This window comes from Winogradskyella tangerina, assembly GCF_003260205.1.
GTDB lineage: Bacteria > Bacteroidota > Bacteroidia > Flavobacteriales > Flavobacteriaceae > Winogradskyella > Winogradskyella tangerina.
On sequence record NZ_QERF01000009.1, the window covers coordinates 115,343 to 230,685 of the forward strand.

Annotated in this window: 84 protein-coding genes and 2 tRNA genes (2 of these 86 running past the window's edge); 50 read left to right on the plus strand and 36 right to left on the minus strand. The window is 37.0% G+C overall.

The features are described 5' to 3' along the window. The 5 genes from aspS to DDY94_RS13465 all read right to left on the minus strand — a co-directional run. Positions 1–897: the 5' portion of an aspartate--tRNA ligase gene (gene aspS, locus DDY94_RS13445; RefSeq protein ID WP_111684843.1), read on the minus strand. 858 nt of this gene lie to the left of the window's left edge; 897 of the gene's 1,755 nt are visible here — the first part of the coding sequence; its start codon is at positions 895–897; its stop codon lies off the left edge, out of view. Between the two features lie 150 nt (positions 898–1,047). Next, positions 1,048–4,602: an efflux RND transporter permease subunit gene (locus tag DDY94_RS13450; protein WP_111684845.1), complete on the minus strand. Its 3,555-nt coding sequence runs from the start codon at positions 4,600–4,602 to the stop codon at positions 1,048–1,050. Positions 4,603–4,849: 247 nt separating this feature from the next. Then, positions 4,850–6,016: an efflux RND transporter periplasmic adaptor subunit gene (locus tag DDY94_RS13455; RefSeq protein WP_111684847.1), complete on the minus strand. Its 1,167-nt coding sequence runs from the start codon at positions 6,014–6,016 to the stop codon at positions 4,850–4,852. 13 nt (positions 6,017–6,029) lie between these two features. Then, complete coding sequence (locus DDY94_RS13460; protein WP_232817874.1) at positions 6,030–7,436, minus strand: TolC family protein; 1,407 nt, start codon at positions 7,434–7,436, stop codon at positions 6,030–6,032. Positions 7,437–7,442: 6 nt separating this feature from the next. After that, a complete protein-coding gene (locus DDY94_RS13465; protein WP_111684850.1) occupies positions 7,443–8,048 on the minus strand; it encodes a TetR/AcrR family transcriptional regulator in 606 nt (201 codons plus the stop codon). Positions 8,049–8,169: 121 nt separating this feature from the next. Between DDY94_RS13465 and DDY94_RS13470 the strand changes: the two genes are divergently transcribed. Together DDY94_RS13470 and DDY94_RS13475 are read left to right on the plus strand one after the other, a co-directional pair. After that, positions 8,170–9,144: a polyprenyl synthetase family protein gene (locus DDY94_RS13470; RefSeq protein WP_111684852.1), complete on the plus strand. Its 975-nt coding sequence runs from the start codon at positions 8,170–8,172 to the stop codon at positions 9,142–9,144. Further along, positions 9,144–9,494 carry a hypothetical protein gene (locus tag DDY94_RS13475; RefSeq protein WP_111684854.1) on the plus strand — a complete coding sequence of 117 codons (351 nt, stop codon included), beginning with the start codon at positions 9,144–9,146 and terminating at the stop codon, positions 9,492–9,494. The genes DDY94_RS13470 and DDY94_RS13475 overlap by 1 nt, the downstream gene beginning before the upstream one ends. Here the strand turns inward: DDY94_RS13475 and DDY94_RS13480 are convergent. Continuing rightward, the gene (locus DDY94_RS13480; RefSeq protein WP_111684856.1) at positions 9,491–10,033 is read right to left on the minus strand and encodes an alpha-ketoglutarate decarboxylase; all 543 of its coding nucleotides are present in this window, start codon (positions 10,031–10,033) and stop codon (positions 9,491–9,493) included. The two genes, DDY94_RS13475 and DDY94_RS13480, sit on opposite strands and share 4 nt — an antisense overlap. 114 nt (positions 10,034–10,147) lie before the next feature. On the opposite strand from DDY94_RS13480, the gene DDY94_RS13485 reads away from it, so the two are divergent. Together DDY94_RS13485 and odhB are read left to right on the plus strand one after the other, a co-directional pair. Continuing rightward, entirely contained in the window at positions 10,148–12,916 is a 2,769-nt protein-coding gene (locus tag DDY94_RS13485; RefSeq protein ID WP_111684858.1) for a 2-oxoglutarate dehydrogenase E1 component, read from the plus strand. 32 nt (positions 12,917–12,948) lie between these two features. Further along, positions 12,949–14,163 (plus strand): 2-oxoglutarate dehydrogenase complex dihydrolipoyllysine-residue succinyltransferase, encoded by a 1,215-nt coding sequence (odhB, locus tag DDY94_RS13490; protein WP_111684860.1) that lies wholly within the window; start codon positions 12,949–12,951, stop codon positions 14,161–14,163. A gap of 494 nt (positions 14,164–14,657) precedes the next feature. Here the strand turns inward: odhB and DDY94_RS13495 are convergent, their stop codons facing one another. Together DDY94_RS13495 and DDY94_RS13500 are read right to left on the minus strand one after the other, a co-directional pair. Next, positions 14,658–15,281 carry a response regulator transcription factor gene (locus tag DDY94_RS13495; RefSeq protein ID WP_111684862.1) on the minus strand — a complete coding sequence of 208 codons (624 nt, stop codon included), beginning with the start codon at positions 15,279–15,281 and terminating at the stop codon, positions 14,658–14,660. A 33-nt stretch (positions 15,282–15,314) separates the two neighbouring features. Beyond that, complete coding sequence (locus tag DDY94_RS13500; RefSeq protein ID WP_111684864.1) at positions 15,315–15,767, minus strand: retropepsin-like aspartic protease family protein; 453 nt, start codon at positions 15,765–15,767, stop codon at positions 15,315–15,317. Positions 15,768–15,814: 47 nt separating this feature from the next. On the opposite strand from DDY94_RS13500, the gene DDY94_RS13505 reads away from it, so the two are divergent. The 8 genes from DDY94_RS13505 (at position 15,815) to DDY94_RS13540 (ending at position 21,012) form a co-directional block, all read left to right on the plus strand. Further along, positions 15,815–16,582, plus strand: coding sequence for a TatD family hydrolase (locus DDY94_RS13505; RefSeq protein ID WP_111684866.1), 768 nt, complete (start codon positions 15,815–15,817; stop codon positions 16,580–16,582). 2 nt (positions 16,583–16,584) lie between these two features. Beyond that, complete coding sequence (locus DDY94_RS13510; protein ID WP_111684868.1) at positions 16,585–17,610, plus strand: asparaginase; 1,026 nt, start codon at positions 16,585–16,587, stop codon at positions 17,608–17,610. A gap of 74 nt (positions 17,611–17,684) precedes the next feature. Then, positions 17,685–17,772, plus strand: a tRNA-Ser gene (locus tag DDY94_RS13515). A gap of 76 nt (positions 17,773–17,848) precedes the next feature. Then, positions 17,849–18,619 carry a MotA/TolQ/ExbB proton channel family protein gene (locus DDY94_RS13520; RefSeq protein WP_111684869.1) on the plus strand — a complete coding sequence of 257 codons (771 nt, stop codon included), beginning with the start codon at positions 17,849–17,851 and terminating at the stop codon, positions 18,617–18,619. A gap of 18 nt (positions 18,620–18,637) precedes the next feature. Then, positions 18,638–19,108 carry a hypothetical protein gene (locus tag DDY94_RS13525; RefSeq protein ID WP_111684871.1) on the plus strand — a complete coding sequence of 157 codons (471 nt, stop codon included), beginning with the start codon at positions 18,638–18,640 and terminating at the stop codon, positions 19,106–19,108. A gap of 6 nt (positions 19,109–19,114) precedes the next feature. Then, positions 19,115–19,750 carry an ExbD/TolR family protein gene (locus tag DDY94_RS13530; protein ID WP_111684873.1) on the plus strand — a complete coding sequence of 212 codons (636 nt, stop codon included), beginning with the start codon at positions 19,115–19,117 and terminating at the stop codon, positions 19,748–19,750. A gap of 12 nt (positions 19,751–19,762) precedes the next feature. Then, complete coding sequence (locus DDY94_RS13535; RefSeq protein WP_111684875.1) at positions 19,763–20,227, plus strand: ExbD/TolR family protein; 465 nt, start codon at positions 19,763–19,765, stop codon at positions 20,225–20,227. Between the two features lie 86 nt (positions 20,228–20,313). Then, positions 20,314–21,012 carry a porin family protein gene (locus DDY94_RS13540; protein ID WP_111684877.1) on the plus strand — a complete coding sequence of 233 codons (699 nt, stop codon included), beginning with the start codon at positions 20,314–20,316 and terminating at the stop codon, positions 21,010–21,012. On the opposite strand, the gene DDY94_RS13545 is transcribed toward DDY94_RS13540, so the two are convergent. From DDY94_RS13545 to DDY94_RS13560, 4 genes are read right to left on the minus strand one after another with little or no spacing between them, the layout of a single operon-like run. Continuing rightward, positions 21,007–21,615 (minus strand): hypothetical protein, encoded by a 609-nt coding sequence (locus tag DDY94_RS13545; protein ID WP_111684879.1) that lies wholly within the window; start codon positions 21,613–21,615, stop codon positions 21,007–21,009. The genes DDY94_RS13540 and DDY94_RS13545 overlap by 6 nt on opposite strands. 18 nt (positions 21,616–21,633) lie before the next feature. Continuing rightward, positions 21,634–23,100 carry an RNA polymerase factor sigma-54 gene (gene rpoN, locus DDY94_RS13550; protein WP_111684881.1) on the minus strand — a complete coding sequence of 489 codons (1,467 nt, stop codon included), beginning with the start codon at positions 23,098–23,100 and terminating at the stop codon, positions 21,634–21,636. A 25-nt stretch (positions 23,101–23,125) separates the two neighbouring features. Further along, a complete protein-coding gene (gene asnS, locus DDY94_RS13555; protein WP_111684883.1) occupies positions 23,126–24,556 on the minus strand; it encodes an asparagine--tRNA ligase in 1,431 nt (476 codons plus the stop codon). A 38-nt stretch (positions 24,557–24,594) separates the two neighbouring features. Then, entirely contained in the window at positions 24,595–26,997 is a 2,403-nt protein-coding gene (locus tag DDY94_RS13560; RefSeq protein ID WP_111684885.1) for an efflux RND transporter permease subunit, read from the minus strand. Positions 26,998–27,167: 170 nt separating this feature from the next. Here DDY94_RS13560 and DDY94_RS13565 point away from each other — a divergent pair, with 170 nt between their 5' ends. Further along, complete coding sequence (locus tag DDY94_RS13565) at positions 27,168–29,753, plus strand: hypothetical protein (protein ID WP_111684887.1); 2,586 nt, start codon at positions 27,168–27,170, stop codon at positions 29,751–29,753. Between the two features lie 4 nt (positions 29,754–29,757). Here the strand turns inward: DDY94_RS13565 and DDY94_RS13570 are convergent, their stop codons facing one another. The 13 genes from DDY94_RS13570 to DDY94_RS13630 all read right to left on the minus strand — a co-directional run bounded on the left by DDY94_RS13570 (position 29,758) and on the right by DDY94_RS13630 (position 43,281). Next, a complete protein-coding gene (locus tag DDY94_RS13570) occupies positions 29,758–31,035 on the minus strand; it encodes a DUF5686 family protein (RefSeq protein WP_111684889.1) in 1,278 nt (425 codons plus the stop codon). Positions 31,036–31,130: 95 nt separating this feature from the next. Beyond that, the gene (frr, locus tag DDY94_RS13575; protein WP_111684891.1) at positions 31,131–31,685 is read right to left on the minus strand and encodes a ribosome recycling factor; all 555 of its coding nucleotides are present in this window, start codon (positions 31,683–31,685) and stop codon (positions 31,131–31,133) included. Positions 31,686–31,729: 44 nt separating this feature from the next. Further along, a complete protein-coding gene (gene pyrH, locus DDY94_RS13580; RefSeq protein ID WP_111684893.1) occupies positions 31,730–32,437 on the minus strand; it encodes a UMP kinase in 708 nt (235 codons plus the stop codon). Between the two features lie 123 nt (positions 32,438–32,560). Further along, entirely contained in the window at positions 32,561–33,391 is an 831-nt protein-coding gene (gene tsf / locus DDY94_RS13585) for a translation elongation factor Ts (RefSeq protein WP_111684895.1), read from the minus strand. A gap of 18 nt (positions 33,392–33,409) precedes the next feature. Next, positions 33,410–34,183: a 30S ribosomal protein S2 gene (gene rpsB / locus DDY94_RS13590; RefSeq protein WP_111684897.1), complete on the minus strand. Its 774-nt coding sequence runs from the start codon at positions 34,181–34,183 to the stop codon at positions 33,410–33,412. Positions 34,184–34,449: 266 nt separating this feature from the next. Next, the gene (gene rpsI / locus DDY94_RS13595; RefSeq protein ID WP_111684899.1) at positions 34,450–34,836 is read right to left on the minus strand and encodes a 30S ribosomal protein S9; all 387 of its coding nucleotides are present in this window, start codon (positions 34,834–34,836) and stop codon (positions 34,450–34,452) included. Further along, positions 34,836–35,291, minus strand: a complete 456-nt coding sequence (gene rplM / locus DDY94_RS13600) for a 50S ribosomal protein L13 (RefSeq protein WP_111685033.1) — start codon at positions 35,289–35,291, stop codon at positions 34,836–34,838. The genes rpsI and rplM overlap by 1 nt, the downstream gene beginning before the upstream one ends. A 197-nt stretch (positions 35,292–35,488) precedes the next feature. Next, positions 35,489–35,923 (minus strand): universal stress protein, encoded by a 435-nt coding sequence (locus DDY94_RS13605; RefSeq protein ID WP_111684901.1) that lies wholly within the window; start codon positions 35,921–35,923, stop codon positions 35,489–35,491. 105 nt (positions 35,924–36,028) lie between these two features. Continuing rightward, positions 36,029–36,940 (minus strand): amidohydrolase family protein, encoded by a 912-nt coding sequence (locus DDY94_RS13610; protein ID WP_111684903.1) that lies wholly within the window; start codon positions 36,938–36,940, stop codon positions 36,029–36,031. Then, on the minus strand, positions 36,937–38,883 hold the full coding sequence (locus DDY94_RS13615) for an adenylate/guanylate cyclase domain-containing protein (RefSeq protein WP_111684905.1): 1,947 nt from the start codon (positions 38,881–38,883) through the stop codon (positions 36,937–36,939). The genes DDY94_RS13610 and DDY94_RS13615 overlap by 4 nt, the downstream gene beginning before the upstream one ends. Before the next feature lie 104 nt (positions 38,884–38,987). Further along, entirely contained in the window at positions 38,988–39,944 is a 957-nt protein-coding gene (locus DDY94_RS13620) for an L-threonylcarbamoyladenylate synthase (RefSeq protein ID WP_111684907.1), read from the minus strand. Positions 39,945–40,049: 105 nt separating this feature from the next. Then, the gene (gene polA, locus DDY94_RS13625; protein ID WP_111684909.1) at positions 40,050–42,902 is read right to left on the minus strand and encodes a DNA polymerase I; all 2,853 of its coding nucleotides are present in this window, start codon (positions 42,900–42,902) and stop codon (positions 40,050–40,052) included. Between the two features lie 118 nt (positions 42,903–43,020). Further along, positions 43,021–43,281: a hypothetical protein gene (locus tag DDY94_RS13630; protein ID WP_111684911.1), complete on the minus strand. Its 261-nt coding sequence runs from the start codon at positions 43,279–43,281 to the stop codon at positions 43,021–43,023. 263 nt (positions 43,282–43,544) lie between these two features. Here DDY94_RS13630 and DDY94_RS13635 point away from each other — a divergent pair, with 263 nt between their 5' ends. Continuing rightward, positions 43,545–44,969 (plus strand): aldehyde dehydrogenase family protein, encoded by a 1,425-nt coding sequence (locus DDY94_RS13635; protein WP_111684913.1) that lies wholly within the window; start codon positions 43,545–43,547, stop codon positions 44,967–44,969. A 287-nt stretch (positions 44,970–45,256) separates the two neighbouring features. Here the strand turns inward: DDY94_RS13635 and DDY94_RS13640 are convergent, their stop codons facing one another. After that, positions 45,257–48,859 carry a tail fiber domain-containing protein gene (locus tag DDY94_RS13640; RefSeq protein WP_111684914.1) on the minus strand — a complete coding sequence of 1,201 codons (3,603 nt, stop codon included), beginning with the start codon at positions 48,857–48,859 and terminating at the stop codon, positions 45,257–45,259. 119 nt (positions 48,860–48,978) lie between these two features. Between DDY94_RS13640 and DDY94_RS13645 the strand changes: the two genes are divergently transcribed. Further along, positions 48,979–50,907 carry a tetratricopeptide repeat-containing sensor histidine kinase gene (locus DDY94_RS13645; RefSeq protein WP_111684916.1) on the plus strand — a complete coding sequence of 643 codons (1,929 nt, stop codon included), beginning with the start codon at positions 48,979–48,981 and terminating at the stop codon, positions 50,905–50,907. Here DDY94_RS13645 and DDY94_RS13650 read toward each other — a convergent pair whose 3' ends face one another. From DDY94_RS13650 to DDY94_RS13665, 4 genes are all read right to left on the minus strand, one after another. After that, complete coding sequence (locus DDY94_RS13650) at positions 50,908–51,525, minus strand: response regulator transcription factor (protein ID WP_111684918.1); 618 nt, start codon at positions 51,523–51,525, stop codon at positions 50,908–50,910. It abuts the gene before it with no gap. A 160-nt stretch (positions 51,526–51,685) separates the two neighbouring features. Further along, positions 51,686–52,705, minus strand: coding sequence for a N(4)-(beta-N-acetylglucosaminyl)-L-asparaginase (locus tag DDY94_RS13655; RefSeq protein ID WP_111684920.1), 1,020 nt, complete (start codon positions 52,703–52,705; stop codon positions 51,686–51,688). An 11-nt stretch (positions 52,706–52,716) separates the two neighbouring features. After that, positions 52,717–54,390 (minus strand): MFS transporter, encoded by a 1,674-nt coding sequence (locus DDY94_RS13660; RefSeq protein ID WP_111684922.1) that lies wholly within the window; start codon positions 54,388–54,390, stop codon positions 52,717–52,719. Between the two features lie 11 nt (positions 54,391–54,401). Continuing rightward, on the minus strand, positions 54,402–57,356 hold the full coding sequence (locus DDY94_RS13665) for a GH92 family glycosyl hydrolase (protein WP_111684924.1): 2,955 nt from the start codon (positions 57,354–57,356) through the stop codon (positions 54,402–54,404). 40 nt (positions 57,357–57,396) lie between these two features. On the opposite strand from DDY94_RS13665, the gene DDY94_RS13670 reads away from it, so the two are divergent. From DDY94_RS13670 to DDY94_RS13680, 3 genes are read left to right on the plus strand one after another with little or no spacing between them, the layout of a single operon-like run. Further along, on the plus strand, positions 57,397–59,703 hold the full coding sequence (locus tag DDY94_RS13670) for a beta-N-acetylhexosaminidase (RefSeq protein ID WP_111684926.1): 2,307 nt from the start codon (positions 57,397–57,399) through the stop codon (positions 59,701–59,703). A 7-nt stretch (positions 59,704–59,710) separates the two neighbouring features. Then, positions 59,711–60,400 (plus strand): copper homeostasis protein CutC, encoded by a 690-nt coding sequence (locus DDY94_RS13675; RefSeq protein ID WP_111685035.1) that lies wholly within the window; start codon positions 59,711–59,713, stop codon positions 60,398–60,400. Then, entirely contained in the window at positions 60,390–62,879 is a 2,490-nt protein-coding gene (locus DDY94_RS13680; RefSeq protein ID WP_111684928.1) for a beta-mannosidase, read from the plus strand. The genes DDY94_RS13675 and DDY94_RS13680 overlap by 11 nt, the downstream gene beginning before the upstream one ends. A gap of 117 nt (positions 62,880–62,996) precedes the next feature. Here DDY94_RS13680 and DDY94_RS13685 read toward each other — a convergent pair whose 3' ends face one another. Then, positions 62,997–64,088, minus strand: coding sequence for a T9SS type A sorting domain-containing protein (locus DDY94_RS13685; protein ID WP_111684930.1), 1,092 nt, complete (start codon positions 64,086–64,088; stop codon positions 62,997–62,999). Between the two features lie 224 nt (positions 64,089–64,312). Here DDY94_RS13685 and DDY94_RS13690 point away from each other — a divergent pair, with 224 nt between their 5' ends. Both DDY94_RS13690 and DDY94_RS13695 read left to right on the plus strand, forming a co-directional pair. Next, positions 64,313–65,557, plus strand: a complete 1,245-nt coding sequence (locus DDY94_RS13690) for a metallophosphoesterase (RefSeq protein WP_111684932.1) — start codon at positions 64,313–64,315, stop codon at positions 65,555–65,557. 107 nt (positions 65,558–65,664) lie between these two features. Then, the gene (locus DDY94_RS13695) at positions 65,665–65,964 is read left to right on the plus strand and encodes a thioredoxin family protein (RefSeq protein WP_111684933.1); all 300 of its coding nucleotides are present in this window, start codon (positions 65,665–65,667) and stop codon (positions 65,962–65,964) included. Here the strand turns inward: DDY94_RS13695 and DDY94_RS13700 are convergent. After that, a complete protein-coding gene (locus DDY94_RS13700; RefSeq protein WP_111684935.1) occupies positions 65,942–66,625 on the minus strand; it encodes a polysaccharide deacetylase family protein in 684 nt (227 codons plus the stop codon). The genes DDY94_RS13695 and DDY94_RS13700 overlap by 23 nt on opposite strands. Positions 66,626–66,628: 3 nt before the next feature. Then, the gene (locus DDY94_RS13705) at positions 66,629–70,030 is read right to left on the minus strand and encodes a glycosyltransferase family 117 protein (RefSeq protein WP_111684936.1); all 3,402 of its coding nucleotides are present in this window, start codon (positions 70,028–70,030) and stop codon (positions 66,629–66,631) included. Between the two features lie 151 nt (positions 70,031–70,181). Between DDY94_RS13705 and DDY94_RS13710 the strand changes: the two genes are divergently transcribed. Beyond that, a tRNA-Gln gene (locus DDY94_RS13710) sits at positions 70,182–70,254 on the plus strand. A 521-nt stretch (positions 70,255–70,775) separates the two neighbouring features. On the opposite strand, the gene DDY94_RS13715 is transcribed toward DDY94_RS13710, so the two are convergent. After that, positions 70,776–71,600, minus strand: coding sequence for a universal stress protein (locus DDY94_RS13715; protein ID WP_111684938.1), 825 nt, complete (start codon positions 71,598–71,600; stop codon positions 70,776–70,778). A gap of 153 nt (positions 71,601–71,753) precedes the next feature. Here DDY94_RS13715 and rimP point away from each other — a divergent pair, with 153 nt between their 5' ends. From rimP to DDY94_RS13735, 4 genes are all read left to right on the plus strand, one after another. Then, complete coding sequence (rimP, locus tag DDY94_RS13720; RefSeq protein ID WP_111684940.1) at positions 71,754–72,218, plus strand: ribosome assembly cofactor RimP; 465 nt, start codon at positions 71,754–71,756, stop codon at positions 72,216–72,218. A 12-nt stretch (positions 72,219–72,230) separates the two neighbouring features. After that, positions 72,231–73,463, plus strand: coding sequence for a transcription termination factor NusA (gene nusA, locus DDY94_RS13725; RefSeq protein WP_111684942.1), 1,233 nt, complete (start codon positions 72,231–72,233; stop codon positions 73,461–73,463). Positions 73,464–73,532: 69 nt separating this feature from the next. After that, positions 73,533–76,202: a translation initiation factor IF-2 gene (gene infB, locus DDY94_RS13730; protein ID WP_111684944.1), complete on the plus strand. Its 2,670-nt coding sequence runs from the start codon at positions 73,533–73,535 to the stop codon at positions 76,200–76,202. A 57-nt stretch (positions 76,203–76,259) separates the two neighbouring features. Then, positions 76,260–77,261, plus strand: a complete 1,002-nt coding sequence (locus tag DDY94_RS13735; RefSeq protein WP_111684946.1) for an O-fucosyltransferase family protein — start codon at positions 76,260–76,262, stop codon at positions 77,259–77,261. 4 nt (positions 77,262–77,265) lie between these two features. On the opposite strand, the gene DDY94_RS13740 is transcribed toward DDY94_RS13735, so the two are convergent. Then, positions 77,266–77,649 (minus strand): SPOR domain-containing protein, encoded by a 384-nt coding sequence (locus DDY94_RS13740; RefSeq protein ID WP_111684948.1) that lies wholly within the window; start codon positions 77,647–77,649, stop codon positions 77,266–77,268. A gap of 209 nt (positions 77,650–77,858) precedes the next feature. Here DDY94_RS13740 and DDY94_RS13745 point away from each other — a divergent pair, with 209 nt between their 5' ends. The 11 genes from DDY94_RS13745 (at position 77,859) to queG (ending at position 93,051) form a co-directional block, all read left to right on the plus strand. Continuing rightward, positions 77,859–79,148 carry a c-type cytochrome gene (locus tag DDY94_RS13745; RefSeq protein ID WP_111685037.1) on the plus strand — a complete coding sequence of 430 codons (1,290 nt, stop codon included), beginning with the start codon at positions 77,859–77,861 and terminating at the stop codon, positions 79,146–79,148. A gap of 27 nt (positions 79,149–79,175) precedes the next feature. Beyond that, on the plus strand, positions 79,176–82,289 hold the full coding sequence (locus tag DDY94_RS13750; RefSeq protein ID WP_111684950.1) for a TAT-variant-translocated molybdopterin oxidoreductase: 3,114 nt from the start codon (positions 79,176–79,178) through the stop codon (positions 82,287–82,289). Positions 82,290–82,319: 30 nt separating this feature from the next. Further along, positions 82,320–84,059: an NrfD/PsrC family molybdoenzyme membrane anchor subunit gene (gene nrfD / locus DDY94_RS13755; protein WP_111684952.1), complete on the plus strand. Its 1,740-nt coding sequence runs from the start codon at positions 82,320–82,322 to the stop codon at positions 84,057–84,059. An 8-nt stretch (positions 84,060–84,067) separates the two neighbouring features. Then, entirely contained in the window at positions 84,068–84,607 is a 540-nt protein-coding gene (locus tag DDY94_RS13760) for a DUF3341 domain-containing protein (protein ID WP_111684955.1), read from the plus strand. Between the two features lies 1 nt (position 84,608). Beyond that, positions 84,609–85,169: a c-type cytochrome gene (locus DDY94_RS13765; RefSeq protein ID WP_198658960.1), complete on the plus strand. Its 561-nt coding sequence runs from the start codon at positions 84,609–84,611 to the stop codon at positions 85,167–85,169. Positions 85,170–85,190: 21 nt separating this feature from the next. Further along, on the plus strand, positions 85,191–86,591 hold the full coding sequence (locus tag DDY94_RS13770; RefSeq protein ID WP_198658961.1) for a quinol:cytochrome C oxidoreductase: 1,401 nt from the start codon (positions 85,191–85,193) through the stop codon (positions 86,589–86,591). Between the two features lie 27 nt (positions 86,592–86,618). Continuing rightward, positions 86,619–87,686, plus strand: a complete 1,068-nt coding sequence (locus DDY94_RS13775; RefSeq protein WP_111684959.1) for a cytochrome c oxidase subunit II — start codon at positions 86,619–86,621, stop codon at positions 87,684–87,686. 27 nt (positions 87,687–87,713) lie between these two features. After that, the gene (locus DDY94_RS13780; protein ID WP_111684960.1) at positions 87,714–89,510 is read left to right on the plus strand and encodes a cytochrome c oxidase subunit I; all 1,797 of its coding nucleotides are present in this window, start codon (positions 87,714–87,716) and stop codon (positions 89,508–89,510) included. Positions 89,511–89,583: 73 nt separating this feature from the next. Further along, complete coding sequence (gene ruvB / locus DDY94_RS13785; RefSeq protein WP_111684962.1) at positions 89,584–90,606, plus strand: Holliday junction branch migration DNA helicase RuvB; 1,023 nt, start codon at positions 89,584–89,586, stop codon at positions 90,604–90,606. Between the two features lie 138 nt (positions 90,607–90,744). Continuing rightward, complete coding sequence (locus DDY94_RS13790; protein ID WP_232817875.1) at positions 90,745–91,905, plus strand: cytochrome-c peroxidase; 1,161 nt, start codon at positions 90,745–90,747, stop codon at positions 91,903–91,905. Positions 91,906–92,130: 225 nt separating this feature from the next. Continuing rightward, entirely contained in the window at positions 92,131–93,051 is a 921-nt protein-coding gene (queG, locus tag DDY94_RS13795; protein ID WP_111684964.1) for a tRNA epoxyqueuosine(34) reductase QueG, read from the plus strand. Positions 93,052–93,055: 4 nt separating this feature from the next. Here the strand turns inward: queG and DDY94_RS13800 are convergent, their stop codons facing one another. Further along, entirely contained in the window at positions 93,056–95,428 is a 2,373-nt protein-coding gene (locus DDY94_RS13800) for a DUF5686 family protein (protein ID WP_111684966.1), read from the minus strand. Between the two features lie 149 nt (positions 95,429–95,577). On the opposite strand from DDY94_RS13800, the gene DDY94_RS13805 reads away from it, so the two are divergent. The 14 genes from DDY94_RS13805 to DDY94_RS13870 form a co-directional block, all read left to right on the plus strand. Then, a complete protein-coding gene (locus DDY94_RS13805) occupies positions 95,578–97,863 on the plus strand; it encodes an NADP-dependent malic enzyme (protein ID WP_111684968.1) in 2,286 nt (761 codons plus the stop codon). A gap of 165 nt (positions 97,864–98,028) precedes the next feature. Continuing rightward, positions 98,029–98,610, plus strand: coding sequence for a Holliday junction branch migration protein RuvA (ruvA, locus tag DDY94_RS13810; protein WP_111684970.1), 582 nt, complete (start codon positions 98,029–98,031; stop codon positions 98,608–98,610). 5 nt (positions 98,611–98,615) lie between these two features. After that, entirely contained in the window at positions 98,616–105,917 is a 7,302-nt protein-coding gene (gene sov / locus DDY94_RS13815; protein WP_449489479.1) for a T9SS outer membrane translocon Sov/SprA, read from the plus strand. 73 nt (positions 105,918–105,990) lie between these two features. Further along, complete coding sequence (gcvH, locus tag DDY94_RS13820) at positions 105,991–106,371, plus strand: glycine cleavage system protein GcvH (RefSeq protein ID WP_111684974.1); 381 nt, start codon at positions 105,991–105,993, stop codon at positions 106,369–106,371. Next, positions 106,364–106,726 (plus strand): VanZ family protein, encoded by a 363-nt coding sequence (locus DDY94_RS13825; protein ID WP_111684976.1) that lies wholly within the window; start codon positions 106,364–106,366, stop codon positions 106,724–106,726. Before gcvH ends, DDY94_RS13825 begins: the two co-directional genes overlap by 8 nt. A 63-nt stretch (positions 106,727–106,789) precedes the next feature. After that, positions 106,790–107,518, plus strand: a complete 729-nt coding sequence (locus DDY94_RS13830) for an energy transducer TonB (protein ID WP_111684978.1) — start codon at positions 106,790–106,792, stop codon at positions 107,516–107,518. Between the two features lie 113 nt (positions 107,519–107,631). After that, positions 107,632–108,432, plus strand: a complete 801-nt coding sequence (locus DDY94_RS13835; protein ID WP_111684980.1) for an energy transducer TonB — start codon at positions 107,632–107,634, stop codon at positions 108,430–108,432. 108 nt (positions 108,433–108,540) lie between these two features. Further along, a complete protein-coding gene (locus tag DDY94_RS13840; RefSeq protein ID WP_111684982.1) occupies positions 108,541–110,643 on the plus strand; it encodes a gliding motility protein RemB in 2,103 nt (700 codons plus the stop codon). 88 nt (positions 110,644–110,731) lie between these two features. Then, positions 110,732–111,634 carry a heme o synthase gene (gene cyoE, locus DDY94_RS13845; RefSeq protein ID WP_111684984.1) on the plus strand — a complete coding sequence of 301 codons (903 nt, stop codon included), beginning with the start codon at positions 110,732–110,734 and terminating at the stop codon, positions 111,632–111,634. Then, positions 111,635–112,225: a cytochrome c oxidase subunit 3 gene (locus DDY94_RS13850; protein WP_111684986.1), complete on the plus strand. Its 591-nt coding sequence runs from the start codon at positions 111,635–111,637 to the stop codon at positions 112,223–112,225. A 135-nt stretch (positions 112,226–112,360) separates the two neighbouring features. Further along, complete coding sequence (locus DDY94_RS13855) at positions 112,361–113,362, plus strand: cytochrome c oxidase subunit 3 (protein ID WP_111684988.1); 1,002 nt, start codon at positions 112,361–112,363, stop codon at positions 113,360–113,362. A gap of 21 nt (positions 113,363–113,383) precedes the next feature. Then, positions 113,384–113,830: a cytochrome C oxidase subunit IV family protein gene (locus tag DDY94_RS13860; RefSeq protein ID WP_111684990.1), complete on the plus strand. Its 447-nt coding sequence runs from the start codon at positions 113,384–113,386 to the stop codon at positions 113,828–113,830. A 92-nt stretch (positions 113,831–113,922) separates the two neighbouring features. Beyond that, positions 113,923–114,633 carry a hypothetical protein gene (locus tag DDY94_RS13865; protein ID WP_111684991.1) on the plus strand — a complete coding sequence of 237 codons (711 nt, stop codon included), beginning with the start codon at positions 113,923–113,925 and terminating at the stop codon, positions 114,631–114,633. Continuing rightward, positions 114,626–115,343: the 5' portion of an SCO family protein gene (locus DDY94_RS13870; RefSeq protein ID WP_111684993.1), read on the plus strand. It continues 20 nt past the right edge of the window; only the first 718 of its 738 coding nucleotides appear in the window; its start codon is at positions 114,626–114,628; its stop codon lies beyond the right edge, outside the window. Before DDY94_RS13865 ends, DDY94_RS13870 begins: the two co-directional genes overlap by 8 nt.

Genomic DNA, 115,343 nt, shown 5'->3' on the forward strand with positions numbered 1-115,343 from the left:
GTTCAATTCGCCGAATTCCATCCCAAATCTAATATCTGGTTTGTCATTTCCATATAAACGCATGGCGTCATCGTAAAGCATACGAGGAAACTTTTCTACCTCAACACCATTAATTTCTTTAAGTAAATGGCGCGTTAATCCTTCAAAAGTATTTAAGATATCTTCTTGTTCTACAAAGGCCATTTCACAGTCGATCTGAGTAAACTCAGGCTGGCGGTCAGCACGAAGATCTTCGTCTCTAAAACATTTTACTATTTGAAAATATTTATCCATACCACCGACCATAAGCAGTTGCTTGAAGGTTTGTGGAGACTGAGGTAAAGCGTAAAACTGCCCCTCATTCATACGACTAGGAACGACGAAATCACGAGCACCTTCAGGTGTAGATTTAATAAGGTAAGGTGTTTCAACTTCAATGAAACCTTCTCCAGATAAGTAATTTCTAACGGCCTGCGCCACTTTATGCCTAAAGATCAGACTCTCTTTTACAGGGTTACGACGAATATCGAGGTAACGGTATTTCATGCGTAGATCGTCGCCACCATCGGTTTCATCTTCAATAGTAAAAGGCGGCACCAATGAATGATTCAGAATAGTTAATTCTGAAACCAATACTTCAATATCACCTGTTGGAATATTCGGATTTTTTGATGCGCGTTCTTGTACAGTTCCTTTCACCTGAATTACAAACTCACGGCCCAACTTCTGAACCTGAGCCATTAAGTCTTTAGGAGTCTGGTCCTCATCAAAATATAACTGTGTAATTCCGTAGCGATCTCTAAGATCTGCATAAATCATAAATCCCTTATCTCTCACACCTTGAACCCAACCGGCAAGTGTAACTTCTGTATTGTTATGTGCGACTCTCAGCTCGCCACAATTATGACTTCTATACATATTCAAAAATTAAATACTTCGCCTTTTTTCAGCGTCGGCGAACTCGGGTGCAAATTTAATCAACTTAAGGACAATTAAATAAAAAAGCCTCAACAATTGTTGAGGCTTCCTCGCTATTAATCACTTTATAAGAAGAAATTATAAAGTTTGTTATTTATCTAGAGCTATTCTGGCGTTTTGAGGGATATCAAAAGTTTCTTCTTCTACTTCAATAACATCAGATTTGGCCACTCTGGCTTTATACATTCTCATCTTTAATCGTGTAATGAGATAGAAGAGAATTGGCACAACAATTAGCGTGAGGAATGTAGCTATGAATAAACCATAAATTACAGTCCAGGCTAATGGTCCCCAGAAAATTACATTATCTCCACCGAAATAGATATTTGGATTGAATTCGCTAAACAAGGTGTAGAAGTTGATATTGAATCCTGTCGCCAACGGAATTAGTCCTAATATTGTAGTAATTGCCGTTAATAATACTGGTCTTAAACGTGCTTTTCCGCCTTTGATAATCGCTTCCAAAAGATCTTCTCTCGCCAAGTAAGCATCATCTTCAAGATCCTGATCAACCTTTTTTCTATCTATTAATAGTTGGGTATAATCGAGAAGTACAACTCCATTGTTTACAACAATTCCCGCAAGGGAAATAATACCCATCATGGTCATCATAATAACGAAAGCACTACCTGTAGCAACGATACCACCAAATACTCCAATAAGACTTAAGAAAATAGCCAACATGATAATTCCTGGTTTAGACACCGAATTGAATTGGAAAATAAGTATGAAAAAGATCAAACCTAATCCTGTAAAGAAGGCACCCATTAAGAAGGCCATTTGCTTGTTTTGTTCTTCAATTTGTCCGGTGAAATCTATTTTGATGTCAGAAGGCATTTCATTTTCAATGAAATCCTTGGTTTCATTTTGAATCTGAGAAACAATAGCGCCAGCGTCCGTAAATCCAGGAGCAAGAGCAGAGTAAACTGTTGCTACGCGCTCGTTGTCTATGTGTTTAATGGCACTAAAACCTGAAGAATTGTTTTGCTTGGCTACTGCCGACACAGGAATTTCCTTAACCTGCCCGGAAGCCATATCTCTAAAGGTGATCTTCTGGTTAAAGATGGCACTTGTGTTATAGCGATTTGCTTCATTAAACCTAACATAGATATCGTAATCTTCACCATCTTCTTTATATATACCAGCCTTTGCACCAAAGATCGAATTACGCAATTGTTGACCAACCTGACTAGCAGATACACCAAGTTCACCAGCTTTTTTACGATCGACCTGAACCAGCATAGATGGTTTCGATTTATTAACGTCGATCTTTAGTTCATCTATTCCTTGAATATTTTTAGTGTTGATGTAATCACGAAGCTTTTCAGCATTAGCGATCAATTCAGAATAGTTATCACCCTGAAGTTCAATATTAATTGGGTAACCCGCTGGTGGACCAACGGCATCTTTTTCAACAGAAATTGCAACACCTGGATAAATATCCTTTAGGTCTTCCTGTACTTTTTTCAGAAGTTCGTTACTGTCGGCACCTTCTCTAAATTTATATTCGCGCATGGTTGCGGTGATTTTACCACGATGCGGCATTTCGGCCTGCGATCCTCCATCAGTTTGAGGATTACCGGCACCTTCACCAACTTGAGAAACGGCACTTTCTGTTAAGAAATTAAAGTCACCGTTGAGGTAAGCGTCTTCATTAATTATTTTGTAGACGCGTTCTTCTATATCTTTAGTAATGGCATTGGTTTTTTCAATGTCTGTACCTTCAGGATACTCAATGTAAACAATGATTTGGTTTGGTGTATTGTCTGGGAAGAATTCAACTTTAGTTCGTTGACTTCCAACTGAGGCACCAAAGCCCATGAATGCGATGATCAACAAAACAAATGTTCCAATAGCAATTCCCATGGGTTTTCTTCCACTGAGAGCTGCACGCAGAACTTTCTCATAGAATCGCTCCCAACGCGGTAATATTTTATTTTGAAATCCATTAGCCCAACCTCTAAGGAATAAACGATAAACCCACAACAGGATGGCTGTAAATACCATCAGTGTTCCGAATATTCTATATTCACCTCCAAAGAAGATGATTAGAAGTCCAATAACGGCTGCAATAGAAGTGGTTCTAATAATTTGGCTTAAAGGCATTTCTTTGTCTTCGGTGGTCATAAAACGAGAGACCAAAACCGAATTAAAGAATATCGCAACGAACAGCGACGATCCTAGTACCACGGAAAGCGTGACGGGGAAATAGATCATAAATTGACCCATTACTCCTGGCCATAACCCAAGTGGAATAAATGCAGCTACAGTAGTTGCGGTTGAAATAATAATAGGAAATGCAATTTCACCAATTCCTTTTTTCGCGGCTTCGATTCTAGGCATGCCTTCGTCCATTAAACGGTAGACATTTTCAACAACCACAATACCATTATCTACAAGCATTCCAAGTCCCATAATTAATCCGAAAAGGATCATGGTATTCATGGTATAGCCCAATAGATTTAAGATCATCAGAGACATAAACATGGACATCGGAATCGCAAAACCTACGAACAATGCGTTTTTAAATCCAAGGAAGAACATTAAAACAGTTACTACCAGAATAATACCGAAGATGATATTGTTCACTAAGTCATCTACCTGACCAATGGTCTTTGAAGACTGGTCGTTTGAAATGGTCACCGTTAAGTCTTGAGGATACACATTTTCGATAGCTTCGTCTACCATGACCTTGATCTTATCCGCAGCGGCCACCATGTTTTTACCAGCACGTTTTTTAACGTCGAGCATTACCACTGGTGCGCCAAACTCGCGAGCATAAGTGGTTTTATCTTCGTCTTTAAAGGTCACCGTAGCGATGTCCTTGAGGTAAATTGGATTGCTTTTTTCGGACTTTACCACGAAGTTTTCAAGCTCTTCCGGTGTTTCAATTTCACCGAGAATTCTTATAGTTCTGCGTTGACCACTTGTTATTAAATTACCCGCAGACATCGTCATGTTTTCACGACTTATGGTATTAATAACATCATCAAAACTCACCTGAGCTGCCATCATTTTGTAAATGTCAACAGCAACTTCAACTTCACGTTCTTGAGCACCTCTAATATCTACTTGCTTAATTTCAGAAAGCCCTTCAATTTCATCTTCGAGATATTCGCCATATTCTTTCAGTTTATCAACCGGATAATCACCAGAGATATTGATATTCAGAATTGGCATTTCTTCAGACATACTGAGGTCGAAGATATTTGGCTGCACCTTGGCACCATTAAATGTTGGCCAATCTTCACTCGAAGTTTCTACATCAACTTCGTCTTTTATTTTTTGTTTAGCAGCTTCAACTGAAATATTCTCATCGAATTCTACCATAATGCTCGAATAATCCTCAAGCGAAGTAGAGGTGATTTCAATCACATTACTTACCGTTTTCAAACGATCTTCTATGGGATCGGTGATAAGCTTTTCAATGTCTTCAGCTGTATTACCAGGGTAGATTGAGCTGATATATATTTTCGTTTCCTTGATCTCAGGGAAATTTTCTCTCGGCATACTCATATAGGCCGAAAATCCTAAGAAAAGAATAAGCCCAATAAGCACGTACATTGTTGTAGCGTTTCCGATGGCCCAGGACGAAGGCTTGAATTCCTTATTTACCTTTTTTTGTTTTTGTTCTTTCTTGGTCATGATATTTTTAAGTTTATGTGTTTGGAGTTTAATAGTTTAGCCCCAAACATTCAACCCTAATTTTTTATTTGTGATTTACGCAATGCGTCAAGCATAGCGGTTATTTCTTGTATATTTTCTCGAATTTCATCGTAATTCTCATTTGATAAAAACTTTTTCAAACGAGAATTCCTTCATACTTTAAAATTTCGAATATGAGTTAGACATGTGTTTTATAACTAAACTCATAAACCTTTTAAGCTTCAAACTAATATTGAAGGATCTTTACCTCTTGTCCATCCTTAACACTTCGGGCACCTTCATTTACGATCTCACTACCATTTTCTAATCCTGAAAGCACTTCGATATAATCGCCCTGAGTTTTTCCAGTATCAATAAAGACACGCCTTGCTGTCCCTTTATTGTCATCTCTATCAGTGACGGTGTACACATATTGTTTACCCTCTGCATTTTCTGAAATGATACTCTGTGGTATTAGGATAGCATTCTCATTAGTGTAATCGTTGATCTTTAACTTAGCCGTTAGATTAGGCTTTATTTTATTATCAGAATTTGGGACAGCAACTTCAATTTTGAAGGTTCTATTCGCCGGATTGATAAAATTACCAGCCTGTCTAACCTTAGCATCGAGCTCTGATCCTAAAACAGGAAATTCAACCTTAACATCCTTGCCATTAGTAATACTTGTAATGTAACTTTCTGGCACATCTGTTTCGATATACATATTTGATAGATTTACAATTCGGAATAACTGTGATTGTCCTGGAGATACCACACTACCTTGCTCTGTAATAACATCGTCTATGGTACCCGAAAATGGTGCTCTAACTGCCGTTTTTCCGATTTGTTCTTTCAGTTGCTTAACAGCTTTTGATTGAGCCTCATAGCTAGACTTCGCCTGAAGAAATTGAATTTCACTTCCAATTTTTTGATCCCATAAACGCTTCTGGCGTTCAAAAGTTGTTTTAGCGAGATCAGCCTGAATTTGCAATTGAGCTACTTGTTGACTTAAACCTCCATCATCGATCTTAGCCAAGATTTGACCCTTGCTCACTTTCTGACCTTCTTTTACATATACTGTAGTAAGTACACCTGCATACTCTGGATAAATAACCAAATTTTGCTTAGTGTCTACACTTCCTTGAAGTTCCACAAAATGATGAAAAGGTTCTTGTTTGGTTGTAAAGGTTGTGATCAACGGAATTTTTTCCTGAGGATCTAGTTCCTTTATTTTATCCTGAAGCTGTTTTATCTGTGCGGTAAGCTCTTGCTGCTGTGCATCAAGTTCAGCTTTTTTTGTCCTTAATTGTGCCAGATTCTCAGAAGCAATGAGGTCTTCAACAGATTGTTGTTTATCTCCTGAACAAGAAGCCAGTATTAAGGAGATGAAAGTTAGTCTAATTATATGTTTCATTTTTTAATTGATTTTAGAAATTGGATATATTGTTGGTAATTGTTTCTAATTCTGCTTTAGAATTAATAACATTCAACATGGTTTGCAATAGTTCTTGTTGTGCTGTATAAAGTTGGGTTTGTGCCTGTCTTAATTCAAAACTAGAGGCGATACCTTCAAAGAATTTTGTTTGATTTTTTTGTTCTATGCGCTCCGCTAATGAGAGATTCTGCTTTTTGTTGTAATAATCTTCAGTAGCAAACTTATAGTTAGATTTTGCTGTTTGGATTTCGAGCTTTAAACGCTGTTCAGTTTCCGTAAGGTCGTCCTTAGATTTTTCTAAATTAATGCGAGCGCGCTGTGTCGCCGCACTTCTTCCGCCAGAACTAAATATTGGAAGGTTAAGGTTAAACCCAAATGAAGAAAACCCTGCCCAACGCTGTTCCCTGTCGAAAAATGTAAACTCATTAGAAAAGCCTAAATAACCACCATCGAGATACGCGCTTAATGAAGGCAATGCTTTCGATTTTTCTAACTTCAGAAGTAACTCCTTCGATTTTTTGTCATTTTCGGCAATTTTATAATCGATGGTCGTGGTAACATCATTTTCAAGATTTAAGGCTTCCAGAGAAATATTTTTTTCCGTGAGGTCTTCGAGATTCTCGGTAAGTGTAACGCCGGCGTCATAGTCAATCCCTAATGTTATATTGAACATCTGATACGCAATTCCTCTCAGACGCTTAGCGTTGTTCAGACTACTTTGGAGATTAGAAAGTGTAATCTGTAACTGCTCGACACTCTCTTCTTCTTCAAGACCGTTTTCATAAATTTTTGTGGTTTCGTCTAAATTTTTCTGAAGTACTGCGATGTTCTTTTCAAAAATGAGAACACTTTCTTCGGAAAGTAAAACATTACCATAGGCATTGATGACCCCTTTTCTAACTTCAAGATCTGTTTTGTCTTTAGCATTTTTTGAAATTTCTAAAAACACTTTAGCCGATTGAAGTCCAACTATGTAAGAACCATCAAAGATCAATTGATTTAGTGTAGCACTTGCACTTACATTTTGTTTTGTTCCGAAGATAAGTTCCGTAAATCCTTCTAGGGGTTCAGGGGAGCCATTTGCTGTTAAACCAAAAAACTCTTCAACAGTATCAATGGTAGATTGACGTCCGTCGAAAGCGGCATTCGGAACAATTGAAACTTGCTGCTTTAAAAAGTTTTGGTAGTTAATGCCGGCATTGAGTTGCGGTAAACCAGTAGCTGTGGTTTCCCATTTTTGCTGTTTGGCTGCTTCGATATCTCGATTGGCATTTTTTGCTTGTCGGTTATTTTCAAGTGCATAATCAATAGCCTCTTGTAACGTGAAGCTATTGGGAATATCTTGGGTAAATCCAAGACTGAAGCACATTAGAAATAGTATGATATGAAATTGTTTCATTCGTTATTATGATTGATTTTTAGTAATAAATTGATTTAATATTTTGAATCCTTTTTCAGTAACGATGGCTCTTAGGTGATACTCGAGATAGCTTTCCATTAAGTATTCCATTTGGTATTGTTCTGGTGGAAAAAACATATTGTCTTTAATTCCGGTCATCCCTGTAAAATACATTCGTGAAATAAAATCGACATCTATAGAATCTCTAAAAACACCTGTGTCCACACCTTGTTGCAAACTATCCTGAACGGAACTGTGCATTTTTTCAAACTGTTTGAACTTTAACTGCGCATGGATCTGTGGGTAGTACTTTTTTAATTGAAATTGAGGTGATGTTTTTTCATTTTTAAGGTGCTGCATCACATACATTTTGATAGAATACAATTCCTCAATCGGATTTGGTGCACTGTCACAAATGTCATCGATACCATCGCAAATGGTATCGAATAAATGAAATGTTACAGCCTCAACTAATTTGGTTTTATTATTAAAATGAACGTAGATGGTTTTTTTAGAAATTCCCATTTCATTGGCAATATCATCCATTGTAACACTCTTAAAACCAAGGTTTAAAAAAAGTTCTGACGCTTTGCGTATAATTTTTTCTCTCATAAATCAGGGCACAAATTTAGACAAGGAAACTTTAAAAACAATAAAAGTTTCCAAAGTTTTAATAATTATTTAACATTGGTAACACTAGCGTTAAATACCTGATTAGCCTTATTTTTGCTGCATGCAAAACATTGAATCCTATCAAAAGTCTTTTATATCCTATCTCGAAGACTATGCTGTAGAAAAAGAACCTACAAACCTCTATGCGCCAATTAATTACATTTTGAAACTTGGTGGAAAGCGCTTGCGACCTGTTTTAACCTTGATGTCTTGCGAGATTTTTGGAGGTACGACCAATTTGGCTATGAATGCAGCACTTTCTGTTGAGGTATTTCATAATTTCTCATTAGTCCATGATGATATTATGGATGATGCACCACTTCGTCGAGGAAAGAAAACCGTGCATGAAAAGTGGGACCTAAATACAGGAATTCTTTCTGGCGATGCCATGCTAATTTTGGCTTATCAGCTTTTCGATGATTATAAATCAGATATGTTTCAGGCCTTAGTCACTTTGTTCAGTAAAATGGCACTTGAAGTTTGCGAAGGTCAGCAATATGATATTGATTTTGAAACCAGAAATGATGTTACCATTCCTGAGTATCTTAAAATGATAGAGTATAAAACGGCAGTGTTAATTGGTTCTGCAATGAAAATGGGTGCCATTGTTGCTAAAGCATCTGAAGCCGATCAGAATGAAATTTATGATTTTGGTCGTTACCTCGGAATTGCCTTCCAATTACAAGATGATTATCTCGATGCCTTTGGGAATCCTGAAACCTTCGGCAAGCAGGTTGGTGGTGATATCCTAGAGAACAAAAAAACCTATTTATATCTCAAAACGATGGAATTAGGCTCAGAAGATCAAACCTCTGACTTATTGAATTTAATGGCGAATAATTCTATTTCGGGTGACGATAAAATTGAAAAGGTGAAAAGCTTATTTAATTATTCAGGCGCTTCTCAGGCCACACAAAATGCTGTCGAAGACTACACGAATAGAGCATTCAGCGTTCTCGAAAATTTAAATATTTCCGACGAAAACAAACAGCAATTACGTGCTTTTGGAGCCTATTTAATGAATAGACGCGTTTAATGTCTCTGCCCGAAAATTTTGAAGTACTAATTTCTGAGGCTGAAGCTTCAAATCTCTATGGAAATTTAATTATTCAATTGAATAAAGATTTGCTATATGCTAATATTGACCTCGAGTTTGACAAAGAGACCTTGCCTTCAAGTTTGAAACTTGTTTTACATGAAACCGTCTATTATCTCCTTCAGAATAAATTTACCGATTACTTGAATCTTTTATATCAGGTCGATATTTCCGAATCAAAAGTTAGAAATTTAAGCGGAGAAGATTTGGTAAAACTTTCCGAAGAGGTCACATTTTTAATACTTCAGCGCGAATGGCAAAAGGTTTGGTATAAAGCCAAATTTTCTTAAAACCAAAATCTTACAAAAGGCATCCAAGCCTCATTCTGAATGCTTGTATCTGCGTCGTATAAAATATCGTATCGTATGCCAAAAGTCATATTTCCACTGCGATAGCCAAGGCCTAAAAACAAAGCAGGATACCAATATTTGTCATCGAGATTAGTTACAAATTGCTCGTCAAAATTGCGATTGACATAGAGCTGTTCAAATTCAGTTGAAATTTGCACCTCAGGTATTGGATTAAACAATCCGATAAGGCTTCCACCGACGACAGTAGATTTAAAAACATCGCGTTGCGAACTATATAAAAAATTAAGTCCAACGCCAGTAGCAACATAAGGGCTTACATTATAAATTGCTGTGGGTGATACGGCACCACTAAAAAAACCATCACCAAAGTTCAAACCAATGCCACCACCAAATTGAACACTATTCCAGAAATTATTATTATCCAATGAATTTTGGGCGGAAAAAGGAAGGCTTAAGCTTACAAACAAAATGGCTATTAAGAGGGCTTTTTTTGAGGGTATTACTTTGAATTTTATCATGATAAAAATGGGTTCTTTTCTATTTGTTATAAATATAATAAAACAGCCGTTATTATTGTTAAATGTTGTATTTTTGAAGAAATTTTGTTGAAACGACAATGTCTCGTAAAAATAATGGATAAATATTCCTTTCTCAACGCAGCACATACGGCATATTTTGCTGATTTATACGACCAATACCTACAAAATCCTGATGCTATAGAACCGAGTTGGCGTGCCTTTTTTCAAGGGTACGATTTTGGTTCTGAAAGCTACGGAATGGACGGCGAAATTGTAGAGGGTGTTTCCACTCAAATCCCTGAACAACTTCAGAAAGAATTTCAGGTTGTAAAACTTATCGATGGGTATCGAAACCGAGGACACTTATTTACAAAAACCAATCCGGTTAGAGCCAGAAGACAATACGCTCCTACATTAGAGATCGAAAATTTTGGACTTACAAAAAATGATCTCAACACAGTTTTCTCGGCAGGAGAAATTATTGGTGTTGGTGCCAATACACTGCAAGTGATTATCGATCATCTAGAGCGCATTTATTGCGACTCTATTGGTGTTGAATATATGTATATCAGAGAACCTGAGGAAATCAAGTGGATTCAGGATCAGCTCAATGTGAATGACAACCATCCACAGTTTACGGTTGATGAAAAAAAATACATTCTTAAAAAATTAAATGAAGCCGTGGCTTTCGAGTCATTTCTTCATACAAAATATGTTGGTCAGAAACGCTTTTCACTAGAAGGTAACGAGTCCTTAATTCCGGCAGTAGACGCCATTATTGAACGTGCAGCAGATGAAGGTGTAAAAGAATTCGTAATGGGAATGGCACATCGTGGCCGTTTAAGTACCTTGACCAATATTTTTGGGAAATCAGCCAAAGATATCTTTAGTGAATTTGACGGAAAAGATTACGAAGAAAAAGTTTTTGATGGTGATGTAAAATACCACCTTGGTTGGACGAGTAATCGCGAGACTTACAACAATAAAAAGATTAACCTCAATATTGCTCCAAACCCGTCGCACTTAGAAACTGTTGGTGCGGTAGTACAAGGAATTGCGCGGGCTAAGCAAGACAAGGACGGCATTACAGATGCTTCACTAGTGTTGCCAATTGTGGTTCATGGTGATGCTGCCATTGCTGGCCAGGGTTTGGTATACGAAGTGGTGCAAATGGCTAAGTTAGATGGTTACAAGACTAACGGGACTATACATATTGTGGTAAACAATCAGATTGGTTTTACCACCAATTATTTAGATGGTCGTTCAAGTACTTACTGTACCGATGTCGCTAAAGTTACCCTATCACCAGTACTTCATGTTAATGCCGATGATGCCGAAGCAGTGGTGCATGCGGCGCTTTTTGCCCTTAACTTTAGAATGAAGTTTAATCGCGATGTATTTATCGATTTATTGGGCTATAGAAAGTATGGTCATAATGAAGGCGATGAACCAAAATTTACACAACCATTATTATACAAAGCCATTGCGAAGCATAAAAACCCTAGAGACATTTATGCACAGCGCTTAATTGACGAAGGTACAATTGATGAAGGTTACGTAAAACACATTGAAGCGAAATACAAGGAGAAACTCGAAGAAAAATTAGAAGATTCACGCAAGGAAGATAAAACGGAGATCACTCCGTTTATGCAAGAAGAATGGAAGGGGTTGAGACGTGTAACTGAGGTTGAAATGATGAAGCCTGTTGATACTACAGTTTCTAAAGATGTTTTAGAAAATGTAACTAAGGTGATTTCGAATTTACCAGATAACAAGAAATTCTTCCGTAAGATTCAAAGGCTCGTGGAGTCGCGTCAAGCTATGTTCGATGAAAATCGACTCGACTGGGCCATGGCCGAGCATTTGGCCTATGGATCATTACTGTTGGAAGGCTTTAATGTTAGACTATCGGGTCAGGATGTAGAACGCGGTACCTTCTCACATCGCCATGCTGTAGTTAAGGTTGAAGATAGTGAAGAAGAGATCGTTTTATTAAATCGTATTGCAGATCAGCAAGGGCAGTTCAGTGTATATAATTCACTTCTGTCAGAATATGGTGTTGTAGGATTTGATTATGGTTATGCCATGGCAAGTCCAAATACACTAACCATTTGGGAAGCACAGTTTGGTGATTTCAGTAATGGTGCGCAAATTATGATAGATCAGTACATTTCTTCAGGTGAAGATAAATGGAAAATGTCTAACGGATTAGTAATGTTACTACCACACGGTTACGAAGGTCAAGGTGCTGAGCATTCTTCGGGTCGTATGGAACGTTACCTCCAACTTTGTGCAAAGGATAACATGTTTGTTGCCGACTGTACTACGCCAGCAAATATGTTTCATTTGTTGCGAAGACAAATGAAGGCTGAATACAGAAAACCTCTGATCGTATTTACCCCAAAAAGTCTTTTACGTCATCCAAAAGTAATCTCATCTGTTGATGAGTTTGCAAACGGAAGTTTCCAGATGCTCATAGATGATGCAACTGCGGATGCGAAAAAGGTGAAGACTTTAGTGTTTGTAACGGGTAAATTCTATTATGATCTTTTAGAAGAACAGGAAAAACTTGAAAGAGATGATGTTGCACTTGTAAGAGTAGAGCAGTTATTCCCATTACCTGCGGAAGCCATAAGAGCTATTTTGAGTAAATACAAAAATGCAGACGATATCGTTTGGGCTCAAGAAGAACCGCGAAATATGGGTGCTTACGGTCATATGCTTATGCATCTCGAAGAAGCCAGACAGTGGCGTGCCGCGAGCAGACGACCTTATGGTGCGCCAGCAGCAGGAAGTTCTGTGCGTTCTAAAATAAGACATCAAGAAGTTATCGATTACGTATTTGATAAAAGCAAGAATAACCAACAACGTTATAAAAAATAAATCAACTCCATAAAAGTTAAATAAAATTAGGTATGATTTTAGAAATGAAAGTGCCCTCGCCAGGCGAGTCTATTACAGAAGTAGAAATAGCAGAATGGTTAGTTTCAGATGGTGATTATGTTGAAAAAGATCAGGCTATCGCAGAGGTAGACAGTGACAAAGCAACTTTAGAGTTACCAGCTGAAGCAAGTGGTACAATTACCCTTAAAGCAGAAGAAGGTGATGCTGTAGCTGTAGGTGAAGTAGTGTGTTTAATTGACACCAGTGCTGAAGCTCCAGAAGGTAGTGAAGCCCCTGCAAAGGAAGAACCAAAAGAAGAGGCACCTAAAAAAGAAGAAGCAAAAGCTGAACCAGCATCAGCAAAAACATATGCAACAGGTACTCCTAGTCCGGCTGCAAAGAAAATTTTAGACGAAAAGGGCATTGATGCAAGTGCAGTTTCTGGTACGGGAAGAGATGGCAGAATAACTAAGGACGATGCTGTTAATGCTGTTCCTTCAATGGGAACACCAACTGGCGGAAACCGAGGAACTTCTCGAAGCAAGATGTCGATGCTTCGTCGTAAAGTTGCAGAGCGTTTAGTTGAAGCTAAAAATACAACCGCCATGTTAACCACATTTAATGAGGTTGATATGTCGCCAATTTTTGATCTTCGAAAGCAATACAAAGAAGATTTTAAAGCCAAGCACGGTGTAAGTTTAGGATTTATGAGTTTCTTCACATTAGCTGTGGTGCGTGCTTTGAAACTTTTCCCAGCGGTAAATTCTATGATTGATGGTAAAGAGATGATTACCTATGATTTCGTAGATATTAGTATTGCGGTATCTGGTCCTAAGGGATTAATGGTACCTGTGATTAGAAATGCAGAAAATCTAACGTTCAGAGGTGTTGAAGCTGAGGTGAAGCGATTAGCATTAAGAGCAAGAGATGGCCAGATCACTGTTGATGAAATGACGGGCGGTACATTTACCATCTCTAATGGTGGTGTATTTGGAAGTATGTTATCTACACCAATTATTAATCCACCACAAAGTGGAATTCTAGGGATGCACAATATTGTTGAACGACCAGTTGCAATAAATGGTAAGGTTGAAATTAGACCGGTAATGTTTGTGGCATTATCTTATGATCATAGAATTATTGATGGTAAAGAATCAGTTGGTTTCTTAGTAGCCGTGAAAGAGGCACTCGAAAACCCAATTGAGTTATTAATGGACAATAATCCTAAGAAGGCTTTAGAAATGTAAGGCTTCAAATACAGGAAATTAAAAAAGCGCAATCTGGAGAGGATTTGCGCTTTTTTTTTACTCTAAACTAACAGAGTTACTAACTAAAATTAACTAAAAAAATTAACAGCCACGTTGGCTGAGATTACTACAATAGAACTTACGATCAATAGAACTATAAAAATTTTATCTCGTTTTGCTGTATTGTTTTCCATCGTTTGCATAAATAATATGTTATTATAAAAAGCTCTGAGTTGAGGTCGACTCAGAGCTTTAGAGAATCTAATCTGAGGCGTTGATTAATAGCTATGTAAAATTCCGAAATAAAGTGATGCCATACTATACGTAGAACTACGTATTTTTTGAGGGTATTAAAAATTAAGAGCCCCGAACTACGTTCGAGGCTCCAATAATCCCCTAAGAACTAATTAATAGCTCGTTATTAACCCTTAATTAATAACAATGTAAATGTCATAAATAAAATAATGCCACACTATACGTAGAACTACGTATTTTTAGAGATATTTCAGATTTTCTTTGGCGAATAAATACAAACTAGCTGATTTTGAGTCTAATGCAAGTTTACGTCGAATGTTATTTTTATGTTTTTCGACGGTTCTAACGGAAATAAACAGCTCATTTGCAATTTCGGTAGCCGTTTTGTTGGTGGCAATCAACTTAAAAATTTTAGTTTCAGCCTGTGTTAAGGTATCTAATCCTTCAGGTGCCTCATCAACTTCAATATAAGCTAATAACTCTGGACTGAAATACGGCTTATTTTTAACTACTGATGAAATGCAATTTTCAATTTCATCTAGAGCAAATTCTTTCAAAACATAACCATATATACCTAAGGTCTTGGCCTCGTTGTAGATCTTTTCGTCCTTTTCAAAAGTTATAAGAACAATTTTGGTGGGAATATCACTAGCCTTACAATTTTCAGCGATCTGCAAACCTGTATAAAAAGGCATTTTAATATCTAAAATTGCAATATCTGGTGAATGTGCTTTAATCAAAGCTAAGGCTTCTTTACCATTTTTGGCACTCGCCAGAACGTTATAATCGTTCTCTGATAAAAACTCTTGTAAGCCTTTGAGCACCAACGGGTGATCGTCGGCAATAATGATGGTTGGATTCATTAAGCTATTAATTCGTCGAGGGATTTAAAGATACTAAGAAATTTCTGGTAATTTTAAATAAAGGTATTTTTTATCATAATCGATAATGGCTTTACCTTTTTTAAGAATATCTGCACCAATAATCCCATCGACCGGATCTGCATTGTGATTAATGAGACCGTTATTAACATGTGATAAGTTGAATAATACTAAAGCAACACGTTTTTTCTTCCAGGAGCCTATTTTCAAATCATTCGAATTAGAAATCTGTGTTTCCATATTTGAGGTTCCGGCACCAACGACTTTGATTTCAGAATCCTTTACCTTAAGATTAAATCGATTAATGGCTTCAAAACCTACACAACTACTAGATGCTCCGGTATCGAGAATGAACCGACCTTTAACCCCATTTATTGAGGCCTTAATTTCAAAATGATTGGTATTGGTGAGTTTAAGTTTTACTTTGGAATAGCCTTTTTCTAACAAAAAATCTTTTAACGTATCCATTTTAAATATTTGTGTAAATATAATATTCTAAGGATTATTTTTGCAAAATGATTATAACAGATACACATACACATTTATATAGTGAAGCTTTTGATGAAGATCGACACGAAATGATTCGTCGTGCATTAGACAGTAATGTAAGTCGATTTTTTATTCCGGCGATAGACTCTACCTACACAGAATCGATGCTTCAGCTCGAAAGTGATTTTCCTGATAATATATTTCTCATGATGGGTTTACATCCAACACATGTTAAGGCTAACTATAAAGAAGAACTTGCTCATGTTGAAGAAATGTTGCAACAGCGACACTTTTATGCCGTTGGTGAAATTGGGATTGATCTCTATTGGGATAAAAGTACGTTGGATATTCAAATTGAAGCTTTCAAGTATCAAATACAGTTAGCGAAACAGCACAAACTCCCAATTGTTATTCATTGTAGAGAGGCCTTCGAAGAAATTTTTGATGTGTTAGAGGAAGAAAAATCAGAGGATCTATTCGGAATTTTTCATTGTTTTACTGGCACCAAGGATGATGCCCACAGAGCAATATCCTATAATATGAAGTTGGGTATTGGTGGCGTAGTGACATTTAAAAATGGTAAAATAGATCAATTCATAAATCAAATAGACCTGAAGCATATTGTTTTAGAAACCGACTCACCTTATCTGGCACCAAAACCATATCGAGGAAAGCGCAACGAAAGCTCCTATATTAATAAGGTATTAGAAAAATTATCCGAACTTTACGGCATAAGTGCAGAAGAGATCGCGGAGATCACTACCAAAAATTCAAAACAAGTATTCGGTATATAAGCATGAAAAAACCTAAGATACTATTAATATATACAGGCGGCACCATTGGTATGGTTAAAGATGCCGATTCTGGTGTTCTCACTGCTTTTGATTTTGATAGTTTGCTGGAGCGAATTCCAGAACTTAGATTGTTAGATTGCATCATTGACACCATATCCTTTGATGAGCCTATCGATTCTTCAAATATGAATACCGAGTCTTGGGAAAATATGGCAGGGATCATTGAAATCAATTATAATGATTACGACGGTTTTGTTGTTCTGCATGGTAGTGACACCATGAGCTATTCAGCATCCGTTTTGAGCTTTATGCTCGAATATTTAATGAAGCCAGTCATATTCACAGGATCTCAGTTACCAATAGGTGATTTGCGTACAGATGCCAAAGAGAATTTAATTACTTCAATTCAATTAGCGTCTCTATATGAAGATGACATGCCTGTAATACGAGAAGTCTGTTTGTATTTCGAATATAAATTATACCGAGGTAACCGCACTACTAAAATCAATGCAGAGCATTTTGAGGCATTCGATTCGCCTAACTTTCCGACCTTGGCAGAATCTGGTGTTCATTTAAAAATTAATCATGAGTTTTTACGTAAAGAGACATTTACAGAACAACTAATTGTACGAACACAACTCGATACTAATATAGGTGTACTAAAATTATTCCCAGGAATTTCAGAACCATTGGTAAAGGCAATTCTCAATACCGAAGGCTTAAGAGGATTGGTTATTGAAACCTACGGCTCTGGCAACGCAACCACCGAAGACTGGTTTATTAACCTTCTTAGTGAGGCAATTAAAAATGGTTTATATATTATTAATGTAACACAGTGTTCTGGGGGAAGTGTTATAATGGGTAAATATGCCACAAGTTCGCAGCTTAAACGAATTGGTGTTATATCTGGTAAAGACATTACTACTGAGGCAGCAGTTGCCAAACTGATGTATCTGCTAGGGTACAATATTAGTCATGAAGAATTTCAATCTTATTTTGAAAAGTCACTACGTGGCGAATTGACTTAAAATTAACGGGACAAATTTTAGTGTTTGAAGTTTTTTTCGTTATTTGGCACACCGTAATTTTTTTTAAAGCCTATAGAGAGGTGGCCGAGTGGTCGAAGGCGCACGCCTGGAAAGTGTGTATACTCCAAAAGGGTATCGAGGGTTCGAATCCCTTCCTCTCTGCATAGATTTTAAGATTAGGTTACATTATTTTTTTTATCTTTAACACTTTAAACTAATAAAATTAAGATTAAGAACAATGAAAAGATTATTTTCTATCCTTGCCATAACTTGTTTAATGGCTATCGGAACTGTTAACGCTAATGCAACGACCTTAGCATCTACAACAGCAACTGTAACAACTCTAGCTCAAGCAGACGCCACTGAAAGTGGAGAAGATCTAGGTTTTCATCAAGAATTAAAAAAGCGATTTATTGAGGGTGGCCCTGGGTTTATGGGTATCGTATTATTATGTTTAATCCTTGGTTTAGCCATCGCAATAGAGAGAATTATCTTTTTAAATCTTTCAACTACAAATACTAAGAAATTAACTCAAAACGTTGAGGAAGCATTAGCATCTGGAGGTATTGAAGCAGCTAAAGAAGTATGTAGAAATACAAAAGGACCTGTTGCTTCTATTTTCTATCAAGGTTTAGACAGAGCAGACGAGGATATCGATGCTGCGGAGAAAGCTGTTGTTGCCTATGGTGGTGTACAAATGGGTCAATTAGAAAAGAATGTATCTTGGATCTCTTTATTTATCGCCTTAGCACCAATGCTTGGTTTCATGGGTACGGTAATTGGTATGATTCAGGCATTCGATAAAATTGAAGCTGCCGGAGATATGCAGCCATCATTAGTAGCAGGTGGTATTAAGGTAGCACTTTTAACAACGGTATTTGGTCTTATTGTGGCTATTATTCTTCAGATATTCTACAACTACATTATCGCTAAGATCGATAGTATTGTAAATGATATGGAAGATGCATCCATCACATTAATGGATTTACTTGTAAGACACAAAAAATAATAAAGACCACATTAAATTATGTTACACAAAATATTAAGAATAGTAGCTTTAATTCTCAGCGTTGCTGGTATTATTTTCCTTGGAATGATAATAGCAGAAGGCGATGAAGAAATTAAGGCAGCAGCTTTAGCAGGAGATACTGCTATAGTTGACCCAATAGCCATTGTGGCTTATATAACATTGGGTCTCATCGTATTATTTGTGTTGGTTTTTGTTGTTAAAAATCTATTCACAAATACTGCAGGCCTAAAAAATACGTTGATAGGAGTAGGTGCCTTTGTGGCCGTACTCGTAATTGCTTATATATTATCAGACTCTGATAACCCTGTGATGCAAGATGGTAAAAACCTTTATAAGTATGGAGATAAAGTAGCAACTGGCAGTGAAGTTCAATTGTCGGGAGCTGGCTTAGTTGCTTTCTACATTTTACTTGTACTTGCGGCAATTACAATGATTTTCTCAGGCGTTAAAAAAACAATTAGTAAATAATAAGATATGGCAAAAAGAGCAGCACCAGAAGTAAATGCAGGATCGATGGCTGATATTGCCTTCTTATTGCTTATCTTCTTCCTAGTAACTACTACTATTGAAAAAGATAAAGGCTTATTAAGAAGTTTGCCACCTATCGATGATTCTGAAGTTGAACCGCCAATCATTAAACAAAAGAATCTTTTTACGGTTTTGATTAACCGTCGTAACCAATTGCTTGTAGAAGATGAGCAAATGGAACTAAAAGATTTAAGACAAGCTGCAATCGAATTCCTCGATAATGGAGGAAGTACAAATGCAGCAGGTGAGACTTGCGATTATTGTAAAGGAAAAAGAGACCCATCGTCATCAGATCATCCTGATAAGGCGATTATCTCCATGAAGCATGATAGAGAAACATCATATGAGCAATATATGGATGTTCAGAATGAACTTGTTGCAGCCTATAATTTCTTAAGAGAACGCGAAGCAGAGCGTTTATATAGAAGATATTACCCAGGCGCTGACAATGTTTACAAAGCTATGCTAGCGGAGAAAGAAAAGAACCAGTTTACCCCAGACACCATTTTAAATGGGCGTATTGAGAATATTAAGAAATTATTCCCAATGAAGTTGTCTGAGGCAGAACCAGATGATAGTTAAAAAGTAACAGATATGTCAAAATTTAAAAAAGGAAAATCAGGGGATTTGCCGGCAATTTCAACGGCATCCTTACCAGATATTGTATTTATGTTGCTTTTCTTCTTCATGGTAGCAACTGTAATGCGCGATAGTAGTTTAATGATTGAAAATGTACTACCAAGTGCAGACCAAGTTGAGAAATTGAAAAAGGATAGAACTGCATTTATCTATGCAGGGAAGCCAAGTAGTTCATTCTCTCAATTAGGAACTGAGCCAGTAATCCAATTTAACGATGCTATTATTAGCGTTGAAGAGGTACAGGCGAGTGTATTAGCAGCGCAAGCTGAATTAGTCGAAGAATTACAACCAAAATTTGTGGTTGGTCTTAAAGTCGATAAAAATACGCACGCTGGTTTAGTGTCGGATATTAAACAAGAACTCAGACAGGCAAATACATTAAAAGTAATGTACATTGCTAATGCTCGAGCAGAACAATAATATTCTTAATTTTATAAAAGAAACGTCCTGAATTATCAGGACGTTTTTTATTTCATGAGATTTAAAAGTTTTTGTAGTTTTAGTTTATGAAGTATGTTCATTTAATTCTCTTGCTTTTACTGAGCTTTACTGGCTTATCACAAAATGATAATAATGCCGATAAAGAAGAATTGTATAAAAACTACAGAGAAGATCAATTTTATATTTCCGTTACCTACAATCTTCTAAATTCTAAACCAAAAGATGTTAATCAGAGTGGGTTTTCAACTGGTTTTCATTTCGGTTTTATTAGAGATATGCCCATCAACGAAGAACGAAATGTTGCTATTGGTTTAGGGCTTGGGTTATCTTCAAATTCATATAATCAGAATGTTGCTATTTTAGAAGCTAATAATGACATCACTTATAGTATCATAGACGAAAGTGTGGTTAATGTTTCAAAAAATAAATTTACCACATACCTTGTGGAGTTACCCTTCGAATTTAGATGGCGCAGATCTACACCTACCAAGTATAATTTCTTACGAATATACCCTGGATTTAAGCTAGGCTACGTCTTTTATAATTCCACAAAGTTTAAAAGTGATAATGGAGATGTTAATTTAACTAACCTCGATGATTTTAACAGTCTTCAATATGGCCTAACCTTGAGTGTAGGTTATGGTACATGGAACTTTCATGCCTATTACGGATTAAATCCAATATTCGATAATACAGCACGGCTTAATGGTGAAGCCATCGATATGAGTTCCTTCAAGGTTGGTTTAATGTTTTATATTTTATAACCAATAGTTCATAAAAACTAACTGCGGGAAGAGCCCAGTGAACAACCCAATAATCAACTCTTGATTGGTGTGAGCCTTCAGATGCAAGCGCGATGTTGCGATGGCACCCAAAATGATCATCATTAAGGCTATGGTTCCATTGATATTAATTTTGAAATGAATTCCAATAGCTATAGCGAACATAAAAAATCCTGATGCTGCAATCATATGAATACTTGCTTTTACCTTAAAAATTGCCATTATAAAGCACGCTAGGGTAGAGCATAAAATTCCGAGGAAGAAGTAGTATAATTCAACGATCTCATTGGGCGTAAGAACTCTCATTAAAATTAAAGCAACAATAATACAGTTGATGAGTAAAGGTATTAACCGTTCTTTGGTACTCTTAAGGTAGATCGTATCGACTTTATTGATTGTTTTGAGCAAAAAGAAAAGCAGAATTGGAAGAATGATCGTTAAAATAATTATCGAGAAAATTTTTGCATTCTGAATGGGTTCAGGAATAAATCGCGGTGTTTTATGAAAATAAAAAACCACCCCTAATAATGGCATGATCAACGGATGAAAAACAAACGATATGCTTTTTAGAATAAAATCTTTCATCCAAATGCTATTTTAATTTTAAAGTTCCTTTCTTAAACGCGCTACAGGTATATCTAATTGTTCTCTATATTTTGCGACAGTGCGTCGTGCAATAGGGTAGCCTTTTTCTTTGAGAATCTTTGAAAGTGCCTCATCTGTAAGCGGCTTCTTTTTGTTTTCTTCTTCGATTACAGTTTCAAGAATCTTCTTTATTTCTCGTGTAGATACTTCCTCCCCTTGGTCATTGGTCATCGATTCAGAGAAAAACTCTTTGATCAATTTTGTGCCATAAGGTGTGTCTACATATTTACTATTGGCAACTCTGGAAATTGTTGAGACATCCATATCAATTTCATCGGCTATATCCTTTAAAATCATTGGGCGAAGTTTGCGTTCATCACCACTTAGGAAATAGTCTTTCTGATAATGCATAATGGCACTCATAGTTACAAAAAGTGTCTGCTGACGTTGCCTTACAGCTTCAATAAACCATTTAGCAGCATCTAACTTTTGTTTAATAAATAACACTGCATCTTTTTGTGCTTTCGACTTTTCTTTCGTGTCTTTATAGCCTTTAAGCATATTGTTATACTCGCGCGAAACATGAAGTTCAGGAGCATTTCTACCATTGAGAGTTAACTCTAATTCGCCATCTACAATCTTAATGGCAAAATCAGGTACAATATGTTCAACGATTTTATTATTACCAGCGTACGAACCGCCTGGTTTTGGATTCAATCGTTCTATTTCTTCGATGGCATCTTTAAGTTCTTCTTCATTCACACTAAACTTTTGCATTAATTTTTTATAATGCTTTTTGGTAAATTGTTCGAAGGCTTTATTGATAATTGCCGAAGCTAATTCTACATCAGGGTTCTGTTCTTTTCTTCCTAATTGAAGGCTTAAACATTCCTGAAGGTGTCTTGCACCAACACCTGCGGGATCTAATTGCTGTACCACCTTAAGCACCTTTTCTACTTCATCTTCGGTGGTATAGACATTTTGTGTAAATGCCAAGTCATCTGTGATATCAGATAAGGAGCGACGGATATATCCGCTTTCGTCGACACTACCAACAAGAAAATGGGCAATTTCCTCTTCTTGTTCAGAAAGTCTGAAGGTATTAAGCTGATTGGTTAAGTGCTGCGTAAAAGAGGTTCCTGCGGCATAAGGCACGCTTTTTTCTTCATCGTCAGAACTGTAATTATTGGCTTGAGTACGGTAATCAGGGATTTCGTCATCGCTTAAATATTCATCGACATTGATATCCTCTGCATCAATAGTTTCATTGTCATTAAAGTCATCAACCGAATTATCAAATTCATCGAAGCCATCATCAGTTGTATCTGATTCTTTACCGGTATCTAAAGCCGGATTTTCTTCGAGTTCTTGCTTCAAACGCTGTTCAAATGCTTGGGTTGGTAGCTGAATCAACTTCATCAGTTGAATCTGCTGAGGCGACAGCTTCTGAGATAATTTAAATTGTAAATATTGTTTTAATGACATAGTTAATCCTTAATGATAAAGGTAATTAAAACTCTGCATTTTGTGGTGATCTTGGATACGGAATTACGTCTCTAATATTACTCATTCCTGTAGCAAACATTACCAAACGTTCAAAACCTAATCCAAATCCAGAATGCACTGCAGTTCCATACTTTCTAAGGTCGAGGTACCACCATAATTCTTCTTCAGGTATATCTAGTGCTTTCATCTTTTCTTTCAGCACATCTAAACGCTCTTCACGCTGAGATCCTCCAACCATTTCACCAATTCCTGGGAAAAGAACATCCATTGCTCTTACAGTTTTACCATCATCATTTAGACGCATGTAGAAGGCTTTGATATTTGCAGGATAATCAAACAAAATTACTGGGCACTTGAAGTGCTTTTCAACCAGAAAACGTTCGTGCTCAGACTGAAGGTCAGCACCCCATTCATTAATAAGATACTTGAATTTCTTTTTCTTATTTGGTTTACTATTTCTAAGAATATCTATCGCCTCAGTATAACTTACACGCTTGAAGTTATTATCAACAACAAATTTAATTTTGTCGATAAGGTTCATTGGGCTGCGCTCTATCTGAGGTAATTTTGCTTCTTCCTTCTGAAGTCGGTCGTCTAAAAACTCCAAATCTTCTTTGCAATGTTCTAAGACATAGCTAAGTACAGACCTAAGAAAATCTTCAGCCAGATCCATATTACCAGCCAGATCCATAAAGGCCACTTCGGGTTCGATCATCCAGAATTCAGCAAGGTGACGCGACGTATTAGAATTTTCTGCTCTAAATGTTGGTCCGAAAGTATATACCTTGCCAAGAGCCATAGCATAAGTTTCGGCTTCTAGCTGTCCGGATACCGTTAGATTTGTTTCCTTGCCAAAGAAGTCTTCTTTAAAATCAACTTCACCATTTTCAGTTAGTGGTGGATTTTTAGGATCTAATGTGCTTACACGAAAAGTTTCACCTGCACCCTCAGCATCACTTCCTGTAATTATAGGCGTGTGCATGTTGTAGAATCCATTCTCTGTAAAATACTTGTGAATAGCAAATGATATTGTTGAACACATTCGCATTACGGCACCAAAGGTGTTGGTTCTGGTACGCAAGTGTGCATTCTCTCTTAAGAATTCGAACGAATGTTTTTTAGGCTGAATTGGATACGTTTCAGGGTCAGAATCACCTAAGATCTCAATTTCCTTCACTTGTATTTCAACGGACTGCCCTTTGCCTTGGCTTTCAACCAATTCTCCAGTGACATGTATTGCTGCACCTGTAGTTATGCGTTTTAAAAAGTCTTCTTCAAAATTTTCAAAATCAACAACACATTGAATATTATTAATGGTTGAGCCATCATTCAAAGCGATAAAACGATTCGCTCTAAAAGTTCTTACCCATCCTTTAACGGAGACATCGTGTAGAGTACTGTCTGCTAATAATTCTGCTACTGTTTTTGACATCATTTTTAATTATTTTGAAAATGCTAAGATAAATTTTATTGTTAGTTTTCCATATCCTCTTCAGATTCATCTTCCGAAGGAATAATATCGATGGCTGGTTTACGTAATACTTCCTTATTGGCAATGTTACGTTCTAATGATAATAGAAGCGAAGGAAGTAATAATAAGTTTGAAAGCATCGCAAATAATAAAGTTATTGATACTAATGCTCCAAGGGCTACTGTGCCACCGAAACTAGATATGGTAAATACTGAAAATCCGAAGAATAAAACAATAGATGTGTAGAACATGCTAATGCCAGTTTCGCGTAAAGCCGCATAAACTGATTTTCTGATTTTCCAATGATTGGCTTGTAATTCTTGTCGGTATTTTGCCAAGAAATGAATGGTGTCGTCTACCGAAATACCAAATGCTATACTAAAGACTAATATGGTTGACGGTTTAATAGGAACACCCACATAACCCATTAATCCGGCTGTGACTAATAATGGTAATAAGTTCGGAATGAGCGAAACAATGATCATTCGTACCGAACGGAATAAATAGGCCATAAAAAGTGAGATCAAGAAAATGGCAAGGGTTAAGGAAATGACCAGATTTCTAACCAAATACTTGGTTCCTTTCTGAAATACCAAAGCCTTACCTGTCATTGTAACCTCGTAACGTTCTTCAGGAAATACTTTATCGATTTTAGTTTGAAGCATTTCTTGAATGCGCTCCATTTTATCGGTACCAATATCTTTCATGAATGTGGTTACACGGGCATATTGGCCTGTGCTATCCACAAAGTTCTTTAAGAGATCAACATCAGTTGAAGAATTCTTTGCATAAGACAATATGAAACTGTTCTCCTGACTTGTAGGTAACTGATAATATTTAGGGTTGCCATTGTAATAGGCTTGTTTACTATACTTTACCAAACTAACTACTGAGATCGGTTTCGATAGCTCAGGGATCTCTTCTATAAGTTCTTCGAGCTCATTAATACGACGCAAGGTCGCCAATTTCATTACGCCTTTCTTACGCTTTGTATCTACCATTATTTCTAAAGGCATAATACCGTTAAATTCATCCTCAAAAAACCTAATGTCCTTAAAAAACTGTTTGTCTTGTGGCATATCTTCGATTAGACTACCAGAAATTTCGATCTTATTGATACCAATCATACTTGCCATTATCAAAATAAAAGCAGTGACATAGATGGTGATCTTTTTATGCTTTACCATGCGCTCCATCCAATCGACAAAGCCACCGATCCAGCGTTTATTAAGATGTTCTAAATGACGATCCTTCGGAAAGGGTAAAAACGTATAAATGATTGGAATAATTAGAAGACATAAAATAAATATGGCTAATATGCTCAAGGACGCAACAATACCAAACTCTTTGAGCAATTTACTTTCTGTAAGAATGAAAGTAGCAAAACCCGATGCCGTTGTTACATTGGTCATTAAAGTGGCATTACCAATCTTGGTAATTACACGTTGAAGTGATTTTACTTTATTACCGTGCGACCGTACTTCGTGCTGGTATTTATTGATAAGGAAAATACAGTTCGGTATCCCAATGACAATGATCAACGGAGGAATTAATGCGGTTAGTACGGTTATTTCGTACCCTAAAAGGCCAAGTATACCGAAGGTCCACATTACACCAATACACACAACGATAAGTGAGATAAAGGTAGCTCTGAATGACCTAAAGAATAAAAAGAAAATTAGAGATGTAATAAAGAGTGCCGCGCCAATAAATATCGGGATTTCATCTACAATATTCTGAGAGTTGAGCGTCCTGATGTAAGGCATACCCGAAACCTTTACATCGAGGTTTGTGTCGGCTCTAAAGTCTTCAACTTTATTTTCGAGAATATCAATAATAAAATCTTTTCGAGCAGCAGTATTTACAATTTCTTTCTTTAAATAGATTGCCGTACGAATAGTTTTAGTTTCGGCATTAAATAAGAAGTTATCGTAAAAAGGATATTTCTTAAATAATTCTTCTTGAAGGGTTTGAATTTCTTCAACACTAGATATAGAGTCTTTGATAAACGGTTCTAAATCGAACTGTTCTTTTTTGGTATTCTTTACAAGCTTCTGAAGATCTTTTATGGAAAGAACAGTCTCTACTTCGTTATACGGTTTGAAGGATTCTGCAAGTTGATTCCAACGGTTAAGCTGTTCAACCGTAAATAAGGTGGAGTCTTTTACACCTAAAACAATGAGATTACCTTCTTCTCCGAAGACCTCAAGAAAATCGTTATATACAAGATTCACTTCATGGTCATCGGGTAACATGTTAGCCTCGGTATAGGTAAAACGCATGTGTTTCCACTGCATACTAAAAAATACAGTTGCCGCAATAACAGCAATAAGAATGAAGATTTTGTTGCGAAGAATTAATCTTGCAACAGCCTCCCAAAATCCTGTAGTTAATAGTTTAAACATACCTTATCTCAAATGAGCCGCAAAGGTAGAAAAAACCTAAGGATTCTTAATGAGAATTGAGTTTAATTAACGCCACTTTATGGTATTCCTTTTAGATGATTTGTTTTAACAAATAATTGTGGAACAATTTTTGTGTTTTTCATTATTTTAAAGCTTAAAACCATCATATTATGAAAAAAACTTCTATTCTTTTCTTAATACTAACTATCACCATCAATTCTTTAAAAGCTCAAGTAAACAGTTCGTATGCACGGAACTCGTTTGCTGAGAAGATCTATCTACAAACAGATAATCAAATCTACACCGCCAATTCTACCATTTGGTTTAAAGCTGCAGTTGTAAATGCAGCAACACTCAGTGGAGAACTATCTAGTGGCGTACTTTACGTGGATTTAATTAATTCAAAAAATGAAATTGTAGATCACAAGATTCTAAAGTTAAATGAGGGTCTTGGTAATGGCTATTTTGATATTGGCTCTAGTATTGAAGATGGTCACTATCGCATTAGGGCGTACACCGAGTGGAATAAAAACTTTTCTGAAGATTTTATGTTCACCAAATCATTGCAGATCATTCGAAGTCAACTTAAGGACGATTATAAGGAGGCCAAAAAATCGAAAAACCGAAAAATAGTCTATACTGAAAAGGAATCTGATGCTCGTAAAATTGATGTGCAGTTTTTCCCTGAAGGCGGAAAACTCATTCATAATATTGCTAGTAAAGTAGGATTTAAAGCTATTGATATCAACGGATTAGGAATAGCAATATCTGGAGAGATCCTTGACGGTAATAATAAGGTGATTGCCAATTTTGAAAGCAATAGTTTAGGTATGGGGCATTTTGTTTTCGAAGATCCGGATCATACCAAGGTATATAGATCGAGAATTACATCTATTGATGGAAAGGCAGCCGATAAAACAGTTGCACTTCCAACCATATATAAGGAAGGGGTTTCACTTCAAGTTAATGAGACTGAAAATGCAATTGAAATTGAAGTTAATTCCAAGTCTTTTCCAGATAAAGCTGTTAGATTGAAGGGCTATTCGAGAGGTATAACTTATATCGATAACCCATTAGATATTACAAACGCCGTCGGAAATTTTTCCATTCCAAAAACTCAGCTGCCTGAAGGCATTATGATTTTTAGTGTGTCTGATGCGCAAAACAGAATTGTTGCAGAACGCATGTATTTCAATAATAATGGAATGTCTAGCCTTAAAATTGATGCCAGTTTGAACAAACAAAAATTTAGTACACGTGATGAAGTAGTACTATCGATGAAAGCCGACACTGAATTGCAAACAGAGGCCACAAATCAATTTGATACCTCTGTATTAGTTATAGACAAATCGCGCATAGACATCGACGGTTCTCGTGGAGGAAATCTGTTGACTTACTTACTACTTACGTCTGATCTAAAAGGTCATATAGAATCTCCTCATTTGTATTTTGAAGCAAATAGTAATTATAATATAGACGACCTTATGCTGACGCAAGGATGGCGTAACTATAAATATGATACTACGGTTAATAATGTTTTCAAATACCGTAGAGAAATGGGAATACCGATTAAAGGTGTAATCAATAGCAAAAATTCAAATGAGATTGTATCAGGTAAGGACTTTACAATCATGGATTTTGGAAGAGATTTTTCTTTAATGAATACCAAATTAGATGTTCCAGGAAGCTTTTACTTTGAAATAGGGGATCTCTTTGGTGATTACAATAAGTTGGTAATACAGCCTTCAAGTATAAACGAAAATGAAAAAGACAATATCCATCTTACTTTATCTGAAAAATTCGAAGTACCGGTTAAACCTTTAGAGGCCAATACGTTCTACGTCGAAGAAAGTGTTACTAAAGCTGTCGTTGAGCAGAAAAAAGAAATTATGCAGATCGAAAAGGATTATTTTAAAAATCTATATGGATATAATCAACTCGATGAGGTTACAGTTTACGGTTATACGATGACGCCAAAACGTCGCGAAATGGCTGAAAAATATGGTCTTCCTAACACTGTTATAGATGGCAAGGATATCCAACGAAAGATCAGAAAATCTTCAAATGGTCTGGTGGATGTGTTGATGTCATTTAGAGATAAAGTATATGTTGAAACACGTGCTAAACGCTCAAATTTTTATCAACCTCGACGCATTAATGTTGGACTCGTTCAACCAGGACCATCGACATTTCAAACCTATTTAAGAATGGGAACAAATCATGGTGGTAGAGGACATGTAAACATGGTTGTTGTTGACGGCATTCCTGTTAATGCCTTGAATCATTACTTAACTGAAGATATCGAACCAACGGAGGTTACCAGTTTTGAGATTATTGATGATCCGAAAAGGTTAAAGCAATTATACGCTGAAGTTTTTAATACTTACCCACCACCAGGGTTATTACTTGGAAGTATTTTATCGATTTATACGCGAAATGGTACGGGGATCTTTGGTGCATTAAATCAAGGGAAAGATCTAAAAACATTCAATGTTGAGGGTTTTTCGCCGAGTAAAGAATTTTATGTTCCAAGGTATGATACAGAAGCCAATTATTACGGTAATCAGCCAGATTATCGTCCTACCATTTATTGGGCTCCTCACGTAAAATCTAAGGATAATGAAGAAGCTACGGTTAAGTTTTACCATTCCGACAATGAAGGTGATTTTATTGTGTTTTTGGAGACCATTTCGAAGGATGGTAAAATTGGATACAAAGAGATCGAATACAGCGTGTCAAAAACTGATAATGACTAAAAGCTTATAGCGAAATATTAAAAGTGAATTTGAACGCAATATTATCTTCGAAATTTTGAAGGTGATAAGCGCCATAGCGATAGGCAAAACTGAGTCCGAATCCCAAGATCAATTTGTTGATCTCAAAGCCAGATTCTGAGTAAAGGTGATTGAGGGTGTTAAATGCAATCCCTTCATGCCTGCTAATACTATTCATATCGCCAAGCGCATAACGCGAAATGAAGACCAATTGAGGTTTAAACCGGTCTGAGATATTAAACGGACTAAAAAAATGTTTAAACTGAAAGGTCATAAACTTGTCGCTAAAGAATTCATTAAAGAACATGGTTTCAAAACTATTGAGACCGGCAACTGAAAACCGTTGAAGTATTGTTTCTTTATTGATATTATTAGGATAAGCATGATACAAATGAGTCAGTGGCGTTTCGCCACCTGCAATGCCAGCCACCAATGTTAAATTGGTGGTTGACTCATTTTTATGATCAAATTGTTGTACGGTTCTAAAGTCTAATTTTGAAAAATTAAAATCACTTCCAAAGATCGATTCGAAACCTTGCGTAAATTGAAGGGTGAATTTCGGATACGCATCCTTAGTTTCAACAACGCGGTCATTTATAATCTCAAATTGACTAAAAGGACTCCATTGCAAACTAATTTTTGCCGTACTAAGATTGAACGTATTATAGACTTCATCATCTAGTACAAAATTATAATTGTAAGTCGGATTTACTCTGCTATTTGATAGCTGCGTTTCCGTTAACAAGTGATTTGATAATTTATGCTGAATGCCTATGGATTTGGTAATATGCCTATGAAAGAGATCGATGTTTAAAAGTCGTGGTTCAAAAAAAGTGAAAAACCTTTTATCTGTTAAAAAGGTAGAGCTTCCGGTTTCCTGAAGATCATCGGTGTAAGACAAGTTAATCCAAGTATTTGTAGCTTCGGCTACTCTAAAGCCACCTCCAACACTAAACTTATAACGCTCGTCTAGAAATCCATAAACCACATAACCATTGGCTCTGTACTTTTCTGAAAAACGGTCGTTTGTAGTTCCTCCTAGTCCTGTTCTAACACCTTCAAACTGATTGTATTTTATAAGGTAACGTAGATCGAGATTAAAATAGCCTAAGGGCAAATAACCATTGCCAATATTTTTTAAAAACTCAGCTTTTTTAATAGAGTCTCTTGCAATGCGAGACGAGTCCTTTTCTTTAGCAACGGGGTTTTGAGCATAGCTAAATGAAGTTAGAAAAAGAAAAACAACAAATAGATGCTTTAGCATGTATATGGATTAATAGTTTAATTAGAAAATGGCCTTATGCTGTTTGAGGTATGAAATTTTTCTAAGCGGGTACAGAATAAAGCAGCTTTACTTTTCTAAACCGTCATAATCTCACTTTCCTTAACATCAAGAATTTGATCTATTTTCTTAACGAAGGAATCCGTAAGTTCTTGTATGTCGATTTCCGAATTCTTCTGAAAATCTTCAGAAACATCAGCCTTTTTAATATCATTCATGGCATCTTTACGCGCATTTCTAACACCAACTTTTGCGTCTTCAGCTTCTGATTTTGCTTGTTTTGCCAATTCCTTTCTGCGTTCTTCAGTTAATGGTGGAACATTGATGATAATCATTTCGCCATTATTCATAGGATTGAAACCTAAATTAGCCAACATAATTCCACGCTCAATTTCCTGAAGCATACTTTTTTCCCACGGTTGTACTGAAATAGTTCTTCCATCAGGTGTATTAACATTTGCTACTTGGTTCAACGGCGTCTGAGAGCCATAGTAGTCTACCATAACACTGCCAAGCATAGCAGGACTAGCCTTACCAGCTCTAATATTTACTAACTGCTTTTCTAAATGCTTAAGCGCATTTTCCATAGCTTCTTTAGCTGTGTCTATTATAAATTGAATTTCTTCGTTCATAATATTTATCTTTTTAATGGAGAGTTATCAAAAGTTACGCCAAATTAAAGGTTCACTTCCGTTCCTATACTTTCTCCAGAAACCACTTTAAGTAGGTTTCCTTTTTTGTTCATATCAAAAACTATAATCGGTAGTTTGTTTTCCTGACTTAAAGTAAATGCTGTTGTATCCATTACTTTTAGGCCTTTGCTTAAAACGTCATCAAAAGTAATATAGTCAAATTTTACGGCATTGCTGTCTTTTTCAGGATCGGCAGTGTAAATGCCATCTACACGTGTGCCTTTCAAGATCACATCAGCACCGATTTCAATAGCGCGTAAAACTGCTGCAGAATCCGTTGTGAAATACGGGTTTCCGGTACCACCACCAAAAATTACTACACGACCCTTACTTAAATGACTAAGTGCTTTTCTTCTAATAAATGGCTCTGCAACTTCATTGATCTTTATAGCCGTTTGAAGACGTGTTTTAACATTGGCATCTTCTAATGCATTCTGAAGTGCTAAACCGTTAATCACTGTTGCTAACATGCCCATATGATCACCTTGTACGCGATCCATACCGTTCATAGCACCTGCAACACCTCTAAAAATATTTCCTCCTCCAATAACTATCGCCACTTCAACACCAAGTTCAGTGATCTCTTTTATATCTTGAGCATACTCGGCTAATCGTTGTGGATCTATCCCATATTGGCGATCTCCCATTAAGGCTTCACCAGATAATTTGAGTAGTATTCTTTTGTATTTCATTAGATTATTTCAAAGTTGAACAAAGCTAAACAATTATTAGCATCTGTAAAAGTGAAAAAAAACCAAAAAAAAGAGCCTTTAACATGTAAAGGCTCTTTTAAATATTTATTAAAATAAGCGGGCTTATCCTAAAGCAACACGCTTAAATACAGTGATTTCAACATCACCGATTGTTTTCACATAGTCAGCAACACTTACTTTGCTGTCTTTAATGAATGCTTGATTTACTAAAGTATTGTCTTTAAAGAAACGCTTTAATTTACCTTTAGCAATGTTATCTAACATAGCTTCTGGCTTACCTTCCTGACGTAATTGATCTTTAGCGATCTCAATTTCTTTTTCGATCGTTGCAGCATCAACACCTTCTTCGTTAAGTGCAATTGGATTCATTGCAGCAGCTTGCATTGCAACATCTTTAGCAACAACATCAGCACCTTCAACATTAGCAGATAAACCTACTAAAGTTGCAATTTTATTTCCAGCGTGGATGTACGATCCAACGAAAGGCGCTTCGATTTTTTCGAATGCATTGATATCTAATTTTTCACCAATAACACCTGTTTGCTCAATTAATTTTTCAGCAACAGTGATACCGTTGAAATCAGCAGCTAAAAATTCTTCTTTTGAATTATAGTTTAATGCTAAATCAGCAAGATCGTGAGCTAAAGCTACGAAGTTTTCGTTTTTGCCAACGAAATCAGTTTCACAACCTAAAACGATAGATACACCTGCAGTTTTAGAATCGTTTACTTTTGCAATTGCAGCACCTTCAGTAGACTCTCTGTCTGCTCTTTTTGCAGCAACTTTTTGTCCTTTTTTACGTAAAATTTCAATGGCTTTGTCGAAATCACCATTAGCTTCAACTAAGGCTTTTTTACAATCCATCATTCCTGCACCTGTAGCTTTTCTAAGCTTGTTTACGTCTGCAGCTGTAATTTTTACAGTATTTTCCATAGTTTCTTGTCCTTGTTTTTATTCTTCTTCTTGAACTGCTACTTCAGCTTTTTTAGCTTTCTTAGTTTCAGTTTTTGCTTTGTTATCCTTTTCAGCACGCTCTGCTTTTCTTTCGTTTAATCCATCTTCGATAGCTGAAGAAACGATCGATAAAACTTTGTTGATAGATTTTGAAGCATCATCGTTTGCTGGGATTACATAATCAACCTGACGTGGATCAGAGTTTGTATCTACCATAGCAAAGATTGGGATGTTCAATTTCTGTGCTTCTTTAATGGCGATGTGCTCGCGCATAATGTCAACCACAAATAAAGCTCCTGGTAAACGTGTCATGTCAGAAATAGAACCTAAGTTCTTTTCTAATTTTGCACGCTGACGGTCTACCTGTAAACGTTCTTTCTTTGATAACGAATCGAAAGTTCCGTCTTTTTTCATACGATCGATAGAAGCCATTTTCTTAACAGCTTTTCTGATCGTTACGAAATTGGTTAACATACCACCTGGCCAACGTTCCGTAATGTAAGGTTGGTTTACTGCACCTGCTTTTTCAGCAACGATGTCTTTGGCTTGCTTTTTTGTAGCAACAAATAAGATCTTCTTTCCTGAAGCTGCAATTTTACTTAAAGCAGCACAAGTTTCTTCAATCTTAGCAGCGGTTTTGTAAAGGTTAATGATGTGGATTCCGTTACGCTCCATATAGATGTAAGGAGCCATGTTTGGATTCCATTTACGCGTGAGGTGACCGAAGTGTACACCTGCTTCTAGTAGTTCTTTTACTTCTACTTTTTCCATTTTTTGTAATAGTTTACGTTCTGTTGAATTAGCAATGTGCTTTTTTAGCTTTTAGCTCAAGGCTATTGGCCGTTAGCTCATTTAGATGCTAAACTAAACCGTGACTGCATTTACAGGTCATCGGCAACAATAACTGGTTAAATTTTGCTGAACTATTCAGCGATTTCAATAAAATGCCAACTCGTGGCGGGTTTAATGTCAGTGGAGCGCAATTGAATTTAATAATGCTTCGACTGCGCTCAGCACGACATGTTTGGTGTTGGATATTAACGTTTAGAGAACTGGAATTTCTTACGCGCTTTCTTCTGACCGAATTTCTTACGCTCTACCATTCTTGGATCTCTTGTTAATAGACCTTCTGGCTTTAATATTGCTCTGTTTTCAGCATCAACCTCACACATTGCACGAGATAATGCTAAACGTATAGCTTCCGCCTGGCCGGTGATACCACCTCCATATACGTTAACAGTAATATCAAAGTTGCCATCATTGTTAGTCATGACTAAAGGTTGATTTACTTTGTACTGCAATGGTGCAGTAGTAAAGTAATCTGCCATGTCTTTTTTGTTCACCGTAATGTTACCTTTTCCTTTGGCAACATATACACGGGCAACAGCCGTCTTTCTACGGCCGATTTTGTGAATTACTTCCATTAGTTAAATTCGTTTAAATTAATTGTTTTTGGCTTTTGAGCTTCATGAGCGTGCTCAGCACCAGCAACAACAGTTAGGTTACGGAAAAGTTGAGCCCCTAATTTGTTCTTAGGCAACATTCCCTTTACTGACTTTTCTACTAATCTGGTTGGATCTTTCTCAAACATTTCAGTAGCAGTCAAGCTTCTTTGACCACCTGGATAGCCTGTGTGACGGATATATGTTTTATCTGTCCACTTGTTTCCAGTTAAGTTGATTTTTTCTGCATTGATAATTATTACGTTATCTCCGCAATCAACGTGTGGCGTGAAGTTAGGTTTGTGCTTTCCTCTAAGTAAGATTGCTACTTTTGAAGCTAAGCGACCTAAGTTTTGTCCATCAGCATCAACTAAAACCCACTCCTTGTTAGCAGTAGCTTTGTTAGCCGAAACTGTTTTGTAGCTTAATGTATCCACACTAATTTGATTTATTATTGCACCAATATGGCACAAAAGATTAAACATTCCTCTTCCGAAAAAGAGTTTGCAAATTTACGATAACTTATTGGATTGACAAACCCTGACGAGGTTTTTTTTAGACTGAAAATCAGTAGTGTTAACCAAGTGTAATCATAACCTGATTAATTATTGAAAAGTTGATCTTAGTTTATGTACTAATCTAAAGGCACAATTAAAATCGGAATGCTTGTTTTTTTAACCAAACTATCGGCTACACTTCCAAATATTGCTTTGTAGAATAAACCATGTGACTGTCGCCCAATGACCATGAGATCGATATTGAGCGCTTCTGTTTTTTCAAGAAGAGTATCCACTGTAGTTCCTTGAATTAATAAAGCATCAGTTTCAATACCTTTTTGGGTAAGACTTCGGGCATAGGTTTGAATTTGCTTGTGTTCTTCGCGTAGTTCTTCAGCGCGACTGTCTCTTATAGATTGCGGACCGGCATCATAACCAATATAATCTGGGTCGGGTGCTGCAACATGAATTAACCACACTTTAGACTTAAATTTTTCTGCGATTTCGTAGGCCTTATCTAAAAGTAATTGCTCACTACCTTTGAAATCAATGGGAAGTAAAATATTTTTCATGATAAAACGAATTACGATGATACACTTTTATAAGTTAGCCAATAATTCAGACTTAAAAAATGACAAAAATCACTAGTAACTGAAAAGCGCAGAATGAAAGAAATATTATAAAGTAAGAGCGTTGCTATTCAAAAGCTCAATTTCTTCAAAAGTAAATAGTTGAGAACGCCACAGTTTCTCGTATTCTTCAGTAATGGTGGCGTTAAATAAAATAAGGTCGTCGGTATTAATCGTCACTTTTATACCGTGATCAAATAGTTTTCTCACAGGATGGTGTTCAAGATGTGCAACAGCACCTAAGGACAGGTTACTTGTAGGGCATATGTTCAATCTTATTTTTTTTTCAAGAATCATATCCATAGTTTTTTCAGAGTCAACAGCTCTTATTCCGTGCTGCAATTCTTGGGGATTTAAGAGTTCAATGGTGTTCTCAATAGTGAGATGATCCGAGAATTCACCTATATGAACTTTAGTTTTCAAACCATGATCCTTGGCCATATCGTACAGTCGTACAAATGGAGTTAGATCTTTACCGACTTCCTGACCATAGAGATCGATCCCCGTAAATACGCCACTTTTTATACATTTAACACCGTCAGAATATACTTTTTCTAAAGCAAGATCTTTGTTAATACCTAAGTCTGGTTTAAAATCAATTTCGGAATTATAGCGCTCTTTTAAGGTTTGAACGGTTTCGATAACAGCATCGATAGAGTTATCGAAGAATCTCGCCAATCCTGCATCAACGCTAGCTTCTAAAAGTTTTACGTTGTCGTCAATTGCACTTTGAATAGCGATATCCATAAAATTAGTGACGTCTTCGCTTGTAATCATTACCTTATTTAGAGTGCCGTAAATGAAGTCGATCATACCGGATAGACCATTGTACCGACTAGGGAAAGTGATATTTGCATTAGGGTAACGTTCTGCAAAGCGTTTTTGAGAGCCAGCAAGATGCAAATGACTGTGAACATCTGCTTTAGGTAATGCCTGTATTTTTGTTAGTATTGAATTCAAAAAGTTGATTTTGATACAAAATACATATTAATTTCTCCTTTTCCTTTGGCTTTGATCATACCGCGATGTTCAAAAGTAAAATCCTTATCATCTTTTATGAGTTGATATGTATCTTCTGAAATGTTAACCTTTCCGACCTCACCGCTACTTTCCATCCGCGCAGCTGTATTTACTGTATCGCCCCAAATATCATATTGAAATTTCTTCACACCAACAATACCAGCAACTACCGGACCTGTATGAATACCAAGGCGCATTTCGAAATAAAGGTCATTGTTGTTTTTCTTTTCTGCAATCCGATCCGTGATAAACGCTTGCATTTCTAACGCGGCCAAAACGGTATTCTTTACAGAAATGTCTTCTGGCACTGGTAATCCACCTGCGGCCATGTAAGCATCGCCAATGGTTTTGATTTTTTCGATATTGTATTTGGTACAAATAAGGTCGAAAGCTTTAAAACAAATGTTGAGTTCTGCCAGTAGATCTTCCGCGCTTAGTTTTTCTGATACTTGAGTGAAGCCTTTAAAATCGGTAAATAACATCGATACGGTATCGAAATTTCGGGCGTCGGCTTTCCCTTTTTCCTTTAATTCTTCGGCAATTTCAGCAGGTAATATATTAAGGAGTAGATTCTCGGAGCGTTCCTTTTCATTTTCAATAATATTCTTTGATTTTTTGGTGTAGCGATATCGCGAATAGTAGGCGCCTGAAATGATCAGAAATAAGAGACCAATTCCTATGGCAATGTTTTTATTCCGATCCTTTCTGTTAAGATCTCTGTCGAATGCAATTTGCTTTCTTAGATCAATTTCAACTTGCTTAAGACTATCAGCTTCAACTTGCTTTGAGAATTCCATTTGCTGAAGCTTCAACACAGTTTGTTCTTCTGAAAGACTTTCTTTAAGTGCTTTATATCGGTCGTTAAATTCGACGGCTTTGGAGAGATTTCCTAGATTTTTATAAGCTTCATAGAGGCATTCGCAACTTTCTTCTTCAATAGAAAGTATGCCAAATTCTTCAGACAATTCTAAACTTTGTGTACAGAAATCTCTGGCTTCTCTAAATTGACTCATTCGTTTATACAATTGGCCAATTCCCAAATACTTGATCATTGCGTTATAGTAGATTTCATATTCTTCATCCACTTTCAAGCTTTCTTTATAAAACTCGAGTGCAATATTAAATTTCTCCTGTTCGGCATAAACGTTACCTTTTTCATACAGAATATTAGAAAGACCTACTTGTTCACCGAGTTCTCTATAGATCACTTCACTTTTATTGAAATATTCTAAAGCAGCACTGTAATCGCCTTCTCGCATGTAAGTACTCCCTATACTAAATAATGAATTAGAGTAGTCTAGAGAAATGGTGTCATTTTTTGTTAATTCTAAACTTTGCTTATAGTAGGAAAGCGCATTGCCATAATCTTCCTGATTGAAATAGATATTACCAATAAGTGTTATCGTATTTACCCTTTGAATGGTATTATCAATTTCCTCGGCAATTTTTGAACTGCGTTTTATGTAATCTAAGGCTTTAACATTATCACCTTGGTCTGAGTAGATTTCACCAATAAGAGACAAGGTTTGTGAAAGTTTTAATTTATCCGTGTGTTGCTCAAAAGTTTTCAGAGCCTCTTCTCCAAATTTAAGTGCATTAATATAATCTCCGGAAAAGTAATACGAATTAGCCTTTAAAAACTGACCTAGCCCAATCGAATAGGTGTCGTTATTCTTTTTTGCAAAGGCCTTTAAATTTTCGACAAGAATGATCGTAGAATCTGGATCATCGAACATGTAATTAAGATACAAGTACGTATAGTAAGCCTTGGCTCTGGCAGAGTCTGTTTGAGTTTCATCTTGCCATATCTCAAAATAATCATCTTGCCCATGAATTTGATGAACACCAAATAGAAGTAGTATAACAACAAGAAACCGATTCATTAATAGCTTTTAGCGGTAAGAATGTGCCTGTAATTTAATGCAATTAAATTTTGCACACAAAAAGACTGCGGCAGTATCCTAAAAATCAAAAGCTAGTTAATGGGTTATTTTGTCGCTCTGAGCAATCTATCGTTAATAGATTTACCCAGGCCAAAGTCGGGCAAACGTTCCGCAATGATGATGTCTAAATCTTGCTTATCGAGCTGATGTAAGGCGTCATAAAGTTTGGAAGCTGCTTCTTCAAGATTTTGACCTTGAGTTAATACAATTTTGAAATCAATAAGGTCATCATTCAAAATATCATTATAAAGTAATAATCCAATGCGTTTTCCAGAATGGTCATTTATGGTTTTCTGAAGATCATCCGTTAATACCGTCTTTGTTTTTGGGGCATAATGGCGCTCTAGCATACCTGGAGCAGAAGGCGCTACTTCGTTTTTATTTTTAATATGAAGCGTACCCACAACAGCCTCAATAGCCTCAATTGGTGTTGATCCATGGCGATAAAGAACGGGTTGATCATTTTCAAAACCAATTATTGTGGATTCTATCCCTTTTGTACAGGCACCGCCATCGAGAACCATTTTAATTTCATTTTTGAAATAATCTTCAACATGTTCAGGTTTTGTTGGACTAATACGATTGAAGGGATTGGCGCTCGGTGCCGCTAACGGAAATTCTAATCGCTCTAACAATTCTAAGGTTGTAGGATGATTTGGAACTCTTACAGCAACGGTATCCTTTCCGGCCGTAATTAAATCTGGGATGGTATCTTTCTTATTTAAAACCAGAGTTATTGGTCCTGGCCAAAACGCATCTGCAAGCAATTTCGCCTTTTCAGGAATATCGGTTACAATTTTTTCTAGATAGGCAACAGATGGTATATGTACAATTAACGGATTAAATTTTGGACGCTGTTTGGTTTCAAAAATGGCGGTAATCGCTTTTTCAGAATATATATTTCCTGCAAGGCCATAGACAGTTTCTGTCGGAATGGCTACCAACTCTTCATTAGATAAAAGTTCTACTGCTTTTGCTATGTCTTTTGAAATAATACTCATTGCAGATTGCAAATATCCGTAACTATATTTCAATCACCAACTAATGGTTGCAAATGATGAACCGTTAGAAAAGTTCAATTTTGAATATTTAATGGTCTGATGGTATCAATGCGCCTCCAACCAATTGTCACCAATATCGAGGTCAACATCTAAAGGTACAGAGAGCTCATAGGCATTTTCCATTTCGGTTTTGATGAGATTTTTTAGACCTTCAAGTTCTGGTTTATAAACATCGAACACCAATTCATCATGAACCTGTAATAGCATTTTGGTTTTGTAGTTGCCTTCAACGAGTTTCCTGTGAATATTAATCATGGCAATCTTAATGATATCAGCAGCACTACCCTGAATAGGTGCGTTTACTGCATTTCGCTCGGCAGCACCACGAACAACCGCATTACGCGAATTTATATCTTTAAGATAGCGACGACGCCCTAAAACCGTTTGAACATAGCCATTGTCTCTGGCAAAATCCACCTGATCTTGAATATAATTTCTAAGTTTTGGATAGGTCGCATAGTACGTGTCGATAAGCTCCTTAGATTCTGAACGTGTTAAATTAGTTTGATTGCTCAAACCAAAGGCTGAAACCCCGTAAATAATTCCGAAGTTGACAGTCTTGGCGTTTCCACGCTGTTCTCTCGTAACCTCAGATAACGGCACATTAAAAACTTTTGAAGCCGTGGAAGCATGAATATCTTCACCGTTTTTGAAGGCTTCGATCATTGTTTCTTCTTCGCTTAAGGCAGCAATAATTCTCAGTTCTATTTGCGAATAATCCGCGGCTAAAAGTGTATAATCGTCATTTCTAGGGACGAATGCTTTACGCACTTGTCGTCCACGTTCCGTTCGGATTGGGATATTTTGTAGGTTTGGATTATTACTACTCAAACGTCCAGTTGCAGCCACCGTTTGCATATAATCTGTATGAACACGCCCAGTGCGTTCATCTACTTGTTGAGGTAGTGCATCTACATAAGTACTTTTTAATTTACTGAGGCCTCTAAAATCTAATATATTCTGAATGATTTCGTGGTCTTTGGCCAGATAACTTAGTACATCTTCTGCAGTGGAGTATTGCCCAGTTTTGGTCTTTTTTGGCTTATCAACCAGTTTCATTTTTTCAAATAAAATAACGCCTAATTGTTTAGGTGACGCAATATTGAATTCCTCACCAGCAGCATTATAAATTTGTTTTTCGAGGGTTGCAATGTCATTATCTAATTCTTCAGATAACGAACCTAAAAAGTCCTTGTCTAAGTTTATACCTTCCAATTCCATATCCGCAAGTACACGAAGCAAAGGAATTTCAATCTCATCAAATAATTTCTTCGTATTGGCCTCACCGAGTTCCTTTTCAAAATGCTCCTTTAGTTGAAGTGTGATATCGGCATCTTCAACGGCGTATTCAGTTTGTTTTTCAATAGGAACATCGCGCATAGATAGCTGATTCTTTCCTTTTTTACCTATGAGTTCTGTAATTGATATTGGCGTGTAATTGAGGTAAGTTTCTGCAAGAACATCCATATTATGACGCATATCTGGATTGATCAAATAATGAGCTAACATCGTATCAAAAAGTTTGCCCTTAACCTCAATATTATATTTGGCTAGTACTTTAATATCATACTTTAAATTCTGGCCAATTTTCTCAATGTTCTCATTTTCGAAAAACGGTCGTAATTCTTCAATCAGAGCCTGACATTCATCTCTGTCTTCAGGAAATGGGAGATAGAAACCTTTACCAGCTTCCCAAGAAAAGGCTATGCCAACGAGCTCGGCCTCCAAAGGATTAATACTCGTAGTTTCTGTATCAAAACAAACAGAGGTCTGATTCAAGAGATTTTTTACAAATAGTTTCGTTGCCATTCCTGAAGCCACACTTTGATAAAAATGTGGTGTGGTTTCGGCGGTTTTTCTGGTGTATTCTGAAGTAGACTCTGATGTTGCTGGAGCATCATTTCCGAATAAGGAAAACTGACCGGCACCAGCTTGTTTTGATGATGGTGTTGATGTGGTCTTTGGGCTTTCAGGCTGATTTTTAGCAGGAACCGCTTCACCTTCACTTGCAGTTTCATTTGAGAAAGTTTTTAGAAAATTCTCTGTAAGTCGTCTAAATTCGAGATCCTGAAAAATTTGTTTTACCTTCTCCACATCAGGGTGGTCGAGTTCAAAATCTTTAGCATCAAATTCCACCGGAACATCAAGCATTATGGTAGCAAGTTTTTTAGAGAGTAATCCAAGTTCACCATTCGCTTCTACCTTCTCTTTCATTTTACCTTTCAATTGATCGGTATTAGCCAGTAGGCCTTCCATACTTCCAAATTGATTGATAAATTTTTTAGCTGTTTTTTCACCAACGCCAGGCAAACCAGGAATATTATCGCTCGAATCGCCCATCATTCCTAAGAAATCTATGACTTGCATTGGGTCTTCAACTTCAAATTTCTTCTGAACTTCTGGGATACCCCAAGTTTCGTAACCGCCACCAAAAACAGGGCGATACATAAAAATATTATCAGTTACCAACTGGGCAAAATCTTTGTCTGGTGTTACCATGAATACTTTATAACCTTCTTTTTCAGCTTGGCGCGAAAGTGTTCCGATGACATCATCGGCTTCATAGCCTTCTTTCACCATAATTGGAATATGCATGGCTTCAAGGATATTACAAATATGCGGAATGGCCGTTCTGATACCTTCAGGTGTTTCGTCTCTATTCGCCTTATATTCTTGATACATTTCAACACGATCAACACTTCCACCTTTATCAAAACAGACAGCCAAATGGTCTGGTCGCTCGCGTTTAATAACATCTAAAAGTGAATTCATAAAACCCATTATGGCTGAGGTGTCTTCGCCTTTTGAATTGATTCTTGGGTTTTTTATAAATGCGTAATACCCGCGAAAAATAAGTGCATAGGCATCAACAAGAAAGAGACGTTTTTGGTCTGACATGAATATTAATTTTGAAGTTTATAAAACTACGAAAAGTTCAGGGTTTATTTAAAAAGGGTTATGAACAAAAAAAGCCGAAACAATCGTTTCGGCTTTCTCATGGTTAATAGCATATTAATTAGCAGAGTTTTACAGTTTTTACTTTAATCTGTAAGCTCTTTCTATAAGCTTTGATACTGATGATCTCGTTACTTTTCTTACGGTTAATTCTTAAAACCTTAGCCTTTACTTTAGCAGAAATAACAGTTTTCTGAGCTTCTGGCTTTTCAGCTTTAACAGTCTCTACAACCTCTGTCTCAACATTACTAACAACATCTTGCTGCGCAAATCCCGCTAAAGACATTGTTAAAAATAATATGATGACTAAACCTTTTTTCATGACTGTTAAATCGTTTTTTGTTTTAACTTCGGTTCAAAGAAACACAGGATAGTTTGTTCTGATTAAATTATTGGACGAAACAAGGCGATAATTAGACAACTGACATCTGTTAGTCAAAAACATCGATGAAATACACAAAATGGGCTCGCAGCCCTTTAAAACCGTTAAAATTATAGACGAAAAAACCTGAGATTTAGACCAAATACGCGGGTTTGTCAATAACATCGACGAAATGCACAAACTGATATAATTTCCATTTATAAATGAAGAAATTCAACAAAAACTATAGCGACAATCCCTACTTCAATTTGTTTGAAAAGCAATCTCACAACCAATATAATATTGCTCAAAGCTCATATCGAGATAGAATTAAAAAGTTAGATAAGCTACAGCATGCGTTACAATTCACTTATAGAAAACAAATTAGAGAAGCACTTTATAAGGACTTAAAGAGGCCATTGGTAGAGTCGGATTTAGTTGCAGTTTACTTAGTGATTAAGGAGATAAAACATGCAAAGGCACATCTACATCGTTGGTTAAAGCGCCAAAAGGTAAGTTCTAACATAGTTTTATTGGGCACATCATCTTATGTGATGTACGAGCCTAAAGGAGTTTGTTTAATTATGTCGCCATGGAATTATCCATTCAATCTAACATTTTCACCCTTAGTGGCGGCGATTGCTGCAGGAAATACTGTTATTATTAAGCCATCTGAAATCTCTTCGCATTGCGCTGAAGTAATGCAAAATATTATAGACGACCTGTTTGAGACCGACGAAGTTGCACTAATCCAAGGCGATGCTGAAGTTGCCCAAAACTTACTCAAATTACCTTTTAATCATATCTTCTTTACGGGATCCATTCCTGTAGGTAAGATTGTAATGAAAGCCGCTGCAGAACATCTATGTTCCGTGACTTTAGAGCTAGGAGGGAAGTCGCCTGTCATAATAGATAAAACAGCGGATCTAAAAGTGACAGCGCAATCGGTAGCTTGGATCAAGCATTTTAACAATGGACAAACCTGTATTGCCCCAGACTATATTTACATTCATGATTCGGTAAAGCAGAAGTTTATTGATCAATACAAAAAAGCAGTTGAAGAGTTTTATACTAACGACCCCTCAACATCTGAAAGTTATGGAAGAATCATTAATGAAAAACATTTTGACAGACTTCAATCTTACCTTGATGATGCGAAAAAGCATCAGGCAACATTTGAAATAGAAGGGCATGTAAATAAAGATGATAAATACTTGGGGCCTACATTAGTTTCGGGATTGAGTGAAGATTCGCTTTTAATGAAGGAAGAAATTTTTGGGCCAATCTTACCAATTAAAACGTTTAATGATTTAGATGAGGTTATTAAGGACTTACAGCACAAAGACAAACCGCTTGCGCTTTATATGTATTCGAGATCAAATTCGAATATCAAGCATATTCTCAAAAACACAAGGGCAGGCACAAGTGCCGTTAATGCCAATGGGCTACAATTTTCTAATCATAATTTACCTTTTGGAGGAAGTAATAGCAGTGGCATTGGTAAAGCTCATGGATTTTATAGTTTTAAGGAATTTTCGAATGAACGGGCAGTATTAAGACGATATACTATAGGGCCATTGAATTTAGTTCTTCCACCGTATAACAACTTTAAAGAGAAAATGGCGAAGGCAACCGTTAAGTGGTTCTAACAAAAAAAGCCGCTCCCTACAGCGACTTTTTTCTTAATGTTTTAATCTATAAAGTAAAGATTAATAGCTAATCAAACTTACTTTTAAAGTGCACTAAAACATCTATTTTTTAATGAAGCACTATTTTTTGAGTACACGAACAGCTTCATATTTTATTTCATTCTGAAAAGAAAAAGCCGCTCCCTACTGCGGCTTTTTCTACAACCCGACATGATTACACGACGTCGGTCTTCTAAACATAATCGTACTAATAACAATTAGTTTTGGTCATATTCAAGGCAGATGATTTATTCATCTGCTGAAGCAGATACAGGATGATCAGTAACATGGTTAATCTGTTTTTCAATGGCTAATAGTCTGGCTTCTAGCTGTGCCATCCTGTCGAGCTTTGCTCTTAAGGTTTTATTTTCTTCTTTAAGGGATTGAATTTCTTCATTCAGTTCTTGTATGGCCTTTACCGTTACCGGAATTACCTTGTCGTAGTTGATAGACCACAATTCTTTATTCTCATTTTGTGGTTTTTGAACTGCTTCAGGTAGGACTTTATATAACTCCTGAGCAATAAAGCCTAAGGTTTGCTCACCAGATCGGTCTAGATTTAACGTGCCGTTTTCAATATTACCATTGTGATGAAAATATGTTTTTGGACGCATTTGCATGACTTTTAGCAATCCATTTTTTAAGTCAGATTGATTGGATTTTACGCGATTGTCGCTATAGGTTGTCCAAGCATTTGCGCGGCCTTGTCCTGTACCAATTGCTGCATTATTTGGCAAATGAATAGCATAAGTTGGGTTATTGAGGTTAACACTCAACTGCCCATTTACTTCTACAGTGTTATCACCATAGATCTCAATAATATTTCCTGTGTTCGAATAAAAGATGTTCATTCTACTATCAGCATCTGTATTATCGGCCCTTCCGTAAATGAGCCAATTATTTGTCGTTTCTACTGAGTTAGTAAATCTAATTCGTGAGCCATCATTGGTGCCAGTTTCTTCAAGTTCAATATGCGCATAGGTTGAACTACTATTTCCTTGTACATTGAATCTTGCGTTTGCATTATCTGTTTCACCAATACTTAATCTATCTGAGATATAATTTCTACCTAAGAAATAACCTGCCCAACCATTACTCGTTGAGACATCATTATAAGAGCCGTAATGCGTTCCACCAGCACTACTTGAGATTTCATTGTAAGTACCATATTTAGTACCAGTTCCTGTTGCTCCACTACCGTATTCATTTCTTGTTCCGTAATAAGTACCGTTAGCGGTAAGTGCAAAATCTGTATAAATACCAGCAAATCCATCACTTCCTGGGGTACCATTTGTAAAACGATTTCTCACACCAGCCATTAATGTAGAGCTGTTGTTCGCTGTAAGAAATTCATTATAAACACCGTACATATTTGAGGCGTTCGTTACGCGCATTCCATTGTATACACCATAGACATTACTTGTGCCGGCATTATCCATGTTGTTAAAGGTGCCAAACTGTTGGCTTGTAGTATTTCCCGAAATCCAGTTTCTGGTTCCGTATTGATTTCCTGCTGCCGTAGAATTGATACGATTAAATATCCCATATTTTTGACCCGTACCACTACCTTGTACTAAAGAATAATAAGCGTGGCTACGACCAGTACCAGATCCTGTTTTTGTTACATAAATTCCATTAGTGTCTGAAGAACTATTATCTGTTTTAGTAACATTGACTCCGCGTAATTCATTATTGCCTGTTTCTGACACGTCCACTTGATAAGCCGGATTACTGGTGCCGAATCCAACATCACCACTATCTTCTACAAAGAAGGCATCTGTACCATTATCTTGGATCGCAAAATCGCCTGTAGAATTCAAATTAATATCAAAGCTATTGGTGTCTTGAGTTATTATTGTGGCCTGTGTAAGGGTTCCTCCAAGTTTAATATCATCTGATACTTCAGAAAGACCATTACTAGCTGTTGTATTATCAATTGCTGATGTTGTACTCCAAGTTGCATTACCATTGGCATCAGAAGTTAGAACTCTACCTAAGGCTTGGTTACCATCAACATATTGAAAACTTCCTACTAAATCTAATGTAGCACTTGGATTAGTTACACCTATCCCTACGTCTCCGTTGTCTTCAATTCGCATTTTTTCGGTGAGATTGCCCGATGTGCTTCCAGTGTAAAATAAGAGGTGACCAGCAAAATTTGTTGAACCATTAAGAATAGCTTCAATTTTAGCAATACCATCTCCAAAAGAACTACCACTAGTATTTTCAATATGAATACCACCTACACTAGAATTTACCTGCCCCGTGGTTCCAACTAACTCAATGAACGAAGCATCTATAGCAGAGGCTGTGTTATTAGGTCCTACGGTTAAAGTTCTGCTGCCGGTAGTGTATGAACCGATGTTTGAACTTCCAATACCAACATCCCCGAGTGTAAAAATATTATCAGTAATTGCATTTGGAGAACTTGAAGTACCAACCTCGTGCCAATCCGCATCTTCTGTATCTAAAGAAGATAAATCTACAGTCTGAGTAGCAACACCATCATTCTCAATTTCGAGAGATAACACATTCGTCGCGGCATTAAAACTAAAGGTGTCAATGGTTTGATTATCAGTGCCAATTCCATCTTGAAGTGATGACAGATCTACAGTTTGTACAGGCTGACCATCATCTTCGAGTGATATTCCTAATGTCGTACCAACTAGTGTTAAATTGTCGATGGTCTGATCGTCTGTATCTGTATCTGAAAAAACGGCTGAAGGATTTACAAAACTTACGACTCCCGAGCCGTTAATAGCCATTATTTGCCCGTTTGTACCTGCCGTTTCTGGCATTAAATAACGGTTTGAAGTCCCAGTTCCTAAGGATGTTCTACCTATTAAATAAGCAGCATAACCTGATGTGTTTCTAACATCAGTATAAATGCCGTAATGGTTACCACCACCGCCAGATGGAATAGTTACATAGGTGCCATATTTATTACCTGAACCAGCACCAACAATCGAATTATAACTGCCATAAATATCGCTGGTTCCCGACATATTAAAGCTATTATAGCTTCCATAAAAATCACTAGACCCATTACTGTCAAAGTCATTATGCATACCATAGGTCGTCCCTGCGGTAGATAGAAAATTAGTGTTTTTCATGCCATAATGAACTGTAGAGTTAAATCTAAATTCATTTTGAACACCAATATTAAATCCCGTATTAGTCCCTGAGTAGAATTGGTTAAAGACACCGACATTTCCCGAATTAAGTGAACTACCTGCATTGTTTCCTAAAACAAATTGACTTCGCATTCCGTAAACAGTACCATCGTTTATCAGCGTGCGGATATAATTGTCGATTGCAAAAGCAGTTCTACCATTTCCTGCTCCTGCATCACCCCAAACCTGATTGTTTATACCATGATTGCCGTTACCATCAAAGTTTGAATAAATAGATATTGCAGCGGCATTCGTGTCAGTGTCAACGGTAGTTACCTGTAATCCGTCAGAACCTGAAATTTCAACATTTCCGTCGTTTGCATTGATTACTCTTCCAGCACCTGCACCGCCTTCATCGTATGCGCCATCTAACGTATTTTTACTACCCGAAGAAAGATACACCCAACTTGTACTAGTTTGGTTCCAGTAATAAAAACCTTTACCAGAGTTACCGCTGCCAGTGTAAAATACCAACATACCGTCTTGTGCTGCCGTCATTGAACCAACAGTCGGTAGGTTAGACATTCTAGGGATAAGAATTCCATCAAGATTAGAAGGCGAACTTGTATTTGATGCGCTAATGTCTAATTGCGCTTGAGGATTGGTATTACCCACACCAACCTGAGCAGATAGCCCCAATGTTAAAAGACATAATAGAGTAGGGAGAATTCGTTTCATGATATTTGTGATTAATAGCTTGGTGTAAAATTCTATATTGTCATTAAATTTCAATTCATCCTTTTGGGTGATTTTTGAGTCAATTGGTTTTTTACCTTTGTGTAACTAAATACTCAATTATGAGAATCAGCACTTTTTGCATAGTGTTCTTACTATTATTTGTCAATACAAGTGTCGGTCAGGATGCAGAAGTAGATGCTTATCAAGATAGTCTTCAGAATATCATTGATAAGAATAACTCTAAGGAGATAAAAAAAGAGTCACTTTTTTTACTTGGTGAGTATTTGGTTCAGCGCGATCCAGATTATGCTGAGAAAATTGCGGATCAACTTAAAGCAGAATATATTAACACCTCTGATAGCTCAGAGGTAAGGCGTACGGATTACATTTTTGCTGCGAGCCACCGTTGGCATGGCGACTATAAGACAGCCTTAGATTTCTACCGCAGTATATATAACTATTCAAAGCATAAAAGAGATTCCATTGATATCGCTAAAAGTGCGCATTTCATTGGGACTATCTCCATGTTTTTGGGTAATAATATAGAGTCTCAAAATATGTTGTTAGAAGCTGCTGCGATTTATGATAAGATCGGAAGTGCTAGTCAAAAGGCCAGAATAAATAACTCACTGGCAGGATTTTATTTGAATGTTGATCAATTAGAAAAAGGGAAACAACAATACTTAAAAGCTTTAAAGCAGTTTGAGGTATTAAAAGACAGCTCAGGGTTAGCGAGTGTGAATGCTAATCTTGGAATGGTTTATACTGACCTTGGGGAATACGAGAAGGCCGAATATCATTTAATGAAACAAAAAGGTTACAATGTTGTTTTTCCAACCTTGAGGGAAATGGGATTTCATCATGATTTCCTTGGCCTTTTGAGGCAAGAACAAAACCGCCTCGACGAAGCTTATGAAGAACATCTTAAAGCTCTCAAAATTAGAGAGAACTTAAGTAGCACCTATAATCTATGTGAATCAAAAATTCATATGGGTGAAATCTTAACCAAGCTTGGTAGGTATGATGAGGCTATTGAGCAATTAAATGATGTATTTTCATTTGAAGAGCATCAATCCCTAAATCAAGAGCAGCGCGCCTATAATCTTTTGGCTGACGCTTATGAGAAAAAGGGTGATTTCAAATCGGCATTAGCGACTTTCAAGGATTTTAAAACGATGACAGATTCTATCTATACAAGTGAATCTATAGAGATTATTGCTGAAAAAGACGCCTTATACAACCAACAAAAGAAGGATGCTGAAATTGCACTCCTAAATAAAGAGAACGAAATTTCAGAAACCAAACTATCGCGCTCAAATGCGATAATTGCAATTTCTTTGATAGGTTTGGTCTTACTGACTATTGCGGCAATTGCGCTATTGAGATTGAATAAAAAGATTAAGAGTAAAAATGACACCATCACTAAGGCTTTGAAGGATAGAGAATTGTTATTGCATGAGACTCATCATCGGGTTAAGAATAACTTGCAAATGATCTCTAGCCTTTTGAATTTGCAGTCGAAATATGTTGATGATGATAAGGTGTTGGAAGTTCTTCAAAATGGAAGAAACAGAGTGCAATCCATGGCCATTCTGCACAAGAATCTTTACGTTGGAAATGATCTCAATATGGTTAATATTCAAGATTATTTTGAAGGCTTAGTTAATAGTATTTTAAATTCCTATAATAAGACTGAGAATGAAGTAGAACTGAGCGTTAAGGCAAAAGATGTATTTATGGATGTTGAATCTGTGATACCAGTGGGCTTAATTGCTAACGAATTGGTCACAAATTCGCTAAAACATGCATTTCCGAATGAATTGAAAGAAAAGCCAACCATTAATATTGAAATGAATGAAGATGACAACAATTTCATATTAAAAGTGAAAGACAATGGGATTGGAATTAAAGATGAATTCATTAATAAAGGTAAGGCCGAATCATTTGGCCAACGACTAATCGCCTCACTGACGAAAAAGCTAAAAGCTACCATAAATGTTTCCAACGGAAGCGGAACGGAGGTTTCAATAACATTGCCGAAATCTTAACTACTGCCTCAGTAATGAATGTACAAGTCTGAGTGTTTCAGAACGCGTGTGTGTATTCATTTTTTCATAAATATTTTTGATATGCGTTTTAATGGTGTTAACGCTTACAAACTGACTATCGGCCAATTGCTGATTAGTCTTTCCTTCATATAACCCTTCAAGCACTTCAAACTCTTTTTGTGTGAGTGCCGTTGGTATTTTAGAATTAATAGCCTCAGCATTGAGTTCAACAGGAAGTAAAAATTTAGAGAAATTATAAAGTGCTACCTCAATATTAGAATAGAGCTCTCGCTCATTAAATGGTTTTACAATATAACCCATTGGTAACGTGGGCTTTGCTTTTTCCAGAATTTCTTTTCCAGAGTAAGAGGTCAAATAAATGAATGGAATTTTTCGAGTTTTATTGATATGATCGGCAATTTCGAATCCTTCAAACTGACCGTTCAAATTTATATCGAGTAAGACGAGATCTGGCTGTTGAGCATCTATTTGTTCAATGGCATCCTCCTTGTCATATGCCACATCTAAAGCTGAATAATTGACATTAGTAAGCATATCGCGAATGTCTTCTCCAATGATTGGATCGTCTTCAACAATAAGAACTCTTATGGTAGACATTTAGTTGGTGCAGTTTATAATTCAAAAGCAATTTACTAAGCAATTTGTGAGTAAGAAAAAAAGACGATTAAGTTTATTTTTTTCTAGACAAATTGATTAACAGCTTATTAGATTACAAAATACGAGATTAATTAGATTTTTGAAATTTATGCCAATCGAATTATGATTTTTCTTCCTTATTAAAAAAATCAGATTGTATTTGTTCGTTAACACCGTTTTGGAACTTAGTCATACTAAACCATTGATGAATCGAGTACGAACCGGTTTCACCCTTTTTGTTCACGGCGATATAGCCCACTTGAAAATCTTTGTAGTTGCTATTCGGTTTATTTACAATTCTACCGATAGCTTCTTCACAAGCTTCTTGAGGAGATTTACCCTGACGCATAAGTTCAACTACCAAGAAACTTCCTACGGTTTTAACAACTTCCTCACCTAAGCCTGTTGCCACTGCAGCACCAATTTCGTTATCTACAAATAATCCTGAACCAATAATCGGAGAATCGCCAACTCGACCACCCATCTTGTAGGCCAAACCACTTGTGGTACACGCACCTGAAATATCACCATTTTTATCAATGGCTAGCATACCTATAGTATCGTGATTTTCAATATTAATGATGGGTTTATATTTGGCTTCGACTTTCCATTTTTCCCAAGCTTTTCTTGAGGCTTCTGTTAGAAGGTCTTCAGTTTCAAACCCTTGAGATAGTGCAAACTGTTGAGCGCCTTCACCAGCCAGCATTACATGAGGCGTATCATCCATTACTTTTCGAGCTACAGACACCGCATGTTTTATATTTTGAAGATAAACCACAGCGCCACAATTTCCGTTTTTGTCCATAATACAAGCGTCGAGTGTGACGTTACCATCTCTATCGGGCAGGCCACCTTTTCCTACTGATTGTCCTTTTTCATTGGCTTCCTCAACCATGCAACCTTGCTCAACAGCATCTAGGGCATTACCGCCTGCTTGCAATACTTCCATGGCCTTGGCTGTTGCTTCTTTCACATGCCATGTTGCGATGACAAGGGGTAAAGAGGGCTCACTTTTTTCAGATTCGGCAACAACAGTTTCTTTTTTGTCTGATGGATTCTCGGCACAGTTAAGTAAGCTATTGGTAAGTGTTAGTCCGGCACCTGTTAGCGCGGTATTTTTTATAAATTTTCTGCGATTCATGTTTGTTAAATTTAATAGGTGACACCCTGTTTATCTAAAATAGTTTTGGTTCTGAAAGCATAAAACAATAGATAAATAAAGCAAGCAACAGCGATCCAATATGATGATTGAATGGAATAAATATCTGCTAATTTTCCTTGTACTGGTGGAATGATGGCTCCACCGAGAATCATCATGATTAAAAATGCTGAACCTTGAGAGGTGTATTTTCCTAGTCCGGCAATGCTTAAAGTAAATATACATGGCCACATTATTGAACAGAAAAGTCCACCCGATAAGAAGGCGAACAATGCAACATTTCCTGAAGCGAAAAGCCCAACAAGCATTCCGATAATACCTAAAAGACTGAATATTTTCAGAGTTTTTACCGGTCGATCTTTTGATAAAAAGAACCCTACTATTTGAAGCGCTATACAAATAGCGAAGAATAGTATTTCATTGGTTGTGAATTCGTTTCCGACGATATAATTAACCGCGAGTATAACACCAAAAGCAACGTAAGGAACAAGAACTAAAAGTACCTTTTTTAAGCCTTCCCCTGGATTAAAAACTGTTATAGCGCCAACCCAACGGCCAATCATTAGTCCACCCCAATATAAGGAGATATAAATACCGAGTTGCGAATCGTTAAGTACTGGAAGTCCAAGAGCATTTAATCCAGTATCCGCGACACCTTTCTTTAGTAATTCACCCAAATTACTACCAATGGTGACCTCAACACCGACATAGGTGAAAATAGCCAGCATCCCTAGTACCAATTGTGGATACTTCATAGCGCCCCAACCTTCAGGCTTTTTCGATGCACTCGAATACGCAACGAAAACGGCAATAATTACAGCAATCAATGCAATAAATAATAAGGTGAGTCTTAGATTTTCAAGTTCTTTACTGGCCTCAGTATCTCCGATGTATGAACTAATCACATAGCCAATGCAACCAAAAACAACTATGGTCAATACCACTAATAGATTTCTTGCTTTATTGGCAGTTTCAAACACAACATCAGATTTCAGCGCTGGTAATTTTTTTGAGAAATAGAATAGGGCTGCAGCAAGCAAGAATAGGGCTCCAACACCAAGATATAACCCCTGAACAGTGACTAAAGTTATTTCGTTATTCGAGATCATTTCAGCCAATTCATCAGTACTCCAAGAGGCTGCTCCAAAAATAACAAGGCTCACAACAATTGGACCTATAGTTGTTCCGAAGGAATTAATACCTCCAGCCAAATTAAGACGATGCGATCCCGTTTTAGGGTCACCTAGTGCAATCGCAAAAGGGTTTGCAGCGGTTTGCTGTAATGAAAAGCCTAAGCCTACTATAAATAAGGCTACCAAAACAAAATAGAATACACCTGTTTGGCCCTGTTCTGCACCAGCTGTAGCCGGATACATCACAAAAGCACCGACCGCCGATAATAGCAAGCCGTAGATAATTCCGCTTTTGTAGCCCCAACTATTCATAATGTCTTTTTTGATTGAGCCCGACATAATAAATAGCAGTAATGCCCCAATATAATAGGCACCATAAAAGGCAAAATCGACCAACTGCGATTGAAACTGATCGATGTTAAAGTAGGTTTTACAAAATGGAATAAATACACCGTTTGATGCCGCAATAAATCCCCAGAAAAAGAAAACGGTGACTAATGTCGCTAGTGCTGATTTGTTGTTTTGATTGCTCATTATGTTTATTGTTAGTTAGTAGTTGATCTAATTTCGATCTCATCGATAAATATCCAGCTTCTGCCATCGTGTTTATAACCCAAATGCCATTCGGGGAGTTCACCTAGTTTTTTCGCAATGACCTTTATATATCTAAAGTCATTTGGGCCATCCTTCACTTCAAAGTTTTGAATATAAGCTTCGTCGCTTTTTTCTTCAGAATTATAGATGGTTTTACCTAATGATTCATAGTTTACGCCGTCTTCCGAAGCCAATACTTCAACTGAAGTCGGTAAGAAGATCCAAGAGCGTTGATCTACTAAGAAGTTTGTGTTGACTAAATTGACATATTTTGGTTTACCCAAATCAACTATTGCCACCACGTCCTCATCCCAATAGCCTTGCCAAGTTCCTGTTCTAAAATCTTTGGTCCCAAGAATGCCATCAATAAGTGCATCATTTCCACCAGCATTATATTGGTTGGCATATTCAGTTTCGAGTTTTATACTAAGGTTGGGATCGATCTTGTAGAACTGTGTCTCAATAGTAGCACTCTTTTTGCCATCTTTTTCTGAATACACTTTTAAAACTGTTGGTTCAGTAATTGTAAAAGGTTCTGTGTAAGGTTGAAATTCACCATTGTCGAAACTGTAATAGGTTGAAACATCCTCTGAAACACTGCCTAACTCAACTTCAGTTTCACCCTTAAAGGCAACATCCCCTTTAGCAATAAATGGCACAGGTACGATTTCATAGTCTTCAATTGCCGTTGTTGGTTCTTGGCCTTCACCTGCTCCCCAATCTGACGGCGTATTTGTCATATGAAATTCTAAGGATCCGCCACCCATGATTTCTTCATGATGAATGTAGGTTCGACCTAAGGGTTCACCATTAAGAAATACCTTTTCAATGTATTTATTTGAAGAGCTAAGGTTATGTGATTGAATGGTGAATTGACTTCCGTTTTCTAGATTGAAGGTGGCTTTATCCATCAATGGTGTTCCGATAATGTATTGATTGGTTCCTGGTGTTACCGGATAAAAACCTAAGGATGAAAAAATATACCAAGCACTCATTTGACCACAATCTTCATTACCCGAAATCCCATCGGGTGCATTTTGATAAAGTTCAGTTAGTATCTGATGTACTTTCTCCTGTGTTTTATGTGGCTTGTTTACAAAATTATAGAGGTAAGCCATATGATGACTTGGTTCGTTACCGTGGGCATATTGGCCTATCAATCCCGTAATATCTGCCTGATTTCTACCTGATGTTTCCGCTTCTGCAGTAAAAAGATTGTCGAGATGCGCTTCGAGTTTATCTTTTCCACCTAGCAAATCAATAAACCCAGAAATATCCTGTGGTACATAATAACTATACTGCCAAGAATTCGCTTCTGTGTAGTTGAAATTAACTTCATAAGGATCGAATGGCGCAAACCATGTATTTCTAAAACGACCGCGCATAAATTGTGTTTCAGGATCAAAAATATTCTTGTAGTACTGCGCACGTTCGGCATAAACTTTATAGTCTTTATCTCTTCCCATAGATTTCGCCATCTGAGCGATCGTCCAATCATCATAAGCGTATTCTAAGGTTTTAGAAACGGATTCACTTTCAAATTCTACAGGGATAAATCCTAGTTTTTTATAAGACTCCAAGCCCAAATGATCTCTCGTTGCAGAGTGTTTCATGGCATCAAAAGCCTTTGTGGTATTATAGTCGCGTATGCCTTTTAAATAAGCATCTGCGATTACAGGAACAGCATGATACCCGATCATACATCCTGTATAACAGCCCGACAAGTCCCATATAGGCATTATCCCGCCTTCGTCGTATTTCGCTAAAAACGTATTGATAAAATGATTGGTGCGTTCTTGCTCTATGATGGTGTACAAAGGATGTGCAGCGCGGTAAGTATCCCATAGCGAAAAGACCGTATAATAATCGAAATCAGCATTGTGAATTTCAAGATCCATGCCTCGATAACGACCATCAACATCTTGATAGCGATTTGGCGCAAGCATGGTATGATAAAGCGAGGTATAGAAATTAGTTTTGTAATCGTTATCAGCACTTTCAACAACGATTTTCTCTAATTGTTTTTCCCAGTAAGATTGGGCTTCTTCCTTTACTTTATCAAAAGTTTTGTTGCCAATTTCAGCGCTAAGGTTCCCTTTTGCGCCCTGTTCATCAACTGCACTTATGGCGATTTTTACATAAACAGGTTCGTTGTTTGGATTGTCGATGATTATCCCAGCTTTTTTACTTTCGAACTTATAATTCTTTGAAACTTGTGATCCATCGTCCTCGTAAACCATACTTTTTATGGGATGCGAAAAGGTCATCGCATAAAATAAACGCTGATCGGTTGCCCAAGCTTTGCTATGTCGATGTCCTTGAATGGTTTTTTCATCGACCTGCTGAATTTTATAGTCTAAAAGTTCATCTCGATGATCTAGATCGAGCATGATCACTTGGTTATCAGCTTCGGGAAATGAATATTTATGCATACCACTTCGCAAGGAAACGGTGAGTTCAACATCTATATTGGTCGAATCTAAATGTACTTTGTAGAATCCTGGTACGGCAACTTCATTATCGTGTGAAAAATGAGCACGATAACCAGCTTTACCATCACTGCCATTATTAAAATTCACTTCATTTGTTGGCATTAATAAAATATCACCATAATCTGAAACGCCTGTACCACTGAGATGCGTATGCGAAAACCCATAAATGTATTCATCTGAATAATGATAACCAGAACAACCATCCCAACCATCGAGACGTGTATCTGGACTAAGTTGCATCATTCCAAACGGTAGTGTGGCACCAGGATATGTATGTCCATGTCCGCCCGTACCAATAAATGGGTTTACATATGAAATTAAAGGTTTGTCTTTTTGAGCGGGAACAATCTTAATGTCGTTTTTACAACCTACTAAGAGGAGAATAAAAAAAACGAAGTGAAGTTTTGATGGCATTAGAAATAGATTACTAATTTTAAGCATCTAATATACTAAAATGCATTTCAAGAAATTAACCGGGATTTTAATTTTACTCATTTCAATTTGTAATTGTAATGAAGAACCGAAGCCAATACCTCAGGCTCAAATTATACCTGCTCCGCAAACCATAGAAGTCCTTGAAAAAAGTTTCACGCTCACCTCAAACATTCAACCAGCGTATGATACTAATCTTGAAGCTTTAGTAGACTACTGTGTTTCATTTTTGAAAAATGGATTCAAAAATAAGAGCAAACCATCCGGTGATGAGACTATTATTCAATTTGTTATAGAAAACAATCTTGATGAAGAGGAATACAAACTTCGAATAGATGAGAAATTAATTGTAATAAACGCAGGTTCTGAAAAAGGCGTTTTTTACGCTTTTCAAACATTGAGACAGCTTTTACCTCCTGAATTTGAAAATGGTGATTATGACGATAATAAGGTAGTATTACCTTGTGTTGATATCCGCGATAAACCAAAATTTGAATATAGAGGCATGCACTTAGATGTTGGTCGGCACATGTATTCAGTTGAATTTATCAAAAAGTATATCGATGCCATGGCTATGCTGAAAATGAATACCTTTCATTGGCATCTTACCGAAGATCAAGGCTGGCGTATTGAGATTAAGAAGTATCCCAAACTCCAAGAAATTGCGGCTTACAGAGACGAAACTTTGGTTGGGCATTATAGCGATCAGCCCCATCAGTTTGATGGTAAAAAATACGGCGGATATTACACGCAAGAAGAGATTAAAGATATTGTAGCCTATGCTGAAGAACGCTTTGTGACGATCATTCCAGAAATTGAAATGCCTGGTCATAGTCAGGCTGCTATCGCTGCATATCCGGAGTTAGGCTGTACTGGAGAACAAGTCAAGGTGGCGAAGAAATGGGGTGTTTTTGAAGAAGTGTATTGTCCGAGCGAAACTACCTTTAAATTTTTGGAAGACGTTATTGATGAGGTCGTTGCCTTATTCCCAAGTAAATATATTCATATCGGTGGCGACGAAGCTCCAAAAACACGATGGAAGAATTGTAGTGATTGTCAGGATTTGATCAAAGAAAAAGGCTTGAAGGACGAACACGGTTTACAGAGTTATTTCATTGCACGTATGGAAAAATACATCAACTCAAAAGGAAAACAGATCATAGGTTGGGATGAAATATTAGAAGGCGGCCTAGCGCCCAACGCTACTGTTATGTCGTGGCGCGGCACCAACGGCGCCATCGAAGCTGCAAAGGCCGGGCACGATGTGATCTTAACACCAACCTCACATTGTTATTTTGATTACTACCAATCTGAAAATGACGACGAGCCATTAGCAATTGGTGGGTTTTTACCCTTGGAAAAGGTCTATAGTTTTAACCCAATTCCTGAAGAATTATCAGATGAAGAATCACAATATGTTTTGGGAGCACAAGGCAATATCTGGACAGAATACATGCCCACTGAGGATCAGGTAGAATATATGGCGTTTCCAAGAATGTTGGCCATGAGCGAAGTATTGTGGACCAATTCTGAAACCAGAAATTATGATGAATTTGTTAAGCGTGTTGAAGCGTTTTACAAAAGACTAGACGCCTTAGACATCAACTATGCAAATCATCTCTACGAAATTGAAGGAAATGTCAGCACGGTTAATGGCAAGACCTTTTACAATCTCAAGACCTTTTCAGAAGGAAAAACAATTCGATATACAACCGATGGAAGTGAGCCAAATGCAAATTCGGCGATTTATAATTCACCAATCCCAATTTCGGAGGACGTGACCATCAAGGCTTCTGTTTTTAATGAGCAACAACAACTGGGGAAACACTTTATGCAGAACATCAAATACCACAAAGCCGTTGGCGCAAAGATTTCCATCAACAAAGAACCTCATAAAGCCTATTTAGGAAGTGGCGCAGAAGGATTAATTAATGGGATTTCAGGTAGTGACAAACGCTATGGCGATAAAGAATGGCTGGGCTTTTGGGGTGAAGATATTGAGATAAAGATCGACTTAGAAAAAGCAACCGAAATTAGTTCCATAAAGACACGATTTCATAACGGCAATGGGCAATGGATCTATGCACCAAAACATATCCGATTAAAGTATATATTGGATGATGGTTCTCTATTTACGGATGATCATAGTCTTAAAATATCGGATGAGAGAATTGTCGATTTTGAAAGTAAAATGATGAAGGTGCCCGGACGAAAATTTTTAATTAAATCAATCACTGTAATGGCACCTAATTATGGAACCATTCCGGAGGGTAAACAAGGAGCAGGCAATAAGGCCTGGACCTTTATAGATGAAATTATTGTTAACTGACAATGGAATGAAACTCGAAATCTGTGCCAATTCATACCAATCCGCAAAAAATGCTCAAGATGCAGAGGCGCATCGTGTTGAGTTATGCCAAGAGTTGTCTGTTGGTGGCATAACACCGTCTTACGGACTCATTCAAAAGGTCGCGCGAGAATTAGACATACCAGTTTTTGTTTTGATAAGACCACGAGGTGGAAATTTTGTCTACACTGACGATGAGTTTGAGATCATGAAAAAAGATATAGAACTCTGCAAAGAATTGGGTTGCCATGGTATTGTTTCAGGTGTTTTAAATCCTGAAGGAACAATAGATCTAAAACGCACAAAAGCCTTGATAGAATTATCTCAACCGTTACCCTTCACATTTCATCGGGCCTTTGATGAAATCGAAGATTCAGAAAAAGCCATAGAACAACTTATCGATTTAGGTGCAAACCGCGTTTTAACTTCTGGGAAACGGCAAACCGCAATGGAAGGTATTGAATTACTCAAAGCGTTGAAAATGTTAGTCGAAAATAGAATAACGATCATGCCCGGAAGTGGAATTAATAGAACAAACGCGTCAGCATTCAAAAAAGCAGGGTTTGAAGAAATTCATGCTTCAGCATCGAAGGTCATTTTACAAGACGGAAGTCTCTTTTTTCAACCGCAGACCGTTTCAGATGTTGCAAAAATAAAAGCCATTTTAAATGAGATATAGTTTACTCATTATCATAATTCTTGTATTCAGTTGTCAGCCTAAACACGACGTTCCGATTACTTTAGAAATTAATCAGAACTGGGAATTTAAAAGCGTTAAAGATTCAGTTTGGCAATCAGCAACCGTTCCGGGAAATGTCTTCAGCGATCTGCTAGACAATGACCTCATTGAAGACCCATTTATTGGAGATAACGAACATAAAGTACAATGGGTTTCAGAGAATGATTGGGAGTATAGAACGCATTTCAATCTCGATGAAGCAACCTTAGAACGCAAACACTTTGAACTTAATTTTGAAGGTTTAGACACCTACACTTCGGTGTATTTAAATGACAGTCTTATACTCAATTCTGATAATGCATTTATCGATTATTCGATTAATGTTAAACCCCTTTTGAAAGCAGAGAATGAGCTGCGCTTAGTATTTGAGCAGACTTCAAAATATGAGGATATCGAAAAAGCTAAATTGCCCTACGAGCTTCCTGAAGGTAATCGTGTTTTCATTCGGAAAGCGCAGTTTCAATACGGATGGGATTGGGGACCAGTGTTAAACACGTCGGGTATTTGGCGACCTGTAAAACTAGTAAGTTGGAACGATTTCAAAATAGAAGATGTTTATGTGAAGCAATTTGAATTATCAGATTCAAATGCTAATCTAATGGCTCAACTCGACTATAAATCTTTCTTAGATAATGAGGACGCTACTTTAGAAGTTTTTGTAAATGACAGTCTCGTTTCACAAAAGATCCTGGAGGCTTCAAATTATGATCCAATCGTCACTTTTCAGATTGAAAACCCAAAACTATGGTGGCCTCACAACTTAGGCGAACCGTACCTGTATGATTTAAAATTTGTGGTAAAAGATGGACAAAAGGTGCTAGACAGTATTTCGGTGAAAAAGGGTTTAAGGACGATTGAATTGGTGGCTGAGAAAGATAGTATTGGTCAGTCATTCTACTTTAAGGTGAACGATGTACCTGTTTATGCCAAAGGTGCCAATTATATTCCTCAACACAGTTTTCAGAATGAAGTCAGCGCATCCGATTATCAGAAATTGTTGAGTGCTGTTGTAACTTCAAATATGAACATGCTCCGAGTATGGGGTGGTGGCATCTACGAGGATGATATCTTTTACGATCTCTGCGATGAGAAGGGAATTTTAGTTTGGCAAGATTTTATGTTTGCCTGTGCCATGTATCCTGGCGACCAAGGATTTATGAATATCGTGGAGCACGAAGCTTATGCGAATGTTAGACGCTTACGCAATCATGCTTCAATAGCACTTTGGTGTGGTAATAACGAAAATTCCGAAGGTTGGCATCGATGGGGCTGGCAGGCGGGTAGAAGTGAGGCCGAAAAAGAGGAGATTTGGAAAAACTATCTAAAGGTTTTTGATTCGTTACTACCTAAAATTGTGGATGATCTCACAGATACTGATTATTGGGAAAGCTCACCTAAATACGGTCGAGGTAATCCTAAATATAAAACTGAGGGCGATGCACACGATTGGTGGATTTGGCACGATGCCTACCCTTTTGAGCACCTTGAAGAAAACGTTCCGCGTTTTATGAGCGAATTTGGTTTTCAAAGCTTTCCGAGTTATGAGGTCATTCGATTTATCAATCAAAATGATTCTTTAGAGATGACTTCGGAAGGGTTTAAGAATCATCAAAAGCATGCTAGGGGTTTTCAGCTAATCGATGAATACATGAAACGCGATTTTCCGGTACCAGCAACTGCTGAAGATTACATCTATATGAGTCAGCTATTACAGGCACATGGCATTGTAAAAGGCATTGAAGCCCACCGACGTGCTAAACCCTACAACATGGGGACTCTCTATTGGCAACTCAATGACTGCTGGCCTGCAGTATCTTGGAGTAGCATGGATCATTTTGGTAATTGGAAGGCGCTGCAGTACAAAGCAAAGCAAGCTTTCGAAAATGTTTTGATCTCGTCAAAAATTGAAAACGACACGCTACAAACTTGGATCGTAAATGACGGTTTGAATACCATCGAGGACAATTTAAGTTTATCAATAAAAAATTTTGACGGCACTATTTTGTGGCAGGATACTATTTCTATTTCAGTCGAAGAAAATTCGAGTGAGATTAAGTTTGAAATTCCTATATCCGATATTCAATTTCCGAGAAGCAGTATTTATTTTGATGTTAGTTTCAATGGCAAAAAATCCCAGAACTTTTTCGTAAAACCCAAAGATCTTGATTTAAAGCAAGCCCCAATTCAAACAGAAATTGAAAAAACAGACGAAGGTTTTAAGATTGTACTCGTGTCTAAGACTTATCAGAAGGATGTTTTTCTTTCTACGAATTACCATGGGCAATTCGAGGAGAATTTCTTTGATCTGCAACCTGGCGAACGCAAGACCGTTATTTTTAAATCTGATGATCAACAACTCGAAAAGGTAAATAGTATTAGTGATTTAAAAATAAAGAGCCTAAACCAATTTATTAGATAGATCAACTTTAAGTTCTATTTACATTAACCGATATTAATGACGTCAATGGCACTAACATTATTGTATTCGATTTAGCCAAATATTCACTTTTAGCCGATCAAACAAAGTTCTTATCAATTAGTTCACCACAAACTTCAAAGGCTCAGAACGGCTGTCTATGACTAGAAAGTACATCCCTTTTGATAAATAACTGACATCTATTTTTTGTTTATCTGCAACTTCTCCAGCTCCTAATTCGGCACCTAATGTATTATATATTTCATAGCTTCGAGCCTGAGTTAAGCCTGATAATTGAATAGATTGGTTTGTTGGGTTAGGGTATAAACTAACATCCGATTCGTCATCAGAGTCTATATCAAAAGAATCGACAGAAAGGGTGTTTAAATCAACCTTAGAGATTTTATTTGCTGAATATTCGGCAATAAAAAGGGTAGTCCCGCTAATAGCTAATCCGTAAGGATCACCTAGTCCAGATAGTAGTGTCTCAACGGTAGGCGTGCTAGCACTAATATCCGGGATACGGTATACTTTATCATCCTGTGAAAAATAGAGTTCATTACCATTAATAGTCATTTCAGATGGAAATGATAAACCAGTTACCACTTCTGTAGTTGTGGTAGGTAAAGTGCTCGTTATATCTAATTTGGAGATTTCTCCTCCTGTATAATCATTAATGTAAAGGTCATTCCCAGACAAAGCGATCCCCAAAGGTTCGGAAACATCACTAGTAACAAGAGTTGGTGTAGCGGGGAAGGTACCCGTAATATCAAGTTTAGAGACTTGCTGATTGCCAAAGGAATAATTCTCAACAAGGTATAGGAAGTTTCCGTTAAGAAGAAGATCTTCAGGAGCATCTATGCTAGCAGACGATGCTACTTCAACTTCAACAATAGGATTAGCCGTTATATCAATTTTTATAATTTTATTGTCCCAAGATTCTGAAATATAAAGATCGTTTCCATTTTTAGCTATACCTGAAGTTCCATTTAAATTGGCATAAACAACCTCTTCCGTGGGGTTGCTGTCCGTAATATCTAATTTAGATACGCCGCCGTTAGTTTTTGAAAAATACAGATCGTTACCATCTAAGAGTAGATATTTGGGACGATTAATCCCTGTTAAAACATCCGTTGTTTGGGCAAATAGTGGAGTTATACTTACGAGTATAAATAGTAGGTTAATGAATGTGATTTGGGTAATTTTTTTCATTTTTGAATAAATTTTAAAAGTAAGAATAATACTACAAATGTATAAACTATTAGTTAGAATCAAAAAGTAGACTATGAATTTGATCAAACATTTAACTCATCAGATGTAAATCTTGTTTAACTGATATGCGCTCGCCATTTACCTTATAGCCAATCAAAAGCTTTAACAATTTCATAAGATAAGTCGAAAAGCAGATGCTTAACTTTGACAATTAAATTCAACTTATGTTTCGCTGGATCATCTTCGTGGCCATTATAGGTATAGCAGATTACTACGCTTTTCAGGCTTTAAAAACAGTCACTAAAAGTAATTGGTGGTATGCACTTTATTGGTTGTTTACAGTTGCAGTTATAGGGAATTTCATCTTTCAGTTTTACGGATTTAATAGAAGTAACGGATTTTCGCAATCAAACGCTCTGGCTGTTGGTTTTCTCATTGCCATGGTAGTTCCAAAACTCGTTTTAATTGCGGTTATGTTGACCGAAGATGTGTTTAGAGTGCCACAAGGTATTTACAGTTACTTTATGCAAGACGATAGTGCAAGCGGTAACCAAATTAAGCACTTTCCTTCGCGACGAAAGTTTATAAGTCAAATAGCACTAGGCTTAGCAGCTATTCCTTTTGCCTCTGTGCTTTATGGTATGTACAAGGGGAAATATAATTTTAAGGTTTTAAAATATACCTTGAATTTTGACGACCTACCAGAAGCTTTTGATGGTTTTAGATTAACGCAGATCAGTGATGTACATTCAGGAAGCTTCGATAATATCGAAAAAGTATCTTATGCCATCGACCTCATAAATGAACAACAGAGTGATGTTATTTTATTTACTGGTGATATGGTAAATAATAAAGCTGAAGAAATGTTGCCTTATGTAGATATTTTCAAAAAGCTAAAAGCGAAGTATGGCTTGTATTCAGTTTTGGGAAATCATGATTACGGCGATTATGTCCGCTGGAATTCAGAAGAGGCCAAAAAACAAAATCTTGAAGATCTTAAAAACCTTCAAAAGGATATAGGATTCGATCTTCTTTTAAATGAAAATCGCTTCATAGAAAAAGACGGACAACGCATAGCTATTATTGGAGTAGAGAATTGGGGTAAAGGCGGTTTTAAAAAAGCAGGAGACCTCAAAAAAGCAGCGAGCAGTGTAGATAAGGATGACTTCAAGATTTTACTAAGTCACGATCCGAGCCATTGGGACGCTGAGGTGGTTAATGATCCCTATCATTACCATTTAACCTTAAGCGGCCATACGCATGGTATGCAATTTGGGATTGAAATTCCTGGATGGTTTAAATGGAGCCCAGTAAAATGGCGCTATAAACAATGGGCAGGAATTTATGAGGCAGTAGGGCAATACATTAATGTCAACCGAGGATTCGGTTATTTGGCCTTCCCAGGACGAGTGGGAATATGGCCAGAAATAACAGTAATAGAGCTTAAAAAAGGAGCAAAAGAGGCATAATTGCAAACAATTGTTTATTTTTATGTAGCTCATTACAAACCTGATAGAAATTTACTATCAAAATTTTATGTAGGTTTGTATAGCTCATTTGACTAAAACTATAACGTATGTCAAAATTTGGGGAATTAATAGATGTCGATATTCCGGTACTATTAGACTTCTACACGGAATGGAACGACCAATCCATTGCAATGCATGCTGTACTTCGTGATGTGGCGGCTGCTCTAGGCGACAAAGCTAAAGTCATTAAAATTGATGTTGATAAAAATAAAGAACTAGCCGAAGCACTTCGGGTAAAAGGCTTACCAACATTAATTATCTACAAAAATGGTGAAATGAAATGGCGTCATAGTGGCGAGCAAGATGCCAATACCTTAATTGGTATTATACAAGAATATGTTGAGTAATTGCTTTAAAGCTATATCCTTTATTACTATAATGCTCTAATACTTTAGGTAGGGCATATTTCAAGTTGCGTTCGGCTTTCAGACTATCGTGAAATACTACTATACTTCCTTCTTTTGCTACAGAAATCACATTTTTTAAACAAGCATCTTCACTAACTGTTTTATCCCAGTCATAAGATAAAACATCCCATAAAATAATCTTGTACCCCAAACCTTGAAGTTTTTTACTTTGTTTGGATTTAAACTTACCATATGGTGGTCTAAACAGCTTGAAATTTTCGCCAACTGAGGCGTTTGAATATATTGAATTTTGAACCTGAAATGCAATCACCGAATCTGTTAGTTCTGTATTCGCGATATAGACCTTAGACTTATTTTTCCAACCCTTAAAATGATCATAGGTATGATTGCCAATGCTGTGTTCATCTCTTAGTATATTCTGAAAAATTCCGGGGTTGGCTTCAATATTCTTTCCAATACAGAAGAAGGTGGCCTTAGCATTATAGGCTTTTAATGTTTGAAGAACCCAGTCAGTGATTTCGGGCGTTGGGCCGTCATCAAAGGTGAGATAGAGCTCTTTTTCTGTGGTATTGATATTCCAGACAAAATTCGGAAAGATTGTTTTTACAAATCCAGGGGTCTTGGCAGGAATAATTTTCATAAGTTATTCTTCAGGCACAATCGAATCCTGAATGGTGTCGTTTAAAATTGAATTAATATCAATATCCTCTCTTGGTTCAATTTCCTCTTCAGAAGCGCCCATCACATCCAGAAGTTCTAAATAACTATTGAATTTTTTGGTTTCTTCTAAGGCAAATTCTTTGTCGTTGTATATAATCAAAATATCAACCAAAGCTCTATATCTCTGAATGTCTAAGTAGATGTCTTCAATATTCGAAATTTGATCCTCTTCGTCTAATCCGCCGTAATAAATCAAATTTTCCTGATAGATCTTAGAGACGTCTTTATAAAGTGCTCTGCCTTTTTCAACCTTACCAATTTCATAATAGGCGCTGATATAAGGCTCTAGTAGTGAATGGAAACCAAATTTATCAACCGGCATTTTATCCATGGCCAAATCGGCAATTTCTTCAGCTTTATCAAATTCATCATTATTGATATGAGCCTCGATCAATCGTGCAAGATTACCTCTGTAGGTAATACCATTTCTTCGGGTTTCAATATCATGGTAGATATTTTCACCGCTTCCGCCCCAATCCCATGACTTCACCATGTTGTACATTAAATCAGGATCAACACGACCCATTTCATAAGGGTTAGCCCTATCAACAGGCGTTTTTATCGGAACTAGTTTATAGCACATACCATCGAGTTGTAGGTAATCCTTGAGCCAAACATAATCATCATTTCCGAAGGCACCTCCAGTAAAGTAAATTGGTCGCTCCCAATTATTGTTAGCAATGATATCTAGCATCAACAATCGGTTTTTGTAAATATAGCTTCCTTCGATCTCGGCAAAAAGAAAATCTTCAATCTTGTCAGCGTCTTTTGGTTTTACGATACCGTTTTTCAAAACCACATCCTTGTTAACAGGTATGCTAATGTGTCTGGTTGGGAAATAATTAGTCTTTAGAATATGACTTGGATATTGAGCTGGGTCTTCGCCCTGACTCTCAATAACAGCCTTAAATTTTGTTTTAGGATTATCACTAGAAATAAAGTCCATAAATTCCTTAATGTCTAAAGTATCGTTGGCAATACTTCTCGAAATTTCACGGTAAATAATCACATCTCTGTTTCCTCCGCGATATTGTTCGTGGGTCAATTTGGAAGGTATAGGGTCGCTTTCATAAGCTTTTCGTTTCATCTGGTCGATATACCAATCAGTTTGGAATAAGCTGGTGTTCACTACTCTTACATCGGTTCTTACACCTTCAATTTCTTGTAAATACCAAAGCGGGAACGAATCATTATCTCCAATGGTAAATAATATGGCATTAGGTGCACAAGATTCGAGGTATTTACGCGCCATAGCATTGGCAGTGTACTTTCCTGAACGATCGTGATCATCCCAGTTATTTGCTGCTAAAATTCCAGGAACTATAACAAGGCAAGCAATGGTAATCACAGGTGCGAGTAATTTCGATTTGGTACTCGATTTTAGAAGGTCGTAAATGGCATACACACCGAAACCAATCCAAATTGCGAATACATAAAAGGATCCAACTACAGAATAATCACGTTCGCGAGGTTCAAATGGTCTAATATTCGTGTAGAACTGAATAGCTATTCCTGTTAATAAGAAAAAGACTAAAAGTACCCAGAATCTCTTGGCATCGGTATACATTAAAAATAGAAATCCGATAATACCAAGAATAAGTGGTAAAAAGTAATAGGTATTTCTGGCTTTATTTTCTAACACTTCAGTTTGAAGATTATCTTGTGAAACACCCAAATGAAATTCGTCTATAAACTTAATTCCCGATATCCAGTTACCGTCAAAACTGTTGTAGGTTCCTTGAATATCATTCTGTCTACCTGTAAAATTCCACATAAAGTAACGCCAATACATGTAACCAAATTGGTACTGAAACATATAGGCTAAATTGTCTCCAAATGAAGGTTTTTCAACTACTAAATATTGTTGCCCATATCGTCGTAGAAATTGGTCGTAATCTTCATAGTCAACTTCGCGCTGTCTAATTCGCATTCTGAAATCATTCACAATCTGGTCGACACGTCTTTTTTCTTGAAGAGCATATTGACTGGCTTGGTCTTCACTAAGGCCAACACTCAAGGCCTCATTAAATGCTCTGGTCTGAAGGTTAGGATCGACTTTGAAATCGATCAGCCCTGCAAACATCATATAATTGGCAGCATGCTCACTACTCCACATTCTTGGTAAAACGGAAGCGTGCTCGTGATTATAGTTTTGCTTGCTGCCTTCCCAATCGTTAATGATCACGTATTTGCCTGTAGCTTCATCGCGCTCGTAGTTCTTTTTGTCGTCAACAAATGGCTCATCTTTATCTGCACCAGAATAGACCTCGGTAAATTGAGGACCATAAAATAAATGGGTTTCAGGATACTGCTCTAAATTGTAATAGGCTAATAATTCTCTAGCATCTGAAGGGTCATTTTCATTGATAATCACATTAGCGTTTGCTCTAATAGGTAACATCATCCATGACGAAAACCCAATAAAAATAAACATGAGGCAAAGCACTAAGGTATTAATATGAATTAGGCCTTTTTTTCGGGTGTAATTCAAACCGAAATAGAATAAGCCAATAACTAATAAACCGGTTATGATGGTTCCTGAATTAAATGGTAGCCCAATTGAATTCACGAAAAACACTTCGAGATAACCAAATAGTTTTAGTGTTGATGGCAAGAGCAACTTGAATATAAACAGAAGTATTGCTGCTGAGACGATGTTAGCAATGATAAAGCTCTTTACCGTTATTGTTTTGTAATTTTTAAAGTAATAAATAAGTCCTATTGCCGGAATGGTTAATAAGCCCATAAAGTGCACACCAAAAGACAAGCCAATAATAAAAGCAATGAGAATTAACCAGCGATTTCCTCTTGGAGTGTGCATCTCTTGTTCCCAGCGTAATGCGAGGTAAAACATAACGGCCATAATTAAAGTGGCCATGGCATAAACTTCAGTTTCGACGGCATTAAACCAAAACGAATCTGTAAATGTAAAAGCTAAACTTCCAACTAAGGCACTTCCTAAAATTGCTACGCCTTTGTTAGGGCTTGATTCTTTATCGTATTTCACTAATTTAACCAGTAGCATACTTATGGTCCAGAACATAAAAAGAATAGTGAAGGCACTAGCTACAGCACTCATCATATTCATAATCATCCCAATTTGAGATGGTTCGAGGGCAAAGATGGAGAAGAAAGCCCCCATCATTTGAAACAAAGGTGCTCCTGGCGGGTGACCAACTTGCAATTTTGAAGACGTTAAAATATACTCACCAGCATCCCAAAAACTAACTGTAGGTTCAATGGTCAGTGCATAGACTGCAAAAGCTATTGCGAATACGGTCCAGGCTAAAATGTTATTCCACTTTTTGAAGTTAAAATCCGTCATGAAAATCTTACGTATTGATGTTGGCGAATTTACTAATTAATATAGTAATGCCTAAGTTTTTAAGTTAACGTTAAGTAATTTCAATTATTTTCTACTTTTTTTTTGCCTAAGACAAACTTTGTTTTAAATTTGCATGCTCAAATAAACAGAGTGGCCTATGGTGTAACTGGCAACACGTCTGGTTTTGGTCCAGAAGAGTCTAGGTTCGAGCCCTAGTAGGCCAACTGAAATTAAAGTCCTAAACATTTTTGTTTGGGACTTTTTCTTTTTGAAAGATTTTGGAAGAGCACGAATGTTCCTGATCACTCCTACGTCCGCGTACTAATCTGTCATTCCTGCGGCCGCGTACTGATTTGTCATTCCTGCGCCGTTGTGTCGCCGAAGCTTTTCGGTCAATGAGACTAAGCAACATACTGTAAATGGTTAGCGGAGGAGCAAGGCAGGAATCCACTTTGAAGTTATACACGAATACCTCGAATCCTGAGCATATTGCAATCTGAATTTCTATTGTCATGTTAAACTTTCTTGTGCTACCTTGCCATTCCTGCGTCCGCGTACTGATTTGTCATTCCTGCGCCGTTGTGTCGCCGAAGCTTTTCGGTCAATGAGACTAAGCAACATACTGTAAATGGTTAGCGGAGGAGCAAGGCAGGAATCCACTTAGAAGTTATACACGAATAACATGATTGTCTAGAACGCTAATCAAAACTGATTAGGATTTATTACTTCTAGAGTATTCTAAAATTTAGATCTTAAACGTAATCACAGGTCGATCAGCATGATTTACTAAATCTTCACTAATACTACTATTAAAGAAATGGGCAATGCCTTGGCGTCCGTGTGTGCTAATACCAATAAGGTCGGCATCGATCTCTTCCGAAAAATTTAAAATACCTTGCTCAACACTCTTGTCGTTATGCACATTTATGGTGTAGTTTTCAAAGGTCTGGCCAGCAATAAAATCATTAATCCTCGTACGAGAATCGTAAGTAGTAATGAAGTTATTCGCCGTATTCACCAATAATAGATGAATTCTTGAATCGAACAATTGCGCAAATTTTACCGCTTGTTTGTAAGTTTCTTTATTGTCATTTTTAAAATCAGAAGCAAACACAAAATTTCTAATATTGAAACTATTGTGACTGTTTTTAATCACAAGAACAGGAACATCAGAAGATCGTACAACCTTCTCTGCATTAGAACCAATAAACATCTCTTTGATGCCTGAAGCACCATGAGAGCCCATAACAATCAAGTCGATATCAAATTCTTTGCAGGCGTCTTTGATCTCATTAAAAGTAATGTCTGCCTTTACGGTTTCATGAATAGTAATTCCTTCAAGGAAATCATTTTCCATAAGATCTTCGAACTTCTTATGAGCTAGTTTCATGAAAAATAAAGCTTCAGGAACATCACTGTGCGCATTAATGGGATCGATCTGTTGCATAGGAATTTCCATCATATGCAATAGATAAATCTCAGCATCGTGTTTACGTGCTAACATTGCGGCCACTTTGAGCGCATGCTCAGCTTGTTCAGAAAAATCCGTAGGGACGAGAATTCTGTTCATTATGTATTGATTTTAGTTAGTCTTATAAATTTATGAAAATAATTCCACTTTCACGGGCTTTGAAAAATCAATATAAAAGTTGTATATTTGCACCGTTGTTTACGATAATGAATAAGCGAGAGGACGAGGAGTCCTCTCTTTTTATATCAAGTAATGTTTAAGGAAACAGTAAAAGAATTATTAGAAAAGGCATTAAATGAGCGTCAAGACCTCTTTCTCATTGATTTTGACATCCTTTCTGATAATACAATTAGAGTAGTGCTAGACGGTGACAAAGGTGTATTGGTAGAAGATTGCATGTTTGTGAGTAGAGCTATCGAGCACAACTTAGATAGAGACGAACAAGATTTCTCTCTAGAAGTTACTTCAAGTGGTGCAACATCACCCTTGGTGTTTCCAAGACAATACAATAAGCATATTGGTCGCAATTTAGAAGTGAAGACCAATGAAGGCGAAACTATAGAAGGCCAACTTACAGTTACCAACGAAAATGGTATTGTGCTAAAGTGGAAGGCGAGAGAACCAAAACCAGTAGGTAAAGGTAAAGTGACGGTAACTAAAGAGGCAAAAATTGCCTTCGAGGAGATTAAAGAAGCAAAAGTTAAAATAAAATTTTAAGTCATATCAATTATGGAAAATGTAGCATTGATTGAATCATTTTCAGAGTTTAAAGACGATAAGTTAATCGACAGAGTGACGCTCATGGCGATTTTAGAAGATGTATTGCGTAATGCACTGAAGAAAAAATATGGTGATGACGATAACTTCGACATCATTATTAACCCAGATAAAGGGGATTTAGAGATTTGGAGAAATCGTATCGTAGTAGCTGACGGTGAAGTTGAAGATGAAAACCAGGAGATTGCCTTATCTGAAGCTCAGAAAATTGAGCCTGACTTTGAAGTTGGTGAGGATGTTGCAGAAGAAGTAAAACTTGTTGATTTAGGAAGACGTTCAATTTTAGCATTAAGACAAAACTTAATTTCTAAAATTCATGAACACGATAACACTAATATCTACAAGCAATTTAAAGAGCTTGAAGGTGAAATCTATACGGCAGAAGTACACCACATTCGTCACAGAGCAATTATACTATTAGACGATGATGGTAACGAGATCATTCTTCCAAAGGATCGTCAAATTCCTTCGGATTTTTTCAGAAAAGGAGAGAATGTAAGAGGTATAATTGAGAGTGTTGAACTTAAAGGAAGTAAGCCTGCTATCATCATGTCTAGAACATCACCATTGTTCCTAGAGAAGTTATTCGAACAGGAAATTCCTGAAGTATTCGACGGTTTAATTACCGTTAAAAAGGTTGTTAGAATTCCTGGTGAAAAAGCTAAAGTGGCTGTGGATTCTTACGATGACAGAATTGATCCGGTTGGTGCTTGTGTTGGTATGAAAGGTTCTCGTATTCACGGTATTGTGAGAGAATTAGGTAACGAAAATATTGATGTGATCAACTATACAAATAACATTCAACTATTTGTTACCAGAGCACTGAGTCCTGCACGTGTAACATCTCTTAAATTAGATGAAGAAAACATGCGAGCAGAGGTGTTGTTAAAACCAGAAGAAGTATCTAAAGCAATAGGTAGAGGAGGTCACAACATTCGTTTAGCTGGTCAGTTAACAGGATTTGAGATCGATGTATTTAGAGAAGGGGCAGAAGAAGATGTTGAATTAAAAGAATTCTCTGATGAAATCGATGGATGGATCATTGACGAGTTTAGTAAGGCTGGTTTAGATACAGCAAAAAGTATTTTAGAGCAAGACGTTGACGATTTAGTAAAACGTACTGATTTAGAAGAAGAAACAATATTAGATGTCATTAGAATTCTCAAGGAAGAATTTGAAGACTAATAGCAGTTTAACTTTAAAAACAAGAAAGTTAGATTGAAATAAACAGATTTAAGTATATTACGGCGATTTATGGCTCAAATTAGAATAAATAAAGTATTACGGGAGTTGAACATCTCATTAGATCGTGCAGTGGATTTCTTGGAATCCAAAGGCATTGAGATTGAGAAAAGCCCCAATACAAAAATTTCGCAAGAGGTTTACGACACGCTATCTGATGAATTCCAGACGGATGCAACTAAGCGTGAAAAAGCTCAAGAAGTTAGTGAAGCAAAACTCAAAGAGAAAGAGGAGCTTCGCGAACAGCGCGAACGCGAAATTGAAGAAAAAGAAAAAAAGGAAGCCGCTAAAGAAACCGTAGTTAAAGCTAAAGCAGCCCTTAGCGGACCAAAGCAGATCGGTAAAATCGATTTAGATAAAAAGCCGGTTGAAAAAGAAGAGAAAAAGGAAGAACCAAAGAAGCCAGCAGTAGAAGAAAAACCTAAGGCAGAGGTTAAGGAAGAAAAGCCAAAAGCAGAAAAACCAGCCAAGGCTAAACCAAAAGCAGAAAAACCAGTAGAAGAAGAAGCGCCTAAAACTGACGAAAAACTTAAAACCAAGTATCAAAAGTTAACAGGTCCGACCACTACAGGTAAGAAAATAGATCTCTCACAATTCAATAAGCCAAAGAAAAAGAAGGAGGAGAAAAAAGAAGACAAGTCATCTTCTAACGACGCTAACAAACGCAAAAGACGTCGTATCAGTAAAGGTGGAAATGATGGCGGTCGACCAAATTTCGATAATAGAAGAAATCAAAAAGGTAGAGGTTCTAGACCAAAAGTTGTAAAGGAGGAGCCAAGTGAAGAAGAAGTACAAAAGCAAGTGAGAGAAACACTTGAAAAACTTCAAGGTAAATCTAACAAAGGAAAAGGTGCCAAGTACCGTAGAGAGAAAAGAGAACAGCATAGAGAGCAATCTGAGAAAGAACTTCAAGCAGAAGCAGCTGAAAGTAAAATTCTGAAAGTAACCGAATTTGTTACTGTAAGTGAGGTGGCAACCATGATGGATGTTGGCGTAACACAGGTTATTTCTGCGTGTATGTCATTAGGAATGATGGTAACCATGAATCAGCGTCTAGATGCCGAGACACTTTCTATAGTTGCTGAAGAATTCGGGTTCGATGTTGAATTCGTTACCGCTGATATTGAAGAATCAATAGAAACGGTTGAAGACGATCCAAAAGACTTAAAACCTCGTGCCCCGATCGTAACTGTAATGGGTCACGTAGATCATGGTAAAACATCACTTCTAGATTATATCCGTGAAGAAAATGTAATCGCAGGCGAGTCAGGTGGAATCACCCAGCACATTGGTGCCTATGGCGTAGAATTATCAAACGGACAAAAAATCGCATTCTTAGATACACCAGGTCACGAGGCATTTACGGCAATGCGTGCTCGTGGTGCTCAGGTCACAGACATCGCTATTATTGTAGTGGCTGCAGATGATGCCATAATGCCTCAGACAAAAGAGGCAATTTCTCATGCTCAAGCAGCTGGTGTGCCTATCGTTTTCGCGATTAATAAAATTGATAAGCCAGACGCCAACCCAGATAAGGTGAAAGAAGGATTAGCCAATATGAATTTATTGGTTGAAGATTGGGGAGGTAAGATTCAGTCGCATGATATATCAGCGAAGTTTGGTACAGGTGTAAAAGAATTACTTGAAAAAGTTCTACTTGAAGCCGAATTACTAGAATTAAAAGCTAATCCAAGCAAACCAGCTAATGGTACAGTTGTGGAAGCTTATTTAGATAAAGGTAGAGGTTACGTTTCAACAATTCTTGTTCAGGCAGGAACTTTGAAAGTTGGAGATTATGTACTTGCCGGTAAAAACAGTGGTAAGGTCAAAGCGATGCAAGATGAACGCGGAAATGATGTAACAGAAGCTGGCCCATCAACTCCAGTGTCTATTTTAGGTTTAGACGGAGCGCCACAGGCAGGTGATAAGTTCAATGTATTTGAAGACGAAAGAGAAGCAAAACAAATTGCCGCCAAGCGTACACAATTACAACGTGAGCAGTCAGTTAGAACGCAACGTCATATTACTTTAGATGAAATTGGAAGACGAATTGCTCTTGGTGATTTCAAGGAATTGAATATTATCCTTAAAGGTGATGTGGATGGATCAGTTGAAGCATTAACCGATTCATTCCAGAAGTTATCTACGGAAGAAATTCAAGTAAATATCATCCATAAAGGTGTTGGTGCTATTACGGAGAGTGATGTGTTATTAGCTTCGGCTTCTGATGCGATTATTGTAGGATTTAATGTAAGACCTGTTGGAAACGCAAGATCAATTGCTGATAAGGAAGAAATTGATATCCGAACATACTCAATTATTTACGATGCCATCAACGACTTGAAAGACGCAATGGAAGGTCTATTATCTCCAGAAGTTAAAGAAGAAGTTACTGGTACTGCGGAGATTAGAGAAACCTTCAAGATTTCAAAAATTGGAACCATCGCTGGTTGTATGGTAACCAATGGTAAGATTTTCAGAAATTCTGGAGTTAGAATCATTAGAGATGGTGTTGTTGTCTTCACGGGCGAATTGGCATCCCTGAAACGCTTTAAGGATGATGTTAAAGAAGTCTCTAAGGGTTATGATTGTGGTATACAGATCAAAGGTTATAACGACATCAAGGAAGGTGATATCATAGAAGCGTTCCAAGAAGTTGAGGTTAAAAAGAAATTAAAATAAGTATTAAGAATACAAGAAAAAGCGACTATTTAGTCGCTTTTTTGTTTTTTTGGAGTAATGGAATCGCAGCCTAAATATCTTTACTATAAATCTTCAAAAAAATATGCTGAAGGCTTGCTTGATCGGCGTTCGTGCTTATCAATCTTGTTGGCCGAGGCTAAATTAAGTCAGAGGATCGCAGTTCTTCCGAAGTTTAGACTCGGTGCACACCACAATCATGGTGAGGTTATAGAGAGTTACCTGGTTGGCGAGTATTTAAATATCGATCGACTTCATATTGATTATATATTAGAGGAAGATCTTCCTGATATTGAATCAGCGCTGCATTCAGATGACATTGTCAATATCACTGAAGAAAAATTCGATTTTACACAAACAGATGCAACTCTAGTTATTCGAAATTTGAAAGATGATAACTTTTGGAATCTTAAACTTTATGATGCTTTTGTTCTGGCGAAGTTGTTTCATGGCGTGGGCGTAAAATTTATTATTCCTGAAATAACTCCAACTTCTGAAATTATAGCCATTGGTGATCAAATTTTGAACCGATTAGAACAACCTCGATTAGGCTTACACCTTCGAAGAGGTGACCGACTCAACAAAAAGCTGAATACAAGTATGAATGAAGACGTCATGCTAAGAAAGTTGAGTCAATTCAAGTTTAAATCTGCCTATGTTGCCACCAATGATCAAAACTATAAGATCAATGACAGTCGCTTCTTAACATGGAAAGATTTCAAAGACATTTTGGGGCATATTCAAGATAATTATTTGCTATTTGCCATTGAAATGTATGTTGTGGATCAGTGCGAAATTCCGGTAAGAACCTTTAATGATTCGTCGCCATTTTTTCATATTGAAGATGGTTTCAAAAAGAATTATGCAATTTGTAATTACAGCATGCATGGTTCAAATAATAGTTTCAAAAGAATTCCTGATCATTTGATCGAATGCCAATATGAAGACCGATCAAAAATTAACCGGAAAGCATTTGTGAAAGCACGTCCATTTCTTCCAAGATTAATTATGGCCGTGAAACGAAAATTGAAACTTGTGTAAGGATTTATTTCTTGTCTAACTTCGGCTGAAAAATAATGGCGTTCATGTAGTCTTTTTTAATTTTCGCCAAAGCTCTATCTGCTTCTAACCTTGTCGCAAAATTACCCACCCAAACTTTATAATTTGGAGTGTTCCAAACAATCTCCACAGGCCATTCGCCATACGAATTAAGAAAGTTTAATTTTTCGCGTTGTGCTTTATCAGGATCAACACTTTGATATACCTGAATCTTATATATTTTGGTCGTCTTAATGTCTTTCTTATATTCTAACAATCTATCGATATCACTGTCTTGATCGATTTTTACCTGACCTTCTTGCGCACTTAAATTGAAGGCGAAAAATAAGATTAATATTAGGGCGCTGATATATCTATTTTTTGTACTCATAATTCTACATTTTAATACAAAGGTATGTTATTCAACGATAAAGCCTAAAAAATGTTATTTAGAATAAGTATAAATTATATATTAAGACTTCGCTAACATTTCTAAAATCGACTTTATGCCTTACTTTTGCATGAGTTTTTGGAAACATGACTTTAGTCATATTTATGAAAAAATCGTACCAAAGTTTAGAAGAAAATTCAACTAAGAATATGAAACAGGTGATCTACCGAAATTTAACCTCTCAGATACTCAGTCTAGGTTTTATTTTATTACTTACGTTTTCAACCTCACTTAACGCTCAAGAAGGAGATCCGGCAAACGGAAAATCGCTATTTAACGCAAATTGTGCGGCATGTCATAAGCTAGATGCACCAATGACAGGTCCAGCACTTCGTAACGTTGAAGCGAGGCTTTATGATGAAGAAGGGTTAGATAGAGAATGGCTTAACGCTTGGATTCGAAATAGTTCGGCATTGATAAAAGCAGGTGATGCTTATGCCAACAAAATTTATGCTGAGTGGAATAACACCAACATGAATGCCTTTCCGCAATTGAGCGACCAAGACATTTCAGATATTTTGGCTTACACTGCTGAGCCACCACCGCCTCCACCACCACCAACTGATCCAACCGGAACAGATGCAACTGCTGGTAGTGGCGTATCAAATAATTTAATCTTAGGAGCATTAGCGGTTTTATTCGGCTTACTGGCTATGGCTTTAATTCTTGTAAAACGAACTTTAAATCGTTTTGCTGAAGCCAAAGGCATTGAAGCTGTTGCTGAGGTTAAAAGAAAACCAATCTGGAAAGCATTTGTTGAAAATCAATTCTTGGTATTAGTAACGGCAATATTCTTTTTATTAGCAAGTGGTTACTTTGTGTATGGCTACTTAATGCAGGTTGGTATCGATCAAGGTTACGAGCCCGTACAACCAATCCACTACTCACATAGAATACATGCTGGAGACAACGGCATCGATTGTAAGTACTGTCACTCTTCTGCAAGAGTAAGTAAGCATTCAGGTATTCCGTCGTTGAACATCTGTATGAACTGTCACAAGTCTATCAATCAGGTAGCGGATGCAACTCAACAAGAAGGTATTAGAGAGTATGGTGTTGATTACAACGCTGAAATCCAAAAATTATATGAAGCAGTAGGATGGGATGGAAGAGCCTACACAGGCGAAACGAAACCAGTAAAGTGGATTCGTATTCATAACCTTCCAGACTTTGCATATTTCAATCACTCGCAGCACGTTTCTGTAGCTGGTGTTGAGTGTCAGACTTGTCACGGTCCGGTTGAAGAGATGGAAATTATGTACCAGCACTCTCCATTAACTATGGGATGGTGTATTAACTGTCATAGAGAAACCAATGTAAAAGTTAAGGACAACGAATACTACACGAAAATTCATGAAGAATTATCTAAAAAGTATGGTGTTGAGCAATTAACTGCGGCACAAATGGGTGGATTAGAATGTGGTAAGTGCCATTATTAATTTTAATAAGAAGTAATTCAGAATTATATGTCATCAAACAAGAAATACTGGAAAAGTGTTGAAGAGCTAAACGACAATAGCTCAATTGTTGAGACACTACAACAAAATGAATTTGTGGAAGAAATTCCAACGGATGAGTTTTTAGGTGATAAACAGGCGCTTGAGTCGTCATCAACATCACGTCGTGATTTCTTAAAGTATGTTGGGTTTAGTACAGCTGCAGCTACGTTTGCAGCATGTGAGGGTCCAGTAATTAAGTCGATTCCTTATGTGGTTCAACCTACAGAAATTATTCCTGGTGTTGCAAACTATTACGCAACAACGATTGCCAACGGATACGATTTCGCTAGTGTCTTAGTAAAGACAAGAGAAGGTAGACCAATTAAGATTGAGAATAATACAGATGCAGCTACAAACGGCATGGCTAATGCCAGAGTGCACGCATCAGTTTTAGGACTTTACGACAGTAAAAGAGTGAAATCACCAATGAAAGGCGAAGAAGCTATTTCTTGGGATGCTTTCATGTCTGAAACAACTTCAAAATTGAATGGACTGGCAGATGATAAGCACATTGTGTTTTTAACATCAACATTACCAAGTCCTTCAACACACAAACTAGTTGCAGAATTTGCTGAGAAATACGGCAATGTAAAACATGTGACTTATGACGCTATTTCAGAATCTGCAGCATTAGATGCTTATGAAGCTAAGTATGGCAAACGAGGAATGGCTAATTACGATTTCTCAAAAGCTAAAACTATAGTGTCTGTAGGTGCGGACTTCTTAGGCGACTGGCAAGGTGGTGGATTTGAGTCTGGTTATGCATCAAAGCGTATTCCAGACCATGGTAAAATGTCGCGCCACATTCAGTTCGAATCTAATATGTCGTTAACTGGAGCTAACGCCGATAAGCGTATTCCAATTACACCAAGTCAGCAAAAGAAAGTATTAGCATTATTAAGTAGCAAAATAGTAGGTGGTGCAGTTTCTGTAGACCTACCACAAAATATTTTAAATGCAGTTCAGAAAGCAGCGAATGAAATTAATACTGCCGGAAGTAACGCTGTTGTAGTAACAGGTATTCAGGATGTGAATGCTCAGACAGTTGCTTTAGAGATCAATGAGCATTTAAGCAGTAAGGCTTTCGATCCAAAAACTACGATCTTAACAAGACAAGGTAATGACAAAGCAGTAATGCAGCTTGTTGCCGATATGAATGCTGGTAAAGTAGGTGCACTTATCATGAATGGTGTTAACCCAATGTACACTCTACCTAATGCTTCAGAATTTAAAGAAGGTTTAGCAAAAGTTGACCTGTCGATCGCTTTCTCAATGAAGAGCGATGAGACGTCTTCAAATTGTAACTTTATTGCTGCTGCTCCTCATAATTTAGAATCTTGGGGTGATTTCGAATTGAAATCTGGTCATTATTCAATGATGCAGCCAACAATTCGACCTTTATTCGATACGAAACAATTTCAGGAAGTGCTTTTAGCATGGAATGGAAATACAATGTCATATAGAGATTACCTTAAAGATGTTTGGACAACAGATATCTTAAACGGTGCCTCTTTCAATAAAGCTGTTCAAGATGGTGTGTTCGTAAGTTCAGCCTCTTCAACAGATTCAGAAACTGAAGTTGATACTACTTCTGAAGGCGATGATACGGCTTCTGAAACACCAAACGGAAATGCAGCAAGAGCACTAGCAAGTTCGGCAAGTGCAAATGGAATGGAGCTGGTTCTTTATGCGAAAACCGGAATGGGTGATGGCCAGCAAGCCAACAACCCTTGGTTACAAGAATTCCCTGATCCAATTACAAGAACAACATGGGACAACTATTTAACGGTTTCAAGAGCTGATGCTGAAGCCAAAGGTTTAGTTAACGAGAATGTCGCTAATGGTGGTCTTAATGGTAGCTATGCTAACGTCACTGTAAATGGAGTTACAATCGAAAATGTACCTGTAATCATTCAGCCTGGTCAGGCTAAAGGAACGGTAGGTTTAGCATTTGGTTACGGAAGAACTTCAGATGCGCTTAAAAAAGAAATGCAAACAGGGGTTAATGCCTACCCACTATACCAAAACTTTAATGCTGTTCAGGAAGTAACTGTTGAAAAAGCTTCGGGAATGCATGAGTTTGCTTGTGTACAGTTACACAATACATTAATGGGTCGTGGAGATATCATTAAGGAAACAACTTTAGAGATTTTCAACACTAAGGATAAGCATGTTTGGAACAAAGTTCCGGAAGTATCCTTAAACCACGTTGAAACTCCTGTAACCTCTCCAGATGTAGATTTATGGGAAGAGTTTGATCGTTCAATAGGACATCACTTTAACTTATCTATCGACTTAAATGCATGTACTGGATGTGGGGCATGTGTGATTGCATGTCATGCAGAGAATAATGTACCAGTAGTTGGTAAGACTGAAATGAGACGAAGTAGAGATATGCACTGGTTGCGTATTGATAGATACTACTCATCTCAAGAGTCATTTGAAGGTGATAATACCAAAAAAGAAAATATTTCAGGTTTAGGAAGTTCATTGAGTGAATTTGGCGAAATGGAGAGTCCAGCAGACAATCCACAGGTTGCCTTCCAACCAGTAATGTGTCAGCACTGTAATCATGCACCTTGTGAAACTGTTTGTCCTGTTGCAGCAACAGCACACGGACGTCAAGGTCAGAATCACATGGCTTACAACCGTTGTGTAGGTACAAGATATTGTGCAAACAACTGTCCATATAAAGTACGTCGTTTCAACTGGTTCTTGTACAACAAGAACGATGAGTTTGATTATTACATGAATGATGATCTAGGACGTATGGTATTAAATCCAGATGTTACTGTAAGATCTCGTGGTGTAATGGAAAAATGTTCTATGTGTATTCAAAAGACACAAAAGACCATTTTAGATGCGAAGCGTGAAGGACGTCCGGTGAAGGATGGTGAGTTCCAAACAGCATGTTCAGCAGCATGTGGAAATGGCGCAATGGTATTTGGCGATATCAATGATGAAAGCAGTAAAATTGCTGAATTAAAAGAAGATAATAGAGCGTATCATTTACTAGAGCATGTAGGTACTAAGCCAAATGTGGTGTACCAAACTAAGGTAAGAAATACAGCTGAAGCATAAACTATAAATTAAAGAATCAATTATATAATTATGGCGTCTCATTACGAAGCACCTATTAGAAGACCTTTAGTTACCGGAGAAAAATCGTATCACGATGTTACTGTAGATGTAGCAAGGCCGGTTGAAGGCAAAGCAAACAAAGCCTGGTGGATTGTTTTCAGTATTGCTTTGGTTGCATTCCTTTGGGGAATAGGTTGTATTATTTACACCATTTCAACAGGTATTGGAGTTTGGGGTCTTAACAAGACTGTAAACTGGGCTTGGGATATTACTAACTTCGTTTGGTGGGTTGGTATTGGTCACGCAGGAACGCTGATTTCTGCAGTACTTTTACTTTTCCGTCAGAAGTGGAGAATGGCAATTAACCGTTCTGCAGAAGCAATGACGATCTTCTCGGTAATTCAGGCTGGTTTATTCCCAATTATTCACATGGGTCGTCCATGGTTAGCCTATTGGGTATTACCAATCCCGAACCAATTCGGATCACTTTGGGTAAACTTTAATTCACCATTACTTTGGGACGTATTTGCGATCTCTACCTATTTATCAGTTTCGTTAGTGTTCTGGTGGACTGGTTTATTACCAGATTTCGCAATGATCAGAGATAGAGCGGTAAAACCATTTCAAAAGAAAATATATTCATTATTAAGTTTCGGATGGTCTGGTAGAGCGAAAGACTGGCAACGTTTTGAAGAAGTATCATTGGTACTTGCAGGTTTAGCAACACCACTTGTACTTTCTGTACACACCATTGTATCGTTTGACTTCGCCACGTCTGTTATACCTGGATGGCATACCACGATTTTCCCACCTTACTTCGTTGCAGGTGCGATCTTCTCAGGATTTGCCATGGTAAATACACTTCTTATTATAATGAGAAAAGTATGTAATCTCGAAGATTACATCACCGTGCAGCACATTGAGCTTATGAACATCGTTATTATGATCACAGGTTCTATTGTAGGTGTAGCTTATATTACTGAGTTATTTATTGCATGGTACTCGGGTGTAGAATACGAACAATACGCTTTCCTTAACAGAGCAACTGGACCTTACTGGTGGGCATACTGGGCAATGATGACCTGTAACGTATTTTCTCCACAGTTTATGTGGTTTAAGAAATTAAGAACAAGTATCATGTTCTCGTTCTTCATTTCGATTGTTGTAAATATAGGAATGTGGTTTGAGCGTTTCGTAATTATCGTAACCTCATTACACAGAGATTACTTACCATCATCATGGACGATGTTCTCACCAACATTCGTAGATATAGGAATCTTTATCGGAACTATCGGATTCTTCTTTGTACTCTTCTTACTGTACTCAAGAACATTCCCGGTAATTGCGCAAGCAGAGGTGAAAACGATCTTAAAGTCTTCAGGTGAGCGTTACAAGCGAATCAGAGAAAGTGGAGAAAGCTTGGTAGGAACTGCAACTGACGACAGAACTTCTAAAGCGGTTGCTGCGGCGGTAATTTCAGAAGCTACTACTCCTAGTACTGAAGATAATTCCGGAAAGGTAAATGACCTACTAGGATCCATAGGAACTTTTGATGCTTCAACTGAAACAGCGGACGATCTAAAGAAGATCAATGGTGTGGGACCAAAAATGGAAGAAGTACTCAACAGTATTGGGATATATACATTCTTACAAGTTAGTAAGATGACAAAAAGAGAATATGACTTGTTAGATTCAATCACAGGTTCTTTCCCAGGAAGGGCAGAACGCGATGATTGGGCAGGGCAAGCTAAGAATTTATTAAATAACTAATATAGTATATGGAAGCTTCAAAAGTAATTCATGCTATTTATACAGATGATGAAGTATTGATGTCTGCCGTTAAAAAGGTAAAGTCAGAAAAACATCATATCGAAGAAATATATACTCCTTTTCCGGTTCATGGATTGGACAAGGCAATGGGCTTAGCGCCAACACGAATTGCAATAACATCATTTTTATATGGATGTGTTGGTTTAACAGTGGCAATTGTTATGATGAATTTCATAATGATCAAAGATTGGCCGCAAGATATTGGTGGTAAACCAAGCTTTAGTTATTTAGAGAATATGCCTGCGTTCGTTCCGATTATGTTCGAGCTTACGGTATTCTTTGCAGCGCATTTAATGGTAATCACTTTCTATTTAAGAAGTAGAATGTGGCCATTCAAAAAGGCTGAAAATCCAGATCCAAGAACAACAGACGATCATTTCTTAATGGAAATCGCTATTCATGATAATGAGAGCGAATTAACTTCATTATTACAAGAAACAGGAGCTGTTGAAATAAACATAGTTGATAAAGACGAAGATGCACATTAATATGAAGACATCATTAAAATATATCACAGTAGTCGCAATTTTGGTAAGCTTTATGTCTTGCCAAAAGAACTCAAGACCAAACTATCAGTATATGCCTAACATGTACGAGCCAGTTGGTTATGAGGCTTATCAAGAGTCAGATGCTTTTGCTAACGGAGTAGAAGCGCAACTTCCTGCGGAAGGAACTATTCCGAGAGGTGATTTTATGCCATATGAAATTCCTGATACAAATGAGGGTTATGACGATGCTAAAGCAAACTTAACAAGTCCGTTAGATTCAACTCAGGTTGATTATGAAGAAGGAAAAGTGTTATATGAGATCTACTGTGGAATTTGTCACGGTAACAAAGGAAACGGAAAAGGTAAATTAGTTGAACGCGAAAAAATACTTGGTGTACCAAGTTATGATGATGCAGGAAGAGCAATCACAACCGGAAGTATTTACCATGTGATCTATTATGGAAAGAATACCATGGGGTCATACGCTAACCAGTTAAATGAAAGTGAGCGTTGGCAAGTAGTTGCTTATGTTGAGAAACTTAAAGCAGATTTAGAAAAATAAGATTTAGATAAAGATTATATAATGGAATATAAAATTTCAAATCGATTAAGATTAGCCGCAATTATCATGGTAGTTTTAGGACTATTAGGTGTTGGGTATGGCTTCATGGACGCTCATAGCGTAACTGAAGATAACATTTCTGAAATTTTAGCAGCTGAGCACGATGCTCACGGTGGTGGTCATGCCACTGAAGGTCATGGAAGTGCTGGTCATGGTAATGATCATGCCAAAACATCACACGACAATTCACACGGTGAATCTGCAAGTCATGCTGAAGAAGGTCATGGTGAATCTGCACACGGTTCTTTAACAGAACACGAAGAGCACGCGTTACACCAAATACATAACAGACCTTATGCCGCACTTTATGTAGCAGCGTTCTTTTTCTTTATGATTGCCTTAGGCGTATTAGCTTTTTATGCCATACAGTATGCAGCACAAGCAGGATGGTCGCCAGTATTATTCAGAGTGATGGAAGGTATTACATCATATGTATTGCCAGGTGGTATCATTGTACTTTTAATTGCATTTTTTGCAGATAGCCATTTATTTGTTTGGCTTAAAGACGGCGTAACTGATGTTAACAGTGAAAACTACGATTATCTCGTTGCCGGTAAATCAAGTTGGTTAAATAAAACTGGATTCTTTATCAGAGGAGCAATTTTCCTTGGAGGATGGGCATTATACAGACATTTTTCACGTAAGTTCTCTATTGCACAAGACAGTGCTGATGATAACAGAAACTTTAAAAAGAACTTTAGAATTTCGGCAGCATTCCTTGTATTTTATATCTATACAGAGTCAATGATGTCTTGGGATTGGATAATGAGTGTAGACCCACACTGGTTTAGTACACTATTCGGATGGTATGTATTTGCTAGTATGTTTGTAAGTGGAATTACAGTTATTGCAATGATAACTATTTATTTGAAATCTAAAGGCTTACTCGAATTTGTGAATGACAGTCATATTCATGATTTAGCGAAATTCATGTTTGGTATTAGTATTTTCTGGACATACTTATGGTTCTCTCAGTTTATGTTAATCTGGTATTCTAACATTCCAGAGGAAGTAACCTATTTCGTAACACGAATTGAGCACTATAAACTACCTTTCTTCGGAATGCTAGCAATGAATTTCATATTCCCATTATTGGTATTGATGAATAGTGATTACAAACGTATTCCTTGGTTTGTTGTAATGGCCGGAATTATAATCTTATGTGGACACTATCTAGATGTCTTCAATATGATTATGCCAGCGACTGTTGTAGAAAGATGGTCAATCGGAATTCCTGAAATTGGTTCAATCTTACTATTCGGTGGTTTATTCTTATTCATTGTATTTACAGCATTAGGGAAAGCGCCATTATTGGCAAAAGGAAACCCATTTATGAAAGAAAGTAAACACTTTCATTATTAATAATTTAATTATAGAACAGAAACGATAATGACAGCTTTATTAACGATTATAATTGTACTTTTTGTGGCCGTTGCACTCTGGCAAATGGTAAAGATTTTTGACTTGGCTCAAGTTGGATCATCAAATACACAAATTGCAGATGATAAAGACAACAAGATAAATGGCTATTTAATGATAGGTTTCTTAATCTTTATCTATGCCATTACTATCGTAAGTTTTATTTACTTAGGTGATCTACCTTTAGTATCAAATTCTGCATCTGAGCACGGTCCTGGATTAGATAGTTTGATGGTCATCTCAATGATCGTCATTTTTATAGTGCAAATTGTGACGCAATTCTTATTACACTATTTTGCTTTTAAATATCGAGGCGAAAAAGGTAAGAAAGCATTATTCTATGCCGATAATAATAAACTTGAAGCCATCTGGACAGGAATCCCTGTAGTTGTATTGGCAGGTTTAATTATGTACGGATTATTTACTTGGAATGATATCATGACAATTGATACAGAAGATGATCCATTAGTTATTGAATTATACGCTCAACAATTTAACTGGAAAGCAAGATACGGTGGAGAAGATAATGTTCTCGGAAAAGCAAATGTTAGATTGATTGATATTGACAGAGCTAACATACTTGGTGTAGCTGAAGATGATCCAAATGCGCAAGATGACGTTATAGTTACAGAACTTCATTTGCCAAAAGGAAGACCGATCTTATTCAAGATGAGATCTCAAGATGTATTACACTCTGCATATATGCCTCACTTTAGAGCACAAATGAACTGTGTTCCTGGTATGGTAACGCAATTCAGTTTTACACCAACAATGACTACTGATGAAATGCGCCAAACAGAGGAGATCAAAGAAAAAGTTCAGAATATAAATAAAATTAGAGCTGAGAAAAGTAAGGAACTTGCCGCCAGTGGTGAGCAACCATTAGATCCTTATGAATTTGATTACCTATTATTATGTAATAAAATATGCGGGAAATCGCATTATAATATGCAAATGAAAATTGTTGTAGAAACTGAAGAAGAGTTTAATGCATGGATGGCGGAACAGCAGAAATTTGCAAATTCATTATTAAATTAGTAAAAAAATTAGAAAAAGAAATAGATTATGTCAGCAGCAATAGATACTCACGTACACGACGACCACGAAGTACATCATCATAAAGAAACTTTCATCACGAAGTATATCTTTAGCCAAGATCATAAAATGATCGCTAAGCAGTATTTAATTACTGGTGTGATCATCATGGGTATCATCGGGATATTTATGTCTCTGATGATTCGTATGCAGATTGCATGGCCAGAGAAATCTAATGTGATCTTCGAAACTTTCTTAGGAAAATGGGCACCTGAAGGTGTCATGGATGCCGATATATATTTGGCATTAGTTACCATCCACGGTACCTTAATGGTATTCTTTGTACTTACTGCTGGTCTTAGTGGTACATTCAGTAATTTATTAATTCCATTACAATTAGGTGCACGAGATATGGCCTCGGGATTTCTTAACATGATATCCTACTGGTTATTCTTCATCTCATGTGTGGTAATGATAGCTTCATTTTTCGTAGAATTTGGTCCTGCAGCTGCAGGGTGGACAATTTACCCGCCGTTATCGGCATTACCAATGGCACAGCCAGGTTCAGGATCTGGTATGACCTTATGGTTGGTATCAATGGCAATCTTTATTGCATCATCACTACTAGGGTCATTGAACTATATCGTTACGGTATTAAACTTACGTACAAAAGGGATGTCTATGACCAGAATGCCATTAACTATTTGGGCATTCTTTATTACAGCGGTAATTGGTGTAATTTCATTCCCTGTATTATTATCTGCAGCCTTATTACTTATAATGGATAGAAGTTTCGGAACTTCCTTCTTCTTATCTGATATCTTTATACAAGGTGAAGTATTACATTATCAAGGTGGTTCACCAGTATTATTCGAACACTTATTCTGGTTCTTAGGTCACCCTGAAGTATACATCGTATTATTACCTGCTTTAGGAATCACATCAGAAATTATAGCAACAAACTCAAGAAAACCAATCTTCGGTTACCGCGCTATGATTCTATCGATCCTTGCAATTGCATTCTTATCAACAATCGTTTGGGGTCACCACATGTTTATTTCAGGTATGAATCCATTCTTAGGTTCTGTATTTACATTTACAACCTTATTGATCGCGATACCTTCAGCTGTAAAAGCCTTCAATTATATAACCACACTCTGGAAGGGTAATCTACAAATGAATCCCGCAATGCTGTTTTCAATTGGTTTGGTTTCAACCTTTATAACGGGTGGTTTAACAGGTATTATTTTAGGTGACAGTGCACTAGATATTAATGTACACGATACGTATTTCGTAGTAGCTCACTTCCACTTAGTAATGGGTATTTCAGCCTTATATGGAGTGTTTGCAGGTATTTATCATTGGTTCCCTAAAATGTTCGGTCGTATGATGAACAAAAACCTTGGATACCTCCATTTCTGGGTCACTGCGATTTGTGCTTATGGCGTATTCTTCCCAATGCACTTTATAGGTATGGCAGGTTTACCAAGACGTTATTATACAAATTCGAATTTCCCACTGTTCGACGATACAACTAATACGCAAGTTGTTATTACAATGTTTGCTCTTGTTGCCGGTGCAGTACAGTTGGTATTCTTATATAACTTTATCAGCAGTATCTTCTACGGAAAGAAAGCTGAGCAGAATCCATGGAGATCTAACACCTTAGAATGGACAGCACCTGTTGAGCATATGCACGGAAACTGGCCAGGAGCTATTCCTCACGTATACCGTTGGCCTTACGACTACAGTAAGCCAGGTCATGATGAAGATTTTGTGCCTCAAAATGTCCCAATGAAAGATGGGGAAGAGGAACTACATCATTAGATTACTATACAATTGAAATATTATAAAAAAGCCTTTCTAAATCAGAAAGGCTTTTTCGTTATATTTGTTTAATATGAACGAAAACCTCAATCCATCTAACGATAATTATTCGTCCGAGGAGCTCGACGTCGAAAGAAAGTTGAGGCCGCTAACATTTGAAGATTTCACCGGTCAGGATCAGGTATTGGAAAATTTATTGGTTTTTGTGAAGGCGGCTAATCTTCGAGATGAAGCATTAGATCATACACTTTTTCATGGACCACCCGGTTTAGGAAAAACTACCTTAGCGCACATATTAGCTAACGAATTGGATGTAAATATCAAAGTAACCTCGGGTCCCGTATTGGATAAGCCTGGTGATCTAGCAGGATTACTTACAAATCTCGAAGATAGAGACGTACTTTTTATTGACGAGATCCATCGCCTAAGTCCTATCGTTGAAGAATATTTGTATTCGGCGATGGAAGACTATAAGATCGATATAATGATTGAGTCAGGGCCAAATGCCAGAACAGTTCAAATTAATCTTAGTCCATTCACCCTAGTTGGTGCTACAACGCGTTCCGGATTACTTACAGCACCTATGCGTGCTCGCTTCGGAATAAGTAGTCGTTTGCAATACTATAAAACCGATTTGCTCACGACTATCGTACAACGTAGTGCTTCAATCTTAAATGTGCCTATTACTATGGAGGCAGCAATAGAAATTGCCGGAAGAAGCCGTGGTACTCCGCGTATTGCCAATGCATTATTGAGACGCGTACGTGACTTTGCGCAGATTAAGGGTAATGGTAGTATAGACATTGAAATTGCCAAGTTTGCACTCAAGGCCTTAAATGTAGATGCTCATGGTTTAGATGAAATGGATAATAAGATCTTAACAACGATTATCGAAAAGTTTAAGGGCGGTCCCGTAGGTATTACAACCTTGGCTACTGCAGTAAGTGAAAGTGCCGAAACCATTGAAGAGGTTTATGAGCCGTTCTTAATTCAACAAGGGTTTATAATGCGTACACCACGAGGTCGTGAAGTTACAGAGGCAGCTTATAAACACTTAGGTAAGATAAAAGGCCCCACTCAGGGTGGCTTGTTTTAAAATATTCTAATATTTTGGTTATTTCATCGATAAGTTGAACACCTTGAATGAGTTCAACTAATTTTTTATGCGTTAGTCTATAGAAGAATTTTACTGCATAAGTAGCATTTATATTTGAAATTATAAAGCACACTACTTATGAATAATCTACGACTGAAGTCCCTATTTCTGTTCGCTCTTATCGCATTTTCGTCATGTGATAGCGATTATCGGAATTATGAAGCCATCTCAAGCGGTTTAGCGTTAGAGAATCGTATTATTGAGTTATATGGCTCGAAAGCCGAATTAATTCAACCCCTAGAAACAGACTATTTATTGATTCCAAGTGATATCAATAATCCAATTACTGAAGCTAAAGTTGCACTAGGAAAACTATTATACCACGAGACTATGATAGGTTCAGACGCTATGATGGATGAAGGTATGTATACCTATTCGTGCGCTAGCTGTCATCATGTCGATGCTGGTTTTCAAAGTGGTTTAAAACAAGGTATTGGCGACGGCGGAATGGGCTTTGGCATAAGAGGTGAAGCACGTACAAAAAATGCACAATACGCCGAGTCTCAACTCGATGTTCAACCAATTAGAACACCAACTACATTAAATGTTGCCTATCAGCAGGTAATGTTATGGAACGGTCAATTCGGAGCTGTCGGACCAAACGAAGGAACAGAAGGACAATGGACTGCGGGTACACCTAAAGAAAATAATAACTTGGGATTTGAAGGTGTAGAAATTCAGGCTATTGCTGGAATGGATGTGCACCGATTGGTAATCATCCCGGAGGAAATTATCAGCTCGACATATAAAGCACTTTTTGATGCAGCCTTTCCGAATATTAACGAAAGTGAACGCTATTCAAAATTGAATGCTTCTCTGGCTATTGCCGCCTATGAGCGAACACTTCTACCCAATCAATCGCCTTTCCAACGGTGGCTAAAGGGTGATTACGATGCCATGAGTGAAGACGAAATTAGTGGTGCAAAGTTGTTTTTTGATAAGGCACAATGCTTTACGTGCCATGCAGGCCCCGCACTTAATGATATGAAGTTTCATGCACTTGGTATGAGAGACCTGGAAGGAGAAGAAATTCTCACTGTAATTGATGATGCAACAAAAAGAGGAAGAGGTGGATTTACAGGAAATTCAGAAGATGATTATAAGTTTAAAACTCCACAATTATATAATCTTAAGGATGTTAATTTCTTTGGTCATGGAGGGAGCTTTCAATCGGTTAAAGATGTAATTGAATATAAGAACAATGCAATCGCAGAAAACGAAATTGTTCCTAATAGTTAATTATCTCCATTTTTTGTTCCACTGAATTTAACTGAAGAAGAAATCAATCAATTAACACTATTCATAGAGAATTCTTTATATGATGATAATCTTCAACGTTATGTACCAGAGTCATTACCTTCTGGAAACTGCTTCCCTAATGCCGATGAAATGTCATCTTCAGATTTAGGATGTAACTAGATTTTTCGAAAACATTATTGTAGTTTAGTTCTTTTAAGAACTGAATTGAATAAATCAAAATATACACAACTCATTAAAGCCGAAGCGAAACGCCTTGGCTTTTTGTCTTGTGGTATTAGTAAGGCAGAATTTTTAGAAGAAGAAGCGCCACGACTAGAGGCATGGCTTAATAAAAACATGCACGGTGAAATGCGTTATATGGAAAATCACTTCGATAAGCGCTTAGACCCAACCTTATTGGTGCCTGATTCAAAAAGTGTAGTGTCTTTGCTTCTCAATTATTTCCCAAGGGAAGAACAATCTTCAGATAGTTATAAGTTGTCTAAATATGCCTTCGGAACGGATTATCACTTTGTAATTAAGGATAAGCTAAAATCACTTTTAGCTTTTATTCAAAATGAAATCGGAGAAGTTCATGGTCGTGCTTTTGTAGATTCGGCACCTGTATTAGATAAAGCCTGGGCGGCTAAGTCTGGTTTAGGCTGGATTGGTAAGCACAGCAATTTACTAACACAGCAAGTCGGATCGTTTTATTTCATAGCGGAATTAATCATTGATTTAGAATTGGATTACGACACGCCTGTTACCGATCATTGTGGTACCTGTACAGCTTGCATGGATGCCTGCCCAACAGAAGCTATTGTTGAGCCTTATGTGGTAGACGGCAGTAAGTGTATTTCATATTTTACCATAGAATTGAAGGAGAACATTCCGAGTGAGTTTAAAGGTCAGTTTGACGACTGGGTGTTCGGCTGTGATGTCTGCCAGGATGTTTGCCCTTGGAATCGATTTTCAAAATCGCATAATGAGCCCTTATTCGATCCGCACCCAGAGCTTCTATCAATGACTAAAAAGGACTGGGAAGAAATAACCGAAGATACCTTTAGAAAAGTCTTTAAGAAATCGGCCGTTAAGCGAACCAAGTTTGAAGGCTTAAAAAGAAATATTAGGTTTTTAAAGCAATAAAAAATTACCTAAAACTAAATCCGAAAGAAAGTTTTAAAGCAAAATTATCTTCAAACTTCTCTAAATTGTGATAACCATATCTGTAAAACCCACCAATTCCCAGACCGAGATAACCTATATCCATCCAGTTTATTTTATACAGATTTTGTAATTCTAATCCTGTTTCAATGAACAGCTCTTCTTTTTTAGAGAAATCCACGAGAATATGATGTTCTGGATGTATTAAGCTTCCAATACCAAAGTTGTTGTACAGCAATATATCAGGTTGTATTCTCCCTTTGTTATTTAATAATCTTCCAAAGTTATGCATCGTAAACAGATGAACATACTTATTAGATAAAAACTCATAAGGTCTTACGGTCTGAAAGTAGTTTTTAACAACAAATGGTAAATCCCTGTCGAATGCACCTTCGCCCGTAAACATAAGCCCAATCGGAAGTGAGCTACCTAAATACCCCAAATCCAATCTGTAACTTGTTTTCCCCAATCCTTTAGTGATAAAGCTGTGATCTAGAGTAACTCTGAACTTGTTATAGCTAAATTCTCCATTTAGCGTTCCATCTAAACCTCGTGTATATAAAAGGTTTAGAACAGGGGCATCATTGGGAACTCTAGAGATCACACCAAAATTATTTAGTAATTGCTCCTTTGCGTGGAACCCTATTCCAATGTTTAGCTCTGTATTTTTATAATTGGTAATGACACTTGCATTATTTAAGTAGGCGTAATCGTAAAGGGGATTAATATCGGCAGTACTAAGTCCAAGTGTCCAATTAAGGTTTCTAAATAGCTTCATGTCTGTGGCGATACTAAAAGATTCAATACCATCCATACCACTCGCCATCCAATTGCGCTGAGAAAAAGCTTCGTCAAAGCGCGGGTCAGAAAGCCGTCCTATTTCTCGCAAATCGTTCATGTATTTTAGACGCACTTCAATATCCTTTTTACCCGGAATATCAACAACAAGTTCACCGCCATATTTCCAGGCGCTGTCTCCAAATCCATAGCCGGCATAAGCACCTAGAGAGACATTTTGTAAGAGGTCGTCATTGGTATAAAGCCCCAAACCTAATCTTGCGGTTTCATACTTATTAAAGCGAAGTACATTTTTGATGTCTATATCTACATATTTCAAAGGATAACGCCCTTCTAATAAGCTTGGAACAAGTTTGAATATTTTATCGAGTTTTATTTTCTCGCCAATACTATCTATAAAAACGTAGGTTCGTTTTTCATTTGTATTTAGAGTGTCACGACGGTTAAAGTTCCAAAAACTCTCGTCTCTCAATCCTGCATTTTCAGGTAAAGTAATAGCAACAAAAGGAAAGTCCTTTTTGTTTAATGGAGCATTTGGTCTAATCTTAGATAAATAGCTTTTACCAACATAGGTAACACTGCCGAGACCTTCGCCAATTGTAATTTCAAAATTTAATTGTTCCGGAAACCAATGTTCGTCATTTACGAAGGCATATTTCTGCTGAATCTTAACACTAAGCTTACCCGAATTAAAGGTTGAAGCATCTACACTCTGTACAGCATAGTTGTTGGAGTTAATAGTTAACAATCCTTCGAAACCTTCAAAATTCCGATTTGTCTTTGGCTCGAAGGAGATCACAAAAATGGTATCCTTACCTTGAATGTATTCCTCCTTTAATCGAAATTTATACTTACGTGTACTACCTTTTGAAATAGGATTGAGGTAGTTGGTTTCAAATAATTCAATATGGTCCTCATAAAATGAAAAGGGCTGAAAGCTGTTGGCTAGTAATGCAAATTGTGGATTTTTAAATCCAGATGACCGCGTCGCAATGATGCTATCTTCTGAAAAACGAGGTCTTAAGTATTTATGTTTTGCGATAGTTTCGGTAATAAAAAGATAAGACCCCTTCATTACACTATCGATCTTCATTTGTATACTGTCTTTTTTTAGTGATGTATCGGAGTTACCTAGTTTCACAATTATCTTATCGTAAGACTCATGTGTGAATGAATTTAAACTTTCAGGATTATTGATATCTTTATTTTTAACAGCATTCTTGATGATACGATGCGCAGGATTTTCACCATCAATGACTACCTCATCTAAGGCACTGACCTTAGACTTTAATCGTATGAAGGGCGTTGTAACCTTAGCAAGTTCCACAACTTTGGTTTCATAACCAACATAGCTGATGGTTATGGATTTGATGGTTGTTGGCACATAAAAGACGCCATCAATATCAGAGGAAGTCCCCTTTTTACCAAGCTCACTAAATAACACATTCGCAAATGGAATTACATGCCCTGTCGTGTCATCAATTAGTGTTAATTTTTTTTCGTTTTGACTATTAAGATGTATGCAAAACAGGAAAATTAAGAGTAGGAAGAGGTTTTTCATATAATGTTGGCTAATGCTATTACGAATTAACACACAATTTTTTAAAATTATTGTTAATAGCCTTTGAAATTCATATTTGTAGTGATCAATTATATAATCGCCTTTTTGCAGCGTAATATTTGTAAATTTGCAACTTAACTAATTGAAAGATGAGCAAAGAAAGTAAGCGTCTAGAGGCTTTAGTATATCATGCTAAGCCTACTCCAGGTAAAATCAAGGTAGTTCCCACGAAAAAATATGCCACTCAACGCGATCTATCATTAGCGTACTCCCCGGGTGTAGCTGAACCTTGTTTGGAAATTGAAAAAGACGTCAACGCCATATATAAGTATACTGCCAAAGGAAATCTAGTTGCAGTGATCTCTAACGGTACAGCCGTTTTAGGCTTAGGAAATATAGGTCCGGAAGCTTCAAAACCAGTCATGGAAGGTAAGGGCTTACTTTTTAAAATATTTGCTGACATCGATGTTTTTGATATTGAAGTTGATACTGAAAATGTTGATGAGTTTATCGAAACAGTTAAGAATATAGCGCCAACTTTTGGAGGGATTAATCTTGAAGATATAAAGGCGCCTGAAGCGTTTGAAATTGAACGTCGCCTGAAGGAAGAATTAGACATTCCTGTGATGCACGATGATCAGCATGGTACTGCCATAATTTCGGCAGCGGCACTTTTGAATGCCTTAGAACTTGCCAATAAGAAAATTGAAGATGTAAAGATCGTAGTCAGTGGTGCTGGTGCTGCGGCAATTTCGTGTACACGCCTCTACAAAGCTTTTGGGGCAAAATCTGAAAACATTGTAATGCTCGATAGTAAAGGTGTTATTAGAAAAGATAGAGAGCATCTTACTTCACAAAAAGCGGAGTTTGCAACAGACAGAAAAATTGACACCTTAGACGAGGCCATGAAAGATGCGGACGTTTTTATAGGATTGTCCATGGCTGATATTGTTTCTCCTGAGATGTTGACATCGATGGCAAAGAATCCTATTGTATTTGCCATGGCCAACCCAAATCCTGAGATCGATTATAATTTGGCATGTAAAACGCGTGAGGATATTATTATGGCAACTGGCCGAAGCGATCATCCTAATCAGGTTAATAATGTATTAGGGTTTCCTTTTATTTTCAGAGGAGCATTAGATGTAAGAGCAACAAAGATCAATGAAGCCATGAAGATGGCTGCCGTTAAAGCACTTTCAAGATTAACTAAAGAGCCAGTACCAGAACAGGTAAATCTAGCATATAATGAAACGCGCCTCACCTTTGGTAAAGACTATATTATTCCGAAACCCTTTGATCCACGATTAATTGCTGAAGTACCTCCAGCAGTTGCCAAAGCGGCAATGGAAAGCGGTGTGGCCAAAGAACCAATTCAAGATTGGGAAGGTTATAAGGAGTCACTTTTAGAACGGTTAGGTTCAGATAATAAGCTTGTGAGATTACTGTTGGGTAGAGCACGAACGAATCCGAAACGCGTTGTTTTTGCAGAGGCAGATCAACTCGACGTTCTAAAAGCAGCGCAAATTGTCTATGACGAAGGTATCGCTAAACCCATTCTTTTAGGTAGAAAGGATACCATAATCGATTTGATGAAACAACTCGATTTTAACGCTGATGTGCCGATCTTAGATCCTAAATCTGATGAAGAGTTAAAACGTAAAAATCGCTATGCCAGAGCCTATTGGGAAAAACGAAAGCGCTCAGGAGTAACGATCTATTCCGCAGAGCAAAAAATGCGTGAACGTAACTATTACGCGGCAATGATGGTTAATGAAGGTGATGCTGATGCTGTTATTACTGGATATTCTCGAAGCTATCCAGCAGTCGTAAAACCGATGTTAGAACTTATAGGAATGGCCGATGGTGCCTCAAGGATTGCAACCACAAACGTAATGATGACGCAAAGGGGTCCAATGTTTTTGAGCGATACCTCGATTAATATTGATCCAGATGCCAAAGACTTAGCCAGAATTGCCAGAATGACCTCAATGGTTACAAAGATGTTTGGTATTGAACCTGTAACGGCTATGATTTCTTATTCAAACTTTGGGTCTTCAGACAATACCAGAGCAAAGAAGGTAAAGGATGCGGTGGCATTCTTACATAAAGTTTATCCAGACATGATAGTAGATGGAGAACTTCAAACAGATTTTGCCTTAAATGCAAAAATGCTAAGGGATATTTTTCCATTTTCAAAGTTGGCAGGACGAAAAGTAAACACCCTGATCTTTCCAAACTTAGATGCTGCAAATATTACCTATAAATTGTTGAAAGAGCTTAATAATGCTGAGTCTATTGGGCCAATAATGATGGGTATGGCAAAACCAGTTCATATTTTACAATTAGATGCAAGCGTCGACGAAATTGTAAATATGACAGCCATCGCTGTGATCGATGCTCAAGAACGTGAAAAACGACTTAAAAAACATTGAATTCTTAGGGGCGATCTAGTCTAACTTATGTAAATAATTTTATTACATTTGGGACTTTAACCTATGAAATAGATTTATCGAATTTATATGGTAAAAGCACAATTTACCAAAATAGAATTTCGATGAGTATGGATTAGCGTTAATCTAAGCAGATAGCTCATATTTATGATTACGCAGTTAGAGGGTAAACTTGTTGAAAAAAATCCTACGGATGTTGTTATCGATTGCAACGGTGTAGGGTACTTTGTTAATATATCACTACATACATTTTCTCAAATTCCGGATAGGGAAAACTTAAAGCTTTATACATATTTACAAGTTAGAGAAGATGCTCATAGTCTATATGGGTTTTCGTCAAAAACTGAACGTGAGATTTTTAAACTTTTAATCTCTGTGAGCGGTATTGGTGCCAATACAGCCAGAACTATGCTTTCGTCATTGACCCCAGATCAGGTCAAGGAAGGTATTGCCAGTGGTGATGTTGCCTTAATACAAAGTGTAAAAGGTATTGGTGCAAAAACGGCGCAACGTGTTATTATTGATTTAAAGGATAAAGTGTTAAAAGTATATGGCTTAGAAGAACTTTCTTTAATACCAAACAATACGAATAAGGATGAAGCGTTATCTGCTTTAGATGTACTAGGATTTAACAAAAAACAGTCGGAAAAAGTAGTCGAAAGAATTTTAAAAGCCCAGCCAGATGCCCTTGTAGAGCAGATTATTAAAGAAGCTCTGAAAAATTTGTAATGCAATTGAACAAAACTAACTATACGTCAATAAAATCAATCAGTTTTTATATTTCATTAGCCCTTATGATGCTAATGAGTGCGTCAGTTTTTGCTCAAGTGCCAGAAGAGGAAGAACAAGATTCTACCAAAACAACATTCGCCTTTGGTAAGTTAAAAATGCCTAACCCAAATAGTATTGTTTCAAAATATACTTACGATCCTATTTTAGATAAATACATCTACACTGAAAAAATCGGAGAATTTAATATTAACTATCCATTGATATTAACGCCCGAGGAATTTCAGAAGTTGGTATTGGAAGAAAGACTGAAAGCTTACTATAAGCAAATGGTCGATGCTGCAGCCGGACAAAAAGAAGGGACGGAAGAAGACCGAAAGAATTTATTACCTGAGTTTTATGTGAATTCAGGATTGTTTGAAACCATTTTTGGTGGTAATACCATCAGTGTAATACCTAGTGGTTACGCCGAGGTCGATTTAGGAATATTATTTTCAAGACAAGATAATCCTGCATTTTCTCCTCGAAACCGTACAAATTTCACTTTTGATTTTGATCAAAGAATCGGTTTGAGCTTACTTGGTAAAGTTGGAACACGCCTTCAGGTTACTGCCAATTACGATACCGAAGCTACCTTCGATTTTCAACAACTTATAAAATTAGAATACACACCTACTGAAGATGATATTGTTCGTAAGATCGAAGTAGGTAACGTCAACATGCCTCTAAATAGCTCATTAATTACAGGCGCGCAAAGTCTTTTTGGAGTTAAAACGGAACTACAATTCGGTAAGACAAGTGTAACAGCAGTTTTTTCAGAACAACAATCACAATCGAGGTCTGTGGTTGCTCAGGGTGGTGGTACTTTAGAAGAGTTTGAATTCTTTGCAAGAGATTACGACGAAAACAGACATTACTTCTTAGCACATTATTTTAGAGATAATTACGATAGAGCTTTATTGCAATATCCATTTATTGATAATCAAGGACTGCAGATTACTAGAGTTGAAGTTTGGGTTACCAACAGGAATAACCAAACGGACAACGTAAGAAACGTAGTTGCATTTCAGGATCTTGGTGAATCTGAAGCAGATAATATAGGTCTCGATCCATTACCGGCAGGATTTGTAAATAACCCAGGAGCCTTACCAGATAATGGAAATAACGAGTTTGATCCTACCAATATTGGAGGTCCAGGATCACTCCTTACGGATGCCGTTAGAGATATCACCAATGTTGAGGCTGGTGTTACTGTGAGTATAAATGAAGGATTCGACTATGGTAAACTAGAAGCTGCGCGAAAGCTGATTGAAGGTCAGGATTATGTGCTTCATTCTGAATTGGGTTACATCTCTTTAAATCAACGCTTACTCAATGATGAGGTTTTGGCAGTCGCTTTTCAATATACCGTTGGCGGCCAAGTGTTTCAAGTAGGTGAATTTGCCAACGATGGGGTAGATGCTACGGACGTGAGTGATGATGGAGGTGGTAATCAAATCGTGAATAATCAAAGTTTAATTCTAAAGATGTTGAAGAGTGCTGTTACCGTTGTAGATCAGCCAATTTGGGATCTTATGATGAAAAACATTTACGATACTGGAGCTTTTCAATTGAGTCAGGAAGATTTTAGATTAAACATTTTCTACACGGAAGCCTCTCCTGTTAATTATATTGTTCCGGTTGAAGGCACTACTTTTCCACCGTTCGGAAACAACACACCATTTACTGGCGATGATACTGAAATTAGAGAAACGCCTTTAATTCGATTATTTCATTTAGATCGACTCAATTTTAACAATGATCCACAAGAGCTCGGTGATGGTTTCTTCGATTATGTACCAGGACTAACGGTATTAACGCAGAATGGGAAGATCATTTTCACAAAGGCAGAACCCTTTGGGCGTTACCTCTTTGATATTTTAGATGATGACGGTAACCCTAATAACAACGAGTCAGATTACGAGCAAGATGTGTTTACCAATGCCAATCAGGAAAAATACGTTTACGATTTATTATACAAGTCTACTAAGACTCAGGCTTTAGATGAAGCAGAGAAAAATAAATTCCAAATTAAAGGACGATTTAAAAGTAGTGGTGGTGATGGTGGTATTCCTATAGGGGCATTCAATGTGCCGCGTGGATCTGTTAGAGTTACTGCCGGAGGTCGATTACTTGTAGAAGGAATTGATTACACCGTGAATTATCAATTAGGACGTGTAGAAATTTTAGACGAAGCTCTGAAAGCATCAAATACACCTATAAATGTTTCGGTTGAAAACAATGCCGTATTTGGTCAGCAAACCCGAAGATTTACAGGAATTAATGTAGAGCATCAATTTAACGAGAATTTTGTACTCGGTGCAACACTATTAAATCTTAATGAACGTCCAATTACACAGAAGGCCAATTTTAATGCCGAGCCAATTAATAACACCATTTTTGGTATCAACGGTAACTACTCTACTGAAGTGCCTTTTTTAACCCGAATGGTAAATAAACTACCAAATGTAGATACCGATGTACCTTCAAATTTATCCGTTAGAGGTGAATTCGCATACTTATTGCCAGGTGCACCTAATGGTACAGATTTCAATGGTGAAGCAACGGCTTATATCGACGATTTTGAAGGAACCCAAGGTGCTATTGATCTATTGAGTCCATTGTCGTGGTTCTTATCGAGTAGACCGCAAGAATTACCAGGAAATATTCCAGGAAATGATAACAATGGAATAGAAAATGGTTATGGTAGAGCTTTCCTAAACTGGTATACTATCGATCCTATTTTTTATAGTAACCAACGACCAGGAGGAATCACTGATGACGATGTTTCCAACTTATATACAAGACGTGTTTTTATTGAAGAAATCTTTCCTGAGGTTGATATCGTTCAAGGGCAAACCTCTGTAATCAATACCTTAGATTTGGTTTATTATCCTTCAGAACGTGGGCCTTATAATTTCGATCCAAATGCAGCCAACGGCGTTTTGAATCCTACTCAAAGTTGGGCAGGTATAACAAGACAGATAACATCAACTGATTTTGAACAGGCTAATGTTGAATATATTGAATTCTGGGTACAAGATCCATTCTTAGATAATCCTGCAGGGCAAGGTGGAAAACTTTATGTGAACCTTGGTAATATTTCTGAAGATGTTTTGAAGGATGGTAAGAAACAATATGAAAATGGACTACCAGAAGATGGTGATGTATCCTTCTTACAACCTACAGATTTCGGTGGTGTTGTGCCACAAGACCAATCACTGATATATACCTTCGCCACTACTGGTGATCAAAGAGATAATCAGGATGTTGGTTATGATGGTTATGACGATGCTGAAGAAATTGCAGCATTTGGACCACAATTTGGTGAGGATCCTGCGTTAGATAACTATACCTATTACCTAAATACAGAGGGTAATATTTTTGAACGTTATAAGCAATACAACGGTCAGGAAGGTAATACGCCAGATGTCTTTACAGATACAAATAGAGGTTCTACAACGCAGCCAGATGTTGAGGATATTAACCGAGATAACACCATGAATACAATTGATAGTTATTTCGAGTATGAAGTTGACATCAATCCGGCAGCGCTGAACATCAACAACCCTCAAATTAATGATATAAAAGTAAGAACGGTTACTTTACCAAACGGTGACCAAAGAGAGGTGTCATGGTATCAGTTTAGATTACCAATTAGCGAACCTACAAATGCTATCGGTGGTATTAGTGATATCAGATCGGTTCGTTTTGCGCGTCTATATCTTAGAGACTTTACAGAAAATACAGTTCTGCGTTTTGCAACATTAGACCTAGTACGAAGTGATTGGCGTCGATTTACCCAAGACTTGGATAATGACCCAACCAATAACAGTGCAGATGCTGAATTTAATGTGGCCATTATTGGTGTTCAGGAAAATGATGGAGATTATGTTATTCCGCCAGGAGTACGCCGTGAAGAATTGAATAATAATAACAACATTATTAGACAGAATGAGCAGTCATTAGTACTTCAGGCTTGTGATTTAGAACCTACAGATTCTCGAGGAGTATTTAAAAACATCAACGTAGACATGCGTCAGTACAAGAAGCTACGTATGTTTTTGCACGCCGAAGCACAAGATGGACAGGTTTTACAACCTGGTGAAATGACCGCTTTTATTAGAATGGGGAACGATTTCACTGAAAATTTCTACCAAATTGAAATTCCGTTATTACCAACAGATTTTGCTGATTCAAACCTGCCAATTGCAGAGCGTATTTGGCCTACGGAGAATGAAATGAATATCCCACTTGAATTCTTGCAACAAATAAAAGCATTAGGTATTGAAAACGGAACGCTTTCAAATCAAGATCCAACATTTTATGATGTCATTGATGGACAGCTAAACGAAACTCCAGTTTTAGAATTTTCACAACTAGATATAGGGCAACAACGAATAGCAATAAAAGGAAATCCAAATTTCGGAAATGTAAGGGTTTTAATGGTCGGTGTTAAAAATTCAGGTATTACTATGGCTAACGCTTGTGGCGAAGTTTGGTTTAATGAATTACGTATGTCTGAACTAGAAAACGAAGGCGGATGGGCGGCAGTTGTAGGTATGGATTCTAATATTGCTGATTTTGCCGATGTGAGTTTTACAGGTCGAAGAAGTACAATTGGTTTTGGTGGTATTGAACAAGGGCCAGCTGAGCGAAGTCTTGAAGATGTGCAGCAATACGATGTGGTTACCAATATGCAATTGGGTCAGTTATTGCCAAAGAAATGGGGTGTGCAACTACCATTCAATTATTCGCAAAGTGAAGAATTAGTTACGCCAAAGTTCGATAGATTTTATAATGACCTTACCTTAGATTCTCGATTAGACGCTGCCGATAATGATGAAGACGAAGAACGAATTAGACAGCAATCTGAAAGTTATACCAAACGAAAGAGTATTAATTTCATTGGTGTTAGAAAACAGCGTACAGGTGAAAAGAAACAACGATTCTATGATGTAGAAAATTTAACCTTCAACTATTCATATAATAAAGTTGAGCATCGCGATTTTGAAATTGAAAATTCCTTAGATCAAAATATTAGAGCTGGAGTAAATTACAACTACAGTTTTAATCCGGTTAAGATAGAGCCGTTCAAAAAGAATGATTCTTTATTTACAGGAAGGTATTGGAAAATTTTAAAGGATTTCAATTTTAATCTCTTGCCTTCTAACATCACTTTTAATACAGATATCAACAGACAGTTTAGCAAGCAACGCTTCAGAGAGGTCGAATTAGGAGGAGACAATATTGCTATTGAAGAACTCTTCCGAAGAAATTATACATTCGATTTCCAATATGCTATCAACTATAATCTTACAGATGCGTTAACGTTAAATTTCTCTGCGGCAAATAGTAATATTGTTAGAAATTATTTCATCGACGATCGTATAAACGGAAGGCAAGATCCTGAGCTCGATGTCTGGGACGGCTTCTTCGATTTTGGCGATCCAAATATTCAAACGCAACAGCTTCAGGTTAACTATGAATTGCCACTTTATAAGATACCTGCTTTAAGTTTTTTACGAGCAACGTATGCTTATAACGGTACGTTCCAATGGCAAAAGGGCTCTGACCTTAACGAAAATCTTCAAGTAGAAATTGATGCCGATAATGATCCAAATACGCCAGATGTATTAAGAACTTATAATTTAGGTCATACTATTCAGAATTCAAATACACATAACTTGAATTCAACTCTAAATATGGAGACCTTCTATAAGTCGATAGGTTTAGTGAGAAAAGGAAATCAAAGAGGGAGAAATAGAAATAACCGAAGTACGGTGGCCACAAGAAGAGCAACACCAGACAATAAGGCATTGAGCAATACGGATCAAGGACAAGATCCAAATAAGTTAAGTGCAGGAAAGAAAGCCTACAATACTCTAATAGATATTGTAACTATGGTGAAGCGTATTCAATTTGGATACACTGAAAACAACGGTACCTTCTTACCTGGTTATTTGCCAACACCTGGATTTATTGGCACGTTAAGACCAACAGTAGGATATACTTTTGGTAGTCAGCAAGACATTAGAAGTGTGGTTGCTGAGAATGGTTGGTTAACCGTCTTCCCAGAGTTCAACCAGCAATATACCGAAGTAACAAACAGAACTTTAGATTACTCCGTTAATGTTGAACCAATGCGCGATCTTAAAATTGATCTTATTGGTAACAGAACATACGCCGAAAACATCACAGAGAACTTTAGAGGATTAGATAATGATGGTGATGGTTTAAGTGATGAATACGAAGATCTGATCACAAATTCGTTTGGTAATTTTAATATTTCTACCGCACTAATTAAAACAGCGTTCAGCAAAAGTGACGAGAACCAATCGGCAACTTTCGATGAATTCAGAGCTAACCGTCTTATTGTTGCAAACCGATTGGCCCGAGAATTTTATGGCGCTACACCATTTGGTACAGATGCTGAAGGATTCCCTGAGGGGTTCGGAAAAAATAACCAACGTGTTTTATTACCTGCATTTTTAGCAGCATATCAGGGTGTTGATCCAGACAAAATAAACACAGGAGCCTTTAGAGATATCCCGATTCCGAACTGGACCATTAAGTACACTGGTCTCATGAAAATTCCATGGTTTAAGAAGACCTTCAGACGTTTTTCAATACAACATGGGTATAGATCGAGATATACCATAAATCAATTTAGAGCCAATTTAGATTTCGCGGCTTATGATACAGATTTTGACTATGACGCACCACAAAATGCTGATGCCTTAGATCAATCTGGAAATATTAAAAACAGAACACTTTACAGCAATATCAATCTTGAAGAGCAGTTCAGTCCGCTTATTCGACTAGAGTTCGAAATGAAAAATTCTATCAAGGTACTTGCCGAAGTTCAGAAAGACCGATTGCTATCCTTGAGTTTCGATAATAATTTGATGACTGAAGTGCAGGGGCAAGAATATACTTTAGGTCTTGGATATCGAATTAAAGACCTTAGAATTCGTTCAGCCTTAGCAGGAGCAAAGCAGGTCATTAAGAGTGATCTAAATATGAGAGCTGATATTTCAGTAAGAGATAACAAAACCATCATTAGATATTTAGACCTCGAAAGCAATCAGGTTACTGCAGGTCAGACCATTTGGAACGCTAAATTTACTGCCGACTATGCGTTTAGCAAAAATCTAACAGCAATTTTCTATTTTGATTATACCTTCTCAGATTTTGCGATATCAACATCATTCCCACAGTCATCGCTTCGATCAGGTATTACCTTGCGCTATAACTTCGGAAATTAATTTTTGTTGCAAATCTTGAAAACAAGGAATTAAAAAATTATTTTTGTTTCATTAATTTTTTAGAACATTTAGGATGAATATACCATCAGATTTAAAGTACACCAAAGACCACGAATGGATTAAAATTGAAGGCGATACTGCCACCGTGGGTATTACAGATTTTGCTCAAGGAGAATTAGGTGATATTGTCTACGTAGAAGTTGATACACTAGACGAAACACTTGACGCGGAAGAAGTTTTTGGTACTGTTGAAGCAGTAAAAACAGTTTCAGATTTATTTTTACCATTATCTGGTGAGATCATTGAATTTAACGAGAACCTCGAAGACGAACCAGAAAAGGTTAACACAGATCCGTATGGTGAAGGCTGGATGATTAAGTTAAAGATTTCTGATGAGTCTCAAATAGATAGTTTATTATCTGCTGAGGATTATAAAGCACTTATAAGTGGTTAAAAAGTTACTATTATTAGCAGCAATAGGTTATACCATACTGCTAGTTATAGTTTATTTAATCAACTTAAATGGTGTGCCACAGCTTGGCTCATCTTTTGATGATAAGATCTATCATTTCCTCGCCTATTTTGTTTTGGCAGGTTTGTGGATTACCTATTTCAAAAATTTCAAAAATGAAATCAAATTGTACAAGGTTTTTGTAGGTATGATTCTATTTGGAATAGTACTCGAACTTGTACAACATCAGTTTAACCCAAACAGAACATACGACACCTTAGATTTACTAGCAAATTGCCTCGGTGTCATAGTTGGCACATTAATTGCAGCCAGATTGAATATAATAAAGTTAAAATAACTACAAGTTTTGCTTATTTAGCTTTTATTTAGTTAAATTAGCGACACTATAAATGATTATACTATGGAACCTAAGAAGAATCCTAAATCAGACGTAAGACGTAACAGTTCACTTTACTTTGCTGTTGGTCTTGCTTTAATGCTTGGAGTTACCTATATGGCAATTAACTACAAGACATACGATAAAAGTGATGTTGTAGCAGACACGCTTAATTTAGATGACGAGTTAGAAGAAGAAATTCCAATTACAGAACAAATTATTACGCCTCCACCACCACCTCCACCACCACCTGCAGCGCCAGAAATTATTGAGGTTGTTGAGGATGAAGAAGAGGTTGAAGAAACTGTAATCGAATCTACAGAAACTGAAATGGATACAGAAATTGTTGAAGTGGAGGAAGTAGAAGTAGAAGAAGTTGAAGAAGATATTGAAGTACCGTTCCATGTTATCGAGAATGTGGCCGTCTTTCCTGGATGTGAAAAGAAAAAAGGAAATGAAGCCAAAAAGAAGTGCATGAACGAGAAGGTGAATAAATTCATCGGTAAAAAATTCAATACTGACTTAGGAAGTGAATTAGGATTACCTCCAGGTAAGAAGAGAATCTTCGTTCAGTTTAAAGTTGATAAAACAGGAAAAGTGACTAACGTAATTGCTCGTGGACCGCATCCAGGTCTAGAAAAAGAAGCAAAGCGTGTAATCAGTCAGCTTCCTAAAATGCAACCAGGAAAACAAAGAGGAAAAGCGGTAGTAATGCCATTCTCTATTCCAATTGTATTCTCTGTACAAGACTAGATAGTTTTAAAACATCATATAAAAATCCCGTTCAAATTAATTGGACGGGATTTTCTTTTTGGTATGCTTATTGTGACTTTATCATAATATTAACATTTTAAATAATACGTATTATGAAAAATTCTAAAAAGAATGTCAATAGTGCTGGTCAGAACACTACTGATGTGAGAAAATCACAGAAGCATGATGCAAATTTACAAAAAAACTCAACCCTCTATTTTCAAATCGGGTTGATTCTTTGTTTATTAGCCACCTATTCACTCTTTGAAATGCAATTTCAGGACAAAAAAATTGTTGTTGAAACGGCAGAGCCAAACGATTCGGAAACAATTGAAGTTGCTACGGTATTTCGTCTTGAACCTGAAAAACGCGAAAAACCCAAACCGAAAAAACCGCGTAGTAAAGTTTTAAAAGACAAGTACGATGTAAAGGATGATGATAACATCGACCAACTTGAAGATGAGATTTTTCCGGCAGATGATCTTCCTACAGACGATCCGGTAGATGTTGGAAACATCCCTGATGATCTGGGTGAAGAGGATAAAGGCCCAATTATCATTCCTTTTACTGCTGTTGAAAAAGTGCCAGTATATCCTGGATGCGAACGTAAGAAGACAAATTCAGCAAAGCGAAAATGTATGTCTGATAAAATCAATCGCCTTGTCAATAGAAAGTTCAATACGGAAATAGCCCGAGATAATGGTATTACAGGGAAACGTAAAATACAGACGCAATTTACCGTAGATAAAGATGGAAATATTTCAGATATAAAAATTAGAGCACCACATCAGGCTCTCGAAAAAGAAGCCAGACGAGTGATTGGTAAAATCCCGCAGATGATACCAGGATTTCAGAGAGACTTACCTGTGAGTGTGAGTTATAATTTGAATATCAATTTTCTAATTGAAAATTAAAATTACACGAATCTTACTCCGTAACCGTTATCTATTAGGTAACGGTTTTTTGTTTAGTGTTCCTAAAAAAATTAAGTATCTTTCGAACACTAAAATCCTTGTTGATCTATGAAGCATTTTTGGCTTGTTGTATGTTTATTAATAACTCTTCAAAGTTATTCTCAAACCCTCTCCACCTACGAAAAACCGCCAGTATTTAGCGAATGCGATTCATTAGCAGTAGAGCAGCTTCAATCTTGTTTTAATTTTACACTTAACAGTTTTATCTACAAGAATTTTAAGACACCTCAAATTGTAACTGATGAAGCCTATTCAGGTGATGTTCAGATTTTATTTGAAGTTAATAAAGAGGGTGAATTTAGAGTTATTTATATCGATGCTATTTATGAGGAACTAAAAACTGAAGGCCGACGTGTTTTCGACTTACTTCCGAAGATTACACCTGCCACCTATAATGCTAAACCAACCTTTGTTCAGTATAGTATTAGTGTAGCTATTCCTTTAACGGAGCCAGTTAAAGAAATCGACCAAAAGACTGAAGATGCAAGTAGTGAAGTTGATCAGTTAAATGCTACGCTATCAGAAGAGTTTGATGCTGTCAATGATGAATTAAAACCTTATGAAAAGCTAGAGTATAGTAGCGAGTTGAATATACCATTCACACATTCATTTTATGCCCGTTTTGATGACGAAATGAATGCTATTGGCACCAATAGCCATACTGCGGCTAAGCCTTTTGTTTATAGTGATGTTGCACGTTATTATGATATTAAGGCCGAAAAGGAAGCACTTGCAAAAGATGTAGATTCATGGTTTGGTCGAAAGCTGTATAATGAACACATGGTGGAAGTGCAAGGGAAGGATTACTGGTTTACCGTAGATCCGATTGTAGACCTTCAAGTGGGTGCAGATTCTGAAGGCGATGATGGTACATGGAATAATACAAGAGGTATTTTTATCCAAGCCGGTTTAGGTAAACGTTTCAATCTGTCAACCTCAATTTATGAAAGTCAAGGACGGTTTGCGGATTACTTTAACCAGTTTGCTGATGGTCTGAGAGCGTTTGGTCCAGACCCAGCCATTATACCTGGTAGAGGTATCGCAAAACGTTTCAAAGAAAACTCGTATGATTATCCTGTAGCCGAAGCCTATTTGTCCTACACGCCAGCAGACTTTTTAAACATTCAATTTGGTCATGGAAAGAATTTTATAGGTGATGGCTATCGATCTTTATTCCAGAGTGATGTGGCTAGTCCGTATCCATTTTTAAAATTGAATGCTACCTTCTGGAAGATCAAGTACACGAGCACCTGGATGTGGTTAAAAGACGTACGGCCAGAAGTGGTTGTGGACGACGCGTTTCTAACAAAATATATGGCTAATCATTATTTGAGTTGGAATGTATCTAAACGTCTGAACATCGGTCTGTTTGAATCTGTGATGTGGGCAGACACAAATGGAAGAGGTTTCGATGTCAATTATCTTAACCCGATTATATTTTTTAGAGCGATTGAATTTCAGACGGGACAAGGTGCCGGAAACGCCATCCTAGGTTTGAGCGCAAAATATAAATGGAATAATAAGGTAAATATTTACGGTCAATTCATACTTGATGAATTTTCTTTGAGCGACGTTACCGGAGGAAATAAAAGCTGGAAAAATAAATTTGGCTTCCAACTTGGTGCCAAATACTACAATGCCTTTAATGTTGACAATCTCTTATTACAGGCCGAATACAATCAGGTGCGCCCTTATACCTATTCGCACAATACAGAAATACTTAATTATGCGCACTTCAACCAACCAATGGCGCATCTCTGGGGAGCAAACTTTAGAGAGCTGGTGTTAATTGGGCGCTATAACTACAAACGCTGGTTTGCAGATGGAAAACTCATTATGGGTCAGCGTGGTTTCGATTTTAATTCTGATGAAGACAGCTTCGCCTACGGAGGAGATATCTATTCCAACGAAAATGATCGTCCGAGTGACACCGGGATAACCATTGGTCAGGGTAATAAGACCAATAGTTTTATGTGGGAACAACAGGTAGGTTATGTTGTTAATCCTGAAACAAATCTTCGACTGTTTGCCAATATTATCTTTAGGGATTTTAATCCTGATGCCATTACAGCAACAACAATGGATTCTAATACACTTTGGTTTAGCATCGGATTAAGAACTGACTTGTTCAATTGGTATAACGATTTTTAGAATATTAAACCAATTATAAAACTTGGGTTTGCGTTGGTCAAAACCTTTTTTCAAACTATCTTTGCACTCGCTATGAAAGAGATAAAGTATGAATGGTTTGAGTAGTACAAAATCTTCAGTATCAAAAGCTTCTGTAATCACAGATTTTAAGGAGATCACAAAGATGGGATTGTCCATAAGTGTGGTATTTTCTGCTCTTGCAGGTTATCTTCTTGGTGCTGAAAGTATAGATATTACAACGTTGTTGCTCTTAGCCTTCGGAGGCTATTTTATGGTTGGGGCATCGAATGCATACAACCAAATAATTGAGCGCGACCTCGATGCTTTGATGGATCGCACCAAAAACAGACCTATTCCTGCAGGTCGCATGTCGGTAAATACAGCATTCATTATTGCTACCTCATTTACAGTTTTAGGGTTAATAACCTTATATATTATTAATCCGAAAACAGCAATGTGGGGCGCTATTTCTATATTTCTTTACACAAGCGTTTACACACCTTTAAAAACAAAAACACCTTTAGCAGTATTTGTTGGAGCCTTGCCTGGAGCCATTCCTTTTATGCTTGGTTGGGTTGCAGCACGCAATGAGTTTGGTATTGAACCGGGAACTTTATTTGCGATTCAATTCTTTTGGCAATTCCCTCATTTTTGGTCAATTGGTTGGTTTTTGCACGAAGACTACGAAAAAGGCGGGTTTTTTATGTTACCAACAGGGAAGCCCGATAAGGGGACTGCAGTTCAAATTATTATGTACAGTGTTTGGACGGTGTTAGCATCAATTATTCCTGTATTTGGATTTACAGGCGACTTACAGTTATCAATTGTAGGCGCAATTCTGGTATTCTTATTAGGATTAGTAATGCTGGCTTTTGCCTTAAAATTGTTTCAAAAACGTACCATAAAAGCGGCGAAACAATTGATGTTATCGAGTGTGTTTTACATTACGATGTTACAGATCATATATGTTGTAGATAAATTTTTGAGATAAATGGATTTAACACAAGGAACACCAGAAGAGAAGAAAGCAAGAGCAAAGAAAATGATGCTATGGTTTGCCATAGGATCATTGGTAATGTCTTTTGCAGCATGGGGAAGTGCCTTTCTAGTAAGTAAGAAACAACGTTATAATAAAGACTGGCTTATTGATTATGAGTTGCCAAGTGCTTTTTTAATAAGTATTGGAGTAATTGTATTAAGTAGTCTCACATTTATATGGGCCAAAAATGCGCTCAAAAATGGCAATAGACAATTAACTACAATAGGGCTTTTGTTAACTTTTGTGCTAGGCGTTATTTTTATTATTGTACAATTTATTGGCTTTGGTCAGATCATCGAAGCCGGGTATAATTTTACAGGACCAACAAGTAATATTACGGTTTCATATATCTATCTTATTGCTGCAGTGCATATAGCACACGTTGCTGTGGGATTAATATGCCTATTAGTTGTAATTTATAATCATTTTAAACAGAAGTATAATTCAAATAATATGCTGGGTCTATCACTGGCTGGGAATTTCTGGCATTTTGTTGATATTCTTTGGATATGCTTGTTTTTATTTCTTTATTTTTTCAAATAACGAAGAGCGATTTTTAAAGTAAAGCAAAAGGTATCCTTCATTAGTGCCGAAATAAGCTTAAAAATTGAAATTTGGTGTTTCTTTAAATAAAGAATTTGATTACTTTTGTCCAACCTTAAAAATTAAATTGTTTCTATGGATACTACAGTAGCAGATACTGGTACAGAAGGAAGAACTTGGGGAGGTGGTAACAAACCTCTAAAGGCGAGTTATGGTAAGATGATGATGTGGTTCTTCATCGTTTCCGATGCACTTACATTCTCAGGATTTTTAGCAGCCTATGGTTTTTCTAGATTTAAGTTTATTGAAGAATGGCCAATAGCCGATGAGGTATTTACTCACGTACCATTTTTACATGGACAAGAATTACCAATGATCTATGTAGCCTTCATGACCTTCATACTGATTATGTCTTCAGTTACTATGGTATTAGCTGTAGATGCAGGGCACCACATGAATAAAGCCAAAGTAACATTGTATATGTTCTTAACGATCATCGGTGGTGCAATATTCGTTGGTTCTCAGGCTTGGGAATGGGCAACATTTATTCAAGGAGATTATGGAGCTGTTCAAACTAAAGGCGGAAACATACTTCAATTTGGAGAATATGTTACTGTTGATGGCGAAGAAAAGTTCAAACGTATTTCTATAGATGAGTTTGCTGTAACAAGCCCGACAGAGCGTTCGCAGCACGGACGTAGCAATGGTTTGTGGTTCGTTACGGAATCGTCATTACCTCCATACAGTGTAAATGAAATTTATAACGGATTAGAAGCTAACGAAAACATATTAGTAAGAAACCAAATTATAAACGAGGAAGGCGAAAAAACTGTACTTTCTAGGGAAGAATCCTTGAAACAGATCAAAGAAAACGGAAAGTTAGTAGTGAAAGGTGCTAACCTTCGTGTGAACGAATACGGAACATCATTATTTGCTGACTTCTTCTTCTTTATTACTGGATTCCACGGATTCCACGTATTTTCAGGAGTAGTGATCAATATCATTATCTTCTTTAATGTCATCTTAGGAACCTACGAAAGAAGAGGAAGCTATGAGATGGTCGAAAAAGTTGGTCTTTACTGGCACTTTGTCGATTTAGTATGGGTATTCGTATTTACATTCTTCTACTTAGTATAAAAAGCAATTTGAGATTTAGTTATGGCGCACGAACATAAATTAGAGATATTTAGAGGACTTTGGAAATTTAAGTCGAACACACAAAAAATTTGGGGTGTATTAGCATTCTTAACATTTGTAACAGCGATAGAGGTAATACTTGGTATTTACAAACCAGCTGTTTTAATGGAAGTTTGGATCAACCCAATAGAAGGCGGATTCTTTGCAACATTGGCAAACATTATTTTGTCACCTTTTGTTTACATGAAACCCCTTAACCTTATCTTTATCCTACTAACCCTTGTGAAGGCCTATTACATTACCTGGGATTTCATGCACATGAGAGACGAAGTGAAGGCGCTAAGGCGTATGGTCGTATGGACTGCAGTTTTCCTTATTTGTTATTTGATCTTTATCTTATTGCAAGAAGGTGGTTATGTGTATGATGTTTATAATACCGACGACGCGTTAATCAAAAGAGATTTCTAAAGGTTTATTTTGAAATGATTTAGACACGATTAAAGTGTTAAATAAGATATTAAAAGGTGGTTTTTCTGAACCACCTTTTTTATTTTTGCAGTATGGAATTGAGTAGCAAAAAACGCAACATTGTACTGAGTATTTTATTCTTTTTACCAGTGGCATTTATTATTGTAATGATGCTTTCTAAAGACAATTATAATCCACTCGATGTTGTAAAAGAAAATATTGCTGAGTTACCATCAAATAAAGATAATCTTCAAATTGACGGACACCTCACTGTATTGTCATTCTGGGGAAAAAAACCACTTACGCACTCCACTGCAGCATTCAATCTTAAAGAACTTATTTACGATAGAAATAAAGGTTTTAAAACCTTTCAAGTTGTAGTAATGCTGCCACCATCAGCCAAATCTGAAGCTGAGACGCTGCTCAAAGAAATTAAATCTTACGAAGATCTCAGATTTTGGCATTTATTATATGCTGATGAGAATGAAATCAGACGTGTATTTAATAGCCTGAAAACGGAAGTTGAATTAACAGAAGACTTGGGTTCAGATTCTGTATATATCATTGATCGCGATATGAATCAGCGCGGTAGGCTCGATGATAGAACAGAAAAAGAAATAGAGGACGAAGCGCCATTGTATGGGCTATTTGATTATGATTGTATTGATGTGGGCGAATTAAAAAATAAAATGGCTGCTGAAGACATGCGCGTACTTTTCAAAGAATATAGAGATAAACGAAAAGGCAATTTCGCAGAATCCGATAGGCGACGACAAAAAGGAATTAAACAAAGCAATGAGTAAAAAAACAAATTATTCATACGTTAGTATTGCATTCATCATTTTAGTCTTTGGAATTATTTTCATTCCGAAGATCATAAATAGAGTGAGTGATGGTGATATTACAAGAGAAGAAAGTAGAAGTGAAGATGTTGCCAAAGGGGCTAGCGATTTGGCTTATATTCCTCTAGATGGAAAAAAAAGAAAAGTACCATCGTTCAGTTTTACTGATCAAAATGGAGAAACCATTACAGATGAAGATTACCTTGGGAAGGTTTATGTCGTAGAGTTCTTTTTTACCTCGTGCCCTACGATTTGCCCCATTATGAATCGTAATTTGGTGGACGTTCAAAATCATTTTGAAGAATTTGAGAACTTTGGTGTAGCATCTTTTTCAATTACCCCAGATATAGACACGCCAGAAGTATTAAAAGCTTATGCCGAAGCTTATGGCATTACCAATCCTAATTGGCATCTCATGACCGGAGATGAAACCGCTATATATAAGCTTGCCAATGAAGGTTTCAATTTGTATACGGCTAAAGATGATACCGTAGAAGGCGGTTTTGAGCATTCAGGTAATTTTGCCCTTATAGACAAAGAAGGATTTATCCGTTCAAGAAGAGACGATTTTGGTAACCCACTGATCTTTTACAACGGACTCATTTCAGAAGCAGAAGGACAAGATGAAGACGGGATTCCGCAAGAGATCACCATATTAAAAGAAGATATCG

What these genes read in the sequence shown, in the direction of transcription:
- DDY94_RS13780 (WP_111684960.1), top strand. Translation starts at nt 87,714, where the DNA reads ATGTCAGCAGCAATAGATACTCACGTACACGACGACCACGAAGTACAT.
- gcvH (WP_111684974.1), top strand. Translation starts at nt 105,991, where the DNA reads ATGAATATACCATCAGATTTAAAGTACACCAAAGACCACGAATGGATT.
- DDY94_RS13695 (WP_111684933.1), top strand. Translation starts at nt 65,665, where the DNA reads ATGTCAAAATTTGGGGAATTAATAGATGTCGATATTCCGGTACTATTA.
- DDY94_RS13500 (WP_111684864.1), bottom strand. Translation starts at nt 15,767, where the DNA reads ATGGATACGTTAAAAGATTTTTTGTTAGAAAAAGGCTATTCCAAAGTA.
- DDY94_RS13475 (WP_111684854.1), top strand. Translation starts at nt 9,144, where the DNA reads ATGTCTCTGCCCGAAAATTTTGAAGTACTAATTTCTGAGGCTGAAGCT.
- DDY94_RS13630 (WP_111684911.1), bottom strand. Translation starts at nt 43,281, where the DNA reads ATGAAAAAAGGTTTAGTCATCATATTATTTTTAACAATGTCTTTAGCG.
- DDY94_RS13685 (WP_111684930.1), bottom strand. Translation starts at nt 64,088, where the DNA reads ATGAAAAAAATTACCCAAATCACATTCATTAACCTACTATTTATACTC.
- DDY94_RS13615 (WP_111684905.1), bottom strand. Translation starts at nt 38,883, where the DNA reads ATGAATCGGTTTCTTGTTGTTATACTACTTCTATTTGGTGTTCATCAA.
- ruvB (WP_111684962.1), top strand. Translation starts at nt 89,584, where the DNA reads ATGAACGAAAACCTCAATCCATCTAACGATAATTATTCGTCCGAGGAG.
- DDY94_RS13690 (WP_111684932.1), top strand. Translation starts at nt 64,313, where the DNA reads ATGTTTCGCTGGATCATCTTCGTGGCCATTATAGGTATAGCAGATTAC.
- DDY94_RS13770 (WP_198658961.1), top strand. Translation starts at nt 85,191, where the DNA reads ATGGAATATAAAATTTCAAATCGATTAAGATTAGCCGCAATTATCATG.
- polA (WP_111684909.1), bottom strand. Translation starts at nt 42,902, where the DNA reads ATGTCAGACCAAAAACGTCTCTTTCTTGTTGATGCCTATGCACTTATT.
- DDY94_RS13540 (WP_111684877.1), top strand. Translation starts at nt 20,314, where the DNA reads ATGAAGTATGTTCATTTAATTCTCTTGCTTTTACTGAGCTTTACTGGC.
- DDY94_RS13635 (WP_111684913.1), top strand. Translation starts at nt 43,545, where the DNA reads ATGAAGAAATTCAACAAAAACTATAGCGACAATCCCTACTTCAATTTG.
- DDY94_RS13460 (WP_232817874.1), bottom strand. Translation starts at nt 7,436, where the DNA reads ATGAAACAATTTCATATCATACTATTTCTAATGTGCTTCAGTCTTGGA.
- DDY94_RS13495 (WP_111684862.1), bottom strand. Translation starts at nt 15,281, where the DNA reads ATGAATCCAACCATCATTATTGCCGACGATCACCCGTTGGTGCTCAAA.
- frr (WP_111684891.1), bottom strand. Translation starts at nt 31,685, where the DNA reads ATGAACGAAGAAATTCAATTTATAATAGACACAGCTAAAGAAGCTATG.
- rimP (WP_111684940.1), top strand. Translation starts at nt 71,754, where the DNA reads ATGTTTAAGGAAACAGTAAAAGAATTATTAGAAAAGGCATTAAATGAG.
- DDY94_RS13560 (WP_111684885.1), bottom strand. Translation starts at nt 26,997, where the DNA reads ATGTTTAAACTATTAACTACAGGATTTTGGGAGGCTGTTGCAAGATTA.
- pyrH (WP_111684893.1), bottom strand. Translation starts at nt 32,437, where the DNA reads ATGAAATACAAAAGAATACTACTCAAATTATCTGGTGAAGCCTTAATG.
- DDY94_RS13775 (WP_111684959.1), top strand. Translation starts at nt 86,619, where the DNA reads ATGACAGCTTTATTAACGATTATAATTGTACTTTTTGTGGCCGTTGCA.
- DDY94_RS13705 (WP_111684936.1), bottom strand. Translation starts at nt 70,030, where the DNA reads ATGACGGATTTTAACTTCAAAAAGTGGAATAACATTTTAGCCTGGACC.
- DDY94_RS13545 (WP_111684879.1), bottom strand. Translation starts at nt 21,615, where the DNA reads ATGAAAGATTTTATTCTAAAAAGCATATCGTTTGTTTTTCATCCGTTG.
- DDY94_RS13800 (WP_111684966.1), bottom strand. Translation starts at nt 95,428, where the DNA reads ATGAAAAACCTCTTCCTACTCTTAATTTTCCTGTTTTGCATACATCTT.
- ruvA (WP_111684970.1), top strand. Translation starts at nt 98,029, where the DNA reads ATGATTACGCAGTTAGAGGGTAAACTTGTTGAAAAAAATCCTACGGAT.
- DDY94_RS13715 (WP_111684938.1), bottom strand. Translation starts at nt 71,600, where the DNA reads ATGAACAGAATTCTCGTCCCTACGGATTTTTCTGAACAAGCTGAGCAT.
- DDY94_RS13530 (WP_111684873.1), top strand. Translation starts at nt 19,115, where the DNA reads ATGGCAAAAAGAGCAGCACCAGAAGTAAATGCAGGATCGATGGCTGAT.
- DDY94_RS13790 (WP_232817875.1), top strand. Translation starts at nt 90,745, where the DNA reads ATGAATAATCTACGACTGAAGTCCCTATTTCTGTTCGCTCTTATCGCA.
- DDY94_RS13835 (WP_111684980.1), top strand. Translation starts at nt 107,632, where the DNA reads ATGAAAAATTCTAAAAAGAATGTCAATAGTGCTGGTCAGAACACTACT.
- rpsI (WP_111684899.1), bottom strand. Translation starts at nt 34,836, where the DNA reads ATGGAAGTAATTCACAAAATCGGCCGTAGAAAGACGGCTGTTGCCCGT.
- DDY94_RS13670 (WP_111684926.1), top strand. Translation starts at nt 57,397, where the DNA reads ATGCATTTCAAGAAATTAACCGGGATTTTAATTTTACTCATTTCAATT.
- DDY94_RS13465 (WP_111684850.1), bottom strand. Translation starts at nt 8,048, where the DNA reads ATGAGAGAAAAAATTATACGCAAAGCGTCAGAACTTTTTTTAAACCTT.
- DDY94_RS13620 (WP_111684907.1), bottom strand. Translation starts at nt 39,944, where the DNA reads ATGAGTATTATTTCAAAAGACATAGCAAAAGCAGTAGAACTTTTATCT.
- DDY94_RS13510 (WP_111684868.1), top strand. Translation starts at nt 16,585, where the DNA reads ATGAAAAAACCTAAGATACTATTAATATATACAGGCGGCACCATTGGT.
- DDY94_RS13455 (WP_111684847.1), bottom strand. Translation starts at nt 6,016, where the DNA reads ATGAAACATATAATTAGACTAACTTTCATCTCCTTAATACTGGCTTCT.
- DDY94_RS13470 (WP_111684852.1), top strand. Translation starts at nt 8,170, where the DNA reads ATGCAAAACATTGAATCCTATCAAAAGTCTTTTATATCCTATCTCGAA.
- DDY94_RS13675 (WP_111685035.1), top strand. Translation starts at nt 59,711, where the DNA reads ATGAAACTCGAAATCTGTGCCAATTCATACCAATCCGCAAAAAATGCT.
- DDY94_RS13680 (WP_111684928.1), top strand. Translation starts at nt 60,390, where the DNA reads ATGAGATATAGTTTACTCATTATCATAATTCTTGTATTCAGTTGTCAG.
- DDY94_RS13860 (WP_111684990.1), top strand. Translation starts at nt 113,384, where the DNA reads ATGGCGCACGAACATAAATTAGAGATATTTAGAGGACTTTGGAAATTT.
- infB (WP_111684944.1), top strand. Translation starts at nt 73,533, where the DNA reads ATGGCTCAAATTAGAATAAATAAAGTATTACGGGAGTTGAACATCTCA.
- DDY94_RS13505 (WP_111684866.1), top strand. Translation starts at nt 15,815, where the DNA reads ATGATTATAACAGATACACATACACATTTATATAGTGAAGCTTTTGAT.
- DDY94_RS13850 (WP_111684986.1), top strand. Translation starts at nt 111,635, where the DNA reads ATGGATTTAACACAAGGAACACCAGAAGAGAAGAAAGCAAGAGCAAAG.
- DDY94_RS13840 (WP_111684982.1), top strand. Translation starts at nt 108,541, where the DNA reads ATGAAGCATTTTTGGCTTGTTGTATGTTTATTAATAACTCTTCAAAGT.
- DDY94_RS13480 (WP_111684856.1), bottom strand. Translation starts at nt 10,033, where the DNA reads ATGATAAAATTCAAAGTAATACCCTCAAAAAAAGCCCTCTTAATAGCC.
- rpoN (WP_111684881.1), bottom strand. Translation starts at nt 23,100, where the DNA reads ATGTCATTAAAACAATATTTACAATTTAAATTATCTCAGAAGCTGTCG.
- DDY94_RS13805 (WP_111684968.1), top strand. Translation starts at nt 95,578, where the DNA reads ATGAGCAAAGAAAGTAAGCGTCTAGAGGCTTTAGTATATCATGCTAAG.
- DDY94_RS13565 (WP_111684887.1), top strand. Translation starts at nt 27,168, where the DNA reads ATGAAAAAAACTTCTATTCTTTTCTTAATACTAACTATCACCATCAAT.
- DDY94_RS13525 (WP_111684871.1), top strand. Translation starts at nt 18,638, where the DNA reads ATGTTACACAAAATATTAAGAATAGTAGCTTTAATTCTCAGCGTTGCT.
- DDY94_RS13645 (WP_111684916.1), top strand. Translation starts at nt 48,979, where the DNA reads ATGAGAATCAGCACTTTTTGCATAGTGTTCTTACTATTATTTGTCAAT.
- DDY94_RS13655 (WP_111684920.1), bottom strand. Translation starts at nt 52,705, where the DNA reads ATGAATCGCAGAAAATTTATAAAAAATACCGCGCTAACAGGTGCCGGA.
- nrfD (WP_111684952.1), top strand. Translation starts at nt 82,320, where the DNA reads ATGGCGTCTCATTACGAAGCACCTATTAGAAGACCTTTAGTTACCGGA.
- DDY94_RS13765 (WP_198658960.1), top strand. Translation starts at nt 84,609, where the DNA reads ATGAAGACATCATTAAAATATATCACAGTAGTCGCAATTTTGGTAAGC.
- DDY94_RS13535 (WP_111684875.1), top strand. Translation starts at nt 19,763, where the DNA reads ATGTCAAAATTTAAAAAAGGAAAATCAGGGGATTTGCCGGCAATTTCA.
- cyoE (WP_111684984.1), top strand. Translation starts at nt 110,732, where the DNA reads ATGAATGGTTTGAGTAGTACAAAATCTTCAGTATCAAAAGCTTCTGTA.
- nusA (WP_111684942.1), top strand. Translation starts at nt 72,231, where the DNA reads ATGGAAAATGTAGCATTGATTGAATCATTTTCAGAGTTTAAAGACGAT.
- DDY94_RS13605 (WP_111684901.1), bottom strand. Translation starts at nt 35,923, where the DNA reads ATGAAAAATATTTTACTTCCCATTGATTTCAAAGGTAGTGAGCAATTA.
- DDY94_RS13830 (WP_111684978.1), top strand. Translation starts at nt 106,790, where the DNA reads ATGGAACCTAAGAAGAATCCTAAATCAGACGTAAGACGTAACAGTTCA.
- DDY94_RS13570 (WP_111684889.1), bottom strand. Translation starts at nt 31,035, where the DNA reads ATGCTAAAGCATCTATTTGTTGTTTTTCTTTTTCTAACTTCATTTAGC.
- asnS (WP_111684883.1), bottom strand. Translation starts at nt 24,556, where the DNA reads ATGATGTCAAAAACAGTAGCAGAATTATTAGCAGACAGTACTCTACAC.
- DDY94_RS13735 (WP_111684946.1), top strand. Translation starts at nt 76,260, where the DNA reads ATGGAATCGCAGCCTAAATATCTTTACTATAAATCTTCAAAAAAATAT.
- DDY94_RS13745 (WP_111685037.1), top strand. Translation starts at nt 77,859, where the DNA reads ATGAAACAGGTGATCTACCGAAATTTAACCTCTCAGATACTCAGTCTA.
- tsf (WP_111684895.1), bottom strand. Translation starts at nt 33,391, where the DNA reads ATGGAAAATACTGTAAAAATTACAGCTGCAGACGTAAACAAGCTTAGA.
- DDY94_RS13865 (WP_111684991.1), top strand. Translation starts at nt 113,923, where the DNA reads ATGGAATTGAGTAGCAAAAAACGCAACATTGTACTGAGTATTTTATTC.
- DDY94_RS13520 (WP_111684869.1), top strand. Translation starts at nt 17,849, where the DNA reads ATGAAAAGATTATTTTCTATCCTTGCCATAACTTGTTTAATGGCTATC.
- DDY94_RS13740 (WP_111684948.1), bottom strand. Translation starts at nt 77,649, where the DNA reads ATGAGTACAAAAAATAGATATATCAGCGCCCTAATATTAATCTTATTT.
- odhB (WP_111684860.1), top strand. Translation starts at nt 12,949, where the DNA reads ATGATTTTAGAAATGAAAGTGCCCTCGCCAGGCGAGTCTATTACAGAA.
- DDY94_RS13485 (WP_111684858.1), top strand. Translation starts at nt 10,148, where the DNA reads ATGGATAAATATTCCTTTCTCAACGCAGCACATACGGCATATTTTGCT.
- DDY94_RS13750 (WP_111684950.1), top strand. Translation starts at nt 79,176, where the DNA reads ATGTCATCAAACAAGAAATACTGGAAAAGTGTTGAAGAGCTAAACGAC.
- DDY94_RS13660 (WP_111684922.1), bottom strand. Translation starts at nt 54,390, where the DNA reads ATGAGCAATCAAAACAACAAATCAGCACTAGCGACATTAGTCACCGTT.
- rpsB (WP_111684897.1), bottom strand. Translation starts at nt 34,183, where the DNA reads ATGGAAAAAGTAGAAGTAAAAGAACTACTAGAAGCAGGTGTACACTTC.
- DDY94_RS13665 (WP_111684924.1), bottom strand. Translation starts at nt 57,356, where the DNA reads ATGCCATCAAAACTTCACTTCGTTTTTTTTATTCTCCTCTTAGTAGGT.
- DDY94_RS13450 (WP_111684845.1), bottom strand. Translation starts at nt 4,602, where the DNA reads ATGACCAAGAAAGAACAAAAACAAAAAAAGGTAAATAAGGAATTCAAG.
- DDY94_RS13650 (WP_111684918.1), bottom strand. Translation starts at nt 51,525, where the DNA reads ATGTCTACCATAAGAGTTCTTATTGTTGAAGACGATCCAATCATTGGA.
- DDY94_RS13855 (WP_111684988.1), top strand. Translation starts at nt 112,361, where the DNA reads ATGGATACTACAGTAGCAGATACTGGTACAGAAGGAAGAACTTGGGGA.
- DDY94_RS13700 (WP_111684935.1), bottom strand. Translation starts at nt 66,625, where the DNA reads ATGAAAATTATTCCTGCCAAGACCCCTGGATTTGTAAAAACAATCTTT.
- DDY94_RS13640 (WP_111684914.1), bottom strand. Translation starts at nt 48,859, where the DNA reads ATGAAACGAATTCTCCCTACTCTATTATGTCTTTTAACATTGGGGCTA.
- DDY94_RS13760 (WP_111684955.1), top strand. Translation starts at nt 84,068, where the DNA reads ATGGAAGCTTCAAAAGTAATTCATGCTATTTATACAGATGATGAAGTA.